Genomic DNA, 112651 nt, shown 5'->3' with positions numbered 1-112651 from the left:
ACCCCCCATGCCCAAAGGATACTGGGTCGCCCATGTCGACGTTGATGATATGGACCGCTACAAGGATTATGTCGCAGCCAATGCCACCGCCTTTGCCGAATATGGTGCGAAATTCCTGATCCGCGGTGGTGCCAAGGAAGTGCGCGAAGGCCAGACGCGCGCGCGCACCGTGGTCATCGAGTTCAAGGATTTCGCCACCGCCAAGGCCTGTTATGATTCTGTCGCCTACCAGCAGGCCAAGGCGCTGCGCGATCCGGTCGCAACCGGCGACATGGAAATCATCGAAGGCTACGGCGACTAGGACCCGCTTGGCCCTGGACGCACTCAACAGTAGAGTAATGCCATGCTGAAGAAACTGTTTCAGGTCTTTCGACCGCAAAAGACCCCCGCCCAGCCGGACCCGGATGCCGAGCTGGCGCTGGGTGCGCTTCTGGTGCGTGTGGCGCAATCGGATCGCGACTACCAGCTGGAAGAAATCAGCCTGATCGACCGCATTCTGGCGCGCCTATACCAGCACGATGCGATCGAGGCGGCAAAGGTCCGTGCCGCCTGCGAAAAACTCCATGCCGCCGCGCCGGAAACCGACACATTCGGGCGTCTGATCCGCGAAACCACCGGGCTTGAGGAACGGCTCGCGGCGCTGGATGCGCTCTGGGAGGTGGTGCTGGCCGATGGTCACGAACACCCCGGCGAGATGAAAATCGTCGAGGACGCGCGCAAGGCGATGGGTCTGTCAAGGGCCGACAGCGACACTGCCCGCGCCCGCGCGCAGGGCAAATTGCTCGCCCCGGAGCCAGCCATTGCCGCAGCCCAGCGACCGCTGGCTGTGGGCACGGCCGAGGACACCCCGCCGCCGCCCATTCCAGACAGGGAACCGCAACCATGATCAAGGAACTGCTGGGACGGCTTCTGGCGCCCGCGCCCGAACCGCTGGATGACCGCGACGCCCGACTGGCGCTCTGCGCGCTGCTGGTGCGGATTGCGCGCTCCGATCACAATTACTCCGATGACGAACGGGACCGGATCGACCGGATCCTGCGCGCTCGTTACCACCTCGACATGGGCGGTGCGATCCTGCTGCGCGAACAGGCCGAGGCGCTGGAGGCCGAGGCCCCCGACACCGTCCGCTTCACCCGCGCGATCAAGGACGCGGTACCCTATGAAAACCGCATGGCCGTGGTCGAGGCGCTGTGGCAGGTGGTGCTGGCCGATGGCAAACGCGACGACGCCGAGGATGCGCTCCTGCGGCTTTCCGCCAGCCTGCTCGGGGTCAGCGATATGGACAGCGCCCGCGCCCGCCAACGCGCCGAGGCCAGCTCATGATTGCCAGCCTGGCGATGTATGACCGCCCGGAAACCGCCGCAGCGCTTGATGCCCTGTGGCAGGCGATCCGCAGCGCTCTGGCCGATGCCTCAATCGAGGCCCCCGAAACCCTGAGCCGAGGCGGCGACCTCTGGTCGATCTGGTCCGATTCGACACTGCTGCTGGCGCAGACCTGTGGCCTGCCCTACCGCACGCGGCTCTATGAACAGGTCAATCTGGTCACCACGCTGGACCACGGCGTCGCGGATTGTCCGCCGGGCTATTACACCAGCGTCTTTGTCGCCCATCGCGACCGATCCGGCGCGGATCTTCGGACCATCGCGGGCGGCAGCTTTGCCTATAACGAAGCGCTCTCGCAATCGGGCTGGGCCGCACCGATGATGCACCTGCGCGACCTCTCGCTGCTGCCCGGCAGCCTGTTCCAATCCGGCAGCCATCGCGCATCCGCCCGCGCCGTCGCCGACGGGACCGCAGATTTCGCGGCACTTGATGCCGTCAGCTGGGCGCTGATGCAGGAGCATGACGACTGGGCGACGGAGCTTGTGGAAATCGCCCGCACCAAACCGACGCCGGGCCTGCCGCTGATCACCGCCCGGACCCGCGATCCGGTTCCGCTGCGCGCCGCCGTGGCCCAGGCTGTCGCCGAGCTGGACGAGACCCACCGTCAGATATTGCACCTGAAGGGCGTCAGCGATATTGCCCCCGGCGCCTATCTGGCGGTCCCGACACCGCTCGGGCCGGTGCTGACGGAACAATCCATCCGCCAGCAGGCCGCAGTCTGACCCCTTGGTTCCCGCCCTCAGGGCCCGCGCTGCGCCGGCCCGGAGGGGGCGCGAGGGTCCGACAACCACGCCGCGAGCAGTCGAAGGGCCACAAACTCGCCCATCGATTACAGGCAGATCTCGCATCTGCCACAGCCTCCACATGTATGAGTACAATTTGATCAGATTACCCGCCAAAATGATAAATTCCGCACCGGCCTTATCGGTTTGCACGTTGCATCCGCTCTTTTTTTCGGTCCAATAAGGACGAATTCAACGACAATTGAACGAGAGACACCTTGACCGACACAACACCAGTTCTGGAAATCCGCGGCCTGCACAAGTCATATGGCGAGCTGGAAGTGATCAAAGGTGTTGATATCACCGCCCACCGGGGCGATGTGGTCTCTCTCATTGGATCGTCCGGTTCGGGCAAATCCACCCTGCTGCGCTGCTGCAACCTCCTGGAGGACAGCCAGGAGGGTGACATCCTCTTCAAAGGCGAACCGATCCGCTGGTCAGGACGCGGTCTTGCGCGGCGTCCCGCGGACCCGAAACAGGTGCTGCGCATCCGCACCAACCTGTCCATGGTGTTCCAGCAGTTCAATCTCTGGGCGCATATGACCATTCTGCAAAACGTCATGGAGGCGCCGCTGACCGTGCTCGGTCGCGACCGTGCCGAGGTCGAGGAGGCCGCGCGCAAATACCTCACCAAGGTGGGGATCGGCGACAAATGCGATGCCTATCCGGCGCAGCTCTCCGGCGGACAGCAGCAGCGCGCCGCCATTGCGCGCGCACTCTGCATGGAACCCGAGGCGCTGCTGTTTGACGAACCGACCTCTGCTCTTGATCCCGAACTGGAACAGGAAGTGGTCAGGGTGATCAAGGATCTCGCCGCCGAAGGCCGCACCATGATCATCGTGACCCATGACATGAACATGGCCGCAGATGTGTCCAGCCATATCGTCTTTCTGCACAAGGGCCTCATCGAAGAAGAAGGCTGCCCGGACGAACTCTTTGGCAACACCCGCTCCGAACGCCTGAGGGGCTTTCTTGCCTCCACGCGACACGGTAAATAATCATCATAACAACCAAACCAAACGGGAGTAACCTCATGAAATCTCTTATCCTCAGCACCGCTGCGCTGGCTCTTACGGCCGGTATCGCAATGGCCGACACCGTGCGTCTGGGCACCGAGGGCGCCTACCCTCCGTACAACTTCCTGAACGACGACGGTCAGGTTGACGGTTTTGAGCGTGAGCTGGGCGACGAGCTGTGCAAGCGCGCCGAACTGGACTGCGAATGGGTCACCAATGACTGGGATTCGATCATCCCGAACCTGCTGTCGGGCAACTACGACACCATCATTGCCGGCATGTCGATCACCGAAGAGCGCAAGGAAGTTGTGAACTTCACCACCGGCTACACCCGCCCGTCGCCCTCCGCCTATGCGGCGATGTCGGCTGATGTCGATGTGAACAGCGCCGTTGTGGCAGCACAGGCCTCCACCATTCAGGCCGCCCATGTCGCCTCCACCGGCGCCACCCTGGTCGAATTCCCCACCCCGGATGAAACCGTCGCTGCGGTGAAAGCTGGCGAAGTCGACGCGGTCATGGCCGACAAGGACTTCCTGATCCCGATCGTCGACGAAACCGAGCTGTCCTTCGTAGCTGAGGACGTGCTGCTGGGCGGTGGCATCGGCATGGCGTTCCGCAAATCCGATGATGAGCTGCGCGGCAAGTTCGACGCTGCCATCGAATCGATGAAGGCAGACGGCTCGCTGAACGCCCTGCTGGAAAAATGGGAAATCGAAGGCCGGTTCTGAGCCCTCGCATCATCCTGATATCAAGGAAGGGGGGCGGCATGCCCCCCTTCGCCCTTGACCGGTCCCGCTCCGCTGTGGCGCCCTGACCGGTCCCTGTCCGAACGAGGCCCGCCATCTTCTCCTTTTGCACCGATCCGGCCAGCCTGGAGGGTTTCCAGTGGCTGAGCTGTTATCTCACCACCGGCAAGCATTTTGCCTTCTACGCCTCCTTCGGGACGGTTCTGCTGCTGCTGGCTGTCACCGCGCCCGCGGCGCTGGCCTTCGGCTTTGGCGGCGCCATGGCTGCCCGCGCGCAATTCGCGCCGCTCTCCTGGCTGGGCAAGGCCTATATCGCCATTGTGCGCGGCGTGCCGGATATTGCCTTTTTCCTGTTCTTCGTCATCGCTCTGGATCAGGGCATCGAATATCTGCGCCATCAGGTGAAATGCCCCGACTGGGACGCGCCGGTGCGCCAGGGCAATGACTTTGTTGTCTGCGACATCGCCAAGATGCCGCTTAGCACCTCCGAACAGTGGATCCATGAGGTCTATGGCTTCACCCTTGCGGTGGTCACCTTCGCTATCGTCTTCGGCGCCTTTGCCGCCAATGTGCTCTATGGCGCCATGCGCGCTGTGCCCCGCGCCCAGATCGAAACCGCCGAAGCCTATGGCATGAGCCACCGACAGGCCTTCTGGCGCATTCTGGTGCCGCAGATGTGGACCTATGCGCTGCCCGGTCTGTCGAACCTGTGGATGGTCCTGATCAAGGCGACGCCGCTGCTGTTCCTGCTGGGGGTTGAGGATATCGTCTATTGGGCACGTGAACTCGGCGGCTCCAAGACGGCCCGCTTCACCGACTACCCCCATGGCGACTGGCGCATGTGGTATTTCCTCGGCCTTCTGGTCTTCTACCTCGCGTTCACCAAACTCTCCGAACTGGTGCTGGACCGGATCCGCGACCGGCTCTCCCACGGTCAGGCCACGCTGGCCGGCGAAGCGCAAAGGAAAGCGTCATGAGCTGTATCCAGACACTGCAAGATTACGGCCTGCGCGCCCTCGGCATCGGCGAACGCATGTTGCCGCGCAGCGATTTCACCCTCTGCGACCAGTTTGTGCTGATCGGTTCGGGGATGCTGTGGAACATCTATTTCGGGGCGATCGCCGTCATCATCGGGTTTGTCATCGCCAATGGCGTGGCACTGGCCAAGAATTCCACCTCCACGCCGCTGCGCAAAGCTGCGGAATGGTTCATCTTCATCTTCCGTGGCTCGCCGCTGTTCATCCAGTTCTTCTTTGCCTACTTCCTGTTCCTGCAACTGAAATCGGTGTCCTCCATCTTTGACCCGCTGTCGGCGGCCTGGCTCGGGGCGCTGATCGTGCTGATCCTCAACACCGCCGCCTATTCCGCCGAAATCTTCTACGGCGCGCTGCGGTCGATCCCAAAGGGCGATATCGAGGCGGCAGATGCCTATGGCCTCTCCGGCTGGACCCGGTTTCGTCGAATCATGTGGCCAACGATGATGCGGCTGGCCTGGCCCTCCTACACCAACGAAGCGATCTTTCTCTTCCACGCCACCACGCTGGTGTTCTTCTCCGGCTTTCCGGCATGGCAACAGCGCGGCGATGCGCTCTACTACGCCAGCTATTTCGCGGACAAGACCTTCAACCCCTTCGTGCCCTACCCGATCCTGGCCTTCTATTTCATCCTGCTGACGCTGGCGGTGATCACCCTCTTTGGCGCGATCAATACCCGTCTGAACGCACATCTGCCGCAGGACCGGCGGAAAAAAATTCGCTTGCGTCCTAATCTGATCCGGTAGTATCCATTATTTGATCAAATTTAGAACCTGAGTTTCTGGCCGCAGAATCCTGCGAGTTCATGGACAAATTCTAGGTTATACTGAGTTATGATCAAAAATTGGACCAGGGGTGATAAACTGCCCCGGCCCTGCTGCGCCCCATCCGGGGGCGCTGGCGGCCGGTGGTGCCCTCGAAACCGTCAGGTGATTAAATGAAGAACTGGCTCAGGAAAAACCCGCATGTGCGCACCATCCGCGTTGCGGCGGCGGACATCAACGGTCAGGCCCGGGGCAAGCGCGTCCCTGCCCGCTTTGCCGACAAGGCGGTCGAGGAAGGCACCCGGTTCCCGCTGTCGGTCCTGAACCTCGACATCTGGGGCGAGGATATCGACGACAGCCCGCTGGTGTTTGAAAGCGGCGATGCCGACGGCGTGCTGAAGCCAACCGAACGTGGCTTTGTGCCGATGCCCTGGCTCGACGCGCCTTCGGCGCTGCTGCCAATCTGGATGTACCGCGAAGACGGGCGCGCCTATGAGGGCGATCCGCGCCATGCGCTGCGCGCCGTGGTGGACCGCTACAAGGCACTGGGGCTGACCCCGGTGGTCGCGGTGGAGCTGGAGTTCTTCCTGATCGACGACAGCGGCAAAAAACTGCAGGTGCCGACCTCTCCCCGCTCCGGCAAGCGCCGCAAGGCAGCAGAGACCATGTCGATCCGGGCACTGGACCAGTTCGACACCTTCTTCACCGATCTCTACGACGCCTGCGAGGACATGGACATCCCCGCCGATACTGCGATTTCCGAGGCGGGTCTGGGCCAGTTCGAAATCAACCTGATGCACGGTCCCGACGCCCTGCGCGCCGCCGATGACGCCTGGCTGTTCAAGATGCTGGTCAAGGGTCTTGCCCGCCGCCACGGTTTTGCCGCCAGCTTCATGGCCAAACCCTATGACGATTACGCCGGCAACGGGTTGCATACCCATTTCTCTGTGCTGGATCAGGACGGCAACAACATCTTTGACGATGGCGGCCCCAAGGGCACCGATGCCATGCGCCACGCTGTCGGCGGCTGTCTGAAGGCCATGGGCGATTCCACCCTGGTGTTTGCGCCGCATGGCAACAGCTATGACCGGATGGTGCCGGGCGCCCATGCCCCCACCGGCATCTGCTGGGCCTATGAGAACCGCACCGCCGCCATCCGCGTGCCCTCGGGCAGCCCCAAGGCGCGCCGCATCGAGCACCGCTTTGCCGGCGGCGACGTGAACCCCTATCTGATGCTGACCGCCATCCTCGGCGCCGCGCTCTATGGGATCGAGAACAAGATCGACCCCAATGAGCCGATCACCGGCAACGCCTATGCGCTGGACCTGCCGCAGGTGCCCAATACCTGGCAAAGCGCCATCGACGCATTCGAGAGCTCCGAGATCATCCCGCAGTTCTTCTCCGCCGAGATGATCCGCAACATGGTGCTGACCAAACGCCAGGAGCTGCATTACATGGAAGAACTCACCCCGGAGGAACGGGTGGAGATCTACCTGGATACCGTCTGACGGCCTCTTGCCCGCCGTCCTGACGGCGGGCTATCGTCCCGTGCAGCGAACTCCTTTCTAACTGGTGACTTATGAAAATCGGCATTCTGCAAACCGGCCATGCGCCCGAAAACCTGATCGACAGCGCCGGCAACTATGACCAGATGTTCCGCACCCTGCTCGCCGACGGCGGGTTTGAATTCGACACCTATGCGGTGGTCGACAATGTCTTCCCCTCCGGCGCCGATGCGGCGGATGGCTGGCTGATCACGGGCTCCAGACATGGCGCCTATGAGGATCACGACTGGATCCCGCCGCTGGAGGATCTGATCCGCGAAATCCACGCCCGCAAGAAGCCTTTGGTCGGCATCTGCTTTGGCCATCAGATCATCGCTCAGGCGCTCGGCGGCAAGGTGGAGAAATTCGCAGGCGGCTGGGCCGTTGGCCCGGTGACGTATCAGATGGACGGCAAGCCCCTGCGGCTCAATGCCTGGCATCAGGATCAGGTCACCGCCCTGCCCGAAGGCGCCCGCGTGCTGGCGGGCAACGACCACTGCAAGAACGGCATCCTGGCCTATGGCGATCATATCTGGACCCTGCAACCGCACCCGGAATTCGCCAGCAGCTTTGTCGGCGGTCTGATCGACAGCCGCGGTCGCGGCGTGGTCCCCGATGAGATACTGGACGCTGCCAGCGCTGACCTGCATCACCCCGTCCAATCGGACGAAATCGCAACCTTCCTCAATGCCTTTTTCAAGAAAGAGAGGACCTGATGTCAGCCTGGCTCGACACTCTTCCCGAAGCAGCACAAGCCTATCTGGAGGGGCGTCGTCTCGACGAAGTCGAATGCGTTATCTCGGACCTGCCGGGCATCGCCCGAGGCAAGGCGGTGCCGGCATCCAAATTTGCCAAGCAGGATTATTTCCACCTGCCCGACAGCATTTTCTACCAGACCATCACCGGCGACTGGGCTGATGCTGCGGATGACGACGGCTGGATCGAAAAGGACATGACGCTGAAGCCGGACATATCCACCGCCACCGCCGCCCCCTGGACGGCGGACTGGACGCTGCAGGTGATCCACGACGCCTATGACCGGGACGGCGACCCGATCCCCTACAGCCCGCGCAACGTGCTGAAGCGGGTGGTTCAGCTGTACCACGATCAAGGCTGGGAGCCGATTGTGGCGCCGGAAATGGAATTCTTCCTGGTCGCGCGCAATCTGGACCCGGCGCATGAAATCAAGCCGATGATGGGCCGCTCCGGCCGTCCCGCCGCGGCACGGCAGGCCTATTCGATGACCGCGGTCGATGAATTCGGTCCCGTGATCGACGACATCTACGACTTTGCCGAAGCGCAGGGGTTCGAGATCGACGGCATCACCCAGGAAGGCGGCGCCGGCCAGCTGGAAATCAACCTGCGCCACGGCAACCCGGTGAAGCTCGCGGATGAGGTCTTCTACTTCAAGCGGCTGATCCGTGAGGCCGCCCTGCGCCACGACTGCTTTGCCACCTTCATGGCCAAGCCGATCGAGGATGAGCCGGGCTCTGCCATGCACATCCACCATTCGGTGATCGACATGGAGACCGGCGAGAACATCTTCTCAGGCCCGCAGGGCGGCGAGACGGATGCTTTCTTCCACTTTATCGCCGGGTTGCAGAACCACCTGCCCGCAGGCCTTGCGGTGATGGCACCCTATGTGAACTCCTACCGCCGCTACGTGAAGGACCACGCCGCGCCGATCAATCTGGAATGGGCGCGCGACAACCGCACCACCGGCATCCGCGTGCCGCTGTCCGGCCCCGAAGCGCGGCGGGTGGAGAACCGCATCGCCGGCATGGACTGCAACCCCTATCTGGGCATCGCTCTGTCGCTCGCCTGCGGATATCTGGGCCTGATGGAGGAAAAGCGCCCGCGCAAGCAGTTCAAGGGCAACGCCTATGACGGGGATGGCGACATTCCGCAGGTCATGGGCGAGGCGCTCGACCTGTTCGAAGAGGCCACCGCCCTGCATGAGGTGCTGGGACCCGAGTTCGCCCGCGTCTACTCGATCGTGAAACGCGCCGAATATGACGAATTCCTGCAGGTGATCTCCCCCTGGGAGCGCGAGCATCTGCTGATGAACGTCTAAAACTGTCGGCGCTGATCTCTCCGCCGAGGTCAGCGCCGGTGAGTATTTATGGAAAGATGACAGGCAGTTGCGCGTAACCGGACATGGGGCGGCGACTGCCGGGGACTGAGGTGTGCCATGGGGTTGAACCTGCTCTATTCCAACGACCGCAAAGGGACCTATCCCGATAGCTGGTATGCCGCAACGGCCACGCCGCTGGCGCCTTTTGCGCCGTTGACGGGCGACGCCCGCGCTGATGTCTGCGTTGTCGGCGGTGGCTACACCGGGCTGTCGGCGGCGCTGCATCTGGCCGAGGCCGGGCGTTCGGTGATCCTGCTGGAGGCCAACCGCGTCGGATTTGGTGCCTCCGGTCGCAACGGCGGCCAGCTTGGCAGCGGTCAGCGTATGGAACAGGACGGGCTGGAAAACCTGCTGGGCGCGGCGGATGCCGAAAAGCTCTGGCAGCTGGCAGAGGACGCCAAGGATCTGGTGAAATCGCTGATCACGCGCCACGATATCGACTGCCATCTGAAGCCCGGCATTGCCCATGCCTGTTTCTCAAAGGGCGAGGTCGACCACGAACACCGCTATGTGGAGCATCTGCAGAACCGCTATGGCTACCAGGAGATCACCGCCCTGGATCACGATGGTTTGCAGGCGATCTGCCCCTCGCCCGCCTATGTCGGCGGCTCACTCGATATGGGGGCGGCGCATCTGCACCCGTTGAAATACGCGCTTGGCCTCGCCCGTGCCGCTGCGGCAGCCGGTGTGCGGATCTGTGAGGGCAGCGAGGTTCTGAACATCGACGAGGGCAAGCAGATCCGGCTGCGCACCGCGGCGGGAGAGGTCGTTGCCGATCAGCTGGTGCTGGCCTGCAACGGCTATCTCGGCGGGCTCAACCGCCGCGTGGCGGCGCGGGTGATGCCGATCAACAATTTCATCGCCGCGACCGCGCCGCTTGGCGCCGAAACCGCGCGGGTACTGGCCCGCGATGTGGCGGTGGCCGACAGCAAATTTGTGGTGAACTATTTCCGGCTCAGCCATGACGGCCGCCTGCTGTTCGGCGGTGGTGAAAGCTATGGCTACCGCTTCCCCAGCGATATCGCCGCCACCGTGCGCAAGCCGATGGTCCAGATCTTTCCACATCTCCGCGATGTGAAGATCGACTACGCCTGGGGCGGCACCCTCGCGATCACCATGAAACGGATGCCCTATCTGGTGCGGCTGGCGCCCAATGTGCTCTCGGCCTCGGGGTATTCCGGCCATGGCGTCGGCACCGCCACCCATGCAGGCCAGTTGATGGCGCAGGCCATCGCCGGAGAGAGCGACGGCTTTGATACCATGGCCCGCGTACCCGCCCCCGCCTTTCCCGGCGGAACCGCCATGCGCAGCCCCCTGCTGGCGCTGGCGATGACCTGGTATGCGCTGCGCGACCGGATCGGCGTCTGATCCTGCGCGGCCCAGGCCACAGGGGATCACCCCCGCAGATCACGCCCGCTGCCAAAGCAACAGTTCTGTGAAATTTTCCGCCAAAACCTGCCGATCCCGCGGGCGAGGCTTGGCATTTTTGCGCCAAGCATTTATGTTTTTGGAAAGGTAGATTCAGGATTTTGAAATATGAGCCAGACATCCCCGTCGCAAGTCCCGAACGTCCATCAGGCAGAACCGATCCCGGAGGCCGCCCGCGCCGCCATTGACGCCCTGATGCAGTCTGGCGATCTGTTCCGCTACACCGCGCCGCAGGACGCGCCGGTTGCCCTGCTGGAAGAGGAATTTGCCCAGCTTCTTGGCAGCAAATACGCGCTGGCGGTCTCCTCCTGCTCTGCGGCGCTGTTCCTGTCGCTGAAGGCGCTGGACCTGCCCCGCGATGCCCGGGTGCTGATCCCCGGATTCACCTTTGCGGCCGTGCCCTCGTCGATTGTCCACGCCGATTGCGTGCCGGTCCTCTGCGAGGTGGGGGCCAACTACCGGATCGACATGGCCGATTTCGAGGCCAAGCTGGGGGATGTGCAGGCGGTGATCATCAGCCATATGCGCGGCCATACCTCCGATATGGATGCGATCATGGCGCTCTGCAGCGCGCGCGACATTCCGGTGATTGAGGATGCCGCCCATTCGCTGGGCACCACCTGGCATGGCCGCAATATCGGCACGCTGGGCGCCATCGGCTGCTTCTCGTTCCAGTCCTACAAGATGATCAACGCCGGCGAAGGCGGTATCCTGGTTACCGATGATGCCGATCTGGTCGCCCGCGCCGTGATCATGTCCGGCGCCTATGAGCACAACTGGAAAAAACACAAATCCGCCCCCGGCGACAACACCGGCGCGCTCGAGCAGGCCTTTGCCAAATGGCAGAACCAGCTGCCGCTTTATAACCTGCGGATGAGCAACCTGTCGGCCGCCGTGATCCGCCCGCAGCTGCCCGAACTGGCGCGCCGGGTGCGCGACGGGCTGAAGAACCACGACTATGTCGCAGATCAGCTCAACCGCTCGCCGCATATCGACGTGCCTGCCCCATTGCCGCCGGAACAGCGCGCGCCGGATTCGATCCAGTTCAACCTGGTCGATATGAGCAGCGAGGAGATCAACCGCTTTGCCGCCGCAGCCGAAGCGCGGGGCGTCAAGGTGCAGATCTTCGGCCTCTCCGAAGACAACGCCCGCGCTTTCTGGAACTGGCAATTCCTGCGCGATCTCCCCGAGCTGCCGCAGACCCGCGCCATGCTGATGCAGGCCTGCGATGTGCGCCTGCCGGTGCGCCTCAGCCGCGACGAACTCGATGTGATCGCCACTGTGCTGCTGTCTGCGATGGCCGACACCATGGGGGCCGCTGCCGCCTGACCCTGCGGGCGGCGAGGTTCATCGGACACCGGGGCGCGCAGGCTGAGGCGGCGCGCCTTTTTGCTGGCGGCTTAGGCCGCAAACCGGCGAATTCCCGACCGCAGCCCGCGCCGCCGCTGGACATTGCCCGCCACCCTTGCGAGGGTCTGGCAACGACCAGAAGGACAGCCCCATGAGCGCGCGCAAGATCATTATCGACACCGACCCCGGACAGGATGACGCTGTCGCCATTCTGCTGGCATTGGCCAGCCCAGAAGAGATTGATCTGCTTGGGATAACCTGTGTTGCGGGCAATGTGCCGCTGGCACTGACCCAGACCAATGCACGCCGCGTCTGCGAAGTGGCAGGCCGCCCGGACATGGCCGTGCACGCCGGTTGCGACGCGCCCTTGGCCCGGCCGCTGATCACCGCCGAACATGTGCATGGCAAGACCGGCCTCGATGGGCCGGACCTTTGGGATCCAACCATGCCGCTGGCTGCAACACATGCTGTCGATTTCATCATCGACAGCCTGCGCCGCGAAGCTCCTGGCACCGTTACGCTCTGCCCGCTGGGGCCGCTGACCAATATCGCCACCGCTTTTCAGAAAGCCCCCGACATCGTCGCCCGCGTACAGGAGATCGTGCTGATGGGCGGCGCCTATTTCGAGGTCGGCAACATCACCCCGGCGGCTGAATTCAACATCTACGTCGACCCGGAGGCCGCCGCCGTCGTGCTCAGCTCCGGCGTGCCGGTCACCATGATGCCGCTGGATGTCACCCACAAGGCGCTGGCCACTCGCCCCCGGATCGAGGCGATCCGTGCATTGGCCACCAAAGTGGGCGATTTCACCGCCGATATGCTTGATTTCTTTGAACGCTTTGATGTCGAAAAATACGGCTCCGAAGGCGGCCCGCTGCATGATCCCTGCGTCATTGCCTATCTGATCCGGCCTGAGCTGTTCTCGGGCCGCAAGATCAACGTGGTGGTCGAAACCACCTCCGAGCTGACCCTTGGCATGACTGTGGCCGATTGGTGGGGGGTCACCGACCGGCCTGCCAATGCGCTGTTCATTGGCGATCTGGACGCCGATGGTTTCTTTGACCTGATCACCAGCCGATTGGCCACCCTATGAGCGCCGCGCTGCACCTTGCAGGCCCCGAGGATCTGACCCGTGTTCTGGATCTCGTCGCGGCCTTTCACGGCGAGATGGGCATCGCCTCAGATGAGCCGCACCGCCGCGCCGCCATTGAGCCGCTGCTGAACGGGCTGCCCTATGGCGCCGTCTATCTGATCGGCCCGACCCGCGCACCGGTGGGCTACATCGTTGTCACCTTCAGCTGGTCGGTGGAGTTTGGCGGCATGGATGGTTCTATCGACGAGCTGTTCATCCGCCCGCCCGTGCGCGGGCGCGGCATTGCCACCGAAGTGCTGTTTTCCCTGCCCCGCACCCTGGCCGAAGCCGGCATCAAAGCGCTGCATCTGGACGTCGACAGAAACAATGCGCCTGCCCGCGGGCTCTATGCCCGAGCCCGGTTCGAGCCGCGCGACACACACATGCTGATGAGCCGCAAGCTCTAGCACCGGACCACCGCGCATGCCGCCCGCTTGCGGACGCGCCCGGGCGTTCCCGGACGCGCCGCCCCGGTTGCGCAGGCCGCCGCACAGCGATTGCCTGTGCGCGGATGGCACGCTGTCTGGCGCCAGTTTCGCGCCCCGTGAATTATTTTTCATGACACAGGGAACCAATCTGCACGTCTGGGGTTCTCTCTCTGAACCAGCGGCGCGGGGCACCGGCCAGCGCCAGCGCGATGGAACAGACCAATTGAACACACCGTGGAACGTGTGGGAGCGCGTCGCCAACCGATAGGCGGCGCAACGAAGACAGCGGCAGAAGCCGTGATGAACAGCCACCCACCGGGGTGGGCGCCGGGCGAACACCCGCGCGCGTAACACCGGATCCGTCACGCCTCATCACACCATGGGGCCATGGATCCGCACGACGGCGGCGGGCCTTTTGGCGGTCGACCAAACCGGGGTTCAGGGGTGGGCCCCAGCAGCTGAGCGGAGCCGTCCTGGGGTGTGGCGGCTCCGGTTGGCGCCAGTCGAAGCGGGCCGGAGACGGCGTATCGCCGGGACAAGCCACAAAGATGCAGGAGCGCTCCTGCACAGCCATCACAAGCGCATCAATGACAGGAAAGGAAATCTCATGAAATCCCATATCCTCGCCGGCCTCAGCGCCGCGACGCTGGCGCTCTCCGCCTGCACCGATCTGACCCCCGAACAGCGCACAGTGGCCGGTGTCGCCGGTGGTGCCGCAGCAGGTCTGATTGCCGCCGACGCGCTCAAGGCCGATGACGACTGGCGCCTGATTGCCGCCCTTGGCGGGGCCGCCGCCGGTACGCTTGTGGCGCAGAACAACCAGTCGCGCCAATGCGCCTATTCCCGCGGTGACGGCACCTATTACACAGCGGCCTGCCCGTAATTCCGGCGCAGAGCGCGGGCGAGACCTGCAGCGTTCGCATCACGCATCACGGATCGCGGATCCGACCCAACAGTCAAAGAAAGACCCTGAGAGCGGATCCGCTCTCAGGGTCTTTCCCTGTCGCCAACGGCTTGAAATTACGCCGCGCCCCCTCTGCGCCAAGTCCCTGACAAACTCAGGGCTGACAATGTCGATCCCCCTTTGGCAGCGCGCCTCAGAGCCCCCCGGCCACCATTGCGCCCTGTGTCATCGACATGCTGTGAACCGGATCAGCCACATTTGCGTCATGCCCTGTCAGCGGATAATGCCCGGGCCCCGCACAACCGGCCAGCAGGGCCACCGCAATGATGAACCCCAGCGGCAGCCAGCTTGCGGTTCCGGCCACCCTCACCGCAGGCTTCGGATAAACACTCTCCCGGGCTTTCAGATGTGCAGTCGCTCCCATGATCTTCCCCTTCCTCGGCCAGCGCCACCCCCGCAGCGCCTGCGACCAAGACTGCCATAGCCGCGATCACAGGTCTGTGAAGCAGGCCACAGAAGTGCGCCATCCGCACAGATTTCGATCTGAGAGGTTATCGGCGCAGATCCGGGGCCGTCCTCGCCCCGGCACCCAGGCCCGGCACCCAGGCCCGGCACTCAGACGCTCAGGACAGCCGACGCATCAGCTGCAGGTCGCAGGCAGTGGCATAGCCCATGGCGCGCTTGATCCCCGGCAGCATCGCCGCCCCGTTCATCGCAAAACTCAGCTCGATCAGCCCCGCCTCGCCATAGGCCGCGCGCACGGCCTCCCGCGCCTCAGGATCGTCACTGCGCGTGCCAGCCACCGCCCCCGCCAGACGCACAACCGCCTCCAGCTCAGGTTCCAGCGCGCTGCCTGTCAGGATCGACCTGATCAGCTCGGGCGACAGCCCGGCGGATTTCGCCAGGTTGATCTCCGCCTCGACACAGGACCCGCAATCCGCGCTCAGCGCCCCGGTCAGCCGCGCCGCATGATAGGCGGCGGCAGGCAGCTGACGGTTCGGATCCAGAAAACCAAACACCCGATTGTAGCGGGCCAGCAACCCCAGGTCCGTATCGGCAATGGCATGGGCATAATCGAGCGAGACGCCAATACGGCGTTCAGCCCGCCGGATCAGGAAATGGGCAACCTTCTTGAGCATGATAACCACACAACAACGGAACACAGGAACAAAAAGGCCGGAGCAACATGCCCCGGCCTCTGGTCTTACTTCAGGATCGAACGACCCGCGTATTCGGCGACTTCACCCAGCATTTCCTCGATACGGATCAGCTGGTTGTATTTCGCGAGCCGGTCAGAGCGCGCCAGCGAACCGGTCTTGATCTGGCCGCAGTTGGTGGCCACGGCGAGGTCGGCGATGGTGGCATCCTCGGTCTCGCCGGAGCGGTGCGACATCACATTGGTGTAGCGCGCACGATGGGCCATATCGACCGCCTTCAGGGTCTCGGTCAGGGTGCCGATCTGGTTCACTTTCACCAGCATGGAGTTGGCGCAGCCGCGCGCAATCCCATCGGCCAGACGGGCCGGGTTGGTCACGAACAGGTCGTCGCCGACCAGCTGCACCTTGTCGCCCAGCTCTTCGGTCAGCGCTTTCCAGCCGTCCCAGTCATCCTCACCCATGCCATCTTCGATGGAGATGATCGGATAATCCTTCACCAGTGCCGCCAGATAGGCCACGTTCTCTTCCGACGACAGGGTCTTGCCTTCGCCGGAGAGCACATATTTGCCATCCTTGTAGTATTCGGTCGCCGCGCAATCGAGCGCCAGATAGATTTCCTCGCCGGGCTTGTAGCCGGCCTTTTCAATCGACTTCAGCACAAAATCCAGCGCCTCGCGGGTAGAGGCGATATTTGGGGCAAAGCCGCCCTCGTCACCGATCCCGGTCGACAGACCCGCCGCCGACAGCTCTTTCTTCAGGGTATGGAACACTTCAGAGCCCATGCGCACGGCGTCGCGGATGTTGTCCGCAGCCACCGGCATGATCATGAATTCCTGAATGTCGATCGGGTTGTCGGCATGTTCGCCACCGTTGATGATGTTCATCATCGGAACCGGCAGAACCCGCGCCGAGGTGCCACCGATATAACGATACAGCGGCTGGGTGGTGAAGTCCGCCGCAGCCTTGGCCACCGCCATGGAGACACCCAGAATGGCATTGGCGCCCAGACGGCCCTTGTTCTCGGTGCCATCCAGCTCGATCATCGCCATGTCCACGGCGACCTGCTCGCAGGCGTCAAAGCCGACCAGCTCTTCGGCGATCTCGCCATTGACGGCGGCAACTGCTTCCAGCACGCCTTTGCCAAGGTAACGGGACTTGTCGCCGTCGCGCTTTTCCACCGCCTCATAGGCACCGGTTGACGCACCCGACGGCACCGCCGCGCGGCCCATTGTGCCGTCTTCCAGCATGACGTCGACTTCAACGGTCGGATTGCCCCGGCTGTCGAGAATTTCACGGGCGTGGATATCGATAATGGTGCTCATTATTCAGGTCCCTGATCTTGGCAAGTGATTGCGGCAATTGGTGCCTGCGTCATAGCATTCACAGGTCAAAAGTAAACCATGAGCGTTATCGCTAACGTCACTTATTTTACGGGGTTAGGGCTAACAGTTCGCTGTTTGCGCAATCAATCGCCGCCGCCAGCCCGATGTGCTCAGACAGGGACCGCCGCCTGCGCCCGTGCCGCCCGCCGCGCCAGACGCCGCTCCCGCAGAAAGGTATAAAGCCCGGAGCCGATGATCAGCGCCGATCCCGCCAGCGTCATCATATCCGGCGCCTCGGCAAAGATCACCACGCCGATCAGGGTCGAAAACACCAGCCGGGAGTAGCGAAACGGCGTGATCACGGCGGCATCGCCGATCCGGGTAGCGGTGACAATCCCGTAGTACCCCAGCACGCCAAAGATGACGCCTCCCAGCAACATGCCCCATTGGCTGCCTTCCAGGGCGACCGGCTCTCCGGGCAGGATCAGCAGCATCACCAGCCCCGCCGGGATCACCGAGCCAAAGGCCTGCGAGCTGACCACGGCAGAGGGCACCGCGCTATCCATCACCCGCGTCATCAGGTCGCGCGCCGCAACCGCCACAACCGAGATCAGCACCAGCAGCACCCCCGGCTCAAATCCGGCCAGACCGGGACGCACGATCATCAGCACCCCGGCAAAACCGACAAGGATCGCCGTCCAGCGCCGCCAGCCGACATCCTCGCCCAGAAACAGCGCCGCCCCGACAGTGACCGCAAGCGGCATCGCCTGAAACACCGCCGCCACGGTCGAGATATCCACCACCGCCAGCGCTGAGGCAAAACTGACCGCCGCCAGCGCCTCGGTCGAGGCACGCAGCACCGGTTGCCAGCGCCAGTTACGTGGCGCCAGCACCCGGTGGCCCTGCAGCTTGGCCCAGATCACAAAGATCGTGCCACTGCCCAGCCCCAGCATCATCAGGATCTGCCCCACCGGCACCGAGGTGGCGAGCTGCTTGATGAACATATCCTCCAGCGAAAACCCCGCCATGGCGAGGATCACCAGCAATATTCCCGAGACATTGTTCATCTTGATCGTTCCATTCCAATGGGTCCGATGGCTCTGCCGAGGGGCCGTGCCCGCCGTCGCTGCATCGACTGATCCGCACAACAAATAGCCGGAAGCGACCGCCCACTTGTCCATTTGCGACGCGACTCGATATTTGCGGCGCAGCTTCATGACTTCATGTGACCGCTCCTATCACGCGCCGTGATACTGGGCCACCGCCGGGCTGCGGCGCGCCCCGGAATTTTCCGGAATATTCGGACCCGTTATCCTGTCTAAGAAAACACGCCCCCGCGGGCGCATCGGCATGTGGTCAGCGGGCGCGCGCTGGCTCAGCTCTTCTTGCGCGGCACGCCATATAGTTCCAACTTGTGGCCGCGCAGCTCATAGCCCAGCTTTTCGGCGATCTTCTCCTGCAAGGCCTCGATCTCCGGGTCGCAGAATTCGATGACCGCCCCGGTGGTCATGTCGATCAGATGATCGTGATGCTCGCGGTCGGCATCCTCGTAGCGGGCACGCCCGTCGCCGAACTCCAGCCGCTCCAGAATGCCCGCTTCGTCAAACAGCTTCACCGTGCGATAGACGGTGGCCAGCGAAATCGCCCCGTCCAGCGCGCTGGCACGGGCATAGAGTTCCTCGACATCGGGGTGATCGTCGCTCTCTTGCAATACGCGCGCAATCACCCGTCGCTGGCCTGTCATCCGCAGACCTATGGCTTCGCAGCGTGCGATAATCGTCTCGCTCATGGTCATCCCTTATTCAGCATGGCGTCCCTGTTTATACAAAGACGCCCGCGCCGCAAACCGGGTTTTAACAGTCTGTGGCGCAGAATATACAACAATTGCCCATTGACTTTATCCGCTGGCGGGGCCATCTGCCCTGTCAGGCATCCCTCCCTGCCGCGTGAGCAGAGGACGTCGGGCCGCGCCAGATCAATGCGCAGGCCAAACACCGACCCTAAGGATATGCCACCGTTCCCAATATCACGCGTGGGGCACTCGCAGCGACCAGCGGTCTGGCATGATGCCAGCCCCGCCCGAGGTCCCTGCCCCAACGACAGACCGCCCCCGTGGCGGCACCGGCCGAGCCCTGTTGGCGCGGCTGTGAAAGGACGAGACGTGACAGAATTTTCAACCATGGGGCTGCCCGAGCAGCTTCTGAAGCGCATTGCAGAACTTGGCTATACCGATCCGACCCCGATTCAGGCCCGCGCCATCCCGCATGCGCTGAACGGCAAGGACGTGCTGGGTCTGGCGCAGACCGGCACCGGCAAAACCGCCGCCTTCGGCGTGCCGCTGATTGCCCAGATGATGCAATACGGCCGCAAACCCGCCGCCAAGACCGTGCGCGGCCTGGTGCTGGCGCCGACCCGCGAACTGGCCAACCAGATCGCCGCCAACCTCAAGGGCCTGACCGAAGACACCCCGATGAAAACCGGTCTGGTTGTCGGCGGCGTTTCCATCAACCCGCAGATCAGCCGCCTGTCGCGCGGCACCGATATCCTGATCGCCACCCCGGGCCGTCTGCTGGACATCCTTGACCGTGGCGCGCTGGATCTTGGCTCCTGCGACTTCCTCGTGCTGGATGAGGCCGACCAGATGCTGGACCTCGGCTTTATCCACGCGCTGCGCAAGATCGCCGCTCTTCTGCCGGCACAGCGCCAGACCATGCTGTTCTCGGCCACCATGCCCAAGCAGATGAACGAGATCGCCAATTCCTACCTGCAAAGCCCGGTGCGGATCGAGGTGAACCCTCCCGGCAAGGCTGCCGACAAGATCACCCAATCGGTGCATTTCATCGCCAAGGCAGAGAAGCTCTCGCTGCTGAAAGAGCTGCTGACCAAACACAAGGACGAGCGGACGCTGGTCTTTGGCCGCACCAAACACGGCATGGAAAAGCTGATGAAAACGCTGTCGGCCGCCGGTTTCTCGGCCGCAGCAATTCACGGCAACAAAAGCCAGGGCCAGCGTGAACGCGCGCTTGCCTCCTTCAAATCCGGCGAGGTCAAGATCCTCGTGGCCACCGATGTGGCGGCCCGTGGTCTCGATATCCCGGATGTGAAATACGTCTATAACTACGAGCTGCCCAATGTGGCGGATGCCTATGTGCACCGGATTGGCCGGACCGCACGCGCAGGCAAGGACGGTCAGGCCGTGGCCTTCTGTGCCCCGGATGAAATGGATGAGCTGAAGGCGATCCAGAAGACCATGAACCTCAATATCCCGGTGGCCTCAGGCCGTCCGTGGGAGGTTCTGCCCGATGCCAAGGCCCCGGCAGGCCGTCGTGGCGGCGGCAAACCCGGTGGCAGCGGCAAACCCGGCGGTCATCGCCGGCGTCGCAGCGGTGGTGCCGGTGGCGGCCAGAGCGGTGCGCGCAGCGGTGGATCCGGTGCCGCCGCAGGCGCGGCTCAGGGCAAACCCGGCGGTCAGCGCCGTCGCGCCCAGTAAACCCTCACCATGCCCCTATGGGGGCACGGCTGAAAACCAGACAAAGCCGGGGATGCCTTTTGCGTCCCCGGCTTTTTCGTCCCCGGTTTTTTTTTACTTTTTCGTCATCGACTTACCGCGCCGCCACCAGATCCGCCCAGACCGGCAGGTGATCCGAGGCGATATGCGCCGGACGGGCGCGATAGACGCCGCTGTCCACCACCTCCAGCCCCCGGCTGACCGCAATCCGGTCCAGCGCGCCAATCGGGCGCAGCGACGGAAAACTGGGCCGTGGCGGCACAAACCGCAGTTTCGGAGCCAGATGATCCAGCACCGGCTGGCGGGACCATTCGTTGAAATCTCCGGCCCAGACCGTCGGCAGATCCGGGCGCTTGGCGATGATCCCCGCCAGATGATGGACCTGCTCATGGCGCGCCTTGGTGGTCAGCCCCAGATGCGCGCCCACCACCCTGAGCGGTCCCAGCGCCGTCTCGAACAGCGCCCAGACCGCCCCGCGCGGCTCCAGCCCCGGCAGCGGAATATGGCCGTGATCCTGAAGCGCAATCCCGTCGCCCCGCCAGATCACCGCATTGCCATGCCAGCCCAGCGACCCCGCCCCGCCCAGATCAACAATCTGCCATCCTGCCTCATCCAGAATGAAATGCGGCAGCGCGGCGGGTCGTGGCGGCAGCCGCTTGTCGGCCTCCTGTAACAGCACCAGATCCGCCCCGGTGCCCTCGATCACCTGCAAGGTGCGACGCGGACGCCGACGCAGATCCAGCCCCATCGACTTCTGAATATTGTAACTTGCCAGCCGCAGCCGTCCCGGCCGGGTGCCCTGTTCCTGCGTCATTCCTCTGCCTTCTTTGCCACCGCGCCTTGTCACCGATCCGGTGCGTGATACGGCCACAGCATGGCCGAAATCCGCACCGCAGGCCAGAGCGCGCCCTGTCACACCCATCGCGGCCTAAGCATCTGTTTTCCCGGCTTGACTCTCGGACCAAGCCCACCTCCTCTGGCGGCATGAGTGAGAAACGCGCAATGGACGGCATCGGGGCCGCAATGCTGATCGGCTTCAGCGGGCTGATGGGCTTTAATCAGGTGGTGATCAAGGTCTCCAACGGCGGGTTCGGCCCGGTGTTTCAGGCGGGCCTGCGCTCTCTCATCGGGCTGGCGGTCCTGCTGACATGGCTCGCCTTTCGCGGCCAGCTGAAGCGCGCCAGCACTCCTGCCCCTGCCCCTGCCTCTGCCCAGGCGTCGGCGCATTGGAGCCGCTCTGTCCATTTCTGGGGGCTGGTGTCCGGGCTGTTGTTCACGGCCGAATTTGTCTGCCTCTATATCGCACTTGATCTCTCCTCGGTGTCGCGGGTCACGATCATCTTCAACTCGATGCCGGTCTGGCTGGCCCTGGCCGGCCATCTGCTCCTGCCCGGCGAGCGGCTCAACAGCCTGCGCATGTTGGGACTGATCCTGGCCATGGGCGGCGTGGTGCTGGCCGTGTTGCACCGGGGCAGCGGCGATGCCTCGCTGCTGGGCGATATTCTCGCGCTTGCGGCGACGCTGGCCTGGGCCGGGATCGCCCTCTGCGCGCGGCTGTCGCCACTGGCCCATGTCCCGCCGATCCGCCAGCTCACCTATCAGCTGGCCACATCGGCGCTGGTGCTGCTGGCGATCTCGCCGCTGTTTGGACCGCTGCTGCGCGACCCCACGGCGCTGCATATCTCCGGCGTGTTGTTTCAGGCCATCGCCATCGCCAGCCTCGGCTATCTGCTGTGGCTCTGGCTGATCAGCCTCTACCGCGCCAATGCCGTTGCCTCCTTCAGCTTCCTGTCGCCGGTGATCGCGGCCATTCTCGGCTGGCTGCTGCTGGACGAGGTGATCCTGCCGCAGGTCTGGGCCGCACTGGTGCTGGTCGCGGTCGGCATCCTGCTGATCAATCGCAAATAGGTTCAGGTGCCGCAGAAGGTCGCCTTCACCACCTCGCTCGCAGCCGGCGGGCGACGCAGATCCTCGGCCCCTGCCTGCACGGTATAGGGATCCGCCAGCACGGTATTGAGCCGCTCGAACGGGGCAAAATCGCCCGCAACGGCGGCACTGATCATCGCCTCGATCCGGTGGTTGCGCGGGATATAGACCGGGTTCGCTGCCGCCATCACCGCCGCCGGATCCGCCTCCTGCGCCAGACGCGCGCGCCAGTCCACTGCCCAGCCGTCAAACGCCTCAGGCTCCAGAAACTCATCACGCACCTTGCCGGAGTCCTTCGCAACAGCATCGCCCAAGGCCCGGAAGGTATTGGTGAAATCCGCCTGGCCCGCCGCCATGCGCTGCATCAGGTCGGTGATCAGCGCCATATCGTCAGGCGTTGCCTCGGCAATGCCGATTTTGGCGCCAAAGCGCCGCAGCCAGGCGGCCTCGGTCCGGGCGGGCATCGCATGAACGATCTCGGTCGCCTCCTCAACCAGCGCCTGCGGATCCTCCGCCTGCTGGATCAGCGCGGTGGCCAGCTGCGCCAGATTCCAGACCGCAATATCGGGCTGGTTGGAATAGGCATAACGCCCCATCCTGTCGATCGAACTGAACACCGTGCTGGGGTGATAGACATCCAAAAAGGCGCAGGGACCATAGTCAATCGTCTCGCCGGAAATGGACGAGTTATCGGTATTCATCACCCCGTGGATAAAGCCCACCGACATCCAGGCCGCAATCAGCTCCGACTGACGATCGCGCACCGCCCGCAACAGCCCCATCGGCCCCTTCGCCTCAGGATAATGGCGTTGGATGGCATAATCCGTAAGCTGCCGCAGCGCCGCCTGCTCGCCCCGCGCGGCAAAGATCTGAAAGCTCCCGACCCGCAGATGGCTCGCGGCCACCCGTGTCAGCACCGCGCCGGGCAAACCGCCCTGTTCGCGCCAGACCAGCTCACCGGTCGCAACCGCCGCCAGCGCGCGCGTCGTCGGAATGCCAAGCGCATGCATCGCCTCGCTCACCACATATTCGCGCAGGACCGGCCCCAGCCAGGCCCGCCCGTCACCGCCCCGCGAATAGGGCGTGCGCCCGGATCCCTTCAGCTGGATATCGCGGCGCTCGCCGTCAACACCAACAGCCTCGCCCAGCAGGATCGCGCGCCCATCGCCGAGTTGTGGATTGTAGGTGCCAAACTGATGCCCCGCATAAAGCTGCGCCAGCGGATCGGCGCCATCGGGCACACGGTTGCCCGCAAAAATCTCGGCCAGCTCGGCCCTGTCACCCGCCCGGATGCCCAGCTCCGCGCCAAGCGCACCATTATAGGCGATCAGCTCTGGCGCCTTCACCGGCACGGGAGCCTGTTTGCTGTAGAACAGCGGCGGCAGCGCGGCATATGTATTGTCAAAGGGGATGTGCAATGTCATGGCCCAAACATATGCGGCAAATGCCAAATTGCCAGAGCCAACAGACAAAACGGAGCACTGACATGACCGCCGATGAGATCATCGCCCGGCTGAACCTCCAGCCCCACCCAGAAGGCGGCTATTACCGCCAGACATGGATCGCCGACAACGACGGCAGCCACAATGGCCGCGCCACCGGCACCTGCATCTATTTCCTGCTGAAGGCGGGCGAAAGCAGCCATTGGCACCATGTCGATGCCACCGAGATCTGGCTTTATCACGCTGGCGCGCCGCTGGTGCTGTCGCTGTCAGCCAGCGATGACGGCCCCGCCCACGACCACCTGCTGACCCCGGACCTGACCACCGGAGAACCGCAGCTGATCGTCCCCGAAGGCCACTGGCAGGCCGCCCGCACCAGCGGCGACTATACGCTGGTCAGCTGCACCGTCTCACCGGGGTTCCGGTTCGAGGGCTTCACCCTCGCCGACCCCGGCTTCGATATCCCGCGCGCCTGACCCCAGATTGCTTCGAAGGGATTTGCCAGGAAACCTCCAAGTTTCCCGGCCGCCAGACCTCAGTCCTCGCGCCCCGGCACACTCACCACACCGCCGCCAACACAGGCGCTGACACCGGTTGTGCCGGGACAGGAGGTCGGCAGCCCGCGCGCAACCCGTACCGCCAGATGGGCAAAGGCCTGCGCCTCCAGCATGTCGCCATCCAGCCCCACCGTCTCGATCGGCTGAACCGGGCAGTCCAGCGACACCCGCAGCATCTCCATCAGCACCGGGTTGTGGCGCCCGCCGCCAGTGACCAAAACCACCTCCGGCGGCTCCGGGCAATGCTCCATCCCCTGTGCAACAGCAGCGGCGCACATGCCAGTCAGAGTCGCCGTCGCATCGCGGTCGCTCAATTCGGAGACCAGCGTGATCATCTCGGAAAAATCATTGCGATCCAGCGATTTCGGCGGCATCCGGGCAAAATAGGGCTCCGCCAGAAACAGCTCCAGCGCCCCGGTCTCCACCGCGCCGCCACGGGCAATCGCGCCGCCTTCGTCCATCATCTGCCCACAGCGCGCCTGCACCAGATCATTGATCGGCGCATTGGCAGGGCCGGTGTCAAACGCCAAAAGCGCGCCGGGATCCTCAGCCGCGTCACAGCGCGGATCGACATAGGTCAGATTGCCCACGCCACCGAGGTTCAGGAAACACAGGGGTTTGTCCCGCTTCAGGTATTTGGCACAGGCAAAATGAAAGAACGGCGCCAGCGGCGCGCCCTCCCCGCCCAGCCGCACATCGTCGCTGCGAAAATCCCAGACCACCGGGGTGTCAAGCTCAGCCGCCAGCGCCGCACCATCGCCCACCTGCAGGGTGCCCTGCACGCGCGGCGCATGGGCCAGCGTCTGACCGTGAAACCCTATGACATCAACCGGTCCCGCCGCTGCATCCTCAGCCAGAACCTGCGCCAACAGCGCCGCATGGGCGCGGGTCACGATCTCTGCGGCGGCGTCCACCTGTGGCCCCTGCCACTGTCCCAGTGCGGCCGCCAGCTGCGCCCGTTCCACCGGTTCATAGCCACGATAGGCACTGGCGCCAAAGCCGTGGATCACCACGCCATCGGTCTCGACAATGGCCGCATCCACCCCGTCCAGCGAGGTGCCGCTCATGGTGCCAAGGGCGCGCAGAACGCCGGTCTTGGGGATCGCCACAGAACGGGCCGAGGAGGGGGATCTGGTCATGCTGATGGTGCCTGCTGTGATATTGGGCGCGCCGCGCCGGTTTGCGCCAAGGATACAGCAGCGAATTTCTTGCGCAAAGCCGTTCACACTGCTTTCCCCCCGGCAATTTGCGTTTTATACAGCAGCGCGCAATTTAGAAAGCCGAGGCACATCATGACCTACCACCCAAAATCGGACTTCATCGCAGTTATGATGGAACGTGGCTATCTGGCCGACTGCACCGATTACCAGGGCCTGGACGAGGCGCTGATGACCCCCGGCCAATCCGCCTATATCGGCTTTGACGCCACCGCGACCTCGCTGCATGTGGGCTCGCTGATCCAGATCATGATGCTGCGCTGGTTCCAGAAAACCGGCCATAAACCGATCACCCTGATGGGCGGCGGCACCACCAAGGTGGGCGATCCCTCCTTCCGCGCTGATGAACGCCCGCTGCTGACGGATGAGCAGATCGATTCCAATATCGCCGGCATCAAGAAGGTGTTTGCCGCCTATATCGACTATGACAGCGACGCGGGTAACGCCGCCATGATGCTGAACAACGCCGAATGGCTGGATGATCTGAACTACCTCACTTTCCTGCGCGATATCGGCCGCCATTTCTCGGTGAACCGGATGCTGTCGTTTGAGAGCGTGAAATCGCGTCTCGACCGCGAACAGTCGCTGTCCTTCCTCGAATTCAACTACATGATTCTGCAGGCCTATGACTTCCTGGAGCTGAACCGCCGCTACGGCTGCGTGTTGCAGATGGGTGGCTCCGATCAATGGGGCAATATCGTCAACGGCATCGACCTCACCCGCCGGGTGCTGGACCACGAAATCTACGGTCTCACCTCGCCGCTCTTGACCACCTCCGACGGCAAGAAGATGGGCAAATCGCAGAATGGCGCGATCTGGCTCAATGGCGATCTGCTCTCGCCTTATGAGTTCTGGCAGTTCTGGCGCAACACCACCGACGCCGATGTGGGCCGCTTCCTGAAGCTCTATACAGAGCTGCCGGTGGACGAATGCAACCGCCTGGGTGCACTGGAAGGGTCGGAGATCAACGCCGCCAAGGTGATCCTTGCCAATGAGGTGACCACCCTGCTGCACGGTGCCGAGGCCGCCGCCGCCGCCGAGGCCACCGCCCGCGAAGTGTTCGAGAAAGGCGGCATTGGCGACGACCTGCCCACGCTCAGCCTGACTGCCGCAGATCTGGGCGATGGCATCTCCATCGTGCAGCTGATCGTGAAATCCGGGCTGGCCAAATCGGGCAAGGACGCCAAGCGCCTGATCGCAGAGAACGGCGCCAAGATCGACGACGCGCCGCTGACCGATGCAGGGCTGATGATCGACGCCGCCGCTCTGGCCTCGCCGATCAAACTGTCTGCGGGCAAAAAACGCCACGCGCTGGTGCAGCTGGAGGGGTAATCGCCCCGCGGTGCAGCCGACGGGCCGGACCAACCGACAGCAATCAAAAAAAGGGGCCGCTGTGGCCCCTTCTTCGATCCCGAAGATCAGACCAGCCGCAGCGCCATTGCCAGCCCAGGGCCGAGGCGTTGCGGGAACCTCCGCAAAAGGCTCCCGCCCGTCATCCCCCATCCCGGATGGGGTGTTCCCGTTGGGCGGGGCGCCACGCGAAGGCGCGGCGCGGCAGCGCATCACGACAGGGCATCACCGCCGTGCACCGGAGCTGCTGCCACGACCCGGCCCTCGGATCCCGGGCTAAAACAAAAGGCTTCACAGCACCCAGAGATCCAGCAGCATCAGCACCAGCCCAACCGGCAGCGACAGCGCCAGAGCCACCAGCAGAGCCGCAGCTTTGGTGACCCGCGGAGCCGGTGCGGAATGATTTCGAATTTTATTCGCATTTTTCATATCTTCATTAACCATCATTTAGGTTTCGCTGCGGTTAATGGCGCCATGTTCGATTTCACACCAGCAGATGTCATGCCCCGCCCCATTCTCCGCGACGAAACCATCTCTGCCCTACCGCAATCGGCGGAATTTGCCCGCGCGCTTCAGGCGACGGGCAAGGACCCTCTGGTGCTGAACCAGATGAAAGGCACCGTCGTCATGCGCCGCAAGCTCTGGGGCCGCATCAACGTGGCCATGGTCAACCGCGCCCGCATTGACAAGCCGTTGCGACTGCTGGAACAATTGCAGGAAAACGGCCTGCGCCGCACGCCCGTCATCCTGTCGCCAGAAACGCCGACCCCCGCCCTCGCCCGCCACGGCGCGGTGGCGCTGGTCAGCCCGGCGCATGTCGGTTTGCTCGACCTCACCGGTGACCCGGATCAGCGCCGCGCGGCGCTGCATCAGAAATGGCGCAACCGGTTGGTCCATGGCGAACAGCAGGGGCTGCGCATCACCCGCCAATCCCTGCCCCAGACCCCGGCGCACTGGATCTTTGCTGCCGATGCCGCGCAGCAATCCAGCCGCGGCTATCGCAACTGGCCGGTGGATCTGACCCTGGCCTATGCCCGCGAGAACAAGGGGATGGCCAAGATTTTCGAAGCCCATGACGGCAAGGAGATCGTCGCCGCCGTGCTGGTGCTCTGCCATGGGCGTGGCGCCACCTATCACATCGGCCATACCACCGATCGCGGCAAGGCGCTGTCCGCCCATAACCTGCTGATGTGGGAGGCGATGTCCTGGCTTGCCAAACGCGGCTATGAACAGCTCGACCTTGGCGTGATCAACATCGAAAACGCCGCCGGTCTGGCCCGCTTCAAACTGGGCACCGGCGCACGGCTGCACCAGCTGGGTGGCACCTGGGCCTATTGGCCGCCGCTGGGTCGGCTGCTGCGTCCGCTCGCCGCGCTCGACAAACGGCTGATGAACCCCGGGCTCTCTGGACACTGCTAGGGGGACGTGATTATCTGAACACACGTTCAGATATGAACCCGATAGCATAGACCCCCGGGAGGAGCCCTGCTCATGAAACTGTCGCAAACCGCCGCCGTCATCACCGGCGGCGCCTCTGGCCTTGGTGAGGCCACCGCCCGTCATTTTGCCGCCCAAGGCGCCCAGGTCACGCTCCTGGATCGTGACGCCGAACGCGGCGCTGCCGTAGCCTCCGAAATCGGCGGGCATTTTGCCCAGACCGATGTCACCAGCGAAGAGTCGGTTGCCGCCGCCATGGCGCTTGCCAGCGAGAAGATGGGCAGGATCAACGCCTGTGTGAACTGCGCCGGCATCGCCCTTGGCATCAAGACCGTGGGCCGCGATGGCGCGCACCCTCTGGATGCCTATCAGCGCACCATCGACATCAACCTTGTCGGCACCTTCAACGTCGCCCGGCTCGCTGCGGTGGAAATCGCCAAATGCGAGGCTGAGGCAGACGGTGGCCGGGGTGTCATCATCAACACCGCGTCAATCGCGGCCTTTGACGGTCAAAAAGGCCAGGCTGCCTATGCCGCCTCCAAAGGCGGCGTTGTGGGCATGTGCCTGCCGATGGCCCGTGATCTGGCCTCTTCGGGCGTGCGGGTGATGACCATCGCGCCGGGCATCTTCATGACCCCGATGCTGGCGGGCCTGCCGGAAGAGGTGCAGCAGCAGCTCGCCGCCGATGTGCCCAACCCGGCCCGGCTTGGCGACCCTGCCGAATATGGCCGTCTGGCCGGGTTCATCGTCGAGATGGGCTATCTCAACGGCGAGGTGATCCGCCTCGACGGCGCGCTGCGGATGCGCTGAGGCGCTCTCGGTTGCCCGCATCGAAACCAAGACCTCAAGGGGCAGAACACCCCTTGAGACACCCCCTCTCCCCTCTCCGCGCAATACGGAATTGATCAGCGACAGCCTCCCGGTTCTCCGCTAGCCTGTCGCACAACCTTGCCGAGGGGGAGCAGACCCATGACCCAGCCCAACCTGCCGCTGACCGGCGCCTGTCTTTGCGGTGCTGTCCAGCTGCATGTCACCGCCTCCCCCTTGCTGACGCTGGCCTGCCACTGCCGCGATTGTCAGAAACTTGCCGCCAGCGCCTATTCCCTGACCGTCATGTTTCCGGCAGAGGCGGTCACCGTCACGGGAGAGCTGGTGCAGGGTGGAAAACACAGCGAAGAGCGCAAGCATTATTACTGCCCGACCTGCCTCAGCTTTGTCCTGTCCCGCCTGAAGGCGGCACCAGAACGGGTGAACCTGCGCGCCTCCCTACTCAATGATCTGACTTGGTTCACCCCCTTTGTCGAAGTCATGACCGAGGACAAACAGCCATGGGCGACGGTTCCGGCCGCTCACAGCTATACCCGCTTCCCCACCACGGCAAAGGAGCTGGCGGATCTGATGGATGATTACGCCAAAGCCATCGCACCCTCCGCGGCCGGCAGGGATCCGGCATGAGCCGATCCGAACGACAAAAAATGCAGGCGGGCGACTGGTACTGTTGCCTGGACAGCGAACTCTCCGCGTTGCGTCATCAGGCCCGTCTGGCGGTGCATCAGCACAATCACCGCCCCCCTGATCCCGGCGACAGCCTCAGCCCGTCGCTGGCAGCCCTCTTTGCCGGTCATGGGCAGAATTGCCTGATCGAGGCGCCGTTTCACTGCGCCTACGGGGTCAATATCACCCTCGGGCATCAGGTCTATCTGAACGCGGGCTGCACCATCCTTGATACCGCGCCGGTGTGCATTGGGGACCGCTCCATGCTGGGGCCGAATGTGCAGATCTACTGCGCCCAGCACCATAAGGATAAAGCCTTGCGCGCCAAGGGGTTGGAAATCGCCCATCCGGTCACGCTGGGGTGCGATGTCTGGATCGGTGGCGGCGCGATCATCCTGCCCGGCGTCAGCATCGGCGATGGCGCCATCGTCGGTGCCGGCGCGGTGGTGACACGAGATGTGGAGGCCGGGGTGACAGTGGTCGGCAATCCGGCGCGGGCGCTTCCTCGCTAGCATCCGCAGGGTCAAAACTCGCACCCGTTGCGCAGCAGCCGCGCGCCGCCTTAGGCTTCAATCAGGAAAAATTTATATTTTACAAAAGACTACGGCAGCGTCTTTGACCCAATGTTTCGCACGCGAAACATTGGGTCAGCCCTGCTTACCGAAAAATCAGAGGGGCTTCAGCCTGCGGATTTCTCTTCCAGCTCCAGCCATTCCTCCTCAGCGGCAGAGAGTTTCTCCTGCCGCTCCACCAGCGCATCGGTGGCCTTCTGGAACTTCACCGGTTCGCGGGTGAACAGCTCGGGATCGGCCATCAGCTGCTGCAATTTGGCGATCTCCGCCTCCAGCCGCTCGATCTCGCCGGGCAGCGCCTCCAGCCGGTGTTTTTCCTTAAAGCTCAGACCATCCTTGGGCTGCGCTTCCTGCTTGGGTTTCGGCTTGCTCGCCTTGGCTTTCTCTGCCTTCTCCGCCGCACCTTCGACCGGGGCACGTTGCGAGAGGTAATCGCTCCAGCCCCCCGCATAGGCCGTGGCGCGCCCGCCGCCTTCCATGGCGATGGTGGTGGTGGCCACGCGGTCCAGAAAATCCCGGTCGTGGCTCACCAGCAGAACCGTGCCATCGTAGCTGTCCAGGAGTTCCTGCAACAGGTCGAGCGTCTCAACATCCAGATCATTGGTCGGTTCGTCCAGCACCAGCAGGTTGCTCTGCCGCGCCATCAGCCGCGCCAGCAAGAGACGCGCCTTCTCGCCGCCGGACAGGGACCGCACCGGCGCGCGGGCCTGCGCCTCGTCGAACAGAAATTCCTTCAGGTAGCCGACCACATGTTTAGGCTGCCCCCGGACCATCACCTGATCCGCCTTGCCCGAAATCCCCAGAAGCGGATCCGAGGTCAGGTTTTCCCAGAGACTGGCATCGCCGTCCAGCTGATCGCGGGTCTGATCAAACAGCGCCAGCTCCAGATTGGTGCCCATCTGCACATGGCCTTCATCAGGCTGTTCCAGCCCCAGCAGCATCTTCAGGAGCGTGGTCTTACCTGCCCCATTCGGCCCGACAAAGGCAACGCGATCGCCGCGCTGCACCTTCAGCGAGAAGTCCCGCACAATTGCCTTGTCACCGTAGGATTTTGTCAGCCCTTCGGCCTCGATCACTTTGCGGCCCGATTTCGGGCCCGCGTCCAGCGCCAGCTCAGCCGTGCCCTGCCGCTTGATCTGGCTGGACCGCTCCGCCTTCAGATCCTGAAGCGCGCGCACCCGGCCCATATTGCGTTTGCGGCGGGCGGAGATGCCCTCCACCGCCCAGCGGCTTTCGGATTTGATCAGCCGGTTCAGCTTATGCCTCTGCTGGTCTTCTTCTTCCCAGATCTTGTCGCGCCAGGCCTCAAAGGCATCAAACCCCTTCTCCTGACGGCGCACCTGCCCACGGTCCACCCAAAGCGTCGCGCGGGTCAGGGCGCGCAGAAACGCCCGGTCGTGCGAAATCAGCACAAAGGCGGCGCGGGTCGATTTCAGCTCATTCTCAAGCCAGGTGATCGCCTCGATATCCAGATGGTTGGTCGGCTCGTCCAAGAGCATCAGATCGGGTGCCTCGGCCATCAGCTTGGCCAGCGCCGCGCGGCGTTTTTCACCGCCAGAGGCCGTCGCCACAGGGCGGGCAGGATCAAACTTCAGCCCCTCGCCTGCCCGCTCCACCTTGTACATCTCGCCCGGATCCAGTTCGGAACTGGCAAAATCGCCCAGCGTGGCAAACCCGGTCATCTGCGGGTCCTGCTCCATATAGCCGACGGATTTGCCCGGCGGCACCACCAGCGAGCCGGTGTCGGCCTCGACCAGACCGGCCATCACCTTCATCAGGGTGGATTTGCCGGAGCCATTGCGCCCGACCAGCGCCACCCGGTCGCCGGGTTGCACCACCAGATCAAGATCCGCGAACACCGGATCGCCCCCAAAGGTGAGGGAGATACCGGACATCTGTAAAAGAGGAATACGTGCCATGTGAGGCTGCTAAACCGGGGCGCGGGGCAGGTCAACGGCTGTCAGCGCACCGGATGGTCAACGCCGGTGACAATGGCGCGCAGCAGACGTTTGCGCGCTGCGGGAATGGTGGCGATTTCCACCGCCGTAAAGAGATGCAGCGTGCCAAGCTCGCGGTCGATCACCGCATGGTCGCTGACCCAGCCGCCCATCATCAGATAGGTGCGCAACAGGGGCGGCATCTGCTGCTGCGCCGCCTTGCCATCCACGGGCGGCAGATCCAGTGCCGCAAGGGGCAGCACCTGCGCCGCCCGCACCCCCACCCCCTGCCCGGTCGGTGCCTGATGACGGGCCAGCAGCAGGGCAAGGGCCTGCCCATAGGGCGCCGGATCAACACCCTGAAAGGACGAGCAGCCAAACAGCAGCTCGACCCCGTGATCATCGACAAACGCCGTCAGCGCCCCCCAGGCAAGCCGCAGGATATCGGCATCCTGCCAATCGGGATGGATGCAGAACCGACCCAGCTCCAGCAACGGGCCACGACGGGCGGAAAACATATTCAGATCATAGCTTTGCGCGGCATAGCTCTGGGCGATATATGCGCCATCTGGCAGCAGCAGCAGGCGAAAACAACAGACCAGAACACCGCTGGCCTGATCCTCGATCAGCATATGCTGGCAGCGCAGGTCCAGCGGTTCTGCGTCGAGCTTGCTGCGGCCGAAACACAGGCTTCGCAGCGCCCGCGCCCGTCGCAGATCGCCGCCATCACCGGCCACCTGCCCGGCGCCATCAATCAGCCGGACCCGATAGCGGCCACGACACAGCAGCGGCCGCGGCGCGACCTTTGCAGGGGACATCTTCACAAGGGGCAACAGATCACGCAACGCAGCTCTTCCAGCGACCACAGGCACCGCAGCCTGAGGCCTGCCTAGCATGGATCACGTATCAGCCAAACGACGAAAGCCACCCCGGATCGGGATGGCTTTCTCAGAATGAGATATGCAGGCCGATCAGACCCGCCGCATCATTCGATCAGCCCACCGGGACCAAAGTTGCCGAGGCTGCCCAGCAGCTGGCGCAGGAAGGTCTTGTCCTGCACGTTGGAGCTGGTCACGCGGCGTTGCAGGGGAATCACCCGGCCCTGCTCCAGACCGTAGCGTTCGATCCCCGTGACCACGCCCTGATCGTTGAAATTGATCGCAACCAGCTCCCGCGAGACCGGCTTGCTGGCCGAAGGACCACGTCGGCGCATCAGGGTGGAAACATAGTAGTAACCGCCATCGGTCAGCACGCCCTCTGCCGCCGGAACCCCAATGGTTTCAGCAACGCTGTCCTTGGTATCAACGCCGACAACCACCTCTGACAGCAGCTCTTCGCTGGGGACATATCCGTGCTTGCGGTACATGGAACAGGCGCCAACCGCGAGCCCCGCTACCAAGAGAACCGTGACCCTTGTCGCCGCCTTCAGCGACCTCATACGTTTGGATGCCATGCTACTCTCTTGCCCCCCGGCTTGAATACGCCTTTGAACCGGATTACCTAAACCAAGCCTCCGGTTCAAGAAACGAAAGTCCCCCAAATGTCTGAGAGCACCGCTTTTCGGGTCGCTGACCTGCCGCAAAACCGCGCTACCTCGTTCGAACTGCGCCCCGACGCCGCTGGTCTGACCGCCCTCGCGCAGGAACTGGGCGTCGACGATCTGCGCAAACTGCGCTTTGCCGGAGAGATCCGCGCTCTGGGCAAACGTGACTGGGAACTGGTTGCGGATCTGGGCGCCACCGTGGTGCAGCCCTGCGTGGTGACACTGGATCCGGTGACCACCCGCATTGATCAGAAGGTGCGCCGCAGCTTTATCGCCGGGATGGTGCATCCCGACAGCGAGGAAGAGGTGGAGATGCCCGAGGATGACACCAGCGAACCGCTGGGCAGCCATATCTCCCCGCATGAGGTGATGGTCGAAGCGCTGGCGCTGGCGCTGCCGCAATACCCCCGTAAAGACGGCGTCTCGCTCGGAGAATCAGTGCACGCCGAACCGGGTGTTGCCCCGATGCGCGACGAGGACACAAAGCCCTTTGCCGGGCTGGCCGCGCTGCGTGATCAGCTTGACGGCAGCCGCGAAGACTGAAAAGAGAGCGGCCAGACGATTCCGATTGGTGTTCATGCGCTGACCGGCCAAAAAACCACTTGCGCCAGCGTCAATTCGCAGTATTTTCGCGCGCTCATCGGAATTTTGGTTGGACATCGGCAAGGCTGAGGCCTAAACGCACGGCAGACCGATCGAAACATTGAATGTGAAACGCGCCGCGGGGACAGCCCCAAGGCCCCAAGTGACAAAGGTTGAGACATGGCTGTCCAACAGAACAAAGTATCCAAGTCGCGTCGCAACAACCGCCGCGCGCACGATGCACTGGTTGCTGCAAACCCGAACGAATGCGGCAACTGTGGCGAACTGAAGCGTCCGCACCACGTATGCCCCTCCTGCGGCCACTACGACGAGAAAGAAATCGTCGCAGCCGCTGACGAGATCGACATGGACGAAGACGCGGCCTAAGCCGCGTCTGCACCAGACTTAATGTCAGGCAGGCATTTTCATGGCGGGTAAACCCGATCAGATGCAGAAGAATGCCGGCCGCATAGTTATTTCGGTTGACGCCATGGGCGGAGATGCCGGCCCCGCAGTTGTGGTGGCCGGCATTGCCATGTCCGCCGAAAAGAACCCCGATCTGGGGTTCATCCTGCATGGTCCCGAAGAACAGCTGACGCCGCTGGTCGCCAAGAAGCGTATTCTCGACGGCCGGGTGGAATTCCGCGATGCCCGCGATGTGGTCACCATGGAGGACAAGCCCTCTCAGGTGATGCGCCACGGCAAGGGCACGTCGATGTGGTCGACGCTGGAGTCGGTCAAGGAGGGTGAAGCCGCCGGTGCGGTCTCCTGCGGCAATACCGGCGCGCTGATGGCGCTGTCGATGCTGCGGCTGCGCAAGCTGCCCGGTGTGAACCGCCCGGCCATTGCGATTCTCTGGCCGTCGCGCAATCCGCAGGGCTTCAACGTGATGCTCGATGTTGGCGCCGATGTGCGCGCCGACGCGCAGGATCTGCTGCAATACGCCATGATGGGCACCTCTTATGTGCGCAATTCGATGGACATTCCCCGCCCCCGCGTGGGCCTGCTGAATGTCGGCACCGAAGAGCACAAGGGCCATGCCGACCTGAAAGAAGCCTATGGGCTGATCTCGGATCATTCCGAAACCGGGGGGTTTGACTTTGTCGGTTTTGTCGAGGGCAGCGATATCCCCGGCGATGTCGCCGATGTGATCGTCACCGACGGGTTCACCGGCAATGTCGCGATCAAGACCGGCGAGGGCACTGCCAGCCTGATGCGTGTCGCCCTGCGGGAAGCCTTTGAATATTCGTTCCTGTCCAGGATTGCGGCGCTGCTGGCGATGACCTCGCTCAAGCGGCTGTCCAAGCGCATGGACCCGCGCCGGGTCAATGGCGGTGTTTTCCTAGGTCTCAATGGCACCGTGGTGAAATCCCATGGTGGCGCGGATGCCACCGGTGTCTCGGCGGCGGTGAAGCTGGCCTTCCGTCTTGCCCAGCAGGGGTTTGCAGAAAAACTCGCCGCACGGGTTGCATCCTCTGTGGCGCTTACCCAAGATAAACCAGCGCAAATGGACGAGACCAAAACCGACCAGGCGCCCACCAAAAAAGACTAAAAGGCAGGCATCAGAATGACGCGACGCGCAGTAATTGTCGGGACCGGGCATTATCTCCCTGAACGCGTGGTCGAGAACGCGGAATTCGAAGCCACGCTGGATACGTCGGACGAATGGATTCGCAGCCGCTCCGGGATTGAGCGCCGCCATTTCGCCGCCGACGGCGAGACCACCTCCTTCATGGCCACCAAGGCCGCCGAAAAGGCGCTGGGTGATGCCGGGCTGACCGCGGATGATATCGACGCCATCGTGGTGGCCACATCGACCGCCGATCTCACCTTCCCCTCTGCCGCCACCATGGTGCAGGCCCAGCTGGGCATGACCCGTGGCTTTGCCTTTGACGTGCAGGCGGTCTGCGCTGGGTTTGTCTATGCGCTGAGCAACGCCAATGCGCTGGTGGCCTCCGGGCAGGCCGAGAAGGTGCTGGTGATCGGGGCCGAGACCTTCAGCAAGATCATGGACTGGAGCGACCGCTCCACCTGTGTGCTGTTCGGCGATGGTGCCGGTGCGCTGGTTCTGGAGGCGCAGGACGGCGCAGGCACCAGTGCCGACCGTGGTATTCTGGCCACCGACCTCAATTCCGACGGCCGCTACAAGGATCTGCTTTATGTGGATGGCGGCGTTTCCACCCAGAACACCGGCCATCTGCGGATGCAGGGCAATCAGGTGTTCCGCCATGCGGTCGAGAAACTGGCCTCCACTGCCAATACCGCGCTGGAGCGCGCCGGCCTGACCGCCGCCGATGTCGATTGGATCGTGCCCCATCAGGCCAATATCCGCATCATCCAGGGCACCGCCAAGAAGATGGGCCTGCCGATGGAAAAGGTGGTGGTCACCGTGCAAGACCACGGCAATACCTCGGCCGCCTCGATCCCGCTGGCGCTGTCAGTGGGCAAGGAACGCGGCCAGATCAAACAGGGCGATCTGGTCGTCACCGAAGCCATCGGCGGCGGTCTGGCCTGGGGATCGGTTGTCCTGCGCTGGTAAGCGGCAAAGCCAGCCCGAGAAGCGGCGCGATTTTACGGGCGGAACTCCGCGATGCAATTCATTGATATTGACAGGGAAATTCCCCCCGCCCTATGCTTTGCCAAACAGCGGGGATAGTCATGGGCGAAAAAACACTAACACGAATGGATTTGAGTGAAGCGGTCTTCCGCGAGGTTGGCCTGTCGCGCAACGAAAGCGCGCAGCTGGTGGAAAGCATGCTTCAGCATATGTCTGACGCCCTGGTCCGTGGGGAACAGGTCAAAATTTCTTCCTTCGGGACATTCAGCGTGCGCGATAAATCCGCCCGCGTTGGCCGCAACCCGAAGACCGGCGAAGAGGTGCCCATTCAGCCTCGCCGGGTTTTGACCTTTCGACCATCGCATCTGATGAAGGACCGGGTGGCAGACGGGAACCGTAAATAAATAACGGTCAGTAACCACGGGACACACCACGCGATGTCAAAATCACCAGACGCCTTCCGCACCATCAGCGAAGTTGCGGAGTGGCTGGGGATCCAGGCGCATGTCTTGCGTTTCTGGGAAAGCAAATTCACCCAGATCAAACCGGTCAAACGCGCAGGCGGACGCCGGTACTATCGTCCTGCCGATGTGGAATTGATCAGCAGCATCAAGTACTTGCTGCACGACAAGGGGCTGTCCATCAAGGATGTGCAGGCGCTGTTGCGCGAACATGGCCCGGTCCATGTCGCCGCGATGGGCGGTGGCGCCCCGATAGATGCCGACACGGTTGAGGCGGACGCGGTCGAGGCGGACACAATTGAGGCCACGGTCGCAGAGGCGCAGGACGAACCCGCCAGCGCGGAGCCGTCCGGGGGTGATCTTTTCTCCGACGCCGAGGCGCCCGCGCCAGAGCCTGCAACCGCGCAGACGCCAGAGGCGGCAGCAGCCCCCGCTGTTGAGATGCCTGCTACGGACGTGCCCGCCACTGCGCCTGTAACCGCGCCTGTCGCCTCCGCTGCGACCACTCCTGCCGCTGCGCCAATGGCCCCTGCCTCCGCCGCGCCTGTTGCGCCCGTAATGCCCGCAGCGCCCACCGCAGGTGGCCCGCCCGCGCCAGTGGTCGGCTCCGCAGCAACCTCACCGGTGGATGCCGGTCCGGTTGAGGCTACCGCCTTCGACGCCGCCGCCGTGGCGCAGCCTTCCGATGCTGGCCCTGTCCCGGCGCAGCCCGAAACCGGCGCCGCCCCCCTGACGCCAGCGCAGCCTCAGGGCGCGGCATCAATGGCCCCACTGGCAGATGTTCCACCCGCCGCAGCTGCACCCGCTCCGACAGCGCCGCTTGCGGCGGAGCCTGCCATGGCGCCGATGGATCCGATTGACGCGGCTGTCGCGCAGACCGGTTCGGTCCACCCGCCTGCCGCACCGGTCAGCGAAACCGCCATCCCTGCCGCCGCCGAACCCACCAGCGATCTGCATGTCATGGCCGACGCCCCCGAGAGCGCGCCACAGGCAGATGGTCCTGCGGATGACCTCCCGCCGATGATGGACGCGGCCATGCCGCAGGCACCCGACGTTTCCGTGCCGGCGGATACCGCCGACGCGATCGCGGACCTGCCCCCGGCGGCGCCATCCGATGTTGCAGCGGAGCTGACCCAACCGGGCCTGCCGCTTGGTGAGGAAGACGATGCGCTGCTGGATGCGCCTGTCGAGGCTGTGGCGGATGCGCCGGAGCAGGAGCAGGCGCAGCTCTGGCCGGAGACGCCGGAGGCGCAGGACCCCGGCACCGTGGAGGTCGCCGAGGCTGCGGCGCTCCCGCCGGTGGCGCCGGAAGGGAACAGGCTTGCCGAACCGTCAGCGGATCCGGCGCTGGAGGCGACAATCGAGATGCCGGTTGCGAGTCCGGTTGAGGGTCCAGCGGACAGCCCGGTTGCCATGGCTCTGGACACAGATGCGGGCGCAGATGACAGCGCCGCGCCTGCGCCATATGCGCCTGACAGCGCCATGTCTGACAGCGCCGCGCTGATGGCAGAACCGGGCGAGCCGGTGACAACTGTCGCGCCGGTGGAGCTGATAGCCGAGGCTGAGCCAGCGCCGCTCCTCGCACCTGAGCCTGAGGTCGGGCCTGAGCCTGAGCTCATCCCGGAGGTCGTGGAAGAGACTGCGGAAGACGCATCAATCGAGGCCGAGGCGCCGAATCTCTCTCCCTGGGGGGATGAGGAGCTTGCCTCGCCTGAGGTGGAAACGCCGGTTTCCATGGCAATGGCGCCTGCCGCCGATGAGGCCGAGGCCCCTGCCGGTGCTGGCGCGGATATATTTGCTGCCGACTCTGATGCGCCGATGGCCGAGACCCCCACCGAGACGGATGCGCAAGATCCCGTGGTGTTTGATCAGGGCGACAGCCCGGCACCCGTGGTTGAGGCGCTGGACAGCGATCCCGCGCTTGGCGATATGCCACCGGACGCGCCTGCGGCGGAGGCCGTGCCAGAGGTCACAGTGCAGCCGCTGGGCGATCCTGAGGCCGATGTCGCACAGGAGGCTGCCGAGCCGGTAGCGACGACCGACTTTTTCGCTGGTGGCGATGTGTCAGATGACGCGCTGGCAGATGGCGATCTGATGGCGGGCGAACTGGCGGGCAGCGATCTGCTGACCGACGCAGCGGGTGATCATCTGCCCGACGACAATGAGGCCCCCTCGCCCGAGGATGTGCCGCTGGCCTTTGCCGATGCGGCGGAGACGCCGGACGCTGCCGCGCCTCCGGCTGACGTGCTGGATATGCCTGACCCGGTTGCCGATCGTGCGGAGCTTGAGGCTGTGGCAGCACTGGAGGCAGGGCCGGAAGAGCTGCCAGATCTGGCTGAGGTTGCGACCGAGGTTGAGGTAGCGGCTCCGGTTGCCCTGGAGGATCCGCAGCTGGACGCGGGCATTGTCAGCGATCCGGTCTTGGCTGCGCCTGCGGTTGATGAGGATCTGTTGACCACGCCGGTGCAGGAGGATGCCGCGCTGCCGGAACCTGACCTGCCGGAACCTGACCTCGTGGGACTTGGGGACGCAGGATTTGCGGCTGCCGCGCCGGAGCATCCCGAAGCGGAGGCCACGGAACTGGCCACCGCTGACCCGGCATCCGAGGTGACCGAAGGCGCGGTTGAACCTATCGCGCCTGAGCCACATGACGAGGATGCGGCTGCGATGCCCGCGGGCGGCTCCGATCTGGCTGCCACGGGCGAACTGAGCCTGCCCAGCGAATTGACCGCCCCTGTCGAACTGGGCGCGGCAACCGAATTGGCAGGGCCTGAAGAGCTGGCGCAGACCGCGCCGCTCGCAGAGCCTGTGGATGCGGCAACGCCGGACCAGGAGGCGATGGCCGAGGTCACCGAGGTCGCAGAGGTCACGGAGACGGCGCCGGCGCTGGATGAACCGGCAGAGCCTGCCGCGCCGGTTTCCGCCCCGGCTGGGCAGGAATTTGTCGAACCCGATCTCCCCGCAGCCGATGTGGCCGAAGCGGACCTGCCCGCGGCTGATACATCTGCCGCTGACACCCCTACCGCCGACGATCCCGCCGAGGCTGCGGAGCCGGAGCTTCGACCGCTGGTGATTGATATCCCCGATGAGGCGGAGCCGCGCGCTGCGCAGACCTCCGGTGCGCTGTCGCGGCTTGCGGGGATTGCGCAGCTGCCTGCGGATCATGTCGGACAGGCCCGCGCCTGTGCCGGGGCATTGCGGGCGCATCGGGGCGCTGCCTAGGGTCGCGTCACATTAATCTTGCAGAGGCGGCGAAATAATCTGGTTTTTTCGCTTGCCCCTGCCGGAAAAACGGGTAGAAACCAGCGCAACGGGCTATAGCGCAGCCTGGTAGCGCGTCCGTCTGGGGGACGGAAGGTCGCAGGTTCGAGTCCTGCTAGCCCGACCAAAATACCCCGCCTCGCAAGGGGCTAAAAAACGCCCGCCCCTCTCTGGGGTGGGTGTTTTTGTATCTGCCTTTCGTGCAAGGTATTGATAATAAAGCGTTGGGAGGATCGGGATGACATCAGAACCACGGCTCGTGAGCGGAGCGGCACAGGGCGTGCTGTCGGATCGCCAGATCCGCCAGATGATCACCGAGGCTGCGATTTCCGCTTCTTCTCCGATCCTGAATGACCAGATCCAACCGGCGAGCCTTGATCTGCGGCTGAGCGATTGTGCCTATCGGGTGCGGGCCTCCTTTCTGCCCGGTCTGGGGCGCACGGTCGCCGACCGGCTGGAGGATCTGACCATGCACCGGGTGGCGCTGACCGGTGGTGCGGTGCTGGAAAAGGGCTGCGTCTATGTGGTGCCGCTGATGGAGCGGATCCGTCTGCCCGAGGGAATGACGGCGGCGGCCAGCGCCAAATCCTCCATCGGGCGGCTGGATGTGATGACGCGGGTGATCACCGATCAGGGGGTGGAGTTCGACCGGGTCACCGATGGCTATGACGGGCCGCTTTATGCGGAAATCTGCCCGCAGAGTTTCTCTGTGGTGGTGCAGCCGGGGCAGCTGCTGACGCAGATCATCTTTCGTCAGGGGCGCACATTCCTCAGTGATGCGGAGCTGCGCGCAGTGCATGAGGCGACGCCGATTGTGTCGGGAACACCGGTGATCTCCGACGGTCTGGGCTTCTCCGTCGATCTTCGGCCTGAGCGGGGCGATCTGGTGGGATACCGCGCCAAACATCACACCGGTGTGGTCGATCTGTCAAAGCTCGGCCATTACGATCCGGCGGAGTATTGGGAAGAGGTCCGCACCACCAAGGGGCAGATCATTCTGGATCCCGGTGCGTTCTACATTCTGGTGAGCCGCGAGGCGATTGCCATCCCGCCGGATTATGCTGCCGAAATGGCGCCCTATCTGGCGATGGTGGGCGAATTCCGGGTGCATTACGCGGGCTTCTTTGATCCCGGTTTTGGCTATGCTGCCGCTGGCGGGGCCGGATCGCGTGGCGTTCTGGAAGTGCGCTGCCATGATGCGCCCTTTGTTCTGGAGCACGGGCAGGTCGTGGGGCGGCTGGTCTACGAGAAGATGTCGGAAGTCCCCGAACAGCTCTATGGCGTTGATATCGCATCAAACTATCAGGGTCAGGGGCTGAAGCTATCAAAGCATTTCAAACCCCAAACCAAGGGCTGACGCCCTGACTGGGGGAGCCTGAGCCTAGAACCGTGGGGGTCGGGTATTGCGCCCGGTCAGGCGCGCCTTCTGGGCGGTTGCCTTGTCCTGTGGCAGCGGGCGCGCGGATTTTTCCGTGCCCTGACCCTTGTCGCGCTTGGCGATTGCCCTGATCCCGGCGTTGACGCCTGCATTGACCGCGCGGCCCACAAGACGGCGTAGGATCATGTTGATCAACCGTTCTATGCTCATCTGCGTCACTCCTTGGCCCTGGCATCTGTTGCACGCGGATCTCACCGCGTGCACCGGCAGTATCGCAGAGGTTTGCGGCCCTTTTGCGGCGCGGCGGCCTGCCCTCAGTCGCCAAAGAGTTCCGGCTGTTCCTCGACCTCGTCGCTGTCGCCGCGCCCGCCCAGAGGCAGGCTGCCCGGTGGCGGGCGGTTTTCCAGCAGACCTGCGGCGCGCAGCTCCTTGAGGCCGGGGAGATCACGGGCGCTTTCCAACCCGAAGTGATCGAGGAACGTGGGCGTCACCACAAAGGTCACCGGGCGGCCCGGTGTCATCTTGCGGCGGCCAAGGCGGATCCAGTCCATTTCCAGCAGCTGGTCGATGGTGCCGCGCGACACCGACACGCCGCGCACCTCTTCGATTTCGGCGCGGGTGACCGGCTGGTGATAGGCAATGATCGCAAGGGTTTCGATGGCCGCGCGTGAGAGTTTGCGGGTTTCGACCGTTTCCTTCTGCATCAGAAAGCCAAGGTCAGAGGCGGTGCGCAGCGCCCAGGCATCGCCGACGCGCACGATATTGACGCCGCGCCCTTCGTAGCGTTTGCGCAGGTGCTCCAGCGCGGTGCCCGGTTCGCAGCCATGCGGCATCCGCGCCTCAAGATCGCGCACCGTCACCGGTTCGGCGCTGGCAAAGAGCACCGCTTCAACCATGCGCTCCTGTTCGGCCATGGGGGGCGCGTCGAAGAGGGTTTGGGTTTCCTCCGCAACAGTGTTCTGGCTGTGGTCGTCCATCAGGTATCCTTGTCACGAATGCGCAGCTGAATGGGCGCATAGGTCTCGCTCTGTCGCAGCTCCAGCCGGCCTTCTTTCACCAATTGCAGCGAGGCGGCAAAGGTGGAGGCGGTGGCGGAGCGGCGTTTCATCGGGTCGGAGTGCCAGCCATCGGGCAGATAGGTCAGCATATCGGTCCAGCTGCCGGTGTAGCCGATCAGGTGGCGCATCCGTTCCAGCGCCGCCTCCATGGTAAAGATCGCCTCGCGGTCCAGCACGAAGGGGCGGAAATCATCGCGGGTGCGGATCCGGGCATAGGCCTGCATCAGGTCCAGGAGATTGGCCGAATAGCTGACGGTGCGGATGCGGGTCACATCCTCACTCTGACCACGGGCAAAGAAGTTGCGGCCCAGCTGATCGCGCGCCATCAGCCGCGCCGCGCTGTCGCGCATGGCCTGAAGCCGCTCCAGCTGGAAGGCCAGATGCGCCGCCAGTTCCTCACCCGAGGGGCCGTCCTCCGTCGGGTCGGGCGGCAGCAGCAGGCGGGATTTCAGATAGGCAAGCCAGGCCGCCATGACCAGATAATCGGCGGCCAGTTCGATACGCAGCTCATGGGCCTTTTCCACGAAACTGAGGTATTGGCGCGCCAGTTCCAGCACCGAGATGCGGCGCAGGTCGACCTTTTGCGTGCGCGAGAGCGACAAGAGCACGTCCAGCGGCCCCTCGTAGCCGTCAACGTCCACGATCAATGCTTCGGCCGCGAGCCGCTCCTCGACGCTGGTCGCGTCGTCGTCAAACAAAGTGTCAGCCATCTACCTGTCCGCCCATGAGGGCTGATAGTTCGGCCTCGGCCGCGGTTATGTCAAGCGGGGCCGGAGCGCGGCGGGCGGCCTCGGCCTGTTCGGCGCGGGCCTGTGCAGCCACGCTCATCTGGCCCGAAGCCTCCGCCACGGCGGCGCGCTCATCCAGCGGGGCGTTGCAGAACAGGACCACATCGCAGCCTGCCGCCAGCGTGTCGCGCGCGATATCCTGCGGTGTGCCGCTCAGCGCCTTCATCGAGATGTCATCGCTCATGATCAGCCCGTCAAAACCAATATCGGTGCGGATCATCTGCATGACGCGGGGCGACAGGGTGGCGGGGCGGCTGTCCAGCACCTCATAGACCAGATGGGCGGTCATCCCCATCGGCAGGTCATTCAGCGCGGCAAAGGCGGCAAAATCCGAGCCGGTCAGCAGATCCAGCGGCGCGCTGATGCGGGGCAGGTCCTTGTGGCTGTCCAGCGTCGCGCGGCCATGACCGGGGATATGTTTCACCACCGGCACGACGCCGCCATCCAGCAGGCCGTCAGCGGTGGCGCGGGCGCGGCGCACCACCGCCGCCAGATCGCTGCCGTAACAGCGGTTCTGAAGAAACGGGTGGGTATCGGGACCGGCCACATCGGCCAGCGGTGCGCAGTTGCTGTCGATGCCCAGCCCGCGCAGCTCCTCCGCGATCAGGCGGGCGCGCAGATACATGGCGCGATCCGCCCCTGCCCCGGCAGCCGCCGCGTGATCCAGCGCGGGCCGCCACTGGCGTGCCAGCGGCGGGCGCAGGCGCTGCACGCGGCCGCCCTCCTGATCTATGGTGATCAGACAGTTGCGGCCAACCGCCTGGCGCAGTTCATCACAGAGCGCGCGGGTCTGCTCGGCGCTGTCGATATTGCGGGCAAACAGGATGAAGCCAAAGGGATTGGCGCGGGCGAACAGCGCCTTTTCGGCGGCGCTGAGACGCAGACCTTCGGCATCTAGAATTGTGGCTCCGTAACGCATTGCGATCCTCTTGTGCTGGGGCGCTGATACACCAGTGTCGGGGGCGGCGCCATGGCCGGATGGGTCAAACTGGCAGCAGTTTGCCGGATGGAAAACGACAAACGCCCGGCTGGAGCCGGGCGCGGAGGTGTCGGGGGGAGGCCCATGTCCTAGCGGGTGGTCACGGGGATACAGTCGGCGTTGCCTGCCACCAGAGCGGAGCAGAAACGGCGCGCATCGGAGAGGTCGTCAAAGCCCATCGCGCGCAGGCGGTAGAAGGTGCGACCTCCGCTTTCCGCCTTTTGGATCACCCGTTTCTTGCCTTCCAGATAATCGGCGAAGCGTCCGTGGATGCGATCCCATTCGGCGCGCGCGACCTCGGCGCTTTCATAGGCGCCGAGCTGGGCCAGACGGGTGCCTGCGGGCAGGCTGTCGGGCGAGACATCCTGCGTGGTTTGCGCCACCGGCGCAGACGCTGTGGCGCGGCTTGGTGAAAAACGGGCGGGCCGCGCGGCGGGGCGCAGCGAGACGCGCACACCGGGGGCATTGCGCAGGGCTGCATTTGGCGCGGGCGCCACGGCCGCGACGCTCACGGCCTGTAGGGGTTGTGGCTGAACGATGGCCGGCGCTGTGGCGGAAGCCGACAGCTGTTCGGCGCCGCGCAGGGTCTCCTCCCCCAGAGGGGCGAAATCCTCGGTCAGCTCAGCCACCAGCGCGTCGATATCGCCGCCCTGATAGGCCGCGACCGCTTCGCTGGAGAGCCTGCCTGTATCGGCATTGGCCACCGCAGCGGCATCAGCCGCGCCATCGCGGGTGTCGTTGATCCGCGCAGCACCGGTGGTGAGCGCCGCCTGCATGGGCTGGTCATCCTCGGTCAGCTGCACGTCCTGCGGCGCCAGTGTCAGCCGGTCGGCAGGAGTTTCGACATTGCCATTGGCAGCAACCGCATTGACGGCAAGCCCCTGATGGTCGGCGGGCAGGCCGCCGGGGTTCTCGGGCTGCACCCGCAGCGGGCCTTCGACGGCGCGCACGACCGGCACGCCGCTGACATCGCGGGAAATCAGCTGGTAGCCCCAGAGACCGATGCCTGCGACCAATACAAGCGAGGCCACGGCGCCAAGGACGCTGAACGCCTTGCTGAGGCCGGCGCGACCGGCCCCTGCCGGTTCCGGGCTAAACCCGTAGTCATCGTAGCGATGCCCCTGACCGGTGCCCGGCCCGCTATAGGCGTCCTGCGCGGAGGCACCATAGCTGGGCGCTGGCTGCTGATAGGGGCTGTAGGACTGCGCGCCCTGTCCGGGGGATGTATGGGGCTGCGCAAAATAGCCGCCCGCTGCCGGCTGCTGGGCCTGTGGCGCGGCGGCCGATGTCTGCGGATCGAATCCGAAGGGGTGTTTGGGCTGCGGATAGGGCAAATGCGCATCGGCAAAGGAAGGCTCCTGCCGGGTGCCCTGTGTTTCAGTGGCGGAGGCCGAAGAACGGTCCCCACCATTGGAATACGACTGGCCGTGACCTGCCTGCGTAAAATACGCCATTTCCGCCTCACTGCCCGCAGACGGCACGCAATGCGCCGATCCGGGTTTCTACTTGATGATCTGCCTCGATCCGGCGGCCTGGGCGATTTTAGCTATCGCATCTCCTGCGCCGGTGTGACCCCAAGAATACCAAGACCGGCAGAAATGACAATGGAAACGGTCTTGGCCAGTGCCATTTTTGCATGTGTTGCAGATGGGTTGCTCTCGTTAACAAAACGTAAACCTTCGTTGGTTTTGCCAAGGTGATACAGCCCGTGCAGTTCCGAGGCGAGATCATAGAGATAGAAGGCAACCCGGTGCGGCTCGTGGGTGCGGGCGGCGATTTCCACCTGACGTGGCCATTCGGCCAGCTTCTTGGCCACCGCCAGCTGGGCGGAATCGTCCAGAAGCGACAGGTCGGCCGCGGCCAGCGTGGCCTCGTCGGTCGCAATCCCGGCCTCTGCCGCCTTGCGCAGGGTCGAGCAGATCCGCGCATTGGCGTATTGCACATAGAACACCGGATTGTCCTTGGACTGCTCCAGCGCCTTGTCGAGGTCGAAATCGAAACCCTGATCGTTCTTGCGCGTCAGCAGCATGAAACGGGTGACATCGGCGCCGACGGCATCGACCACATCGCGCAGGGTGACAAAGGTCCCGGCCCGTTTGGACATCTTGAACTCCTGACCGTCCTTGAACAGCTTCACCAGCTGGCACAGCTTGATATCCAGCGGCACCCGACCATCGGAGAGCGCCGAAACCGCCGCCTTCATCCGTTTGACATAGCCGCCGTGGTCGGCGCCGAAAATGTCGATCAGCTCGTCAAAGCCGCGCTCAACCTTATCGTAGTGATAGGCGATGTCGGGCGCGAAATAGGTCCAGGAACCATCGGATTTCTTCACTGCCCGGTCAACGTCGTCGCCGTGATCGGTGGATTTGAACAGGGTCTGTTCGCGCGGCTCCCAATCGTCGGGTTTCTTGCCCTTCGGCGGTTCCAGCACGCCCTGATAGATCAGCCCCTTGGCATCCAGTTCCTTCAGCGCCGCCTCGATCTTGCCGGTGCCGTAGAGGGATTTTTCCGAGTAGAACACATCCATCTCGATGCCAAGCTGGGCCAGATCCTCGCGGATCAGCTGCATCATCGCATCGGTTGCGAATTCGCGCACCTCGGCCAGCCAGACATCTTCGCCCTGATCGACATAGGCATCGCCCACCTTGTCCTTCAGCGCCTGCCCGACGGGAACCAGATAGTCGCCCGGATAGGTGCCATCGGCAAAGGCCACGTCCTGCCCGTGTGCCTCGAGGTAGCGCAGGTAGACAGAGCGCGCCAGTACATCGACCTGACCGCCGCCGTCATTGATGTAATATTCGCGGGTGACGTCATAGCCAGCATAGGCCAGGAGCGCCGCCAGCGCATCGCCGAAGACCGCGCCGCGGGTGTGACCCACATGCAGCGGGCCGGTCGGGTTGGCGGAGACATATTCCACGTTCACGCGCTTGCCCGCGCCGACGTCCGAGCGGCCGAAATCCGTGCCTGCGTCCAGGACCGATTTCAGCACGCCCTGCCAGATGCCCGGAGCCAGCCGCAGGTTCAGGAAGCCGGGGCCTGCGACCTCAGCGCTGGTGATCCGATCGTCCGCGGCCAGCTTCGCCGCCAGCGCCTCGGCGATGTCGCGCGGCTTCATCCTGGCGGGCTTGGCCAGCACCATCGCCGCATTGGTCGCCATGTCGCCATGGGCGGCATCGCGCGGCGGCTCCACCGCGACATTGGCAAAATCGAGCCCGTCGGGCAGCGCGCCCTCGCCGGTCATGGCGGTCAGGCTGTCGATCACGAGCGAGCGGATATCGGTAAAGAGGTTCATATCTGGCGTCCCAACTGTTCAGCACTGCGGATACCGGGGGCCGCAGGAAGGGTCAACAGGATTGCAGAACCCATCACCATCAGCAGCGGGGGCGTCCCGGAGAATTCCCGTTATCCGGTCAATTTTCCGGGTGAAGAAAATTGCGCGCGGGGCGAGGTTACGCGATATGCGCACCAAGGCGCGGCAGGTCAGGCCACCGGTACATCACGGGCCGGCAGACGGCCCCATCTGGTGATCTGATACCGGCGCAGCGAGGCGACATAATAGGGGTCGCGCAGAATCAGACGCTCAACCTCATCGCGGCTGGCCGCCTCGACATTCCAGATCGCCCCCGGAAAATCCTGCTCGGGCCGCATCGCCAATGCGCCGCCGATCTGCAATTCGGGATGGGCGCGTACAAAGGCGATATGAGCATCCCGGCGCGGGCGATCCGCGCGGATCCGCGCCATCTCTGGCGCATCCTGAAAGGTCACGGTCCAATGCGTCATGCCATTGTTTGCCATGGCGGCCTCTTGCATCTGCGATTGCGGTTCTGGGCGTCTTCCCCATGAAACCGCATCTGACCTGCCTCAGGATAGTGCCAGTTGGCGTCAGCGTTACCGCCAGTCGCAGCGCAGCCCGCGCCTATTGCCCGGCTTGCAGATCTGCCGCGGCGGCAGCGGCCTCAGCGGGGAACAGGCGGCGGTGCTCCTGCAATGCAAAGCGGTCGGTCATGCCTGCGATATAATCCGACACGATCCGGGCCAGAGCGGTTTCATCAGCGGCGGCGGCGATATCGCCCTGCCAGCGCGCGGGCATCTCTGCCGGATGGTTGAGGAAATGCGGAAACAGCGCCTCCACCACCTTGGAGACCTCAGCGCGTTTGCGCATCACGCTGGGCGCGCGGTACATGCGGGTGAAGAGAAAGGCGCGGATTTCCTTCAGGTCGGCCCAGAGCGCATCGGAGAACACCACCACGGGCGCGCCCAGGGCACGCACATCCTCGACGCTTTGCGCGCCGCTGGCAGCAAGACGGGCGCGGGCGCCGTCGATCACATCGCTGACCATCACGCCAAAGACCCGCCGCAGCGCCTCATGTCGGCGGCGGCGCGCGTCAAGGCCGGGATAACGGCGATCCACCGCCTGATAGGCCGGTCCGATCACCGGCAGCTCGGCAATATCGGCATCGGTGAACAGCCCGGCGCGCAGACCGTCGTGCAGGTCGTGGTTGTTATAGGCGATGTCATCGGCCAAGGCCGCAACCTGCGCCTCGGCGCTGGCATGGGTGTGCAGCTCCAGATCCAGCGCCGCATTGCATTCGGCCAGCGCCCAGGGCAGATCGCCCACAACCGGACCATTATGTTTGGCAATCGCCTCAAGGGTTTCCCAGGTGAGATTCAGCCCGTCGAATTCGGCGTAATGCCGTTCCAGCGAGGTGACGATGCGGATGGCCTGCGCATTGTGATCAAAGCCACCATAGGGGGCCATCAGCGCATGCAGAGCATCCTCGCCGGTGTGGCCAAAGGGCGTGTGCCCCAGATCATGCGCCAGCGCCACCGCCTCGGTCAGCTCCTGATTGAGCCGAAGTGCGCCCGCAATGGTCCGCGCCACCTGACCCACCTCGATCGAATGGGTGAGCCGGGTGCGATAATTGTCGCCTTCATGTTCAACAAAGACCTGGGTTTTGTGTTTCAGCCTGCGAAAGGCGCTGGCGTGGATGATCCGGTCACGGTCGCGCTGATAGGGAGAGCGGAAACTGCTTTCTTCTTCGGGGACTTGGCGGCCACGGCTACGGTCGGGCATGGTCGCATAAGGCGCGTAGGTCACTAATCTTTTCCCCGGTCAATCTTGTCCCTGTGGCGTCACCTTTCTATATTATGAACTCAGCTGCAACACGGCAGTGATCACCGTATTGGGAGACCAGAGATGCAATTGCCTCCAAAAGTGACCGAGCGCGCCTTTGCCCGGCTGGCCGAAATCGGCGCCGCCGATCAGGGTCAGGCGCTGCGCGTGGCTGTCGAAGGCGGCGGCTGTTCCGGGTTTCAGTACGAAATTGCACTGGATGCCCCGCAGGCCGATGATCTGATCCTTGAGGGTCAGGGGCAGAAGGTGGTGGTGGATGAGGTCTCGCTACCGTTTCTGGAAAACGCGGTGATCGACTTTACCGAAGAGCTGATTGGCGCGCGGTTCGTGATCAACAACCCCAATGCCACCTCAAGCTGCGGCTGCGGCACCTCGTTTTCGATGTAGAAACGCCCGCAGGGGCTGCATGACCACCGGTTTGCGCTAAGTGATGCTGGCCGCGCGGTGCCCTGCGGACCAGATCCGTCATCTGCTTCCATATGGCCGGAGCGTCGCCGCTAAACGGGCTGGCGCGTTCTGATCACGGCGACAGGCTGAGTCCCCCTGCCCCGATCCGTCGATATCGGGCGTGACAGTCCCCCGCCCTGCTGAAGATCTGCCAGAACGCCTCGAATGCGGGGGTGCTGTTTTGCAGGTTCCGCAACTGTTTGCGGGCGTCGGGACCGGAGTGCGCCGCCATATGGCTGAGGGCATCCTGCCAGAGTGCGGGTGCTGTCCGGCCGGGTCCAGCGCCTGCCTCCATCAGCCAGACCGACAGCGGCGCCAGCAGGCTGCGGGTGGCGGGGGCGGCGATATGCAGGGCCTGCCCGGCGCCTGCGGGGAGCCGGCAGGCGGGCTCGGTTTTCCGGCCCACCGCAGTTACCTGCTGCCACCACAGCGTAACGAAACAGGCGTGATAGCCATCCATGCGCCCGTCAAACCCGTCTGGTGTCAGGGTAAACTGCGCGGTCGCGTGGCTGAGCAGCTGCTCCCAATAGGGCGCAGGCGTCGCGCCGGCATAGCGCAGGGCAATGCAGATCTCGGCCAACAGGTCCAGATCCTGATCAAGGCAGGCCAACAGCCCGGCGTAGGTCAGGCTTTGCAGGGCGCGGGCGTCCAGCCCCGGATCCCGCCGCCCGTAATCGGAGAGGTAGAACACGATATGGGTCAGCTCGTAGGCAGCCTTGCGATTGGGGATCGCAAAGGTCGCGCTGCGGCGGGTGAAGCGGCGCAGCCGGTCCGCAAGCCCAGGATCAACCGGCAGCGCAATGCCACGGCGGGCCAGCAGCTGCTGTGCCTCAGCGCGTTGCAGATCCGACAGTTCCGCCTCCACGAGACCCTGAGCCGCGGCCCAATGTGCCAGCTCCGCTGCGGCGGCCGGCGTGCCGGTCAGATCTTCGTAGTCGAGGCAAATCGACAGGATAAAGCGATAATATTGCGGGAAAAACCGCAGTTGGCGCGCGGCGCCGTCACAGAAGGGGCGCAGGGGGGACAGCGCCGCCTCGCCGCCGATCCCCCCTGCGCCTGCCGGTCCCCCGGCCCGCTGCTGCATCACCCGCAGCAGGCTCAGCAGTTCTGCGTTCTCCTTCAGCCAGTAGACCTCCTGCGGCCGGCGCCGGTGGCAGGCAAAGCTCTCGACCCATGTTGCAGCCGATGTACCCGGCGCCGTGCCCCGCCGCCCCGGTCCAGAGGGAGGCGGATGGCCGGGCGGGCCATCTGCGGACGCGCGGGTTTCGGCGTCCGGGATCTTGAAAGGCAGGATGATGGTCATGGTTGAAGCACCAAGATGGAACGCGCCCTGTGCCCGTCAGCCGTCAGACGGGCTGCCGGGGGGCTGGCTCATCGCGGCTTAGCTGCCGGAGGAGAACAGGCCGGTGGCCGCGCCGGTGGTGGTGGCGCCATCGGCCTGCGGGGCGGAACCGGAGGAGAACAGCGCGGTGCCTGCGCCCGCAACCAGATTGCCGTCGCCCTCGCGGCAGATCGAACCGGAGGAGAACATCTCGACCCCGTCCCCGGCATGAAGATCGCCGGTATGAAGCTCCGCCGCCGCAGGTGTCGACGGCTGTGCAAAGAGGTCGTGGCGCAAGGTTGAAGTGGTCATGGATCGTCTCCCGTTCTAGGTGAAAAACACCCGTCGACGATTGGCACGGGATGCCTGTTTCGCAACTGATAAACACGCCTATCGGTTGTTTTTCTGATAGGTCCACGGTTTAGGAAGGAGCGTCAATCCGTTGATCCTGAACCGAATGGCAGGTTCTGCACAGGTTAGCCACAGAGCTATCCACAACCGCAGACGCACAAAGCATAAGCAGACCGTCAGGCGATGATTTTGCAGGGCTGCAAATCACCCGGCAGCCGGGAGGGCGAGACCGAGCGGATCGCGTGCTGCTGATTCGCTGCTGTCGCCCGGGCGCGCCCTTGCCCCCTCGCCCGGATTGCGCGATAGATCAGGCGCCCCGCTGCGGGCCATTGAGGCAGGAGACCGGATATGAAAATCGCCACCTTCAACATCAACGGCATCAAGGCCCGCATCCATGCGCTGCCGGAATGGCTGGATGAGGCGCAACCCGATGTGGTGGTGCTGCAGGAGATCAAATCGGTCGATGAGGCCTTTCCGCGTGAGCTGTTCGAGGACCGGGGCTACAATGTCGAAACCCATGGCCAGAAGAGTTTCAACGGGGTGGCGATCCTGTCGAAGCTGCCGCTGGAGGATGTGCGGCGCGGCCTGCCGGGAGATGACAGCGACGAACAGGCGCGCTGGATCGAGGCAACCGTGGTGGGCAAACAGGCGATCCGCATCTGCGGGCTTTATCTGCCCAATGGCAACCCGGTTGAGCTGGACGCAGATGGACAGCCGGTCGACGGCGGCAAATACGCCTATAAACTGGCCTGGATGGAGCGGCTGCGGCAGCGGGCCAAGGATCTGCTGGCCGAGGAAATGCCCGCGCTGATGGCCGGGGATTACAATATCATTCCGCAGGCCGAAGACGCCAAGACGCCCGAAGCCTGGAAAGACGACGCGCTGCACCGCCCCGAAAGCCGGGCGGCATTCCAGCGGATCGTGGCGCTTGGCTTTACCGAAGCGTTCCGCGCCCGCCATCAGGGGCCGGGGCATTATTCGTTCTGGGATTATCAGGCCGGGGCCTGGAACCGCGACAACGGCATCCGCATCGACCATTTCCTGCTGAGCCCGCAGGCCGCCGATCTGCTGCGCGACTGCCAGATCGACAAGGAGGTGCGCGGCCGCGACAAACCGTCAGACCATGTGCCGGTCTGGGTCGATCTGGACCTATAGGCGGATAAGACAGCGGCCTGAGCGCCGGGTCGTGGGCGATCCGGCGGATTGACCGGGGTCAGCCCTAGCGGCGCGCGGGCCGCTGATATCGGCCCGCCCCTGAGATCCGCAAAGATTTCATCTCGGCACGGACAACTGCGCACAAACAACTCCGCAAGAACAACAAAGGGCGCATCGTTTCCGATGCGCCCGAATATCATCTCAGCAGATACCCCCGCGGGGGCAAAAGCTTAGGCGAGAGCCAGATTGGCTGCGCTTTCGCGGCCATCACGACCGGCTTCGATATCGAATGTGACTTTCTGGTCGTCATTCAGCGTGGTCAGGCCTGCGCGCTCAAGCGCCGAGATATGCACAAACACATCTCTGCTACCGCCCTCGGGGGCGATAAAACCAAAACCTTTAGTAGAGTTGAACCATTTTACGGTGCCATTAGCCATCGTAAGTCTCCTTAAAAATGCCACCCGCGGAATGCGGTAGCTCGGCCAGTCAGTGCAAGATCGCATCGCTGAGCCGTAAGGAGCAGAAAAGTCGATAGAGATAACCTAACCCGACCTCCCTACCTGCCTTTGTGCAACTAAGCAAGCAGCAACTGCGGATTGTTGCGACGAGGGTGTGCGAATGCGCCAGCTCCAGCGCCGCGCCCCAGGTTCTGACGGCCTGCCCGCCGGTCAGGCCAGCGTGGTGACGGGGCCGCCGGTGCCGGGGTCGTTTTCGGCTGGAGCCGCGCTGTCGCCGGTGACGTCATGGCCGTAGATCCAGTCGAATTGCTGCACCATGCGCTGGGGCGCGAGGCGACCGCCAAGGCGCAGGATCTGATGCGCAGGCCAGGCCAGCGGCTGGCGCAGGTGGTATTTCCAGGCATTGCCGGTGGCGGCATCGACAACCCGGGCGGTGCGGTCGTGGCGGCGCGCCTGATAGGCGGCCAGACCGGCCTCGGTGGTCTTGGCGGTGCGCAGGGCATCAACCAGCACCCAGGCATCCTCAAGCGCGAGGTTCGCACCCTGAGCCATGAACGGCAGGGTGGGATGCGCGGCATCGCCCATGATCGCCAGCGCGCCCTTGTGCCAGACTTCGGCCACCGGATGGCGGAACAGCCCCCAGAGCGCCACCTGATCGACCTGCCCCAACAATTCTGCGGCAGCGCCACCAAAGCCCTGGAAGGCGGCGCGCAGGTTTTCGGGGTCATCCTGCTGATGCCAGCCCTCATCCGCCCAGGTCTTGCGTTCCTGCACCGCGACGATGTTCATCAGGCTGCTGTCGCGCAGCGGATAGGTGACCAGATGGCGACCCGGCCCCATGAAGACCTGCGCCTCGGCCGGGTGATTGTGAAGATTGGCAACCGTAGCGCGCCAGGCCACCTGCCCGGTAAAGCGCGGTTTGGCCACGCCGTTCAGCGCGGCGCGCGCCTTGGAGTGCAACCCGTCTGCGCCGATCACCAGATCGCCGCCGCATTGCGCGCCATTGGCCAGATGCACCACCGGCCGGGCGCCGCAGCTGATGCGGTCGACCTTCTGCAACAGGCGCACCTTGACGCCGCTGCGACGTGCGGCATCAGCCAGCAGGTTGATCAGATCGGCGCGGTGGACAAAGTAGAAATTCCGCCCCGGCGCATATTGGTCGAGATCGAGACGCAGCACCTCGCGGCCCCGCCGGTGGCTGCGCAGAACCACCGCACGGGCGCGCGGCGCAGTCCAGGCGAGATCATCGGCCAGCCCCAGCGCCCGCAGAACCGCGACACCATTGGGGCTGATCTGAATGCCCGCGCCGACCTCGGTGATCGCCTCGGCCTGTTCGAGGACCGTGACCTCGGCGCCCTGCTGGCTGAACGCCAGTGCCGCCGCCAGCCCACCGATGCCCGCGCCGATGATGGTGATTTTCCGGTCTGTCAGTCTCATGCTGTCCCGCTGTCTGCACGCCGACCGGTCCGTTCTGGCCAGGCGATACCCCCAGATAACCGAAAAACGCCGGAGCGACAGGCCCCGGCGTTGTGATTTTTTTCACAAATGCAAGAAAATCAGTCGTCGCGGTGGACTTTTTCGCGCCGCTCATGGCGTTCCTGTGCCTCAAGGCTCATCGTGGCGATGGGCCGGGCGTCCAGACGCTTGAGCGAAATCGGTTCACCGGTGACTTCGCAATAGCCGTATTCGCCTTCGTCGATGCGGCGGATCGCGGCGTCGATCTTGGCGACCAGTTTGCGCTGACGGTCCCGGGTGCGCAGTTCCAGCGCGCGGTCCGTTTCCTCGCTGGCGCGGTCGGCAACATCGGGAATATTGCGGGTATTGTCCTGCAACCCCTCGATGGTGTCACGGCTTTCGGCCAGGAGTTCCTGTTTCCAGTCATAGAGCTTACGACGGAAATACTCCTGCTGCCGGTCATTCATGAAGGGTTCATCTTCAGCCGGACGATAATCATCCGGCAGGAACACGTCTTGCTTCATTTCGCTACCTTTGGTTTGCCCCATACTGCCGGTCTTCCTCGGTATTGTTTACAAACTCAGCGGCTCCCCCCGCATGCCGCAGCGTTTATCCCCTGCGCAGGCGATTGTCACTACACAATAGTACGCACAAAGGGTTAAAACCTGCATAAGAGCGCCCCCAGGGGTTGCAGCGAGGCAACGAGGCAGGAAAGACATGCAGTTTCAGGGCACTAAGGATTATGTCGCGACCGAAGATCTGAAAATCGCGGTCAATGCCGCGGTCACTCTGGAGCGGCCGCTGCTGGTGAAGGGCGAGCCGGGCACCGGCAAGACCGAGCTGGCGCGGCAGGTGGCGGATGCGCTGGGACTGCGGATGATCGAATGGAACGTGAAATCCACCACCCGCGCGCAGCAGGGGCTGTATGAATACGATGCGGTCAGCCGGCTGCGCGACAGTCAGCTGGGCGACGAGCGGGTGCATGACGTCAGGAACTACATCAAGAAAGGCAAGCTCTGGGAGGCCTTTGAGGCCGACGAGAAGGTCGTTCTGCTGATTGACGAAATCGACAAGGCCGACATCGAGTTCCCGAACGACCTGTTGCAGGAGCTCGACAAGATGGAGTTCCATGTCTACGAAACCGGCGAGACGATCCGGGCCAGGCAGCGCCCGATCATGATCATCACCTCCAACAATGAAAAGGAACTGCCGGACGCGTTTCTGCGTCGGTGCTTCTTTCACTACATCCAGTTTCCCGATGCCGAAACCATGCGCAAGATCGTCGAGGTGCATCATCCCGGTATCAAGGACAGCCTGCTGACCACCGCGCTGACGCAGTTCTACGAGATCCGCGATACGGCCGGGTTGAAGAAGAAACCTTCGACCTCGGAGGTGCTGGACTGGCTGAAGCTGCTCCTGGCGGAGGATCTGAGCGCGGAAGATCTGAAGCGCGATGGCGCGGATGCGCTGCCGAAACTGCATGGCGCGCTGCTGAAGAACGAACAGGATGTGCATCTGTTCGAGCGGCTCGCCTTTATGGCGCGGGGACGTCGCTGAAGGCCAGCCGCGCAGGATCAGACCAGAGGCCCGCCCCTTGTTGCGGGCCTTTTTTGTCCTTGCCTCCGTATCAGACGGGCTGTTCCTCTTCTGGTCGTAGATAGGCCTGCGCTGTCTGCTTCAACAGAAGCCGCAGCTTGCGTGGGCGCCCTTCGATGGCAAAGTGCACGACCTGCTCCAGACAGTTCAGCTGTTTGAGCCGTTGCGGGACATTATGATGGGTGCCGGGCATCACATAGTGGCGAAGGGTGTCGCGCCGGGGAAAGCGGTCCCGTTGCGGTGCCTCGCGGCCATGTCTCCCGTGGATGACGGTATAATCCGTGCCGTCGCGAAAATGATCGGCAGCAGATTTCACCTCGTAATGCGAGATCCGGTTGCGATAGGCCGCCCAGCGTGTTTCGTCAGGCACGATATCGGGGTGGATCGAAATCTGCGGCGCAAAGGCGAGAACGGCGTCTATGCGGGTAACGGAGGATGCGACGATGGCGCTGAAGCCGCCCATGGAATGGCCCATCGCAATCACACGGGTGGCGCCGCATATCGCGCGGTAACTCTCAATTTCGGCACCGATGCGGCTCAGAAGACCCGGCGTGTTCAGCCAGCTTCGCTGCGGATCCGCGATGAACAGGGTGTTGTGACGGCCATTTCCCGTCGCGCTTCGCGCGAATTCATAAGGCGGGCAGGTTTCGGCATCCTTGCCAATCCCTGAAAAACACACGACGAGCCTGTCGCCGGGACCGCGATGCGCCCATGTGACCAGATCATCGCAGGACAGCCGGGGTGTGATCGTAAGCTGTGATGGAGGCACGTCCGCTCCCTGATTGCTGAGCGTTGTTTACGGTGCTCACGCATGGTGCGCGGCGACGCGACGGGGTTGGTAAGGGGGCGGCACATACACCGGCCTGCTGACGGCTGAGTGCGCCAGTGGGCTGGACCGGCGCCTATGCCGCGTCTTCCGTCTGCGGTGTGTGGGGGGGGCACCGCGGGGTTGCCCCGTCGGCCTGCCCTGCCCGCATGGAAGCGGTCACAAGGTCAATACGCCTCGCGCAGGAAGCGTTCGACGCGCTCGGGGTCATCCTCGATCATGCGCAAGAGGATGCGGGCGGGACGTTCCGGCAGGCGGCGGCCCTGTTCCCAGTTGCGCACCGAGCCGAGGCGAAAGCCGAAGTGGCTGCAAAAGCGTTCCTGCGACATGCCGAGGGTCTTGCGCAGGCGCACGACATCCACCATCGGCACCTCGCGGGTTGCGATGGTCTCCAAGGGCGTCTTGCCGGAGATGTCCTCCTGCATCTGCTTGAGCGCCATGGCGTCGCGGTCCGCTTCGCTTTGCTGGCGGATACGGCTGCCGGTTCGACGCCGTGCGTGATGCTCTGCCCGATGATCTGCCCGCTGCTCTGCCATGTCAGTTGCCCTCCTTCAATAGTGCCTTGATCCGGGATTTGACCACATCCAGGGCCAGATCCCGCACTGCCCGTGCCCCCTGCGCCATCAAGCCGGACAGCCGCGGATCGGGCTGTCGGCGGTGGATCCGCAGCACATAGACCATCATCAGATCAGGGCTGGCCTGATGGATGCGGTAGCGCAGCGCCAGATCCCCGGCGACATGGGTGTAATCTTCATCCGTCTTGCGCCCGATGGTGGGGTCGCGCACCAGGGTTGCGATCAGCCGGGCCAGCTCATCCTCGTCCAGATAGGCGTGGATGGCGTCCTCGACCGCGACCGGGGTGATGCGATAATCCACCCGCAGGCATTTCTGTGTCTCTTTGCGTATATACGCCATTGGCGTAGCCTTTTCAACCTGTCTCTGCGTTCCGTCACCGCTGGCAGGGTTGATCGGACCCGCCGTGATGCACAACCTCTGTCTGCATCAACAGAGACGCACCGCCCGCGGCGCGGGCGAAATTTTGCCGTCAATGTGATGCCGGGTGGCTCTTCTCATTGTCACACCGCTGCGATAAGGCCAGCCATAACATTGATTTTTAACCCTGTCTTGGCACAAGCTGGGGCGATCGCGCCGCAGGAGATATCGCTTGTTCACATTCCGGCCCCCCATCGCGGCCCCGCGCAAGCCTGCCAGCGGCAGCAGCGGCCCGGCGGCTGCCCCGTCCCGCGTGTTCCGGCGCGGCTGCGCCGCGCTGGTGCTGCTCGCCACACTGGCGGGATGTGGCACCGGAAGCGCCCCCCCGGCCCCCGGTCACCGCGGCGCGGCCACGGCGGCGCTGGCCCCGGCCAAGAGCTTTGCCCGTGCCCATCCGGTGGCGCCGCAGCGGGCCAACAGCGATATCGCACGGGATTTCCTGGATCTGCATTTCCAGCTCGAAGGCGGCACCGAACTGCCTGTGTTTACCCGGTTTGAAACTCCGATCACGCTGCGCGTCACCGGCCAGCCGGGCAGCGGGCTGACCCGCGATCTGGAGGCGCTGCTGCTGCGGCTGCGCCGAGAAGCGGGGCTGGACCTGCGGCAGCTGACCACCGGGGCGGCCAATATCACCATCGAAGCCGTGCCGCGCAAGGCGATCCGCCGCGCCTCGCCCCGGGCGGCCTGTTTCGTGGTCCCCAACGTCAGCTCGCTGGCGGAGTATCGCCGCTACAAGCGCCATCCGCGCACCAATTGGGCCAATCTGCGCGCCCGTCAGCGGCTGGCGATTTTTGTGCCGAATGATGTCAGCCCGCAAGAGACCCGCGACTGCCTGCACGAAGAGCTGGCGCAGGCGATCGGGCCGCTGAACGATCTCTACCGGCTGCCGGATTCAGTGTTCAACGATGACAATATCCATACGGTACTGACCGGGTTTGACATGCTGATCCTGCGGCTGGGCTATGCGCCCGAGCTGCGTACCGGCATGACACGGGCCGAGGTGGCCGCGCGCCTGCCTGCCATTCTGGCACGGCTGAACCCGGCAGGTGCCGGGCGCGCCGCGGCGCCGCTGCCGCGCACCTCTCTGGACTGGATCCGCGCGACCGAGGCGGCGCTGACACCGGGCACTGGCCGCGGCACCCGTTTGCAGGCCGCCCATCGCGGCGCCGCCATTGCCCGCGATCTGGGCTGGCAGGATCACCGGCGGGCGTTCAACCACTATGTGCTGGGGCGCATTTTGCAGCGGGACGAGCCGGAGCTGGCGCAGCAGCATTTCGAGACCGCGCTGATCTATTTGCAGGGGCGCTATGACAGCCCGCTGCTGCGTGCGCAGATCGCCAGCCGCATGGCGGCCTTTGACATCGTGCGCGGCGACGGCGCCAGCGCCCTGGCGCGGATCCGCCCTGCCCTGCCGGTGGCAGCGCGCGGCGAGAATGCGGTGCTGTTGTCAAGCCTGATGCTGCTGGAGGCCGAGGCCTTGCTGCTGGAGGGGCAAACTGACGCTGCCTATGCGGTCAGGCTGGACAGTCAGGGGTGGGCGCGATACGGGTTTGGCCCGGATTGGGCGGTCCGGGGGGCAATGCGCGAAATCGCAGCCCTGGCGCCGCCGCAATAACCGCAGCTGAGGGGCGCACCGGCTTGACCCGGCCCGCGGCGGCCCCACCTGAGACCTGAACACTCTAACATACGGACATTGGCATGATCGTAATCGGCGCATTGATCATTGGCGCATTCCTGGGGGCCCGTACGGCCCAGAAACGCGGCGGCAGCTTGGCGGACAAACTGCAATATGGCGCTGCATACGCCATTGTTTTTGGTATTCTGGGGATGTTTGCAACCATCCTTGCGGACCGCGCCCTGCTCTGACGCGGGGCTACGGGCCGCGACATGACCGCCTGATCAGCCCTGACGGAGACCCCGATGTTTCAGCCCTTCTTTGAAAACCTGCGCAAGGCGGCGGTTCCGGTATCCCTGCGGGAGTATCTGACCTTTCTCGAGGGGATGAAGGCCGGGCTGGCGACCTATGATATCGACGCTTTCTACTATCTGGCGCGCGCCGCCATGGTGAAGGATGAGCGCAATATCGACAAATTCGACCGCGCCTTTGCCACGACATTCTCGGGGCTGGAGGCGATCCCCGCCGAGGCGGTGATGCAGGCCGTGGATATCCCCGAGGAGTGGATCCGCAAGATGGCTGAAAAGCATCTGAGCGAGGAAGAGCGCCGCGAAATCGAGGCGCTTGGCGGGTTTGAAAAACTGATGGAAACCCTGAAAGAGCGGCTGAAGGAACAGGAAGGCCGCCATCAGGGCGGCAACAAGTGGATCGGCACCGCTGGCACCTCGCCTTTTGGCGCCTATGGCTACAACCCCGAGGGCGTGCGCATCGGCCAGAAGGAAAGCCGCCACCAGCGCGCCGTGAAGGTCTGGGACAAGCGCGAGTTCAGGAACCTCGACGGCGATGTCGAACTGGGCACCCGCAACATCAAGGTGGCGCTGAAACGGCTGCGCCGCTGGGTGCGCGAGGGCGCTGCCGAGGAGCTGGACCTCTCCGGCACCATCCGCGCCACCGCCGAACATGGCTATCTGGATGTGAAGACCCGGCCCGAGCGGCACAATGCGGTGAAGGTACTGCTGTTTCTGGATGTAGGCGGGTCGATGGATCCGCATATCAAGGTGGTGGAGGAGCTGTTCTCGGCGGCGCGCAGCGAGTTCAAGCATCTGGAATATTTCTATTTCCACAATTGCCTCTATGAAGGGGTCTGGCGCGACAACCGGCGCCGCTGGGAGGCGCAGATCCCCACCCATGAGGTGCTGCGCACCTATGGGGCGGACTATAAATGTATCTTTGTCGGCGATGCCTCGATGTCGCCTTATGAAATCGCCTATCCCGGCGGCGCCAATGAGCATTGGAACCCGGAGGCAGGTCAGGTCTGGCTGGAGCGGGCGCGGGCGCAGTGGTCCTCACATCTGTGGATCAACCCGGTGCCGGAGGCCTATTGGGGCCATACCCATTCGATCCAGATGATCCGGGAGATTTTCGAGGATCAGATGGTGCCGATGACATTGGCGGGACTGGAGCGCGGCATGCGGGAGCTGACGCGCTAGGCCGGGCAGCGCGCACAGGCCACGCGCGGCGAAAGCTTGCCAAGTCACCCCGCCTCGGGTAGACCAAGCGCCAGAGAATTGGAGAGTTTATGTCCTGGTGAAGAAGGGGCGGCAGAGGCCACCCCGGTTTGCAGATTGCCCCGGTGAAGACCACCTGCGCTCATCCGCAGGTGTCAGGAAAGATCTGCGCGACATTCATCAGAGACACGGATCCGGGCAGGCCCCGCGATCACACCAAGAAAGACATTCCCAATGACAAGGGACTATTCCCAATTCCTGAGCCCCGCCTCCACTGACGGATCTGCCGATACCGCGCGGCCGCTGAGCCCGCTGGAGCATCTGGGCTGGCAGAGCTTTTTCTCTCAGCAAACCGATCTCGAAGAGATCGCCAGCCATCCGCCCGTGCGTATCACCGAGGTGAACCGCAGCGGGCTGCGCGCCCTTGGCGATGGCATCGACATGGTGATCCCCCCCGGCCCCGAGGCCACGGTGGGCGACTGGCTGATGCTGGACGCCGAGCTGCCGACCCATAGCCGGGTGCTGGAGCGCAAGAGCCTGATCCGCCGCCGCGCGCCGGGCAAGGATCGCAAGATCCAGCTGATTGCGGCCAATATCGACACCATGTTCGTGGTCACCTCCTGCAACGCGGATTTCAACGTCGCGCGGCTGGAACGGTTTATCGCCATGGCCTTTGACGCGGAGGTGACGCCGGTGATCGTGCTGACGAAGATCGACCTCTGCGACGATCTTGAGCCCTATGTCACCAAGGCAAAGGCGATTTCCGATCTGGTTGAGGTGGTTCCGCTGAACGCCAAGAGCGAGACCGCGCGCGAGGCGCTGGCGCCCTGGGTCCGGGCCGGGCAGACGATTGCCTTTCTCGGCACCTCCGGCGTGGGCAAATCCACGCTGACCAAGGCATTGGGCGATGATCTGGATATCGCAACCCAAGGCATCCGCGAAGACGACGCGCGCGGGCGCCACACCACCACCCGGCGGCAGCTCTATTTCATCGAAAACGGCTGCGGCGTGCTGGACACGCCGGGAATGCGGGAGTTGCAGCTGACCGATGCCGCCGAGGGGGTGAGCGATGTTTTCGCCGATCTTGAAGAGCTGTCCACCCAGTGCCGGTTCCGCAACTGCGCCCATGAGGGCGAACCGGGCTGCGCGGTGCAGGCCGGTATCGCAGCCGGCGAGGTGGACCCGGCGCGGCTTGACCGCTGGCGCAAGCTGGCGGCGGAGGAGGCGTTCAACTCGGCCTCGCTGGCGCAGCGCCGTGCCAAGGACAAGAGCTTTGGCAAGATGGTGAAAACCGTGAAGTCGATCAAGAAACGCAACCGGAAGTAACCGCGCTGCGCGCGATCAAGACAGAAAGGGCGCCTCGTTGGGGCGCCCTTTTGCTATGTGCAGATGCGGGGGTTTTGCCCCCTGCCGCCCGGTCAGCTGCCGCCCTGTAGCAGCGGCGTGATGCGGCGTACGGCAGCGCGGCGGTTGGCGCGCTCGGCGCGCTGTGTCACCACCGCCAGATCGGTTTCCCCATAGCCCTGCACCACCATGTTTTCCGGCGGCACGTTGAAATATTCGGTGAGCGCCAGCGCGACACTCTCGGCGCGGCGGTCCGATAGTGCCAGATTATAGGGCGCGGCACCGACCGCATCGGTGTGGCCTTCGATCAGGAACACGTCCTGCGGGTTCTTTGCAATCATCTCGCGCATGGCATTGCCCAGCGCCGATAGCTCTTCGGCCTCGGCGGCGCGGATCACGGCAGAGCCGGTCTCGAAGTTGATGGATTGCACGGTGATTTCCGGCACCAAGCGGCGCACCGCATCAATATTGCGGATCTGGCGCAGGGAGAAGCGGCGGTTGACCTGCGGCGCTTCCTTTGCCGCCAGCGCCAGCGCCAGTTCATCGGCGCTGATCGCGTCGCTGCTGAAACCTGACTGACGCGGCGCGGCGGTGGGCAGTTCGGAGACCACAACATTGTCGCTGCGCTGGGTGTCGTCGAACAGGACCACGGTGCTGCCATCGGTCAGCGTGCGGGTGCGGCGCAGCACCCGGCCATCGCGGGCGCGGATGGTTTCCACCTCTGCGCCATCCTCGCGCACGACAACGGTGCGGGTGGACCCGTCCTTGAACTTGTAGGTGGTGACATTGCTGCCGGGCTGGCGAAGGAGGGCGTCGTCATTCTTGATCACCCGGTACTGGCCGTTCTGTTCAACCACCGCGCGGTCGCCGGAATTGCTGACAACGGTTTCGCCCTGTTTCAGGAGCTGGCCGATGGCCACGGCCCCCAGTCCAAGCAGAGCGGCCTTCTGCAACTTGCTGAGACCGTCATCGTCGTTGTCTGCGGTGGCAGCGGCGCTGTTGCTTTCAGTTTCAGCGTTTGCAGACGTCTCGGCAGTGGCCGCGGCCTCAGCCGCCGGGGTGTTCACCGCGGTTTCAAATTCCTCATCCGAGCTGCGCGCGCTGTCCTCGGTCACGGTTTCCTCGACAACCTCTGCCTCCTCGGTGGCGGCGGCGCTGGCCGCTGCGGCGGCGGCGCTGTCATCTGCCTCCTCGGTCTGGGCAAGGGCGTCGGCCTGCGCCTGACTGTCAAGCGGCTCAACCTCGGGTTCGGGTTCAGGATCGGACGCAGGTGCAGGGTCGGTCCCAGCCTCAGCCTCTGCCAGCGCTGCGGCCAGTTCGGCGTCGGAGGTGGTCTCGGCCTCAGCCGTAGCCTCGGGTGCGGCGGCGGCGCCTGCCTCTGTGCTGGCGGCTGTATCCACTCCGTCATTGGCTGTCGGCTCCGCCGGTGTCTCTGCCTCTGCGGTGGTTTCACCTGCGCTCTGTTCGGCGGCTGTCTCTGCCGTCTCGGCCGGAGCTTCGGTCGGCGCGGTCTGAGAATCGGCAGCGTCTGTGGCAGGTTCTGGAGCAGGTTCAACCGGAGCGGCGGCGGCCTGCTCGGCCTCGGTCGGGGCTGCTGGCTCAGCCTGTTCGCCTGCCTCAGGTGCAGGCTCAGCCTGTTCAGCGCCCGCCATCAGGGCAACGGACGCGAGCGCCGGATCTAATGCTGCGTCCAGCTCTCCGGTGACATAGGCCTGGCAGAATTGTGCCTTGGCGCCTTTGCCCTTGCCTTTGAGAATCTCACCCTCGGGGGTGATGCGGCCGTTTTGCAGCCAACGCAGGCAGCGCTGCACGGCCTCGGTGATCTGCTCCGCCGTCATCTGGCTGAGATCGGTCGGATCCGATTTGGACTGCGCCGGTGCGGCGACCGGAAGGCTGAGAGAGACGATGACCGCCAACGCGGTCGAGGATCTGAGAAGCTGCGAAACCATGCGGTGTTCCTTTCGCTGTGCGGTGCAAAGCCTAAGGAGCCAACTCGCGGCAAAGCAAATAAGTTGCCTGTGAGGGTCATTTTTCGGCCAGAGCCTGCCGATGCGGGCGTCGGGCGCCGGGGTCAGTCGGCGGTCAGCATCTGCATCAGGCGCTGTTTTTCGCCGCTGTCATCCTGACGCGCGAGCATATCCGCCAGATCCTGAAGCGCGGCAATGGAATGGCCTGCGCGAAAGCTGTCGACTTGAGGCAGCATGGCGCGGATGCCGCGCGCCTTGGGGGCGAACCCGTCAAAGCGCAGCAAGGGGTTGAGCCAGATCAGACGGCGCGCGGAGAGATGCAGCCGCTGCATTTCCGCGCTGAGCTGATCGCTGTCGTCGCGGTCCAGCCCGTCGGTGATCAGCAGGACCACGGCCCCCTGCCCCATGACGCGGCGCGACCAGTCACGGTTGAAATCATGCAGGCAGGCGCCGATCCTTGTGCCGCCCTCCCAGTCCTGCGCCTCGGCCCCGGCTGCGGCCAGGGCGGCATCAACATCGCGCTGCGCCAGATGGCGGGTAATGTTGGTAAGCCGTGTGCCGAAGGTAAAACCATGGACCCGCGCCCAGCCCGGCCCCTTGCGATTGGCGACCGCATGCAGGAAATGCAGGATCAGGCGGGAATATTGGCTCATCGAGCCGGAGATATCGCAGATCACCACCAGATTGGGCCAGCGCAGCCGGCGCTGCGCCCGTGCGAGGGTCGTGACCTCTCCGCCCTGACGTGCGGCCTGGGCGAGCGTGCGCCGCCAGTTGATCCGGCTGCCAGAGGGAGCCGCCATCAGACGGCGCGACTGAATGGGGCGGATCGGCAGCTGCATCTTGGCCAGCATCCGCTTGGCCTCGGCCACCTCGGCGGTGCTCATCTGCTCAAAGTCGAGCTGCCGCAACCGTTCCTCGCGCGACATGGTGAGTTCGGCGTTTAATTCCAGCTGTTCCGGTGGCTCCTCCCCCTCCGGCGGGTCAGGGCGATCCGGTGCCTCAGCCCCGTCCAGCAATGCCTCGGCGGCGCGTTTCTGGGCCGGTTTGGCGGCCTTCTCCTCCTGCGTGCCACGGATTGCGGGCAGCATCGCCGCCATCATATGCTCCAGAAAGCGCGGATCGCGCCAATAGAGGCGAAAGATCTGTGCAAAGACCTGACGATGCTCCGGCTTTGAGACAAAACAGGCGTGCAGCGTCCAGTAGAAATCCTGTTTCGAGGTAAAGCCAGCAGCGGCAACAGCCTCCACCGCCTCGCTCACCCGGCCCGGACCGATAGGCAGCCCAGCACGGCGCAAAGCCCGCGCGAAATGGGTGATGTTCTGCGCGAGCCGGGGCGTTTCCGGCAGCGGCAATGGCGGGTATTCAGGCATATGGACAGGGCTGGCGCATCAGGCGGGACCCAGCGCGGCACGGGCCTGATCGAGAATGCGTTTGGCCTCTGATCCATGCAGGCGGCTGATATCATCCTGATATTTCAGGATGGCCCCCAGCGTGTCGGCGATCACCTCGGGCGACAGGTCGATCACATCCAGCGCCAGCAGGCAATTGGCCCAGTCGATGGTTTCGGCGATGCCCGGGCGTTTGAACAGATCCTCGGTGCGCAGGGCCTGCACAAAGGCGACGACCTCCTGCGACAGACGCGGTGCGAGACCGGGAGCGCGGGCGGTCAGGATCTCCATTTCGCGCTCAAAGTCCGGGTAATCCACCCAGTGATAGAGACAGCGGCGTTTCAGCGCGTCATGCACCTCGCGGGTGCGGTTGGAGGTGAGGATCACAATGGGCGGCTCGGGAGCCTTGATGGTGCCAAGTTCGGGGATGGTGACCTGAAAATCGCTGAGCGCCTCAAGCAGGAAGGCCTCGAACGGCTCATCGGTGCGGTCGAGTTCGTCGATCAGCAAGACAGGTGCGCCCGCCGGGTCCGGCTGCATCGCCTCAAGCAGCGGGCGGCGGATCAGATAGTCGTCGCTGAAGAGTTCCGCCTGAAGCGCAGCACGGTCGCTTGCCTCCCCGGCGGCGACTTCGGCGGTGCGGATGGCCATCATCTGGGCGGCAAAGTTCCATTCATAGACGGCGCTGGCGGCATCCAGCCCCTCGTAGCATTGCAGCCTTATCAGCCGACGTCCAAGCGCGGCGGCGAGTGTCTTGGCGATCTCGGTCTTGCCGACCCCGGCCTCGCCCTCCAGAAACAACGGACGACCAAGGCGCAGCGACAGGAAGACCACCGTGGCAAGCCCGCGATCCGCGACATAGCCCGCGCCTGTCAGCAGGGTTTGCACCGCATCAATGGAGCCGGGCAGACCGTTGGCCTGAGCCTGCCCCTGAGCCCGTCCCCGAGCCTGGGCGCTGTCCGCTGCGTGGCGGGTGGGATTTTCCGGCTCGACCGCCTGTGTTTCCTGCGACATCTGCCCCCCTTCTGGTGCCTGATCAGGAGACATCTGGCCCCTGACCAACAGGCCATATGTTCGGCACCAAAAGGCCACGCCGAACCGGTCGGGTCAAGCGCTTGTCGATGCCACTTTGGTCTCATAGACGCCCCGCCGACCACGCCCGCACCGCATGTACCGATCTGCACAGCAAGGCCCAAACACCCGGCGCAGCGGCGCATGACATTGACCGGCTTTCGCTGCAATGCGATGACAGAGGCAGGCCATCCGCCCCAAGGGCGCGCCATGCCCCAAGGCGGCGACGGCACAGACGTAGCGGGAGACAGCATGCGAACACTGGCCGTAACATGTGTAAAGAACGAAGGGGCTTTCCTGCTGGAGTGGATCGCCCATCACAAGGCCGTCGGCTTCAGCGACATTCTGATCCTGTCCAATGACTGCGCGGATGGCACCGACCGGATGCTGGATCGACTGGATGAACTGGGCCATATCACCCATCTGCGCAACGACGGCCCCTATGACAAGGGCGGCATCCAGTTCACCGGGCTTAAGAAAGCGGACAAACACCGGCTGATGCGCAAGGCGGACTGGGTGATGGCGTTTGACGTGGATGAGTTCGTCAATATCCACGTCGGAGACGGCCGCCTGACCGACCTGCATGACGCGCTGCCGGAGGCGGATGCGATCACCCTCACCTGGCGGCTGTTCGGCAATGGCGAAACGGTGCGCTATCAGGACCAGCCGGTGACCGACAGCTTTACCCGCTGCGCACCGGAGGTGATCCACTGGCCGTGGCGCGCGGCGATGTTCAAGACGCTCTATCGCAATGACGGCACCTATCGCAAACTGGGGGTGCATCGCCCGCGAAGCCCACAGGAGGAGGCCGCGCTGGCGCGGTATCGCTGGTTCGACGGATCAGGTCGTGAACTGGGTCAGGACTTCAGGACGCAGCGGATCTATTCCGACTATGGCCAGTCGAATTTCGATCTGGTGCAGCTCAACCACTACCCGCTTGGCGCGATGGAGAGCTATGTGCTGAAAGCCGACCGCGGACGGGTCAACCGCCCGGGCGAGCTGGGCATGGATTATTGGGTGGAACGCAATTTCAACACCGATGAGGACGGCAGCATCGCCCGCTATCGCCCCGCCCGTGAGGCGATCGCCGAGCTGCTGCGCGAAGACCCCAAGCTGCAGCGCCTGCACGAACGCGCGGTGCAGTGGCGCCACGACCGCTTTCGCATGTTGATGCAGCAGGACGCCTATCGGACATTGTTTTCGCGCCTGCTGATGACTCCGCCTTCGCGGCTGATCAGCCCCGGAACCGCCCGCACTCTCGCCGGTTTTGCCACTCTGGGCCGTCACAGCGCGCAGCAGGGCAGCGACAAACCCGACAATGGGCAGGACTGAGCAGTGGGCAGAGCTGAGCCCTGACCGGATGCGATCGGCCCGCCCCCGGCGCCCGCGCAGCAAGCCGTTCCGCCTCCTTTTGCGCGCAACAATGGCCGACAAACCGGCCTTACAATTTCCAATTTTAGCCTTATTTCGCCTTTAGATGTTGCTGGAGGCAAACCCGTCCGATCCAGGACGGGGCGAGAGGACGAGGCTATGCAGCAGGATACGTTGGACACGCTGGACGAGGATCTGTCCGGGCTGAAGCCCGCGCAGTGGCAGGCCCGCATGGCCGCGCTGGCCGAAGAAAACGGCATGTATCAGCCGCTCGGGAACCGTCACTTTGCCAGCTTCATCGATCAGGGCAATACGCTGCTGGTCAGCTTTGAGACAATCCAAGGCATCCACAACCTGTCAGATCTGGCGCAGCCCCTCGGGTTTGATCTGGTCAAGAACCTGGGCTGGTCGCATCTGTGCCTCATCTCCAACGGCGACACCTGGTTTCGAAATGACCGCATCTTCGGGTTTTTCGACCAGCTGATCGATGATGGTTTCTTTGACGAATTCGACAAGGTGGTGTTCTACGGCGCCGGTCCCTGCGGCTATGCCGCGGCCGCCTTCTCCGTGGCCGCGCCTGGCGCTACCGTGGTCGCGATCCAGCCGCAAGCAACCCTTGATCCCCGGCTGACAGACTGGGACGACCGCTTCACCGAGATGCGCCGTGTCGATTTCAGCAATCGCTACGGGTTTGCCCCCGACATGATGGATGCGGCCCGGCAGGGCTTTGTGATCTACGATCCGCGTGAGCGGCTGGATTCCATGCATGCCGCCCTGTTTGCGCGCAAAAACGTGATGCGCCTGCGCACGCCCCATCTGGGCGACACTGTGCAGACCCGGCTGATCGAGATGGAAATCCTCTATAATATTCTGGCGCTGGCCGGTGCCGACCGGCTGACGGAACAGCAGTTCTACAAACTCTATCGCGCCCGCCGCACCAATGGCCCGTATCTGCGAAAGCTGATGGCAGAGCTGGAACAGACAGACCGCCCCTATCTGATGGCGCTGCTCTGCCGCAATGTCACCGGCAGGCTGCGCGCCCCGCGCTTCCGTCGTCGGCTTGAGGCGCTCCGGAAACGCGCTGCCGAGGGCGAGATCACCCTGCCACCCGAGCGCTGAGCGACACCGGGGACAGGCCAGCAGCGCGACAAGATGATCCCGTCGCTTCCCCTTCGCGCGGCCCTGTGCTAGGCGAACGCCATGACCGTTAAGCTCACCATCCCCCGCCCCGATGACTGGCATCTGCATCTGCGCGACGGCGCGATGCTGAAGGCCGTTCTCCCCGAAACCGCCCGCCATTTCGGCCGTGCGATCATCATGCCGAATCTGGTGCCGCCCGTGGTGACCGGTGACCAGGCCGCCGCCTACCGCGACCGTATTCTGGCGGCCCTGCCCGACGGCATGGCATTTGAACCGCTGATGACGCTCTACCTGACCGAGGACACCGATCCTGCGGATGTGGCAGCGGCCCACGCCAGCGGTCTGGTCAAGGCGGTGAAGCTGTACCCGGCGGGGGCGACCACCAATTCGGCCTCTGGCGTGCGCGATTTCGACAAGGTGCGCCCGGTGCTGGAGACGATGGCAGAGATCGGCCTGCCGCTCTGCACCCATGGCGAGGTCACTGACCATGATATCGACATTTTCGACCGCGAGGCGGTGTTCATCGACCGGGTGCTGGACCCGATCCGCAAGGCGACACCGGGCCTGCGGGTGGTGATGGAACATATCACCACCAGAAACGCCGCCGATTATGTCACCAGCCAGGACGAAGACCTCGGCGCGACAATCACCACGCACCATCTGATCATCAACCGCAACCACATCCTGGCCGGCGGCATCAAACCGCATTACTACTGCCTGCCGGTGGCCAAGCGCGAAGAGCACAGGATCGCCCTGCGCGCGGCCGCCACCTCCGGCGATCGGCGGTTTTTCCTCGGCACGGATTCCGCGCCCCATACCGACCCCAACAAACTCAGCGCCTGCGGCTGTGCCGGCTGTTTCACCGCCCCCAACACCATGTCGCTGCTCGCGCATGTCTTCGAAGAAGAGGCCGCACTGGACAAGCTGGCGGGCTTTGCCTCGGAACATGGCCCGGCCTTCTACGGCCTGCCCGTCAATGCAGACAGGCTGACCCTGATCAAGCAGGACAATGCCGTAGTGTTCCCCGACCAGATCAGCACCGCCGATGGCCCGGTGACCGTCTTTGATCCGGGGTTTGATGTATTCTGGAAATTTGCCTGACCATATCTTCTGGCTCCAAATATCCCCGCCGGAGGCTCCTGCCACCGGCGGCTCGCGCCGACCACAAGGATGATAGAATGATCCCCTCCTCCTACCCTTCCCGCGAAGAAATCGCCCGTCTTTCCGCCCGTATGCTGCTGGAGATCGGCGCGGTGAATTTCAATACCGAGACGCCCTATACCCTGGCCTCCGGCCTGCCGTCGCCCAGCTATATCGACTGCCGCAAGCTGATCTCCTTTCCGCGGATCCGCTCGACGCTGATGGATTTCATGACCGTCACCGTGATGCGCAATGCCGGCTTTGAGGCCTTTGACAATATTGCCGGGGGCGAAACCGCAGGTATTCCCTTTGCCGCGCTGGTCGCCGAGCGCATGGCGCTGCCGATGACCTATGTGCGCAAAAAGCCCAAAGGCTATGGCAAGAACGCCCGCATCGAAGGCGCGATGAGCGATGGCGAGCGGGTGCTGCTGGTGGAGGATCTGACCACCGATGGCGGTTCGAAACTGTCCTTTGTCGATGCGATCCGCGAAACCGGCGCCTCCTGTGGCCATACGGCAGTGGTCTTCTACTACGACATCTTCCCCGAAACCGAAAAGACGCTGGGCGACCACGGCGTATCGCTGCACTATCTGTGCACCTGGTGGGACGTGCTGGCCGAGGCGCGCGCGCAGCAGGCCTTCTCCAGCGAGACGCTGGATGAGGTGGAGCGTTTCCTCAAGGATCCGCGCGCCTGGCAGGACGCGCATAAATCCGCCTGATCTGAAATCAGCACAGTGATGCACCGGGGGCGGCCTGTGGACAGGGCTGCCCTCGAATCGTCTCTGCCACTGGCAATCGCCCAGATATAGATCGCTTCCCAGATTGCACCACATGATATAGAATGCGCCCAGCCCAAGCCGGTCTCTGTGGATTTGGCGCACAGGCCAGCCTGCGGATATCCACAGGCTGTTCACAATTCATCCACAGAGTTTTCCAGATAGCCAAACCGCGCGCCACGCCGGTATAACGCGGGGCCAAAGACGAGAGCAGCGATGAACGATATTACGCCTTTTGACCCCAATCTGCCCGCCGCCCCGCAGCCTGATGCCACTGGCGAGGGCAATGCAGACGACGTCAGCATCCTGCCCCATTCCGTCGAGGCCGAACAGCAGCTCCTCGGCGCCATCCTGACCAACAACGACGTCTACGACCGCGTTGCCTCGATCATCACCTCGGCGCATTTCTACGATCCGGTCCATGCCCGCATCTACGAGATCGCCGCTGCGCGGATCTCAAAGAACACGCTGGCCTCCCCGGTCACGCTGAAGGCGTTCATGGAGGATGACGAGGGGCTGAAGGAACTGGGCGGCCCTGCCTATCTGGCAAAACTGGCAGGCGCCTCGATCTCGGCCTTTGCGGTGCGCGACTATGCGCAGATGATCTATGATCTGGCGATCCGCCGCGAGCTGATCGCACTGGGGCGCAGCATCGCCGACAAGGCACGCCGCGTCGATGTCGCCTCCGAACCCAAGGAGCAGATCGTCGAGGCGGAACAGTCGCTTTATAAACTGGCCGAACAGGGGCAGACGGAAAGCGGCTTCAAATCCTTTCTCAAGGCGGTCACCGAAGCGGTCAATGTCACCAATGAAGCCTATCAGCGTGGCGGCGGCATGGCCGGGATCTCCACCGGTCTGGCTGATCTCGACAAACAGCTCGGCGGCCTGCACCCCTCGGACCTCCTGATCCTCGCCGGGCGGCCCTCGATGGGCAAGACCTCGCTGGCGACCAACATCGCCTTCAACGTGGCCAAGGCCTATAAGCGGGGTGTGAAACCCGATGGCACCGAAGGCGCCATTGACGGGGGGGTGGTTGGCTTTTTCTCGCTGGAGATGTCGGCCGAACAGCTGGCCGGCCGTATCCTCGCCGAGGCTTCGGAAATTTCCTCGCACAAGATCCGTCAGGGCGATATGACCGAGGAAGAGTTCCGCCGGTTCGTTCAGGCGGCGAAGGATCTGGAAAGCTGTCCGCTGTTTATCGACGACACCCCGGCGCTGCCGATCTCGCAGCTCGCGGCCCGGGCACGACGCCTGAAGCGGACCCATGGGCTGGATCTGCTGGTCATCGACTACCTCCAGCTCTGTCGCGGCATGGCTGACAACCGGGTCAATGAAATCGCCGAGATCTCCATGGGCATGAAGGCCATCGCCAAGGAGCTGAACATTCCGGTGGTTGCCCTCTCCCAGCTGTCGCGTCAGGTGGAAAGCCGCGAAGACAAACGTCCGCAGCTGTCGGATCTGCGGGAATCAGGCTCGATCGAGCAGGATGCCGACGTGGTCATGTTCGTGTTCCGCGAGGAATACTACAAGGAGCGCGAGAAGCCCGGCGATCACGAGCTGGACAAGATGGAAGAATGGAAACAGGCCATGGAACGGCTGCACGCCAAGGCCGAGGTGATCGTCGGCAAGCAGCGTCACGGCCCCATCGGCACCGTGGAACTGGCGTTTGAGGCGCAGTTCACCCGTTTCGGCAATCTCGCCAAAGCCTGGCAGCAGGACCATGCGCCCGAATATTGAGCGCTGATAATTCGGCAATCGACATCAGGCGGCGCAGATCTATTGTGCTGCCTTATTGTTATGCCGCGGCCCTGCCCCGCGCGCCCTGCCGACTTGGGCCGCAGCTCGGCGCTTGTCCTCGGTCATGGTCCAGGTCTTGCCTGTCACCTTTCCAGAAATACTCAAATTCCCCGATCGCGGCGCAGATCATCACTTGCCGTGACAGCCCCCGCAGGCCCGGTCTCCCCGCAGGCCGATATGTGTCAGGTCAGCGCCGAAACTCCGCCAAGCACGCCCGCAGCAAAGCCGGAATGCGGTTTCCCCCTTGACCCCTGTGCCCCCCATGTCATGAACAGCACATGACGACTGCTAGACTGACACTCAACCTCGATGCGCTGGTGACCAACTGGCGCAATCTCGATGCGCTGACCAATTGCGAAACCGCCGCCGTGGTCAAGGCCAATGGCTATGGGCTGGACGCAGGCCGCGTTGGCAAGGCACTGGCCAAGGCGGGCGCGCGCAATTTCTTCGTGGCCATGGCAGAGGAAGGCGTCGCCCTGCGCCGCGCCATCGGGCCCGGCCCCGGCATCTCGGTCTTTGCAGGCCATATGGAAGGCGATGCAAAACTGCTGCGTGATTTCCAGCTGACGCCGATGCTCAATTCGCTGGACCAGATGCTGCGCCATTTCGAAAGCCTGCCGGGGCACCCCTTTGGCGTGCAGCTCGACAGCGGCATGAACCGGCTCGGCATGGAAGCCGCCGAGTGGAGCGCCGTGCGCGACATCGCGCTCAGCCAGGGGCCGGTGCTGCTGATGTCGCATCTGGCCTGCGCCGATGAGCCGGCCCATCCGATGAACGACCAGCAGTTGCAGCGCTTCGTCGAGATGACCGACGGGCTTGATCTGCCCCGCTCCCTCGCCGCGACCGGCGGGCTGCTGCTGGGGCGCAAGTATCACTTCGACCTCTGCCGTCCGGGCATCGGCCTATATGGTGGCCAGCCCTTCGGTGATGCGCTGCCGGTGGTGCAACTCGATCTGCCGGTGATCCAGATCCGCAGCCTGGATCTCGGCGAGACCGTCGGCTATGGCAACAGCTGGACTGCACAGCGCCCCAGCCGTATTGCCACCGTCGCCGCAGGCTATGCCGACGGGCTGCACCGCGCGCTTGGCAATGGTGGGATCAAGGTCTACGCGGGCGACACGCCCTGCCCCGTGGTCGGCCGGGTGTCGATGGATCTGATCACGGTCGATGTCACCGACCTTGGTGACGAGCCGAGCCATCTGACCATTCTGAATGAACGCCAGACCGTCGATACGCTTGCCGATGCGGCCGGCACCATCGGCTATGAAATTCTCACTTCCCTCGGCAGCCGCTATGCACGGAGCTACACCGGATGAGCACCCTCTCGCGTCTCTCGCCCCTCAGCCTGCTTGCCCGGCTGGGACAGATGGCCCTTGCCGGACTGGGGGCTGTGGGGCGGGTCACGCTCTTTGGTCTTTCGACCTTCAGCCACATGCTGCGCCCGCCCTTCTACCCGCGCGAGTTGCTCAATGCGCTGTTGCAGGTGGGCTGGCTGTCGCTGCCGGTGGTTGGGCTGACCGCGATTTTCACCGGCGCGGCCCTGGCCTTGCAGATCTATGCCGGCGGCGCCCGCTTCAACGCAGAGGCTGTGGTGCCGCAGATCGTGGCGATCGGCATGGTCCGCGAGCTTGGCCCGGTTCTGGTCGGGCTGATGATCGCCGCGCGCGTCACCTCCTCCATCGCAGCCGAAATCGCCACCATGAAGGTGACCGAGCAGATCGACGCGCTGGTGACGCTCTCCACCCATCCGATGAAATACCTGGTGGCGCCGCGGGTGCTGGCCGCGCTGATCACAGTGCCGGTGCTTGTCGGGGTTGGTGACATCATCGGCATTATGGGCGGCTATGTGGTGGCGACCCAGAATCTGGGCTTCAACCCGGCGGCCTATCTGAAGAACACCGTAGATTTCCTCGAAGCCCGCGACATCGTCTCGAGCCTGGTCAAAGGCGCCGCCTTTGGCACCATCGCCGCCACGATGGGCTGCTACTACGGCATGCAGTCGGGCCGCGGCGCGCAGGGCGTCGGCCGCGCCACCAAAGGCTCGGTTGAGGCCGCAGCCGTGCTGATCCTGGCCGCCAATTTTGTCCTTACAGGGATTTTCTTCTCGCTATGATCCAGATGAAAGACGTCCATAAGGCCTTTGGCGACAACCGCGTGCTGAACGGCATGAATCTCGAGATCGCCAAAGGCACCTCGATGGTGATCATCGGCGGCTCCGGTACCGGCAAATCGGTGGCGCTGAAAAGCATCCTTGGCCTGATCCAGCCCGACAGCGGTGAGATCCTTGTCGATGGCAAACCCGCCGGATCCGGCGACCGCGACATGTTTCTGGCCCGCTTCGGGATGCTGTTCCAGGGCGGCGCGCTGTTTGACAGCTTGCCGGTCTGGCAAAACGTGGCCTTCCGCCTCCTGCGCGGCGCGCTGAAGCGGCCCACCGAAGAGGCGCGCGAAATCGCCATCGAGAAGCTGCGCCGGGTGGGTCTGAAGGCTGATGTGGCGGACCGGCTGCCCGCAGAACTGTCGGGCGGCATGCAGAAGCGTGTGGGTCTTGCCCGTGCGATTGCAGCCGAGCCCGAGATCATCTTTTTCGATGAGCCGACCACCGGCCTTGACCCGATCATGTCCGGCGTGATCAACGACCTGATCCGCGAAATCGTGGTCGAGATGGGCGCAACGGCGATGACCATCACCCACGACATGTCCTCGGTCCGCGCCATTGCCGACAATGTGGCGATGCTGCACGCAGGCGTGATCCAATGGACCGGACCGGTCAGCGAGATGGACAACTCTGGCGATCCCTATATGGAGCAGTTCATCCATGGTCGTGCCGAGGGGCCGATTGAGGCGGTGCGTTAGGCCTCGCGGCCTTTTTTTTGCGAGGGTCGCTGTCTCTGGCACCGCGTCTGGCGTTCGCTCGCAGCCTTCCCCCTTCAAATCCGGCACTAAACGCGCAAGTCTTGGCCGACCCACAGAAAACGAGCCGCCATGACCCTCCGCCTCCTCACTCTCTCCCTGCTGATCCTCTACCCTGTTGCCTGGTTTGCTCCCCTGATGCGGGCGGGTCTGCTGCCGATCTTCGGCCTCAGCGAGATCTCGGTGATCACCGGTTTGCAGAGCCTCTGGGGCAGCGATGTCATCCTCGCTCTGACGGTCACGGCTTTTGCGATCTTTGCCCCCTATCTCAAAACCATCGGGCTGGCGCTGGTGCAATGGGGCCTGCTGGATATGCGGCTACTGCCCGTCCTCCATATTCTGGGCAAGCTGGCGATGGCCGATGTCTTTCTGATCGCGCTCTATATCACCCTGGCCAAGGGGATCGGCTACGCGACGATCGAAACCGCCTGGGGGCTTTATCTGTTTACAGGCTGTATCCTGGCCTCGGTGGTGCAGGGGCTGATAACCGAGCGGCGGGTCAGAACTGCCGAGTAAGAACCGGGTCCGCGGGGGCTCTGCCCCCGGCCTTGCGGCCTCCCCCGGGATACTTCCGGCCAGAAGAAATCCGCTACTTCCCATCTTCTGGCGTCAAATATCCCGGAGCGCGAGGCAGCGCCTCGCAGGATCGGTTTCAGCGACCGCAACACTTGAACAAACCGGAAACATCTGCCAGATCTACCGGATGGCAAAAACAACATATTCCTGCTCTGCCTGCGGAGCATCTTTTTCAAAGTGGTCCGGGCGCTGCGATGGCTGTGGCGAGTGGAATTCCATCACCGAAGACAAGGGCCTGTCCAAAGGCGGCCCGGCGTCGAAATCTCTGGGCATGCGCCGGGGCAAGACCATTCCACTCAGCGATCTTGCAACCGAGGAGACGCCACCGCCACGCACCTGCTGCGGGGTTGCGGAACTGGACCGGGTGCTGGGCGGCGGGCTGGTGCCTGCCTCGGCCATTCTGGTGGGCGGCGATCCTGGGATCGGGAAATCGACGCTGCTGCTACAGGCGGCGGCGCAGTTTGCCCATTCAGGCCTCAAGACGATCTATGTCAGCGGCGAAGAGGCCAGTGCGCAGGTACGCATGCGGGCGCAGCGGCTGGGATTGGCTGAAGCGCCGGTCAAGCTGGCGGCGGAGACCAATCTGCGCGATATCCTGACCACGCTGGAGGCGGAGCGGCCACAGCTGGCGATCATCGACTCCATTCAGACCATGTGGGCCGATCATGTGGACAGCGCGCCGGGATCCGTAAGCCAGGTCCGTGCCGCGGCGCATGAGCTGACCACCTTTGCCAAGACCAATGGGATCTCCATCATCATGGTGGGCCATGTCACCAAGGAAGGCCAGATTGCCGGTCCGCGGGTGGTCGAGCATATGGTGGATACCGTGCTGTATTTCGAAGGCGAGCGCGGGCATCAGTTCCGCATTCTGCGCGCGGTCAAGAACCGCTTTGGTCCGGCGGATGAGATCGGCGTCTTCGAGATGACCGGTGGCGGGCTGAGCGAAGTCCGCAACCCCTCGGCGCTGTTTCTGTCGGAACGCGGCACACCCTCGCCCGGTTCTGTGGTGTTTTCTGGCATTGAAGGTACCCGCCCGGTTCTGGTCGAGATGCAGGCGCTGGTCGCGCCCTCGCCGCATTCGCAGCCACGCCGGGCCGTGGTGGGCTGGGACTCTTCGCGCCTGGCGATGATCCTTGCCGTGCTGGAGGCGCGCTGCGGCATCCCCTTTGCCGGGCTCGACGTCTATCTGAATGTGGCCGGCGGCATGAAGATATCGGAACCTGCGGCGGATCTGGCGGTGGCGGCGGCGCTGCTCAGCGCCCGCGAAGACACCGCATTGCCCTCTGATACGGTGGTATTCGGAGAAATATCGCTCTCAGGAGCCCTGCGACCGGCCCCGCAGACCGAAAACCGGTTGAAAGAAGCGCAAAAACTTGGTTTCACCGCAGCGATAGCTCCAAGTGGTGGCAAATCCGTCGCGGTCCCCGGACTTGCGGTGCGGCAGGCCTCTGATCTCGCCGGTTTTGTTGGCGAATACTTTGGGGCTGGCTAAAGTCGCAAGAATTCTAATCGCAGGTTAACGGGCGAGGGACATGGAAGGTTTCACCATTATCGACGGGGTCGTGGCCCTGGTCATTGTTGTATCAGCGTTGCTGGCCTATTCGCGCGGTTTCGTGCGTGAGGCGATGGCCATCGCTGGTTGGATCGCCGCCGCCATCTTGGCCTTTCTGTTTGCGCCACAGGTTGAGCCGCTGATGGCCGAGATCCCGGTCATCGGGGAGTTCATTGCGGACAGCTGCGAATTGTCGATCATCGCGGCGTTTGCCGCGGTCTTTGCGCTGGCGCTGATTGTGGTGTCGTTCTTCACGCCGCTGTTCTCATCATTGGTCCAGCGCTCGGCGCTTGGCGGGCTGGATCAGGGGATCGGCTTCTTCTTCGGGGTGCTGCGCGGCATCCTGTTGGTGGCGATTGCCTTTTTCCTCTATAATGTGGTGATGACCGGCCAGAGCTTTACCATCGTGGACGAGAGCCGCTCTGCGGTGGTGTTTGAGCGGATGATCGGCAAGATCGAAGACCGCAACCCCGAGCAGGCGCTTGGCTGGGTGACCACACAATATGAAAGCCTGATCGGCTCCTGCGACAAGTGAGGCGGACGCCGATCCGCCACCAGTGGGTGGCTGCGCGGATCACGGATGCGGGCGAGAAACGGGATTACAACCGGACTGAAACGGGGCGCCTTCGGGCGCCCTTTTTTAATACATCGGGTCACGCCTGCGACCGGAGGCACGTTGTGGCGCCAATGGGAAGCGCCGCCTCGACTGGCGATGACAGCCTCCGGTTAGGGCTGCGCAGTGCGGGCTTTGGCGCGATGGTGACTTATCCAATTCCGACATTCCAGCCCCGACTGGCGTTTACCTTTCCTAACATCAAGAACGCCTATTAACGCTTTATTAACCAATTAGAATCGCGATTTTTAGCGCCTGATCGCCTCCCTGCTCCATGTGCTGAGCGCGGGGGCAAACCGATAAAAGTTAACAAATCCTGTGATCGGAGGTGTTTTTCGGCAACAATTTGGGGAATGAGGCAGCTTTGGAGACCAAAAACCCCGCTGTTGTCCCAATCGGCCCGATCCTTGCCCCAATTCCGTCCAAATTCGGAGCGCAGATTGGTGTCAACAAGACGCCGGACAGAACGTCAGGCCTATCGCTCAGAAGGACAACACCATGCTGCTGGATCACTCGACATCATTTGCGGACTGTCAGCCGGTTGGTCTTCTGATGGATTTCCCGACAGCTGCGCGCCCTGCCGCATCCAACCGCAGCCGCCTGCGTCCGCGCACCGGCGGTCTGCTGCCGCATATGATGGTCGAGACCGAGCGTGGGTTTGTACAGGCCCGTCACGTCAAGCCCGGCGACAAGGTCTACACCCTGGATGGCGGTGCGCAGGAGGTGACCGGTGTCAAACACGCGGTGCCGCGCCTCACTTCTCTGGTGCATGTGCCCGCCGGCGCTTTGGGCAACGATGACGATCTGATGCTGCCCGCCGATCAGCAGGTTGGTCTGGAACTGGCTGCCGTCGAGCGGCTGTTTGATGTGCCCACCGCGATCACCAAGGTGGTGTCGCTGATTGGCTACAACGGCATCTCTGCCGCCATGCCGGAGAAGATGGCCCGCATCTATCTGTCCTTTGCCGAGGACGAAATGATCTGGGCTGCCTGCGGGATGCTGGTACATGTTGCACATGAGAACACCGCCAACAGCGCCGATGATGGTGCTTTCCGGGCGCTTTCGCTGGCCGAAACCCGTCAGATCCTCGCCAGCGAGGACGGGCGTGCTCTTTCTGACGCGGGCAAGGACGAGACCGACAGCCGCGAAGATGACCGCGGCGATGTGCTCTCCGCCTTTGACATGCTGCGCGGGCTGCTGGCCGCCTGAGGCTGACGCGGGCGCGAACCGGACACGGATCTGGACGTTGCCGGTCACGGGATCTGCATATGCCACGCTGTTCGCCAAATAAATATGCTCCGGCACCCCCCTCCTGCGGCCTGCGATATTTCGCAGGTTTTTTTGTTTTTGGCGGCTGTCCGACGGCGGTCAGGGCTGCGGTTTTTTTACCCAACTGTCGTGAAACCGTGATCCTTGGGTGACATGCGCGGACGGACCCTCTATGTGGGGGACATCCTGACAACCGGATTCGGAGCTACACCGCCTTGCCGATGCCGCAGATGCCCCCCGCCCACCCGTTTGACGATGACAAGCTGCGCGAAGAATGCGGCATCTTTGGCGTCGTCGGCGTCCAGGACGCTTCCAACTTTGTCGCGCTCGGCCTGCATGCCCTGCAACACCGGGGACAGGAGGCCGGCGGCATCGTCACCCATGATCCTGTCGAAGGGTTCCAGAGCGCCCGTCGTTTCGGCTATGTCCGCGACAACTTCACCTCGCAGGATGTGATGTCCACCCTGCCCGGCCCCATCGGGATTGGCCATGTGCGCTATTCCACCGCCGGCTCCAAGGGTCAGACTGCGATCCGGGACGTGCAGCCTTTCTTTGGCGAATTCGCTATGGGCGGTGCAGCGATTGCCCACAATGGCAATATCACCAACGCCAATGCCCTGCGTCGCGAACTGATCGAGCGCGGCTCGATCTTCCAGAGCTCGTCCGACAGTGAGTGCATCATTCATCTGATGGCCCGCTCGTTGCAGCGCAATATCCCGGAGCGGATGGAAGATGCGCTGCGCCGGGTCGAAGGCGCCTTCTCGGTTGTTGCCATGACCAGGACCAAGCTGATCGGTGTCCGCGACCCGCTGGGCGTGCGCCCGCTGGTGCTGGGTCGGGTCGGCGAAGGCTATGCGCTGAGTTCGGAAACCTGTGCGCTGGACATCATCGGCGCCGAGTTCCTGCGCGAGATTGAGCCGGGCGAAATGGTGGTGATCACCGACAAAGGTGTCGAGAGCCATTTCCCGTTCCGCCGCCAGTCGTCCAAGTTCTGCATCTTTGAACATGTCTATTTCTCCCGCCCTGATTCGATCCTTGGCGGGCGGTCCGTCTATGAGACCCGCGAAGCCATCGGTCGCGAGCTGGCAAAGGAAAACCCGGTCGAGGCGGATCTGGTCTGCCCGGTGCCGGACAGCGGCACGCCCGCAGCGATCGGCTATTCGCTGCAATCGGGCATTCCCTATGCGATGGGGATCATCCGCAACCAGTATATGGGCCGGACCTTCATTGAGCCGACCGAGCAGATCCGCAACATGGGCGTGCGCCTGAAGCTGAACGTGAACCGCGCCCTGATCGAGGGCAAGCGGGTGATCCTGGTGGATGATTCCGTGGTGCGTGGGACAACATCGCGCAAAATCAAGGAGATGATCCTGGATGCCGGGGCCAGCGAGGTGCATTTCCGCATTGCCTCGCCGCCGACCGCTTGGCCCTGTTTCTATGGTGTGGACACGCCCGAACGTGACAAGCTGCTGGCCGCAACCATGTCCGAGGATCAGATGGCCAAACATCTGGCCGTGGACAGCCTGAAGTTCATCTCGCTGGACGGGCTTTACCGGGCCGTCGGGCAGGATCAGGGCCGTAACAGCAAATGCCCGCAGTATTGTGACGCCTGTTTCTCGGGCGAATACCCTGTTGTTCCGACCGATATGGTCGAACGGGGGTTTGAAATGAAGTCGCCGGCAGAGTAAGAGCGCAGCCGATATCAGTTCGACTCATGAGGCGCTGATCACCGGATCGGCGCCTCTTTCCTTTTTGCCCCTGCCCCCGAAAGGCCGCCCCCTTGGATCCACATCTCGCCCGCATGCTTGGCTCGCAGCGCCAGTGTCGCTGTTGCGGAGCGACGTTTGCCCAGCTGTTGAGCCTCAGCTGCGACCGGCCCGACGTCTGCCCGGAGGATATGTTCGTGCATGACAACACGGCAATCTCGGCGCAGGCGGGGGATGTGCTGACCGAAGATTTCTGCCGCCTGGGGCATCTTCGCTTTGTGCGGGCGGTGCTGGCTGTACCGCTGGCGGACACACGTGGAGAAGAGTTCATTCTGGGCACATGGGCGCGGCTCAGCCAAGAGGATTTCGATGCCTATCTCGACCGGTTCGAGATGCAGGACACCGAAGATATGGACAGCAAGCGGGCCTGGCTGGCCAATGCCATTCCGCCCGATGACAGCGAGTCTGTTGAAGCGATGCTGCATATGCGGCCCGAAGGGCAATACCCTGAGCTACAGATCTCCGAGCCGGATCACCCGCTTTACAATCTGCAGATGATCGGCGCGCAGATGGAAGAGTTGCTGGGGCTGCTTTATGCCTATGGCCACGATCTGCCCTCGCTCATCTATGATGCCTGAGGAGGCTGATCTGCGCGCCGCCTAGGCGCTGCACTGTCGCTCTTGCAAGATGCGACACCTGAGACTTCAAGCCCCCTGCGCGCAATTGCGCAGGGTCACTTGGCGGAATGGGCGGGCGTTTGCGCAGGGCGCCGGGGCGCACCGGCATGGGCTTGCCCACGCTCTCGGCGCCCCCTGTTCCCGGCAGTGCACAGCTGATAGCCGAAGGTCGATACCGCACAAGAAAGAAATCCTGTCCAGAATGGCAAATCGTGAGAACGGCAAGACGCCGGCCAATGTCGCCGGTCATGCCACCCAGAAAGACGCATTGCACCGAAACCGCCTCAGCCTTCTGGGGTTGTTCGGCGCCAACGACAACCTGAGCGCCATGGTGCGGATGCCGAACGGCCGCATGCAGATCGTGACCCGCGGCAGCCGCCTGTCCGGTGGCGAAGTTGTTGCCATTGATGCCGACGGCCTGATCCTTCAGAAAAACGGCAAGGCATCACGTCTGGAGATGCCGGGCGGGTGACCCGCAACCGGCGCCCGGACGGGCATCACGCCCAGGCTTGAGACCGCTGCGCCGCTTTGGCCCCTTGACCCGCGCCGCGCTGCGCCGCACAAGGCGCCCATGACACAGAAACTCGCTCTCATCACCGGGGCCTCACGGGGCCTGGGCGCCGCCCTCGCAGAGGCATTGGCGCCGACGCATCACATCGTCGCCGTGGCCCGCACCACAGGCGCACTGGAAGAGCTGGACGATCGTATCAAGGCCAACGGTGGCTCGGCGACTCTGGCCCCTATGGATATCACCGTTCCGGAGGCCATGGCCACGCTCTGCCGGGGCATCCATGATCGCTGGGGACAGCTGGACCTCTGGCTGCACACCGCCATTCACGCCGCGCCGCTGAGCCCGGCGCAATTCGTGGCGGCCAAGGACTGGCAGAAATCCATCGCGATCAATGCGACGGCACCCTCCGTTCTGATCCCCTATGTGGCGCCGCTTCTGGGGCAGACCGGTCAGGCCGTGTTCTTTGACGATCCCCGCGCGGGCGAGAAATTCTTTGGAGCCTATGGCGCCAGCAAGGCCGCGCAGATGTCGCTGGCCAACAGCTGGCAGGTCGAAAGCGCCAAGACCGGCCCCAGAGTACAGGTGCTGACGCCAAATCCGATGGCGACAGCGGTGCGCGCACGGTTCTTTCCGGGTGAAGATCGCGATGCGCTGAGCACGCCGCAGGCCGAGGCCGCACGGCTGCTCCCCGAGATTCTGGCCGCCGCCGACTGATCTGAGGGTCAGAGACGCCCGCAAACTGCGCGAACACGCGGCTTTCCGCCGACCGGTGCCTGCAACGGGCGCCGGTCGTTCTGGTTTTCAAGCGGGCCAGAAAATCTGTGACCTCTGTGCCGCAGGGGCTGGCGCCGGGCGCTCTGGTCGGGATCACGACGGGGAAAGGCTTGCCCCCTTTTGCCCCACATCTTATTCAGGTCTGGAGTGCAGATCGGCGTAATCACGCCCGACACATAGGCTGCCAGAGCCAGACGAGAGGCCCCGTCCATGCGAATTCTGATCACCAATGACGATGGCATCAGCGCCCCCGGCCTTGCGGTTCTGGAGCAGATCGCCCGCGAGGTTGCAGGTCCCGGCGGAGAGGTCTGGACAGTGGCACCGGCGTTTGAGCAATCCGGCGTTGGTCATTGCATCAGCTACACCCGCCCCTTCATGCTGAGCCAGCTGGGCGAACATCGTTTTGCCGCAGAAGGATCGCCTGCGGACTGTGTGTTGGCCGGGCTGCATGTGGTGATGAAAGACCAGCAACCGGATCTGGTGTTGTCAGGGGTAAACCGGGGCAACAATTCTGCCGAGAACGCGCTCTACTCCGGCACCCTCGGCGGGGCGATGGAGGCGGCATTGCAGGGCATTCCGGCCATGGGCCTGTCGCAGTATTTCGGGCCTCAGAACGCGCAGCTTGAAAATCCGTTTGAGGCAGCCGCCCAACATGGTGCCGATCTGATCCGTTCCATCTTGGAAGCGCAGCCCAAGGAAGACGCCGATTACCGCTTGTTTTACAACATTAATTTCCCACCTGTCCCTGCCGCTGATGTGAAGGGACGGCGGATTTCACCGCAGGGTTTCCGGCGCGGCAGCCATTTCTCGGCCGAGGAGCAGACCTCGCCCAACGGGCGGCGCTACCTGTGGATCCGTGGTGGCAACCAGCATGTTGCCACCGCCGAGGGCAGTGACGCAGCGCAGAACCTGGCAGGCTATATCTCCGTGACGCCGATGCGGGCGGATCTGACCGCTACAGATGCGCTGGAGCGCCTGAAGGGCATTGAATGAGCGACCCGACAGCTGAAACCAAGATGCAGTTCCTGTTCGCCCTGCGCTCGCGCGGGGTGACGGATGCGCAGGTCCTCGATGCAATGGAACAGATCGACCGCGGCCCCTTTGTGCGGGGGCTGTTTTCGGCGCGCGCCTACGAGGATATGCCGTTGCCGATCGCCTGCGGGCAGACCATTTCGCAGCCCTCTGTTGTCGGTCTGATGACCCAGGCCTTGCAGATCTCGCCCCGCGATACGGTGCTGGAAGTTGGCACCGGCTCTGGCTATCAGGCCGCGATCCTGAGCAAGCTGGCGCGGCGGGTCTATACCGTGGATCGTCATGCGCGGCTGGTGCGGGAGGCGCGGCAGATCTTCGATCAACTGCACCTGTCCAATATTACCTCGCTGGTCGGCGATGGCAGCCACGGCCTGCCCGAACAGGCGCCTTTTGATCGAATCATCGTGACCGCTGCCGCCGAAGACCCGCCCGGCCCACTCTTGGCGCAGCTGAAGACCGGCGGTATTATGGTGGTGCCCGTGGGGCAGTCCGACACTGTACAGACGCTGATCCGTGTTCAAAAAACCGACAGCGGCCTCGAATACGACGAATTGCGCCCGGTGCGTTTTGTTCCCCTGCTTGAGGGGATCGGCAAAGACACGTAAGGGAGGGGCAAGAGACCCGCCCACCCCAACCGCTCCGGACATCCTCGAGCGGGATCGCGTGGCTGGCCGACAGACTATTGGCAAGCCCCAGGGATAATGGGGGCCCGCAAGACGGGAACGGCGTTCCGAGGAGAGCGAAATGACAGTGACTGTACCCACCCACCGCAATCGTGTGACAGGACGCAAGGCGCTGATGGCGCTTCCACTGGTGGCCCTGCTGGCGGCCTGCGAGGCACCGCTGGATTACGATCTGCGCGGCCAGATCGGTGCGTTCAACACGACAAAGGCGGCGCAGACCGCAACCGCCAGCCGCCCGAAACCCGATGCCAACGGGCTGATCACCTATCCATCCTATCAAGTGGCCGTTGCCCGTCGCGGCGATACGCTGAACGATGTGGCAGGCCGCATTGGTCTGCCCGCCAGCGAGCTGGCCCGGTTCAACGGGATGAAGCCCGACGATCCGCTGCGGCAGGGGGAGATCATTGCCCTGCCCCGCCGCGCCCCCGGTACGGCGACCAGCGGCGGCGTCGATATCGCCTCGCTGGCGGGGGATGCGATCGACAGCGCCCCATCGACCACACCCTCGGCGGCAAGCACCGTCAGCACAACGCCGCTGGCACCGCAGCCGACCGCAAGCAAGCCGCAGGTCCAAAGCGGCCCAGAGCCGGTGCGCCATAAGGTGAAGCGCGGCGAAACCGCTTATACCGTCTCGCGGCTTTATCAGGTGCCGGTGAAATCCCTTGCGGAATGGAACGGCCTCGGCAGCGATTTTGCCATCCGTGAGGGCCAGTTCCTGCTGATCCCGCTGAAGGACCGCCCAGCCCCGCGCAAGGAAGCATCCGCAGCGGTGGTTCCAGCCGCCGCCACCGTCACCGCGCCGGGTGAAGGCACCAATACGCCCCTGCCGCCAAGCGCCACCAAGCCACTGCCGCAGGAAACCGTCGCGCCCGCGGCCCAGGCGCCGAAAGCGCTGCCTAAGGTAGAGGTCCCGACCCCGACCCGCAGCTCCAGCGCCGCGATGGGCTTCCCGGTCAAGGGCAAGATCATCCGCACCTATTCCAAGGGCAAGAACGACGGCATTGATATCGCAGGTGCAGCGGGCGCCCCGGTGCAGGCCGCCGATGGCGGTACGGTGGCGGCGATCACCAAGGATTCCAACAATATTCCGATCATTGTGATCCGCCACGACGCCAAGCTGCTGACGGTCTATGCCAATGTCGACAAGATCGAGGTGAACAAGGGCGACACCGTTTCGCGCGGTCAGACCATCGCCGCATTGCGGGACGGACCCGCTGCCTATGTGCATTTCGAGGTGCGCAACGGCTTTGAAAGCGTCGATCCGCTCCCCTATCTGCAATAAACGTCGCAAGCGGCAACAGGCAATAAAGAGACGGCGCTCCGGGTCATCCCGAGCGCCGTCTTTTGGTTGATCACAGCTGTTCAATCATGGCTGCTGCCGTCTTTGCGGTCAGCTGACCTTCACCCCATGGCGGCCGGCCAGATCGGTAAAAAACTGCCAGGCCACCCGGCCCGAGCGGGCGCCGCGCGTGGCCTGCCATTCGATCGCCTCGGCGCGCAGAACCGGTTCCGGCACCACAACGCCATAGGCCGCGCAATAGCCTGAAATCATGGCGAGATATTCATCCTGATCGCAGGGGTGGAAACCCAGCCACAGCCCGAACCGATCCGAGAGAGAGACCTTTTCCTCAACGGCTTCCGACGGGTTGATGGCGCTGGAGCGTTCGTTCTCGATCATATCACGCGGCATCAGGTGACGGCGATTGGAGGTGGCATAGAACAGCACATTGTCCGGCCGACCTTCGATGCCGCCATCCAGCACCGCTTTCAGGCTTTTGTAGTGCTGATCGTCATGGCCAAAGGACAGGTCATCGCAGAACAGGATGAACCGCTCGGGCGCTGCCCGCAGATGGTTCAGCAGACGCGCGACCGATGGCAGATCCTCGCGCTGCAGCTCCACCAGTTTCAGAGCGGGGAACTCCGGCGACAGCTGTCCGTGGATCGCTTTCACAAGGCTGGATTTACCCATCCCCCGCGCGCCCCAGAGCAGTGCATTATTGGCGCCGAACCCGGCGGCAAAGCGGCGGGTATTGTCCAGCAGCGTGTCGCGCGCGCGGTCGATCCCCAGCAGCAGCTCAAGATCGACGCGGTTCACGGTTTCGACAGCCTCAAGCCGGTCCGGGGCCACATGCCAGACAAAGGCAGAGGCAGCACCAAAGTCAGGCGCCTTCAGTGGCGCAGGTGCCATCCGTTCCAGCGCATCGGCGATGCGGCTCAGGCTTGTGTCATCCATCGGGGCCTCCGGTCAATTGCACGTGGGGCGTATCGGCGCGCTCGGGCTCAGCTGTCCTGCGGCTCGATCATGTCGACGCGCGTGGCATGTCGGCCGCCCTCGAACTCAGCATTAAGGAAGGCATCGACAATTTCAATCGCCAGGCTGTCGCCCACCACACGCGCCCCGATAGAGAGCATGTTGGCGTTATTGTGCTGGCGGATCATCTTGGCCGAGAAAGTCTCTGAGCAGACGCCGCAGCGGATGCCTTTGACCTTGTTCGCGGCCATCATGATGCCCTGGCCGGTGCCGCAGAGGATAATGCCCAGATCGCAATCACCCGAGGCAACACGCTCTGCCGCCGCCGCGCCATGTTTGGGGTAATGCGTGCTTTCCGGTGTTGTCGGACCGATATCAACCACCTCATATCCGTTTGCGGCAATATGCGTGGCAATGGCCTGGCGCAGGTCGATTGCGGCGTGATCGCTGGAAAGAACAACGCAGGTGGGTTTGGTCTGGTCCATGGGTGTCTCCGTCGGTGGGTTACCGGCGTCAAAGCATGTTCCGGCTGCGCGAGCAAGGGGGCAGCCTATACACCCCTGCCCGATCCGCCCTGGCGCCCCGGCCGCATGAGAAAAGGCGCACCGTCTCCGGCGCGCCCTTCCTCGATATGCTGGTCCAGATCTGGCAGGAGCAGATCCGGTCTGGATTACCGGGTCTTGCCGTCGTCCTCATCGTCGAACTCGGCCATCAGAGGGTCGTCTTCGGGATGCCGGTCCATCTCCTCGTACAGATCGTCGCCGTCATCATCCTCGTCATCATAGTAGCCTTCGGCGCGCAGCTTGGCCTCGCGGGTCTTTTCCACCTGACGCACCAACAGGATCGACAGCTCGTAAAGGCCATAGACCACCGAGAACAGGATGCCTTGGGTGATCACATCCGGCGGCGTCACCAGCGCAGCCAGCACCAGAATGGCGACAACCGCGTATTTGCGCACGCTGCCAAGACCATCGGCGCTGACCAACCCGGCCTTGCCCATCAGGGTCAGGAGCACCGGCAGCTGGAAACACAGGCCAAAGGCCATAATGAACTTCAGCGTGATGTCCAGCGACTCGTTGACCTTGCCAAAGAAGGTGATGCGCACACCTTCTGTGGTTTCCGGCACCACGGCGGCATCCGCAGGCAGGTTGTCGACCGCGCCGGACAAGAGGTTGGCAAAGATGGATGACACATCGGCAAAGCCAAGGAAAAACGCCATCGCCAGCGGTGTGACCACGAAATGGGCAAAACTGGCCCCCAAGAGGAACATCACCGGTGAGGCGATGAGGAAGGGCAAAAAGGCGTTCTTCTCTGTCTTGTAAAGCCCCGGTGCCACAAAGCGCCAGAGCTGGAAGCCGATGACCGGGAATGACAGCGCAAAGCCAAACACCATGGAGATGCGGAACAGCGTGAACAGATATTCCTGCGGGCTGGTGTATTGCAGCGTTGGCGACGGGTCGCCGAGGCTGCGCAGGGTTTCCTCGATCGGGCCAAGCAGGAACTGCAGGATCGGCTCTGCCACGGTGAAGGCCAGCACGATCCCCACGATGAACGCGCCAACCGCCCGGATCAGGCGGGTGCGCAATTCGGCCAGATGCTCAATCAGCGGCGCTGTGCTGTCGTCGATATCCTCGGACGCGCTCATGTCTTGGTCTCACTTTCTGACGTCGCCGACGTGTCTGTGGCAGCCAGGGCCGCCTCCGCTTCGGCTGCCTTGGCCTGGGCCTCTGCGGCCTCGCGTGCCTTGCGGTCCGCAGCGGCACGGGCAGTGGCCGCCTGGATCTTCTTGGCATCCTCAGCCCGCTCAGCGGCCAGTTTCCCGGTTTCACTGTCGGGGTCGAACTTGGTCGGGTCGATGGATTTTGCCATATCCTGCGCGGCCTGTTTGACGCCGTCCATTGCGGTATTGACCGGGTTGGCCGCCGCTTTCAGCCCCTTGGCCATCTCATTGACGCCCGCCTCATCGGCGGCGTCATTCATGGCCCGGCTGAATTCGCGCGCCATGCCCTTGGCCTTGCCCACGAACCGTCCGACATTGCGGAACAAAACCGGCAGGTCCTTGGGCCCGACAACAATCAGCGCCACAACGCCGATAACCATGAGTTCGGTCCACCCAAGATCAAACATCGCGGCTTAGACCTTGTCTTTTTCGGTCTCGGGCGTCACGTCGCGCGCGGTCTCGGCGGTGGTCTCTTCTTCCAGCTCCTTGGTGCTGTCGTTCACGCCCTTTTTGAAGGCGGTGATGCCTTTGCCGACCTCACCCATCAGCGAGGAAATCTTGCCGCGGCCAAAGAGGACCAGAACCACGACGGCGATGAGCAGCAGGCCGGGAAGGCCGATATTATTAAGCATGAGAGCGTCTCCTTCTGCGGCAGATCCGCCGGGAGACGGTCTGCGTTGTTGTTTGACCTGTTTTTAAGCGCCGAGCCCCCGGCGGGAAAAGCGGTGAGACATCGGCAGGGGCGTGGATTCCACGCAAAACTGCATTTTTGCGCGCTGCTGAAAACACAACTGACAGGTTTATGTCAGTTGGACTGCTCTACACCACCCCCATCACAGCATTCAAGGAGAGACGTGATGAGCAAACATGTTGCAGAGATTGTGACCTTCAAACTGGCCGAAGGTGTGAGCGAGGCGGAATTCATCGTGCTGAGCCAGGCCAGCGAATCCTTCGTTCGCGCCCAGCCCGGATTTGTTCACCGACAGCTGAGTTGCGGCGAGGACGGGCGCTGGACCGATTATGTCATCTGGGCAGACATGGAAACCGCCAAGTCGGTCGCGGCTGAGTTCCACAAGCAGGACTTCTGCGCCAGCCTGATGCAGGCGATTGCCGAGGGCACTGCGCAGATGCGTCATGAGGAGGTACAGTGGAGCATGGCCTCCTGAGGGGCGCGAGCCAGGCTCAGGTCAAGTACGGAGGGTGGATGCGCTGCATCCGCCCTCTATCCGGCGGGGGGCGTCGATCACTGCGCTTGGTGTCGGGCCTTGACCTCATCCCTGCGCCGTTCCAAGGCTAGATCATGCGCCGTACTGATCGCCTCTTTGATATTATCCAAATCCTGCGCGACGGGAAATTGCACCGCGCACAGGATATCGCCGAACGGCTGGAAGTCTCGACCCGGACGATCTACCGCGACATGGATACGCTGGTTGCCAGCGGTGTCCCGGTGGAGGGCGCACGAGGGGTCGGCTATATGGTGCGCGAAGCAATCACGCTACCGCCGCTGACGCTGACTGCGGAGGAGCTGGAGGCGCTGAACCTGGGCATGGCGATTGTGGCCGAGGCCGCCGATCCGGATTTGAAGGCCGCCGCCGAGAGGCTGGCCGCCAAGGTGGACGCGGTGCTGCCCGAAGGCACCATCGCCGAGGCGGATGCGTGGAAGTTTGCCGTCTACCCCTTTGCCGATGCTGCGCGGGGCTTTACGCAGATGCCAACCTTGCGGGCCGCGATAAAGGCCCGCCAGAAGCTGCATCTGACCTATCGCCGCATTGATGAGACGCTGACCGAGCGCGTCATCCGCCCCTTGCATATGGAGTATTGGGGCCGGGTCTGGACGCTGACCGCCTGGTGCGAAACGCGTGGCGATTTCCGGGTGTTCCGGGTCGACCTGATCGAGGCGGCCAAACCCCTGCCCGAGCTGTTCGTGGATGAGCCGGGCAAACGGTTGATGGACTACCAGCCCTATGCCGACACGTCCGATGCCGCTGCGGGGCCAACCACCGGCTGATGGATGTAGCTCAGCTGCCGGTCGGGAAGACGAAGCAGCGGTTGCGCCGAACCGTGAGCCACATCACCCGGCCTGCATCCGGCAGGAATACATTGGGCACAGTGGCCTTCAGCACGCTGCCATCGAAATCCATGCGAAATTCAACCAGGCTCTCATGCCCTAGAAAGCGCGCCCGCTCGACCACGCCGCGTGCGGCTACCCCGTCGCTGGGGGTCGGGTGCGGGCCGCGCCCGTTCCGATCAAAATCAATGCGCAGATGTTGGGGGCGGAACACGATGTCGACCTTGGTGCCATCAGGCACGCCCGGCGCCAGAAACCGACCAAAGGGCGTTTCGGCCAGAGCGCCGTTCACTTCGGCATGAAGAACATTGGTGTCACTGAAGAACCCCACCGCCGCACGATCGACCGGACGGGTATAGACATTATAGGGCGCCCCCTGCTGCACGATCCTACCGGACCGCATCAGCGCAATCTCATCAGCCATCCGCATCGCCTCTTCCGGCTCATGGGTGACCAGCAGGACGGCAGCATCCTCTTCCTTCAGCAATGTCAGGGTCTCGTCGCGAATGCCGTCGCGCAGGCGATTGTCCAGCCCGGAGAACGGCTCATCCATCAGCATGATGCGCGGCTTGGGCGCCAGCGCGCGGGCCAGGGCCACCCGCTGCTGTTCGCCGCCCGACAGCTGATGGGGGAATTCGTCGATATATTGCGACAGCGACACCTTCTGCAGCAGCTCCTGCACCCGGAGGCGTTTCTCGTCCTTGCTGCCCTTCAGTCCGAAGGCGACATTGTCGGCCACGCTCAGATGCGGGAACAGGGCAAAGTCCTGAAACATAAGCCCGATTTCCCGGCGTTCGGGCGGAACGCGGAACACGGTGTCGCAGATCAGCTTGCCATCGACGTAAATCTCGCCGCTGTCCTGCATCTCGACGCCGGCAATCATCCGCAAAGTGGTGGATTTGCCGCAACCCGAAGGCCCCAGAAGACAGGTCACCTGACCGGCCTGGATCTGTAGCGACACGTCATCCACCACCGCCCGCCCGTCAAAGAAGCGCCGCAGGTTGCGGATCTCCAGACGTGGTGCGGTCACGGCGGGTCTATCGGTGCCAACCATCGGATCAAGGGGGGCAGATGTCATGCGACCTCGTAACTGGTTTCTGATCAAAACGATCTGGTTTAGCTCGCAGATATCAACCCCGCTGCCCCCATGCAAGGGAACGGGGCGCGGCGCGACAGATCGCGCTTTGGATCGGGCAAACTCACCGCTGACGAGGGGCGGCTGGCAGAGGGTAAACCGAGGGCGGACTGCTAGCTCATAGGCTCCAGCAGATCAAAGGTGAGATCATCCCGCACCCGGCCATTGACCAGCAACTCCAGCCGATGCGGCCCCGGCACCAGCGTAAAGGTGCTGGCCCCGGCTTTCAGCGGATGGCGCTTGCTGAGACGGGTGCCGCCATCGGAGATCGCCGTCTGTTTCAGTTTGAAGACCTTCGCCGAGACCTTGCCTCCGGGGCGCTGGAAATGCAGGCGATAATCCACCAGCACAGGGGCGCCGGGCGCGCCGTCCAGATGGCAGTCAAATTGCAGGGCTCCGCCGATATGGACCGGCTCCTTGGCAAGCGCCAGCGTCGCCTTGACGGCGGCCTCGGGATCATAGCCCAGCATCTGCATGGCGCCTGTATGACCCTCTTTGACGAGACCGCGCAGGGCATGGGCCGTGATCCAGGCCAGCTCCTCCGGGCGCTGCTGGTCGGCCGCCTGCCAGCTGCGTAGCCGGTCCAGCACCAGTTCCGGCTCCTTTTTCGAGATGTCATTCAGGTGGTTGGCGACCGAGCGGGTGACATAGCGGGTGGGATCTGCGTGAAGCTGATCCAACAGCGGCAAGGGCTGCGCAAGAGGCAGCGGCACCGACTGCCCCCAGGGCAGCCTTGGACGGGTGCCCTCGCTCACCAGACGGCGGACATGATAATTGTCGCTCGTGGCCCAGTGCTGCATCTCTGCCAGCGTCAGATCGGTCCAGCGGGTCAAAAAGGGACGTATCGCCCATTCCATCGAGAACCGCTGCGTGATGTCGCGGAGCAGCTGTAACGACAGCTCCGGCGCCTGGTCCAGCCCGCGCAGCACCACAAATTCCCCCAAAGGCGCAAATATGAAATCACCGAAGTCATCATCGCTCAGGCTTGGGTCCAGAGGCGGTGGCAAGGCGCGCCGCAACACCGGTGCTGCGGCCTCCAGATCCTCCGGTAGGTGGCGGGCCAGCACATCGGCAATCAGCGCGATGCGCTGCTTCAGCTCCAGATCGGGCAGATCCGCCATCACCTCGGACACAAATCTGTCCGCTTCGAACCCCGGGTCCGCCGCCGCAAAGAGACCCGCGAGATAGCGGGTCTTCTCAAGATTAAATAACTGATCCTTCAGCGAAAAACCGGATGCCACGCTGCCGCCCCCATCAGATGGTCATATTGGTGGCGCCGCCATCCAACAGAATATTCTGGCCAATGATAAAACCCGCATGCTGGGAGCAGAGAAAGGCGCAGGTGGCGCCAAATTCCTGCCGCGTGCCGTAGCGCCCGGCGGGAATGCTGGCGGCGCGCTGTTCGGCCGCTTCCTCAAGCGATATCCCCTGTTGCTGGGCCACGCCCGTATCCAGCGAGACCGCGCGGTCAGTGGCATGGATGCCGGGAAGCAGATTGTTGATGGTCACGCCCCTGGACGCGACCTGGCGCGAGGTGCCTGCCACATAGCCGGTTAGCCCGGTGCGCGCCGCATTGGAGAGGCCCAGAACCGCTATCGGTGCCTTCACCGACTGTGAGGTGATGTTGACGACACGGCCCCATCCGCGTTCCATCATGCCGGGGACCAGCGCCCTGATCAGCGCGATCGGCGTCAGCATGTTAGCATCCAGCGCCCTGATGAAATCATCACGGCCCCAATCGGACCACATGCCCGGTGGCGGCCCGCCCGCGTTGGTGACAAGGATATCGACGCCCTCTGCCGCGGCGATAACCTCGGCCTGCCCTGCCTCGGTGGTGATGTCAGCAGCAATGGTTTCGACATTGACACCATGCACATCGCGGATCGACTGGGCTGACGCCAGAAGCGCCTCTTCGCCGCGCGCGTTCATCACCAGATCCACGCCCGCCTCGGCCAGAGCCTCAGCACAGCCCAGCCCCAGCCCCTTGCTGCTGGCACAGACCAACGCCCGCTTTCCCGACAATCCCAAATCCATCAGATCTCTCCCTGTTACGGCGCGTCGTCGTCCGCCTGTCAGCTGCCCGATGGGCTGATGTGGCGGACCGGATCACGCATCTGTTCTGTTGCCCGAAGCTTGCACGCTCGCCCCGGGATTGACCAGCCCCGATGCCATCGGCGATCCGGTGGTCATCCCCTGCCCTGCCGACTTTGGCAGTTTCCCCCTGCGGCTTCGCAAAACCACCCCGCTCTGGTCCGCATCTCGCCACATTTCGCCGCAAGATAGAAGGTCATACGCGCAGGATGCGCACACGATACTGGTTAGGTTATTCATGCTGACACAGCTGCATCAGAGCCCCGTTGCCGCCCAGATTCTTGCTGTTTTTCCTGCCGCCGATTTCTGCGTCGAGATGGGCGCGAATATGGGCGATGGGCTTGGGGTATATGATGACCTGCATCTGGACGACGTCTATCAGCTGATGCGCAACGCGCCACCGCGCCAATTGTCGTTGACCGCACGCGCTGACGGGCAGCTTGTTCTTGGTCAGGACAGCGCAACAGGTGCACCCGGTGCCCGGCTGCATCTGGATTGCCTGTTGACGCTGATGCCGGATATCGGCGCCAATGTGGAGGCGCTGGTGGTGGTTGAGGTCGATGACGACGGGTTGATCGCGGCGATCTATCTGCTGCCGCTTGCCCCCTTGCTGCCGCAGACCGGCTATACCCTTGTGCGCAAGACCCGCGAGGGCACGCGCCAGCGGCTTGCACAGCTGGCCTGTGTCTCCTTCACGCGCGGAACACATATCACCCTGGACACCGGCGCCCAGCGACCGATTGAGGATCTACAGGTAGGCGACCGGGTTCTGACCCGCGATGCCGGTGCCCAAGTGGTGCGCTGGATCGGCCAATGCACCAGCCGTGCGGTTGGAGAAATGGCTCCGATCCTGATCCGGGCCGGGGCGCTCAACAACGCAAATGACCTGCTTGTCAGCCCGGACCACCGGTTGCTGGTGCATCGCTGTCGCGAAGGTCGCCGCCGTGGCCGACCAGATCAGCTGGTGCGCGCACGCGAACTGGTCAATGGCATCGACATTGTCGAACGAACCGGCGGCTTCATCGACTATTTTCAGCTGCTGTTTGATCGCCACCAGATCATCTTTGCCGAAGGGATCGCCGCTGAGAGCCTGCTGCTTGATCCGCTGACACGGGCTGCGCTGCCGCAGGAGAAGCTGATCCGCACGCCGGGCCTGATCCCCGGTCAACCACCGCGCATGTCGGGACTGGAGCCGCGCCCGATGTAAACACGCTGGTATATGGCCCATTCGCGCCGGGATGTGCGGGGCCGCAACAGATGCACGGGAACTGGGCTAGAGGCGAAGCGAGTTTACGATTACTGATAGAATTGCCCCCACAATTCAACCATATGGGGAATTCTCTCCTTATGGACTCTATGGGACTTCGCCTGACGATGACAAAACAGCAACTGGTGCAGCGCTGGTTTTTCGAGGTCTGGGAGAAACGCAACATGGCCGCGTTTGCCGAGATGCTGGCCCCCTCTCTGAATACGACCGAACTGCTCGACGGGCTCCCCAATCCACGTCAGGACTATCCTGTCCTGATTGACGTCGTTCACAAGCTTGCGGGCAAATTCCGCGTTCAGATCCTGCAGTATATCGAGGATGGCGACTGGACCTCGACACGCTATCTGCTGACCTCTGATGGCCCGGACGGGATGACGCCGGTCAGTGCCGAGGGGATCATGATGATTCGGTTTGCGGACGGCAAAATCGCCGAGCTGAGTTCCAAGTTCGATGCCTTCACCTTTTTTGAACAGCTGGGTCAGCTGCCGCCAGATGCCATGCCGGCCTGCCTTGGAGGGCAGACGCTGGTCTGGGAGTAACCAGCCGGCCTCAGCTATCAGGACCGCGACGCAACGGCTGTCGCCCTGTTTTTCTTGCCTCGGCCCGCCATCCTGATATACGCGCGCTCATGCTCGATATCGTCCCAAACCGCCCCGACCTGCCGGCCGAAATTGCCCGGCGCCGCACCTTTGCGATCATTTCGCATCCGGATGCCGGCAAAACCACGCTGACTGAAAAGTTCCTGCTTTATGGCGGTGCTATTCAGATGGCAGGTCAGGTGCGCGCCAAAGGCGAGGCACGGCGCACGCGGTCGGATTTCATGCAGATGGAGAAGGACCGCGGGATCTCCGTCTCAGCCTCGGCCATGTCGTTTGACTACAACAGCTACCGCTTCAATCTGGTGGACACACCCGGTCACTCCGATTTCTCGGAAGATACCTATCGCACGCTGACGGCGGTGGACGCGGCGGTGATGGTGATCGACGGTGCCAAGGGTGTGGAAAGCCAGACCCAGAAGCTGTTTGAGGTCTGCCGCCTGCGCGACCTGCCGATTCTGACGTTCTGTAACAAGATGGACCGAGAGAGCCGGGACACCTTTGAGATCATCGACGAGATCCAGCAGAACCTTGCGATTGACGTGACGCCCGCCAGCTGGCCGATCGGCGTTGGTCGTGATTTCATCGGTTGTTACGACATGCTGCGCGACCGGCTGGAACTGATGGACCGCGCGGATCGCAACAAGATCGCCGAAAGCATCGCGATTGAGGGGTTGGACGATCCCAAGCTGGCCGAGCATGTGCCTGCACATCTGCTTGAGAAGCTGCTGGAAGAGGTCGAAATGGCCCGCGAGCTGCTGCCTGCACTGGATCCGCAATCGGTGCTTGAGGGGCATATGACGCCGATCTGGTTCGGCTCGGCGATCAATTCCTTTGGCGTGAAGGAACTGATGGATGGCATCAGCACCTACGGACCCGAGCCGCAGCCACAATCGGCGCTGCCGCGCCAGATTGCGCCGGATGAGACGAAGGTTGCCGGTTTTGTATTCAAGGTGCAGGCCAATATGGATCCCAAGCACCGCGACCGTGTGGCCTTTGTCCGGCTGGCCTCGGGCCATTTCAAACGCGGTATGAAGCTGACCCATGTGCGCTCAAAGAAGCCGATGGCCATCTCCAACCCGGTTTTGTTCCTGGCCTCTGACCGCGAGCTGGCCGAGGAAGCCTGGGCTGGTGACATCATCGGCATCCCGAACCACGGCCAGCTGCGCATCGGCGACACGCTGACCGAAGGAGAGGCGCTGCGTGTCAGCGGCATTCCGTCCTTTGCGCCGGAACTGTTGCAGGGGGTGCGCGCGGGTGACCCGATGAAGGCCAAGCACCTGGAAAAGGCGCTGATGCAATTTGCCGAGGAAGGTGCCGCAAAGGTCTTCAAACCCTCGATCGGCTCCGGCTTTATCGTGGGTGTGGTCGGCCAGCTGCAATTCGAAGTGCTGGCGAGCCGTATCGAGATGGAATACGGCCTGCCGGTGCGCTTCGAAGCCTCGCAGTTCACCTCGGCCCGCTGGGTCAGTGGCGACAAGACCGCGCTTGATAAATTCATCAACACCAACAAGCAGCACATTGCCCATGACCATGACGGCGACGTGGTCTATCTGACCCGCCTGCAGTGGGATATCGACCGTGTAGAGCGCGACTATCCAGACTTGAAACTGACGGCGACCAAGGAGATGATGGTTTAAGACCAGCACCCTGACACATAGGTGACATCAGACCCCGCCATGGATATCGACAACGAAACCTATCCTGGCGGGTTCTACAGCCTGCTGCGCCAGCTTGATAAAAAAGAGACCCCCTTCATAGATCCGGCGTCGGCGCTGCCGCCGGTGGATGTGGATCTCTCGTCGCTGCTCGCCCCCCTGCCCGAGGCCGCACTACAGTCACCAGAGGACGATCTGCCCAGTCGGCATATCGCGCGGAAATGGGAGGCCCTGCGAGCCGAGTTCGCAGGTCAGCCCGAACTTTGGGCACGACATGCGCTGTGCATCGCGATTCTGCGGCGCCGGGATCCGCCAGAGCAAGCGCGCAGCCTCTTTCTGCGGATCTGGCGCGAACACGGCCCGATGCTCGCCGCCGAGCTGCCCACACGCTGGTTGATTTCCGCCGCCGCCACCTTTGCCGATCATGGGGATACCATGGAGCAGCGGCTTGGTGGTCAGGGGCTCCAGATGCTGTTTCACCTGATCGCACTGCACGATAGCGAACGTCGGCTGTCAGGACGGCCGACCGACAGCGGCTTTCCTCGGGTGAAAGGCAAGAAGCTTGATGATATCGGCTTTGGCATGAAGCCCTATCACCTGCCCCACGGAGATCTGGATCGGTACATGCTGGCGCGGCTCTGGCGCCAGGTCGAGGACGATGCCGTGCTGCGCCCGCTTGGTGTGCGGATGCTGCGAATGGTCATGGACGATCCCCGCAGCATTTTCGGCCGCATTCAGCGGTACAAGAAACCCCGCAAATCATGAGCAGGCCCAACGATCCGAAATGGGGCATCGTCAGCACGATCAAGGCCGATGCAGAGACCATCCTGAATTTCGCCGCCTATCATCTGGATCTGGGGGCCCATCGGCTTCATCTCTATCTGGATGCGCCGAATCCTGAGGCCTATCCGCATCTGAAAGCACATCCAAAGGTGCGGGTCACCACCTGCGACGACAGCCACTGGAGCCAGCGCAAGAAACCACGCCCGAAGATGCACCAGGCGCGCCAGACGATGAATGCGACCCATGCCTACGGCCGGATCCAGGCCGATTGGGTCGCCCATATAGATGTGGACGAATTTCTCTGGCCCCATATCTCGGCAAGAGGTGCGAGGCCGCAGATTGGCGAAATACTGGCTGCCCTGCCCGCTGAAACCGATGTCTTGCGGATGCGCCCGCTGGAAGCGCTTTCTGGGCGGGTGGATATGTATAAATCCATGATTGCCAGTGCAGCCGACCGCGAACAGCAGGTCCGCGCGATCTATCCCGAATTTGGTGTCTTCCTGAAAGGCGGGTTCCTCAGCCATACTGCGGGCAAGCTGTTCGCCCGCACCGGCCTGCCTGACATTCAGTTCCGAATCCACAACCTGTTCCAGCATGGTGAAAAAAACACGCACGAGCAGGAGCAGGACGCCCTGCAGATCTGTCATCGCCACGCCCCGAGTTGGGAGGCCTGGCAGGACAGCTATCGGTTCCGGCTCAAGCAGGGCTCTTATCGTCCGGGTCTGGCTGCCGGGTTTTCGCGCAACCTCGGCGGGTTGAACACCCATGATCTGCTGTCGATGATCGAGGAAGAGCACGGTTCTGAAGGGCTGAAGCGTTTCTTTGGCGAAATCAACGCAGAGGCGCCGGACATCTATCAACGGCTGCAAAAGCGTGGGATGATCCACCACTGCCCGCTGGATCTGACCGCCAAACGGCGTGAACATTTCCCGCAATTTGAATAAACTGTTTCGAGTTTGCCCGTTATTCAATCAATACGCGCCGAAAACCCGGCTTCGTTTGACGATTGCAGCGGATTTTGCTATGCCCCGCGCAAGCCGATAGAGACAGGACGCAAGACCATGCGGAATCGGCCCTGACATACACGCGCGGGCCAGGTCAGTGTCCGCAAAAACGGACGCATATGACAAAATTTTCAGATCTGAACCTGAACCCCAAAGTCCTCAAAGCGATTGAGGAAGCGGGTTACGAAACCCCCACTCCCATTCAGGCAGGGGCGATTCCGCCCGCCTTGGAAGGGCGCGATGTGCTGGGGATCGCACAGACCGGCACCGGCAAGACGGCTTCGTTCACCTTGCCGATGATCACCCTGCTGGCGCGTGGCCGCGCGCGTGCGCGGATGCCGCGCAGCCTGGTGCTTTGCCCCACGCGGGAGCTGGCAGCCCAGGTGGCGGAGAACTTCGACACCTATACCAAACACCTGAAACTGACGAAGGCCCTGCTGATCGGCGGTGTCTCCTTCAAGGAACAGGACACGCTGATCGACAAGGGGGTTGACGTTCTGATCGCAACGCCCGGTCGCCTGCTCGACCATTTCGAGCGCGGCAAGCTGATCCTGTCTGACGTCAAGGTGATGGTGGTGGATGAAGCCGACCGTATGCTCGACATGGGGTTCATCCCCGATATCGAACGCATCTTCGGCCTTACGCCCTTCACCCGTCAGACCCTGTTCTTCTCCGCCACCATGGCGCCGGAGATCGAGCGGATTACCAATACCTTCCTCTCCGCCCCGGAGCGTGTCGAAGTGGCGCGGCAGGCAACCACCTCTGAGAATATTTCCCAAGGTGTTGTGCTGTTCAAAGCCTCGCGCCGCGATCGTGAAGGCAGCGAGAAACGGAAGCTTCTACGCCACCTGATTGATCAGGAAGGCGAGAAATGCACCAATGCGATCATCTTCTGCAACCGTAAGACGGATGTGGATATCGTTGCTAAATCGCTGAAGAAATACGGCTATGACGCGGCGCCGATCCACGGTGATCTTGATCAGAGCCAGCGCACCAAGACGCTGGAAGGCTTCCGCGAAGGGTCGCTGCGCTTTCTGGTGGCATCTGATGTGGCCGCTCGCGGGCTTGATGTGCCCAGCGTCAGCCATGTGTTCAACTTCGATGTGCCGAGCCATGCCGAGGACTATGTTCACCGCATCGGCCGGACGGGTCGCGCAGGCCGTAATGGCACCGCGATGATGATCTGCGTGCCCAAGGACGAAAGGAACCTCGAAGATATCGAGCGCCTTGTCCAGAACGAGATCCCGCGTCTTGAGAACCCGCTGAAAAAGGCCGAACCAGCGGCAAAAGACAGCAAGGACGCAGCGACCGGCGAGACCACAGAGCGCAAGACCCGCAGCCGCAGGTCTTCCACCCGTGCACCGGCTGCCAAGGAATCGGCCGCCAAGGAAGAGACCGCAGCGCCAGAGGCACAGGCCAAGGATACCCCGACAGCTGAAGCCAAAGCGGCAACGCCGGAGCAGCCGCAGGGCGAGCAGGAGAAGCGCAGCGATAGCCGCTCTTCCTCCCGTCAGAAATCGGCTGAGAAACCCTCCGCCCCCAAGACCGGGCAGAAGGGCAACCAGAAATCCGGCCGGGGACGTGGTGGCAACGACCGCAACAATGTCGTTGGCATGGGCGACCATATGCCGAGCTTTATCGCACTCAGCTTTGCCGAGCGCCGCGCCGGCTAAACTGGCTACCGCATAGTCGTATTCCGAAGGGCTGCCTCTTGGGGCAGCCCTTTTTCATATGTGTGATCAGAAACCTGACCGCAAACAGCGCACGATTTCTCTCATGAGCTTTGCACTTGCAGCATGGCAGGATTGCCCATTTTTGCAGATGTCGCCCCCGGCAGGAACGCCTATCTGGAGGGCAACAAGACGCACTTAAGCAAGATGAGAGCCGCCATGAACAACCTTGAGTTCCCCACTGTGACCGCCGACGAAATCCGTGCCATCGAAGCCCGCGCACATGAGCTGCGCGCACAGGCGATGGCTTCCTTCCTGCGCAGCCTGGGCCGTGGGATCGTCAGCCTGCCCGGCAAGCTTGCAGCGCTGCTGTCGCGCCCCCGGCACGCCTGACCCCATCCGCAGCGACGCCTGCGCAGTATAGATTGACGGTTGCCCCTAGCAGCCGAACAAAGCCCCGGCCCCACCGCCGGGGCTTTTTCTATAAAGCGCGTGGGCTGTGGCCCACAGGGCCGATGTGCACATAAAAAAGGCCCGCCACAGAAACTGCGGCGGGCCTGTCTATCAACTTGGTCCGAAGCGATCAGCGCATCCGGCTGACCACCACGGTAACTTCCGGTTTCTTGCCAATCTCGTTCTGTGCTGTCTGGCGGGCAACGCGGCGAAGGTTTTCTTCCAGCTTGTCGTCATCGCGCAGTGTTTTGGCACCCGCGCGCATGATGAACTGGTTGAGATCCTCTTCCATCACCTCGACCAGCGCGGCATTGGAACGGCCTGTCTCGGCCAACCCCTTGATATCGCACCAGGGTTCGCCCAATGGCTCATCTTCCTCGTCAAGAATGACGGTGACGATGACATGGCCGTTCAGCGCCATGCGGATCCGGTCCCGGACCACGCCATCCAGCGCACCGTATTTGACCGACCCATCCAGATAGGTGCGGCCGGTGTCGACATAATCCACGACCTTGGGGCGATCACCGGTCAGGTCCATCATCATACCGTTGACCACAACCGCGCTGGCAATGTCCTTGGCCTCGCCGAGACGGGCGTGCTGGCGCAGGTGACGGTGCTCGCCGTGCATCGGGATCAGCATCTGCGGCTTGATGATATCGTGCATCCGCTCCAGATCGGGGCGGTTTGCGTGACCGGAGACATGGTAGAGACCGGAGCTGTCATCGACCACATCCACACCCTTTTCGGAGAACTGGTTGATGATGCGAATGACGCCACGCTCATTGCCCGGAATGGTCTTTGAGGAGAACAGGAACAGGTCGCCCTCCTTAACCTCGATCCCGCGATACTTGCCGCGCGCCAGCTGGGCGGACGCCGCACGACGTTCGCCCTGGCTACCAGTCACGATCAGCATCAGGTTCTCACGCGGCAGCTCTTGCGCGGCCTCGACACTGACCACCTTCGGAAAGTCCTTGAGCACGCCGGTTTCGGTGGCGGCTTCGATCATGCGCTGCATGGCGCGGCCCAGCAGCACGATGGAGCGCCCGGCCCGCTGACCGGCCTCGGCGAGGGTTTTCACCCGCGCGACATTGGAGGCAAACGTGGTGGCGACCACCATCCCCTCGGCCTCGCCCACCAGGCGGGTGATCTCGGGTCCGACATCGACCTCAGACCGGCCCGGATGCAGCGAGAAGACATTGGTGGAATCGCAGACCAGCGCCTTGACGCCATCCTTGGCAATCTCGCTCCACATGTCGGGATCAAATGCCTCGCCGACAATCGGCGTCGGGTCGGTTTTGAAATCACCGGTGTGAACGATGCGCCCCGCAGGCGTGTCGATCACCAGACCGCCACTCTCCGGGATGGAATGTGAGATCGGTGCAACGCCGATGGTAAACGGCCCCAGTTTGGTGACCTCTGGCCATGCGGAGACGGTTTTCACCTCTTCGCTGTCCAGACCGGCCTCATCCATCTTGCGGCGCGCCAGATTTGCGGTAAAGGCACGGGCATAGATTGGCACATTCAGGTCACGGTAGAGATGCGCCACGGCGCCGATGTGATCCTCATGGGCGTGGGTGATGAACACCCCCTCCAGCTGGTCGGCCCGTTCCTTCAGCCAGCTGATGTCCGGCATGATCAGATCCACGCCGGGCGTGCTGTCCATGTCCGGGAAAGTAACGCCAAGATCAACCAGGACCAGGCGTTCCTTGCCCGGTTTGCCGTAGCCGTAGATATAGGCGTTCATACCAATTTCGCCTGCCCCGCCGAGGGGCAGGTAGATTAAACGTTCAGTGCTCATCCTCGAGACCGTTATCCTTATTATATTTGTGTATGATCTGTAGCCCATGCATCGTGAGATCATCCTCAAATGCGTCAAACAGATCTGCTGTTTGCTGGAACAAAGGCGCCAGCCCGCCTGTCGAGATTACTTTCATCGGCACGTCGCGCTCCGCTTTGATGCGGGCGCAGATTTCGCGCACCAGTCCTACGTATCCCCAGAACACACCTGACTGCATACATGCAACCGTATTGGTGCCGATCACCGACTGGGGTTTGGAAATATCCACATGCGGCAGAGCCGCTGCTGCCTGATGTAGGGCTTCCAGGCTCAAATTCACCCCCGGCGCAATCACACCGCCGATATAGGCGCCGTCCTCGGCCACCACGTCAAAGGTTGTCGCCGTGCCAAAATCGACGACGATGAGGTTGCCGCCATATTTGTCAAACCCGGAGACTGTATTGACCAAACGGTCCGGGCCGACATTGGTTCCCTGATCAACCCGCACCGCAACCGGCAGCAGGCAGTCAGGCTTACCCACCACCAGGGGGCGGGTGTGGAAGTAACGATCCGCCAGCACCCGCAGATTGAACACCACGCGCGGGACCGTGGAGGAGATGATCATATCGGTGATATCCGCTTCGATCCCCTGTAGCCGTATCAGCGTATTGAGCCAGACAAAATACTGATCCGCCGTGCGCCGCCAATCGGTGGCGGTACGCCAGGTGCCGATGAAGTTCTCCCCGTCCCAGATCGAGAAAACAGTATTGGTGTTGCCGCAATCGACTGCCAAAAGCATGACCTGCCCCGTTCCTATGCCCTAGAAAAAGATATCCGCCGCCGGAATGCTGACACGGCCCTTGGCGGTGTTTAGGACAAGGTTGCCGCCGCCGTCCACTGTCTCAAAGGTGCCTTCGGTTTCGGAGTTCATGGTGCGGGCCACCACCACCTCGCCCAGGCGCGCAGCACGGGCCAGCCAGGCGGTGCGGATCGGCTCGAACCCATAGGTGACAAACTGTCGTTCATAGCGGTCATAGGCGACAGCAAGCGCGGTCAGGAACGCCTCTGGGGTGACCTGGACCCCGGTTTCCGACAGCAGCGAGACAGGCCAGACAGCACCCGGTTCCAGCCATTCCTGCATCGGCGTCTCGATCAGATTGACACCAATCCCGATCGCAAGATGTGTCACACCGGCGGCGGCCCCCGCGCTTTCCAGCAGGATCCCCGCCAGCTTGCCACCATTCAGCAGCACGTCATTGGGCCATTTCAGTGCAAGTCCAGCCGTCTCGCCGCAGAGTGCGACACAGGCATCATAAAGCGCCAGCGCCGCAACAAAGCTGCGCAGCGCCACCTGATCGGGTGGCCCCTCCGGCCGCATGACGAGTGTTGCGGCAAAATTCCCCTTGGGCTCCTTCCAGGCACGGCCACGGCGCCCCCGCCCCTTGCTCTGGCGTTTGGCCATGATCCATTCAGGGCCGGTCAATGTGGGCGCGCGGCGCGCCGCCTCATCGAGGGTGCTGTCCACCTCGTCAAGCAGGCTCCGCCCGTATCCCTCTGGCCAATCACTCATGATGCTGTCCCTTCAAGGCAAAAAGGCCCGGTCCGCAGACCAGGCCTTTGTGTGTTCTGTGTCGAAACCGTCAGTTGACCAGCGTGGCAGCCGCCGCAGCCGCTGCACCCTCGATGCCGAACATGTTGATGATCCCAAGAAGCATCACGGCCGCCGAGGCCATCAGGAACCCCCAGAGGATCGGCGAGCGGTTGGTTTCCAGCTCCTCGCCCTCTTCACCGAAATACATATAGTACACGATGCGCAGGTAGTAGAACGCGCCGATAACCGATGCGATCACACCGGCAATCGCCAGCCACGCCATATCCGCCTGATAGGCCGCATTAAGCACATAAAGCTTGCCGAAGAAGCCCAGCATCGGCGGTACACCCGCCAGAGAGAACAACAGGATCAGCATCGCCAGCGCCTTGCCCGGCTCGCGACGGGAATAGAGGTTGAGCGCGCGAATGTCAGTGATCGGCTTGCCGTCCTTCTCCATCATCAGGATGAAGGCAAAGGTGCCGATATTCATCGAGACATAGATCGCCATATAGACCAGCAGCGCCTGCACGCCGTAGGCGGTGCCGGCGGCGAGGCCCATCAGCGCATAGCCCATATGGGCGATCGAGGAATAGGCCATCAGACGCTTGATATCGCGCTGGCCAATGGCGGCAACGGCCCCGACGAACATCGACAGCAGCGACAGAAGGGCCACAACCTGGCTCCAGTCCTGTACCGCATGACCAAAGGCATCATGCAGCACGCGGGCGAACAGGCCCATGGCCGCAACCTTCGGCGCCGATGCAAAGAATGCGGTAACCGGGGTCGGCGCGCCTTCGTAGACGTCAGGGGTCCACATGTGGAACGGCACGGCAGACACCTTGAACGCCATGCCGGAGATCAGGAAGACCAGGCCGAACAGCAGACCGATGGAGACTTCACCATGCTTGGCCACCGCGTAGATACCGGCAAAGTCGGTGGTCCCGGCAAAACCATAGACCAGCGATGCGCCATAGAGCAGCAAACCGGACGAAAGCGCGCCGAGCACGAAGTACTTCAGGCCGGCTTCGGTGGATTTTACACTGTCACGACGCAGCGAAGCCACGACGTAGAGCGCCAGAGACTGCAGCTCAAGGCCCATGTATAGCGACATCAGGTTGCCGGCCGAGACCATCACCATCATGCCCACCGCGCTCAGCGCGACGAGGATGGGATATTCAAAGCGCAACATGCCACGGCGTGACATGTAGTCCTGGCCCATGACCAGCACGGCAGAGGCCGACAGCAGGATGGCGACCTTGGCAAAGCGGGCAAAACCATCGTCGACGAACATGCCGTTGAATGCCTCGCGGCTGCCCGAGGATCCGGTGGCGATCCAGATGGCCAGCGCCGACATCAGACCGGCCATCAGCCAGATCAATGCCGGGGCCAGTTTGTCCTTGCCGGTGTAGACAGCGCCAAGGAGCGCCGCCATTGCGCTGAGCGCCAGAACAATCTCTGGCAGGATAACGGTGAGATCAGCTGGGATCATCGCCCACGCCCCCTTAGTGCGAAGCTATCTGGGTCGCCAGGGACAGGTCCGCGGCAGCCAGAGATTCATTGAAGTTTGCAATCAGCGCCTCGGTCGACGGGCTGATGATATCGGTGACAAGCGCCGGGTAGACGCCCAGAAGGATGGTCATCACCACCAGCGGTGCAAAGATGAACCGCTCACGGGCAGTCATATCCTTGATGGTCTTGAGGCTTCCCTTGATAAGGTCGCCAAAGACCACGCGACGGTAAAGCCACAGCGCATAGCCTGCCGAGAAGATGACACCGGTTGCGGCAACTGCTGCGACCCAGGTGTTCTTCTGGAAGGTGCCCATCAGCGTCAGGAATTCCCCGATGAAGCCCGAGGTGCCCGGCAGGCCGACGTTCCCCATCGTGAAGAACATGAAGACCAGCGCATAGGCAGGCATACGAATGACAAGGCCACCATAGGCGTCGATGTCACGGGTGTGCATCCGATCGTAGATGACACCCACGCAGAGGAAGAGCGCCGCCGAAATGAAGCCGTGGCTCAGCATCTGGAAGATCGCGCCATCAATGCCCTGCTGGTTCGCCGCAAAGATGCCCATGGTCACAAAGCCCATATGCGCCACCGAAGAATAGGCGATCAGCTTCTTCATGTCCGACTGCACCAGCGCCACCAGCGAAGTATAGACCACCGCAATCGCCGACATCCACAGGATCAGATCCGTCATTACGTCAGCCCCGACGGGGAACATCGGCAAGCTGAAGCGCAGGAAGCCGTAGCCGCCCATCTTCAACAGGATCGCCGCCAGCACCACGGAGCCTGCGGTCGGCGCCTGCACGTGCGCATCGGGCAGCCAGGTGTGCACCGGCCACATCGGCATTTTCACCGCGAAGGAGGCAAAGAACGCGAGGAACAACAGGGTCTGCATCCCACCAACGACATGCACTCCAAGAAGATCAAAGCCGGAGGCCGAGAAACTGTGCGTCAGCAGCTGGGCAATATCGGTGGTGCCTGCATCTGCGTACATCGCGACCATCGCCACCAGCATCAGCACCGAGCCAAAGAAGGTGTAGAGGAAGAATTTGAACGACGCGTAGATCCGTTCCTTGCCGCCCCAGATGCCGATGATCAGGAACATCGGAATGAGGCCCGCCTCAAAGAACAGGTAGAACAGCACCAGATCCAGCGCCATGAACACGCCAAGCATCAGCGTCTCCAGCATCAGGAAGGCGATCATGTATTCCTTGACGCGGGTGTTCACACCCCAGCTCGCCAAAATGGTCAGCGGCATAACAAAGGTGGTGAGCATCACAAACAGCACCGAAATGCCATCGACGCCCATCTTGTACTTCAGGCCAAAGATCCATTCGGCCTCTTCCACAAACTGAAAGCCTGTGTCGGAGGGGTCGAACTGGAAATAGATGCCAAGGCTCACCAGGAAGGTGATCGTGGTGGCAAAAAGCGCAACAGACTTGGCGTTGCGCTGCGCCGCCTCATCCTCGCCGCGCAGGAACAGGGCCAGAATGGCCGCCGCAAGCGCCGGGATAAAGGTGACAATAGAAAGGAGATTGTCCATCAGTGCGCTCCTCCGCCGATCGACATCCAGGTAACCAGGGCAGCAATGCCCAGCACCATCCAGAAAGCATAGGTGAAAATGTAACCCGACTGTGCGCGACCGGCGAGGCGGGTGAAGAAGGGAATGATGCCCATGGCGATCCCGTTGAGCGCGCCGTCAATGGTCTTGCCGTCACCGCGCTTCCAGAAGAAGCGGCCGATCATCAGCGTCGGTTTGACAAAGACAAAATCGTAGAGCTCGTCAAAATACCACTTGTTCTTGAGGAACAGGTAGAGCGGCTGCTGCTGCTTGGCGAGACGGCCCGGCAGGCTTGGGTTCACGATGTAGAACAGGATCGCAAGACCAAGGCCAAGCAGCATCGCGATAAAGGGCGAAACTTTCACCCATTTCGGAGCGGCGTGCGCGTCATCCAGCACAGTGTTGTCGGCACCGAAATACAGCGCGCCTTCGCCCGGCTGACCCGCGAATACATAGTGATGCTCACCGGATGCGTCAGCGGTGCCGTGACCGTCATCCGCCGTGCTGGCATGGCTGTCATCAGCGCCGTGGCCCGAATCCGCTGCCGCATCGCCATGTGCCGCGGCTTCTGCCACTGGGATGCCGTAGAATTTGCCAACCTTATCAGCATGGCCGAAGAAGCTGTTATACCAGAGCATTCCCGAGAAGATCGCACCAAGGGCAAGCACACCCAGCGGGATCAGCATGACCATCGGGCTTTCATGCGCGTGATCATGCGTATGCTTGTCGCCGCGCGGCTTGCCGTAGAAGGTCAGGAAGATCAGGCGCCAGCTGTAGAAGGATGTCATTGCCGCCGCGATGACCAGCAGCCAGAAACCATACATCGACCCGCCAGCATAGGCGCTCTCGATAATGGCATCCTTGGACAGGAAGCCGGCAAAGCCAAAGTGGGTCAGCGGGATACCAACGCCGGTGATGGCCAGCGTGCCGATCATCATCGCCGCAAAGGTGTAGGGGATCTTTTTGCGCAGACCACCGTAGTTCATCATGTCCTGCTCATGGTGCATCGCGTGGATCACGGAGCCTGCACCAAGGAACAGCATCGCCTTGAAGAAGGCATGTGTGAACAGGTGGAACATCGCAGCGGAATACATGCCGACGCCAGCGGCCACGAACATGTAGCCAAGCTGTGAACAGGTGGAATAGGCGATCACGCGTTTGATGTCGGTCTGAACCAGACCCACAGTCGCCGCGAAGAAGGCCGTGGTTGCACCCAGCACGGTGATGAAGGTTGTCGCTTCGGGTGCGAACTCCATCAGCGGCGACATGCGGCAGACGAGGAAGACACCGGCGGTCACCATGGTGGCGGCGTGGATCAGGGCCGACACCGGGGTCGGGCCTTCCATCGCATCCGGCAACCAAGTGTGCAGGATCAGCTGCGCCGATTTACCCATGGCACCAATGAACAGCAGGACTGCAATCAGATTGGCGGCATTCCACTCCGACCAGAGAAAGGTCAGCTGGGTTTCCGCCAGCTGCGGCACCGCTGCAAAGATGTCATCAAAATTGATGCTGTCAGTCAGGAAGAACAGGGCAAAGATACCGAGGGCAAAGCCAAAGTCACCCACGCGGTTGACGATGAAGGCTTTCATCGCTGCCGCATTGGCAGACGGCTTGCGGTAGTAGAAACCGATCAGCAGGTAGGAGGCAACGCCCACGCCTTCCCAGCCAAAGAACATCTGAACCAGATTGTCAGAGGTCACCAGCATCAGCATCGCAAAGGTAAAGAACGACAGATAGGCAAAGAAGCGCGGCTTGTAGCTCTCGCCGTCTTTCCACTGCGGGTCATGGGCCATGTAGCCAAAGGAATAGAGGTGGACCAGCGATGAAACCGTGGTCACAACGATCAGCATGATCGCAGTCATCCGGTCCAGACGGATCGCCCAGGATGTCGACAGCGAGCCGCTTTCGATCCAGCGCATGATCTCGATCGACTGGGTCACCCCGTCAAAGCTGAGGAAGACGATCCACGACAGAAGCGCCGACAGGAACAAAAGCCCGGTCGCCGTCCAGGTGGCTGCGGTCTCGCCGATGAACTTCCAGCCAAAGCCACAGATGATGGCCCCGACCAGAGGGGCAAAGAGAAGGATGGTTTCCATGACGCTTTAGCCCTTCATCACGTTGATGTCTTCCACGGCGATGGTGCCGCGGTTGCGGAAGAAGCAAACCAGGATCGCAAGACCAATAGCGGCCTCGGCGGCGGCCACGGTCAGCACAAAGAGGGTGAAGACCTGACCCACCAGATCCCCAAGGAAGCTGGAGAAAGCCACAAGGTTGATGTTCACCGCCAAGAGCATCAGTTCGATGCTCATCAGCAGGATGATGACGTTCTTGCGGTTCAGGAAGAGCCCGAAGATGCCGATGACGAACAGCGTCGCCGCGACGGTTAGATAATGCTCGAGTGTGATCATTGTCTCAAAGCCCCTGCCCCGGTTTCACATCCTTGAGTTCCATGGCCAAGGCCGGATCGCGCATCATCTGGGCGACAACGTCCTGACGCTTGACGTCGGTGCGGTGGCGCAGGGTCAGCACAATGGCGCCGATCATCGCAACCAGCAGGATCAGGCCGGAAAGTTGGAACAGAAGGAAATATTGGTCGTAAATGATGAGGCCAAGCGCCTCGGTGTTATGCTGGTCGGTCGGGATCGGCTGGGCCAGCTGCGTGGCCGCCGCCGGTGCGGTTTCCCACACACCAAAAGCCATCACGAACTGCATAAGGATCACCAGACCGATGAGCAGCGCCAGCGGCATATAGCGCGCCATCTCTGCTTTCAGCTCGGCAAAATCCACGTCCAGCATCATCACCACAAAGAGGAACAGCACCGCAACGGCACCGACGTAGACGATGACCAGCAGCATGGCGACAAATTCGGCGCCCAGCAGCACGAACAGCCCGGCCGAGGAAATAAAGGCCAAGATCAGCCACAGCACAGAATGCACCGGCTGGCGGCTGATCACCGTGAACAGCCCGCCGGTGATGGCGCTGATGGCAAAGAGGTAAAAGGCAAAAACGGTCATGTTTCATCGTCCCCTTTGGCGTCCAGAACCTCTTGCGCCAGTTCCAGCGCGCGGGTCATGGCCGGGATGCCGGCAAACACCGACATCTGTCCGATCGTTTCAACGATCTCTTGTTTCTTAGCGCCCGCCTCCAGGGCATGGCGTACGGTCTGGCGCACGGCTGAATCCGCC

114 protein-coding genes and 1 tRNA gene (1 of these 115 running past the window's edge) are annotated in these 112651 nt (G+C 63.1%); 67 read left to right on the top strand and 48 right to left on the bottom strand.

Features of this window, described 5'->3' with window-relative positions; all coding sequences use genetic code 11:
* Positions 1-7 precede the first annotated feature (7 nt).
* From VWY34_RS10045 to VWY34_RS09970, 16 genes are all read left to right on the top strand, one after another.
* On the top strand, positions 8-301 hold the full coding sequence (locus VWY34_RS10045; protein WP_340545225.1) for a DUF1330 domain-containing protein: 294 nt from the start codon (positions 8-10) through the stop codon (positions 299-301).
* Between the two features lie 42 nt (positions 302-343).
* Positions 344-886: a TerB family tellurite resistance protein gene (locus VWY34_RS10040; RefSeq protein ID WP_416558545.1), complete on the top strand. Its 543-nt coding sequence runs from the start codon at positions 344-346 to the stop codon at positions 884-886.
* Positions 883-1323 (top strand): TerB family tellurite resistance protein, encoded by a 441-nt coding sequence (locus VWY34_RS10035; RefSeq protein WP_416544753.1) that lies wholly within the window; start codon positions 883-885, stop codon positions 1321-1323. The genes VWY34_RS10040 and VWY34_RS10035 overlap by 4 nt, the downstream gene beginning before the upstream one ends.
* Positions 1320-2105: a phosphate/phosphite/phosphonate ABC transporter substrate-binding protein gene (locus VWY34_RS10030; protein ID WP_416544752.1), complete on the top strand. Its 786-nt coding sequence runs from the start codon at positions 1320-1322 to the stop codon at positions 2103-2105. Before VWY34_RS10035 ends, VWY34_RS10030 begins: the two co-directional genes overlap by 4 nt.
* A gap of 278 nt (positions 2106-2383) precedes the next feature.
* On the top strand, positions 2384-3163 hold the full coding sequence (locus VWY34_RS10025; protein ID WP_340545221.1) for an ABC transporter ATP-binding protein: 780 nt from the start codon (positions 2384-2386) through the stop codon (positions 3161-3163).
* A 35-nt stretch (positions 3164-3198) separates the two neighbouring features.
* Positions 3199-3909: a transporter substrate-binding domain-containing protein gene (locus VWY34_RS10020; protein WP_340545220.1), complete on the top strand. Its 711-nt coding sequence runs from the start codon at positions 3199-3201 to the stop codon at positions 3907-3909.
* Between the two features lie 113 nt (positions 3910-4022).
* Complete coding sequence (locus tag VWY34_RS10015; protein WP_416542900.1) at positions 4023-4904, top strand: ABC transporter permease; 882 nt, start codon at positions 4023-4025, stop codon at positions 4902-4904.
* A complete protein-coding gene (locus VWY34_RS10010; RefSeq protein WP_340545219.1) occupies positions 4901-5707 on the top strand; it encodes an ABC transporter permease in 807 nt (268 codons plus the stop codon). Before VWY34_RS10015 ends, VWY34_RS10010 begins: the two co-directional genes overlap by 4 nt.
* 191 nt (positions 5708-5898) lie before the next feature.
* The gene (locus VWY34_RS10005; RefSeq protein ID WP_340545218.1) at positions 5899-7233 is read left to right on the top strand and encodes a glutamine synthetase family protein; all 1335 of its coding nucleotides are present in this window, start codon (positions 5899-5901) and stop codon (positions 7231-7233) included.
* Positions 7234-7304: 71 nt separating this feature from the next.
* On the top strand, positions 7305-7985 hold the full coding sequence (locus VWY34_RS10000) for a type 1 glutamine amidotransferase (RefSeq protein ID WP_416537342.1): 681 nt from the start codon (positions 7305-7307) through the stop codon (positions 7983-7985).
* Positions 7985-9343 carry a glutamine synthetase family protein gene (locus VWY34_RS09995; RefSeq protein ID WP_340545216.1) on the top strand — a complete coding sequence of 453 codons (1359 nt, stop codon included), beginning with the start codon at positions 7985-7987 and terminating at the stop codon, positions 9341-9343. Before VWY34_RS10000 ends, VWY34_RS09995 begins: the two co-directional genes overlap by 1 nt.
* Before the next feature lie 117 nt (positions 9344-9460).
* Positions 9461-10771, top strand: coding sequence for an NAD(P)/FAD-dependent oxidoreductase (locus VWY34_RS09990; protein ID WP_416542887.1), 1311 nt, complete (start codon positions 9461-9463; stop codon positions 10769-10771).
* A 168-nt stretch (positions 10772-10939) separates the two neighbouring features.
* Positions 10940-12160, top strand: a complete 1221-nt coding sequence (locus VWY34_RS09985; RefSeq protein WP_416536291.1) for a DegT/DnrJ/EryC1/StrS family aminotransferase — start codon at positions 10940-10942, stop codon at positions 12158-12160.
* A 172-nt stretch (positions 12161-12332) separates the two neighbouring features.
* The gene (locus tag VWY34_RS09980; protein ID WP_416548938.1) at positions 12333-13274 is read left to right on the top strand and encodes a nucleoside hydrolase; all 942 of its coding nucleotides are present in this window, start codon (positions 12333-12335) and stop codon (positions 13272-13274) included.
* Positions 13271-13720 carry a GNAT family N-acetyltransferase gene (locus VWY34_RS09975; protein WP_340545212.1) on the top strand — a complete coding sequence of 150 codons (450 nt, stop codon included), beginning with the start codon at positions 13271-13273 and terminating at the stop codon, positions 13718-13720. The genes VWY34_RS09980 and VWY34_RS09975 overlap by 4 nt, the downstream gene beginning before the upstream one ends.
* A gap of 628 nt (positions 13721-14348) precedes the next feature.
* Entirely contained in the window at positions 14349-14624 is a 276-nt protein-coding gene (locus VWY34_RS09970) for a glycine zipper 2TM domain-containing protein (protein ID WP_340545211.1), read from the top strand.
* 214 nt (positions 14625-14838) lie between these two features.
* Here the strand turns inward: VWY34_RS09970 and VWY34_RS09965 are convergent, their stop codons facing one another.
* The 5 genes from VWY34_RS09965 to VWY34_RS09945 all read right to left on the bottom strand — a co-directional run bounded on the left by VWY34_RS09965 (position 14839) and on the right by VWY34_RS09945 (position 18913).
* Positions 14839-15069, bottom strand: a complete 231-nt coding sequence (locus VWY34_RS09965) for a hypothetical protein (protein WP_416536293.1) — start codon at positions 15067-15069, stop codon at positions 14839-14841.
* A 199-nt stretch (positions 15070-15268) separates the two neighbouring features.
* A complete protein-coding gene (locus VWY34_RS09960) occupies positions 15269-15784 on the bottom strand; it encodes a hypothetical protein (protein WP_340545209.1) in 516 nt (171 codons plus the stop codon).
* Positions 15785-15849: 65 nt separating this feature from the next.
* Positions 15850-17124, bottom strand: coding sequence for a phosphopyruvate hydratase (gene eno / locus VWY34_RS09955; protein ID WP_260105794.1), 1275 nt, complete (start codon positions 17122-17124; stop codon positions 15850-15852).
* A 170-nt stretch (positions 17125-17294) separates the two neighbouring features.
* Complete coding sequence (locus VWY34_RS09950) at positions 17295-18191, bottom strand: DMT family transporter (protein ID WP_416540358.1); 897 nt, start codon at positions 18189-18191, stop codon at positions 17295-17297.
* 308 nt (positions 18192-18499) lie between these two features.
* Positions 18500-18913, bottom strand: a complete 414-nt coding sequence (locus tag VWY34_RS09945; protein ID WP_340545206.1) for a Fur family transcriptional regulator — start codon at positions 18911-18913, stop codon at positions 18500-18502.
* 372 nt (positions 18914-19285) lie between these two features.
* On the opposite strand from VWY34_RS09945, the gene VWY34_RS09940 reads away from it, so the two are divergent.
* A complete protein-coding gene (locus VWY34_RS09940) occupies positions 19286-20614 on the top strand; it encodes a DEAD/DEAH box helicase (protein WP_416548936.1) in 1329 nt (442 codons plus the stop codon).
* A 112-nt stretch (positions 20615-20726) separates the two neighbouring features.
* Here VWY34_RS09940 and VWY34_RS09935 read toward each other — a convergent pair whose 3' ends face one another.
* Positions 20727-21446 (bottom strand): endonuclease/exonuclease/phosphatase family protein, encoded by a 720-nt coding sequence (locus tag VWY34_RS09935; protein WP_340545204.1) that lies wholly within the window; start codon positions 21444-21446, stop codon positions 20727-20729.
* 170 nt (positions 21447-21616) lie between these two features.
* Here VWY34_RS09935 and VWY34_RS09930 point away from each other — a divergent pair, with 170 nt between their 5' ends.
* On the top strand, positions 21617-22540 hold the full coding sequence (locus tag VWY34_RS09930) for a DMT family transporter (protein WP_416544749.1): 924 nt from the start codon (positions 21617-21619) through the stop codon (positions 22538-22540).
* Between the two features lie 2 nt (positions 22541-22542).
* Here the strand turns inward: VWY34_RS09930 and VWY34_RS09925 are convergent, their stop codons facing one another.
* Positions 22543-23982, bottom strand: a complete 1440-nt coding sequence (locus VWY34_RS09925) for a protein adenylyltransferase SelO (protein WP_416544748.1) — start codon at positions 23980-23982, stop codon at positions 22543-22545.
* Positions 23983-24044: 62 nt separating this feature from the next.
* Between VWY34_RS09925 and VWY34_RS09920 the strand changes: the two genes are divergently transcribed.
* Complete coding sequence (locus VWY34_RS09920; protein WP_416544747.1) at positions 24045-24476, top strand: cupin domain-containing protein; 432 nt, start codon at positions 24045-24047, stop codon at positions 24474-24476.
* 59 nt (positions 24477-24535) lie between these two features.
* Here VWY34_RS09920 and VWY34_RS09915 read toward each other — a convergent pair whose 3' ends face one another.
* Positions 24536-25696: an anhydro-N-acetylmuramic acid kinase gene (locus VWY34_RS09915; RefSeq protein ID WP_416544746.1), complete on the bottom strand. Its 1161-nt coding sequence runs from the start codon at positions 25694-25696 to the stop codon at positions 24536-24538.
* Between the two features lie 153 nt (positions 25697-25849).
* Between VWY34_RS09915 and tyrS the strand changes: the two genes are divergently transcribed.
* Positions 25850-27106, top strand: a complete 1257-nt coding sequence (tyrS, locus tag VWY34_RS09910) for a tyrosine--tRNA ligase (protein ID WP_416544745.1) — start codon at positions 25850-25852, stop codon at positions 27104-27106.
* 309 nt (positions 27107-27415) lie between these two features.
* Here tyrS and VWY34_RS09905 read toward each other — a convergent pair whose 3' ends face one another.
* The gene (locus VWY34_RS09905) at positions 27416-27553 is read right to left on the bottom strand and encodes a hypothetical protein (protein WP_340545198.1); all 138 of its coding nucleotides are present in this window, start codon (positions 27551-27553) and stop codon (positions 27416-27418) included.
* A gap of 45 nt (positions 27554-27598) precedes the next feature.
* On the opposite strand from VWY34_RS09905, the gene VWY34_RS09900 reads away from it, so the two are divergent.
* The 4 genes from VWY34_RS09900 to VWY34_RS09885 all read left to right on the top strand — a co-directional run bounded on the left by VWY34_RS09900 (position 27599) and on the right by VWY34_RS09885 (position 30567).
* Complete coding sequence (locus VWY34_RS09900) at positions 27599-28543, top strand: GNAT family N-acetyltransferase (RefSeq protein ID WP_416544744.1); 945 nt, start codon at positions 27599-27601, stop codon at positions 28541-28543.
* A gap of 72 nt (positions 28544-28615) precedes the next feature.
* Positions 28616-29371: an SDR family NAD(P)-dependent oxidoreductase gene (locus VWY34_RS09895; protein WP_416544743.1), complete on the top strand. Its 756-nt coding sequence runs from the start codon at positions 28616-28618 to the stop codon at positions 29369-29371.
* A 159-nt stretch (positions 29372-29530) separates the two neighbouring features.
* The gene (locus tag VWY34_RS09890; protein ID WP_416544742.1) at positions 29531-30016 is read left to right on the top strand and encodes a GFA family protein; all 486 of its coding nucleotides are present in this window, start codon (positions 29531-29533) and stop codon (positions 30014-30016) included.
* Positions 30013-30567 carry a sugar O-acetyltransferase gene (locus VWY34_RS09885; RefSeq protein WP_416537751.1) on the top strand — a complete coding sequence of 185 codons (555 nt, stop codon included), beginning with the start codon at positions 30013-30015 and terminating at the stop codon, positions 30565-30567. Before VWY34_RS09890 ends, VWY34_RS09885 begins: the two co-directional genes overlap by 4 nt.
* Positions 30568-30734: 167 nt before the next feature.
* Here VWY34_RS09885 and VWY34_RS09880 read toward each other — a convergent pair whose 3' ends face one another.
* The 3 genes from VWY34_RS09880 to VWY34_RS09870 form a co-directional block, all read right to left on the bottom strand.
* A complete protein-coding gene (locus tag VWY34_RS09880; RefSeq protein ID WP_416537799.1) occupies positions 30735-32522 on the bottom strand; it encodes an ABC-F family ATP-binding cassette domain-containing protein in 1788 nt (595 codons plus the stop codon).
* Positions 32523-32587: 65 nt separating this feature from the next.
* Positions 32588-33382, bottom strand: coding sequence for a GNAT family N-acetyltransferase (locus VWY34_RS09875; protein WP_416544741.1), 795 nt, complete (start codon positions 33380-33382; stop codon positions 32588-32590).
* A 167-nt stretch (positions 33383-33549) separates the two neighbouring features.
* The gene (locus VWY34_RS09870) at positions 33550-34017 is read right to left on the bottom strand and encodes an outer membrane protein assembly factor BamE (RefSeq protein ID WP_340545192.1); all 468 of its coding nucleotides are present in this window, start codon (positions 34015-34017) and stop codon (positions 33550-33552) included.
* An 87-nt stretch (positions 34018-34104) separates the two neighbouring features.
* On the opposite strand from VWY34_RS09870, the gene VWY34_RS09865 reads away from it, so the two are divergent.
* From VWY34_RS09865 to VWY34_RS09830, 8 genes are all read left to right on the top strand, one after another.
* The gene (locus VWY34_RS09865; RefSeq protein WP_340545191.1) at positions 34105-34650 is read left to right on the top strand and encodes a YceD family protein; all 546 of its coding nucleotides are present in this window, start codon (positions 34105-34107) and stop codon (positions 34648-34650) included.
* A gap of 219 nt (positions 34651-34869) precedes the next feature.
* The gene (rpmF, locus tag VWY34_RS09860; protein ID WP_014874239.1) at positions 34870-35076 is read left to right on the top strand and encodes a 50S ribosomal protein L32; all 207 of its coding nucleotides are present in this window, start codon (positions 34870-34872) and stop codon (positions 35074-35076) included.
* A 40-nt stretch (positions 35077-35116) separates the two neighbouring features.
* A complete protein-coding gene (gene plsX / locus VWY34_RS09855; RefSeq protein WP_340545190.1) occupies positions 35117-36241 on the top strand; it encodes a phosphate acyltransferase PlsX in 1125 nt (374 codons plus the stop codon).
* A gap of 15 nt (positions 36242-36256) precedes the next feature.
* Complete coding sequence (locus VWY34_RS09850; protein ID WP_416535889.1) at positions 36257-37228, top strand: beta-ketoacyl-ACP synthase III; 972 nt, start codon at positions 36257-36259, stop codon at positions 37226-37228.
* Between the two features lie 119 nt (positions 37229-37347).
* On the top strand, positions 37348-37650 hold the full coding sequence (ihfA, locus tag VWY34_RS09845) for an integration host factor subunit alpha (RefSeq protein WP_008207184.1): 303 nt from the start codon (positions 37348-37350) through the stop codon (positions 37648-37650).
* 33 nt (positions 37651-37683) lie between these two features.
* The gene (locus VWY34_RS09840) at positions 37684-40929 is read left to right on the top strand and encodes a MerR family transcriptional regulator (RefSeq protein ID WP_416544740.1); all 3246 of its coding nucleotides are present in this window, start codon (positions 37684-37686) and stop codon (positions 40927-40929) included.
* Positions 40930-41018: 89 nt separating this feature from the next.
* Positions 41019-41095, top strand: a tRNA-Pro gene (locus VWY34_RS09835).
* Between the two features lie 111 nt (positions 41096-41206).
* On the top strand, positions 41207-42325 hold the full coding sequence (locus VWY34_RS09830) for a 2'-deoxycytidine 5'-triphosphate deaminase (RefSeq protein ID WP_340545187.1): 1119 nt from the start codon (positions 41207-41209) through the stop codon (positions 42323-42325).
* Positions 42326-42349: 24 nt separating this feature from the next.
* Here VWY34_RS09830 and VWY34_RS09825 read toward each other — a convergent pair whose 3' ends face one another.
* The 8 genes from VWY34_RS09825 to VWY34_RS09790 form a co-directional block, all read right to left on the bottom strand.
* On the bottom strand, positions 42350-42556 hold the full coding sequence (locus VWY34_RS09825) for a hypothetical protein (RefSeq protein WP_416544739.1): 207 nt from the start codon (positions 42554-42556) through the stop codon (positions 42350-42352).
* A 104-nt stretch (positions 42557-42660) separates the two neighbouring features.
* A complete protein-coding gene (gene scpB, locus VWY34_RS09820; protein WP_416544738.1) occupies positions 42661-43323 on the bottom strand; it encodes an SMC-Scp complex subunit ScpB in 663 nt (220 codons plus the stop codon).
* Positions 43323-44114: a segregation and condensation protein A gene (locus VWY34_RS09815; protein WP_416535891.1), complete on the bottom strand. Its 792-nt coding sequence runs from the start codon at positions 44112-44114 to the stop codon at positions 43323-43325. The genes scpB and VWY34_RS09815 overlap by 1 nt, the downstream gene beginning before the upstream one ends.
* Complete coding sequence (nagZ, locus tag VWY34_RS09810) at positions 44107-45111, bottom strand: beta-N-acetylhexosaminidase (protein ID WP_416548934.1); 1005 nt, start codon at positions 45109-45111, stop codon at positions 44107-44109. Before nagZ ends, VWY34_RS09815 begins: the two co-directional genes overlap by 8 nt.
* Positions 45112-45260: 149 nt before the next feature.
* Positions 45261-46625, bottom strand: coding sequence for an SPOR domain-containing protein (locus VWY34_RS09805; protein WP_416544736.1), 1365 nt, complete (start codon positions 46623-46625; stop codon positions 45261-45263).
* A gap of 92 nt (positions 46626-46717) precedes the next feature.
* A complete protein-coding gene (gene argS / locus VWY34_RS09800; RefSeq protein ID WP_416544735.1) occupies positions 46718-48463 on the bottom strand; it encodes an arginine--tRNA ligase in 1746 nt (581 codons plus the stop codon).
* 188 nt (positions 48464-48651) lie between these two features.
* A complete protein-coding gene (locus tag VWY34_RS09795) occupies positions 48652-48951 on the bottom strand; it encodes a YciI family protein (RefSeq protein ID WP_254656869.1) in 300 nt (99 codons plus the stop codon).
* Between the two features lie 136 nt (positions 48952-49087).
* On the bottom strand, positions 49088-50269 hold the full coding sequence (locus tag VWY34_RS09790) for a deoxyguanosinetriphosphate triphosphohydrolase (protein WP_340545180.1): 1182 nt from the start codon (positions 50267-50269) through the stop codon (positions 49088-49090).
* 99 nt (positions 50270-50368) lie between these two features.
* Here VWY34_RS09790 and VWY34_RS09785 point away from each other — a divergent pair, with 99 nt between their 5' ends.
* The gene (locus VWY34_RS09785; protein ID WP_014874225.1) at positions 50369-50692 is read left to right on the top strand and encodes a HesB/IscA family protein; all 324 of its coding nucleotides are present in this window, start codon (positions 50369-50371) and stop codon (positions 50690-50692) included.
* A 133-nt stretch (positions 50693-50825) separates the two neighbouring features.
* Here VWY34_RS09785 and VWY34_RS09780 read toward each other — a convergent pair whose 3' ends face one another.
* Both VWY34_RS09780 and VWY34_RS09775 read right to left on the bottom strand, forming a co-directional pair.
* Positions 50826-52055: a DUF6902 family protein gene (locus VWY34_RS09780; protein WP_416544734.1), complete on the bottom strand. Its 1230-nt coding sequence runs from the start codon at positions 52053-52055 to the stop codon at positions 50826-50828.
* A gap of 78 nt (positions 52056-52133) precedes the next feature.
* The gene (locus tag VWY34_RS09775) at positions 52134-52385 is read right to left on the bottom strand and encodes a hypothetical protein (RefSeq protein WP_416535898.1); all 252 of its coding nucleotides are present in this window, start codon (positions 52383-52385) and stop codon (positions 52134-52136) included.
* Between the two features lie 387 nt (positions 52386-52772).
* Between VWY34_RS09775 and xth the strand changes: the two genes are divergently transcribed.
* Positions 52773-53579, top strand: coding sequence for an exodeoxyribonuclease III (gene xth / locus VWY34_RS09770; RefSeq protein WP_416535899.1), 807 nt, complete (start codon positions 52773-52775; stop codon positions 53577-53579).
* Between the two features lie 230 nt (positions 53580-53809).
* Here xth and VWY34_RS09765 read toward each other — a convergent pair whose 3' ends face one another.
* The 3 genes from VWY34_RS09765 to dksA all read right to left on the bottom strand — a co-directional run bounded on the left by VWY34_RS09765 (position 53810) and on the right by dksA (position 56016).
* Positions 53810-54016, bottom strand: coding sequence for a cold-shock protein (locus VWY34_RS09765; RefSeq protein WP_014874221.1), 207 nt, complete (start codon positions 54014-54016; stop codon positions 53810-53812).
* Between the two features lie 231 nt (positions 54017-54247).
* Positions 54248-55474 carry an FAD-dependent monooxygenase gene (locus VWY34_RS09760; protein WP_416542867.1) on the bottom strand — a complete coding sequence of 409 codons (1227 nt, stop codon included), beginning with the start codon at positions 55472-55474 and terminating at the stop codon, positions 54248-54250.
* A gap of 119 nt (positions 55475-55593) precedes the next feature.
* Complete coding sequence (gene dksA, locus VWY34_RS09755) at positions 55594-56016, bottom strand: RNA polymerase-binding protein DksA (protein ID WP_340545175.1); 423 nt, start codon at positions 56014-56016, stop codon at positions 55594-55596.
* A 193-nt stretch (positions 56017-56209) separates the two neighbouring features.
* On the opposite strand from dksA, the gene VWY34_RS09750 reads away from it, so the two are divergent.
* Positions 56210-57049, top strand: a complete 840-nt coding sequence (locus VWY34_RS09750) for an AAA family ATPase (protein WP_340545174.1) — start codon at positions 56210-56212, stop codon at positions 57047-57049.
* A 70-nt stretch (positions 57050-57119) separates the two neighbouring features.
* Here the strand turns inward: VWY34_RS09750 and VWY34_RS09745 are convergent, their stop codons facing one another.
* The 3 genes from VWY34_RS09745 to VWY34_RS09735 form a co-directional block, all read right to left on the bottom strand.
* Positions 57120-57857 (bottom strand): hypothetical protein, encoded by a 738-nt coding sequence (locus VWY34_RS09745; protein WP_416535901.1) that lies wholly within the window; start codon positions 57855-57857, stop codon positions 57120-57122.
* A gap of 224 nt (positions 57858-58081) precedes the next feature.
* Positions 58082-58450, bottom strand: a complete 369-nt coding sequence (locus tag VWY34_RS09740) for a helix-turn-helix domain-containing protein (protein WP_416535902.1) — start codon at positions 58448-58450, stop codon at positions 58082-58084.
* A 1-nt stretch (position 58451) separates the two neighbouring features.
* Positions 58452-58829: a hypothetical protein gene (locus VWY34_RS09735; RefSeq protein WP_340545171.1), complete on the bottom strand. Its 378-nt coding sequence runs from the start codon at positions 58827-58829 to the stop codon at positions 58452-58454.
* 331 nt (positions 58830-59160) lie between these two features.
* Between VWY34_RS09735 and VWY34_RS09730 the strand changes: the two genes are divergently transcribed.
* The 4 genes from VWY34_RS09730 to rsgA all read left to right on the top strand — a co-directional run bounded on the left by VWY34_RS09730 (position 59161) and on the right by rsgA (position 63356).
* The gene (locus VWY34_RS09730; protein WP_416544778.1) at positions 59161-60522 is read left to right on the top strand and encodes a DUF2927 domain-containing protein; all 1362 of its coding nucleotides are present in this window, start codon (positions 59161-59163) and stop codon (positions 60520-60522) included.
* A gap of 83 nt (positions 60523-60605) precedes the next feature.
* On the top strand, positions 60606-60773 hold the full coding sequence (locus VWY34_RS09725; RefSeq protein ID WP_340545170.1) for a hypothetical protein: 168 nt from the start codon (positions 60606-60608) through the stop codon (positions 60771-60773).
* 54 nt (positions 60774-60827) lie between these two features.
* Entirely contained in the window at positions 60828-62012 is a 1185-nt protein-coding gene (locus tag VWY34_RS09720; RefSeq protein ID WP_416535903.1) for a vWA domain-containing protein, read from the top strand.
* Positions 62013-62264: 252 nt separating this feature from the next.
* Complete coding sequence (gene rsgA / locus VWY34_RS09715; protein ID WP_416537764.1) at positions 62265-63356, top strand: ribosome small subunit-dependent GTPase A; 1092 nt, start codon at positions 62265-62267, stop codon at positions 63354-63356.
* Positions 63357-63448: 92 nt separating this feature from the next.
* Here the strand turns inward: rsgA and VWY34_RS09710 are convergent, their stop codons facing one another.
* The 3 genes from VWY34_RS09710 to VWY34_RS09700 all read right to left on the bottom strand — a co-directional run bounded on the left by VWY34_RS09710 (position 63449) and on the right by VWY34_RS09700 (position 67743).
* A complete protein-coding gene (locus VWY34_RS09710) occupies positions 63449-65323 on the bottom strand; it encodes an OmpA family protein (RefSeq protein ID WP_416544733.1) in 1875 nt (624 codons plus the stop codon).
* A 122-nt stretch (positions 65324-65445) separates the two neighbouring features.
* A complete protein-coding gene (locus tag VWY34_RS09705; protein WP_416544732.1) occupies positions 65446-66711 on the bottom strand; it encodes a vWA domain-containing protein in 1266 nt (421 codons plus the stop codon).
* 18 nt (positions 66712-66729) lie between these two features.
* Positions 66730-67743 carry an AAA family ATPase gene (locus VWY34_RS09700; protein ID WP_416537767.1) on the bottom strand — a complete coding sequence of 338 codons (1014 nt, stop codon included), beginning with the start codon at positions 67741-67743 and terminating at the stop codon, positions 66730-66732.
* Between the two features lie 309 nt (positions 67744-68052).
* Here VWY34_RS09700 and VWY34_RS09695 point away from each other — a divergent pair, with 309 nt between their 5' ends.
* The 19 genes from VWY34_RS09695 to VWY34_RS09605 all read left to right on the top strand — a co-directional run bounded on the left by VWY34_RS09695 (position 68053) and on the right by VWY34_RS09605 (position 87612).
* Positions 68053-69132: a glycosyltransferase family 2 protein gene (locus VWY34_RS09695; protein ID WP_340545164.1), complete on the top strand. Its 1080-nt coding sequence runs from the start codon at positions 68053-68055 to the stop codon at positions 69130-69132.
* Positions 69133-69330: 198 nt separating this feature from the next.
* Positions 69331-70290: a phosphoadenosine phosphosulfate reductase gene (locus VWY34_RS09690; protein ID WP_416537769.1), complete on the top strand. Its 960-nt coding sequence runs from the start codon at positions 69331-69333 to the stop codon at positions 70288-70290.
* Between the two features lie 81 nt (positions 70291-70371).
* Positions 70372-71412 (top strand): dihydroorotase, encoded by a 1041-nt coding sequence (gene pyrC / locus VWY34_RS09685; RefSeq protein ID WP_416544731.1) that lies wholly within the window; start codon positions 70372-70374, stop codon positions 71410-71412.
* Between the two features lie 77 nt (positions 71413-71489).
* Positions 71490-72170, top strand: coding sequence for an orotate phosphoribosyltransferase (locus VWY34_RS09680; protein ID WP_416535910.1), 681 nt, complete (start codon positions 71490-71492; stop codon positions 72168-72170).
* Positions 72171-72443: 273 nt separating this feature from the next.
* Complete coding sequence (locus VWY34_RS09675; protein WP_416535911.1) at positions 72444-73964, top strand: replicative DNA helicase; 1521 nt, start codon at positions 72444-72446, stop codon at positions 73962-73964.
* Positions 73965-74302: 338 nt separating this feature from the next.
* Positions 74303-75340 carry an alanine racemase gene (alr, locus tag VWY34_RS09670; protein ID WP_416535912.1) on the top strand — a complete coding sequence of 346 codons (1038 nt, stop codon included), beginning with the start codon at positions 74303-74305 and terminating at the stop codon, positions 75338-75340.
* Positions 75337-76137, top strand: a complete 801-nt coding sequence (locus VWY34_RS09665; protein ID WP_340545158.1) for an MlaE family ABC transporter permease — start codon at positions 75337-75339, stop codon at positions 76135-76137. The genes alr and VWY34_RS09665 overlap by 4 nt, the downstream gene beginning before the upstream one ends.
* Positions 76134-76880 (top strand): ABC transporter ATP-binding protein, encoded by a 747-nt coding sequence (locus VWY34_RS09660; RefSeq protein ID WP_416544730.1) that lies wholly within the window; start codon positions 76134-76136, stop codon positions 76878-76880. Before VWY34_RS09665 ends, VWY34_RS09660 begins: the two co-directional genes overlap by 4 nt.
* 129 nt (positions 76881-77009) lie before the next feature.
* Complete coding sequence (locus tag VWY34_RS09655) at positions 77010-77453, top strand: paraquat-inducible protein A (protein ID WP_416544729.1); 444 nt, start codon at positions 77010-77012, stop codon at positions 77451-77453.
* Positions 77454-77640: 187 nt separating this feature from the next.
* Positions 77641-79005 (top strand): DNA repair protein RadA, encoded by a 1365-nt coding sequence (radA, locus tag VWY34_RS09650; protein WP_340545155.1) that lies wholly within the window; start codon positions 77641-77643, stop codon positions 79003-79005.
* Positions 79006-79045: 40 nt separating this feature from the next.
* Positions 79046-79600, top strand: coding sequence for a CvpA family protein (locus VWY34_RS09645; RefSeq protein WP_340545154.1), 555 nt, complete (start codon positions 79046-79048; stop codon positions 79598-79600).
* A gap of 576 nt (positions 79601-80176) precedes the next feature.
* Positions 80177-80887 carry a Hint domain-containing protein gene (locus tag VWY34_RS09640; RefSeq protein WP_416558544.1) on the top strand — a complete coding sequence of 237 codons (711 nt, stop codon included), beginning with the start codon at positions 80177-80179 and terminating at the stop codon, positions 80885-80887.
* A gap of 290 nt (positions 80888-81177) precedes the next feature.
* The gene (purF, locus tag VWY34_RS09635; protein WP_374015315.1) at positions 81178-82635 is read left to right on the top strand and encodes an amidophosphoribosyltransferase; all 1458 of its coding nucleotides are present in this window, start codon (positions 81178-81180) and stop codon (positions 82633-82635) included.
* 113 nt (positions 82636-82748) lie between these two features.
* Complete coding sequence (locus VWY34_RS09630; RefSeq protein WP_416544777.1) at positions 82749-83291, top strand: DUF2199 domain-containing protein; 543 nt, start codon at positions 82749-82751, stop codon at positions 83289-83291.
* 241 nt (positions 83292-83532) lie between these two features.
* On the top strand, positions 83533-83802 hold the full coding sequence (locus VWY34_RS09625) for a hypothetical protein (RefSeq protein WP_416544727.1): 270 nt from the start codon (positions 83533-83535) through the stop codon (positions 83800-83802).
* A 99-nt stretch (positions 83803-83901) separates the two neighbouring features.
* Positions 83902-84555, top strand: coding sequence for an SDR family NAD(P)-dependent oxidoreductase (locus VWY34_RS09620; RefSeq protein ID WP_416544726.1), 654 nt, complete (start codon positions 83902-83904; stop codon positions 84553-84555).
* Positions 84556-84825: 270 nt separating this feature from the next.
* Positions 84826-85608: a 5'/3'-nucleotidase SurE gene (gene surE, locus VWY34_RS09615; RefSeq protein ID WP_416535917.1), complete on the top strand. Its 783-nt coding sequence runs from the start codon at positions 84826-84828 to the stop codon at positions 85606-85608.
* The gene (locus tag VWY34_RS09610) at positions 85605-86252 is read left to right on the top strand and encodes a protein-L-isoaspartate(D-aspartate) O-methyltransferase (RefSeq protein ID WP_340545148.1); all 648 of its coding nucleotides are present in this window, start codon (positions 85605-85607) and stop codon (positions 86250-86252) included. The genes surE and VWY34_RS09610 overlap by 4 nt, the downstream gene beginning before the upstream one ends.
* A 139-nt stretch (positions 86253-86391) precedes the next feature.
* Entirely contained in the window at positions 86392-87612 is a 1221-nt protein-coding gene (locus VWY34_RS09605) for a peptidoglycan DD-metalloendopeptidase family protein (RefSeq protein ID WP_416544725.1), read from the top strand.
* Between the two features lie 108 nt (positions 87613-87720).
* Here the strand turns inward: VWY34_RS09605 and VWY34_RS09600 are convergent, their stop codons facing one another.
* The 5 genes from VWY34_RS09600 to tatA all read right to left on the bottom strand — a co-directional run bounded on the left by VWY34_RS09600 (position 87721) and on the right by tatA (position 90933).
* Complete coding sequence (locus VWY34_RS09600; protein WP_416540380.1) at positions 87721-88563, bottom strand: ATP-binding protein; 843 nt, start codon at positions 88561-88563, stop codon at positions 87721-87723.
* A 47-nt stretch (positions 88564-88610) separates the two neighbouring features.
* On the bottom strand, positions 88611-89066 hold the full coding sequence (rpiB, locus tag VWY34_RS09595) for a ribose 5-phosphate isomerase B (RefSeq protein ID WP_416544724.1): 456 nt from the start codon (positions 89064-89066) through the stop codon (positions 88611-88613).
* Between the two features lie 185 nt (positions 89067-89251).
* Positions 89252-90226 (bottom strand): twin-arginine translocase subunit TatC, encoded by a 975-nt coding sequence (gene tatC, locus VWY34_RS09590; RefSeq protein WP_340545144.1) that lies wholly within the window; start codon positions 90224-90226, stop codon positions 89252-89254.
* Positions 90223-90708, bottom strand: a complete 486-nt coding sequence (gene tatB, locus VWY34_RS09585; RefSeq protein WP_260087519.1) for a Sec-independent protein translocase protein TatB — start codon at positions 90706-90708, stop codon at positions 90223-90225. The genes tatC and tatB overlap by 4 nt, the downstream gene beginning before the upstream one ends.
* A gap of 6 nt (positions 90709-90714) precedes the next feature.
* Positions 90715-90933, bottom strand: a complete 219-nt coding sequence (gene tatA / locus VWY34_RS09580; protein ID WP_260080776.1) for a twin-arginine translocase TatA/TatE family subunit — start codon at positions 90931-90933, stop codon at positions 90715-90717.
* Between the two features lie 225 nt (positions 90934-91158).
* Here tatA and VWY34_RS09575 point away from each other — a divergent pair, with 225 nt between their 5' ends.
* Both VWY34_RS09575 and VWY34_RS09570 read left to right on the top strand, forming a co-directional pair.
* The gene (locus tag VWY34_RS09575) at positions 91159-91467 is read left to right on the top strand and encodes an antibiotic biosynthesis monooxygenase family protein (RefSeq protein ID WP_416535921.1); all 309 of its coding nucleotides are present in this window, start codon (positions 91159-91161) and stop codon (positions 91465-91467) included.
* Positions 91468-91601: 134 nt separating this feature from the next.
* Complete coding sequence (locus VWY34_RS09570) at positions 91602-92309, top strand: helix-turn-helix transcriptional regulator (protein WP_340545142.1); 708 nt, start codon at positions 91602-91604, stop codon at positions 92307-92309.
* A 10-nt stretch (positions 92310-92319) separates the two neighbouring features.
* On the opposite strand, the gene VWY34_RS09565 is transcribed toward VWY34_RS09570, so the two are convergent.
* The 3 genes from VWY34_RS09565 to VWY34_RS09555 all read right to left on the bottom strand — a co-directional run bounded on the left by VWY34_RS09565 (position 92320) and on the right by VWY34_RS09555 (position 95538).
* Positions 92320-93447: an ABC transporter ATP-binding protein gene (locus tag VWY34_RS09565; protein WP_416544723.1), complete on the bottom strand. Its 1128-nt coding sequence runs from the start codon at positions 93445-93447 to the stop codon at positions 92320-92322.
* Positions 93448-93617: 170 nt separating this feature from the next.
* Positions 93618-94745 carry a hypothetical protein gene (locus VWY34_RS09560; RefSeq protein ID WP_416544722.1) on the bottom strand — a complete coding sequence of 376 codons (1128 nt, stop codon included), beginning with the start codon at positions 94743-94745 and terminating at the stop codon, positions 93618-93620.
* 13 nt (positions 94746-94758) lie between these two features.
* Positions 94759-95538: an SDR family oxidoreductase gene (locus VWY34_RS09555; protein WP_340545139.1), complete on the bottom strand. Its 780-nt coding sequence runs from the start codon at positions 95536-95538 to the stop codon at positions 94759-94761.
* Between the two features lie 295 nt (positions 95539-95833).
* Between VWY34_RS09555 and VWY34_RS09550 the strand changes: the two genes are divergently transcribed.
* The 7 genes from VWY34_RS09550 to VWY34_RS09520 all read left to right on the top strand — a co-directional run bounded on the left by VWY34_RS09550 (position 95834) and on the right by VWY34_RS09520 (position 102966).
* Entirely contained in the window at positions 95834-96802 is a 969-nt protein-coding gene (locus tag VWY34_RS09550; protein ID WP_416544721.1) for a Hint domain-containing protein, read from the top strand.
* Between the two features lie 167 nt (positions 96803-96969).
* Positions 96970-97401: a nuclear transport factor 2 family protein gene (locus VWY34_RS09545; protein ID WP_416544720.1), complete on the top strand. Its 432-nt coding sequence runs from the start codon at positions 96970-96972 to the stop codon at positions 97399-97401.
* Between the two features lie 89 nt (positions 97402-97490).
* Entirely contained in the window at positions 97491-99098 is a 1608-nt protein-coding gene (locus VWY34_RS09540) for a peptide chain release factor 3 (protein ID WP_340545136.1), read from the top strand.
* A 21-nt stretch (positions 99099-99119) separates the two neighbouring features.
* Complete coding sequence (locus tag VWY34_RS09535; protein WP_416544719.1) at positions 99120-99881, top strand: hypothetical protein; 762 nt, start codon at positions 99120-99122, stop codon at positions 99879-99881.
* Positions 99878-100843 (top strand): glycosyltransferase family 2 protein, encoded by a 966-nt coding sequence (locus VWY34_RS09530; protein ID WP_416544718.1) that lies wholly within the window; start codon positions 99878-99880, stop codon positions 100841-100843. Before VWY34_RS09535 ends, VWY34_RS09530 begins: the two co-directional genes overlap by 4 nt.
* A 179-nt stretch (positions 100844-101022) precedes the next feature.
* The gene (locus VWY34_RS09525) at positions 101023-102576 is read left to right on the top strand and encodes a DEAD/DEAH box helicase (protein WP_416537788.1); all 1554 of its coding nucleotides are present in this window, start codon (positions 101023-101025) and stop codon (positions 102574-102576) included.
* A gap of 216 nt (positions 102577-102792) precedes the next feature.
* On the top strand, positions 102793-102966 hold the full coding sequence (locus VWY34_RS09520) for an RSP_7527 family protein (RefSeq protein ID WP_374015318.1): 174 nt from the start codon (positions 102793-102795) through the stop codon (positions 102964-102966).
* Between the two features lie 190 nt (positions 102967-103156).
* Here the strand turns inward: VWY34_RS09520 and VWY34_RS09515 are convergent, their stop codons facing one another.
* From VWY34_RS09515 to VWY34_RS09475, 9 genes are all read right to left on the bottom strand, one after another.
* Complete coding sequence (locus VWY34_RS09515) at positions 103157-104824, bottom strand: ribonuclease J (RefSeq protein WP_416542849.1); 1668 nt, start codon at positions 104822-104824, stop codon at positions 103157-103159.
* Positions 104814-105602 carry a type III pantothenate kinase gene (locus VWY34_RS09510; RefSeq protein WP_340545130.1) on the bottom strand — a complete coding sequence of 263 codons (789 nt, stop codon included), beginning with the start codon at positions 105600-105602 and terminating at the stop codon, positions 104814-104816. The genes VWY34_RS09515 and VWY34_RS09510 overlap by 11 nt, the downstream gene beginning before the upstream one ends.
* Positions 105603-105623: 21 nt before the next feature.
* Positions 105624-106373 carry a biotin--[acetyl-CoA-carboxylase] ligase gene (locus VWY34_RS09505; protein ID WP_416544717.1) on the bottom strand — a complete coding sequence of 250 codons (750 nt, stop codon included), beginning with the start codon at positions 106371-106373 and terminating at the stop codon, positions 105624-105626.
* Between the two features lie 70 nt (positions 106374-106443).
* On the bottom strand, positions 106444-107883 hold the full coding sequence (gene nuoN / locus VWY34_RS09500; protein ID WP_416544716.1) for an NADH-quinone oxidoreductase subunit NuoN: 1440 nt from the start codon (positions 107881-107883) through the stop codon (positions 106444-106446).
* Between the two features lie 13 nt (positions 107884-107896).
* Positions 107897-109444 carry an NADH-quinone oxidoreductase subunit M gene (locus VWY34_RS09495; protein WP_416544715.1) on the bottom strand — a complete coding sequence of 516 codons (1548 nt, stop codon included), beginning with the start codon at positions 109442-109444 and terminating at the stop codon, positions 107897-107899.
* Complete coding sequence (nuoL, locus tag VWY34_RS09490; RefSeq protein ID WP_416537791.1) at positions 109444-111561, bottom strand: NADH-quinone oxidoreductase subunit L; 2118 nt, start codon at positions 111559-111561, stop codon at positions 109444-109446. The genes VWY34_RS09495 and nuoL overlap by 1 nt, the downstream gene beginning before the upstream one ends.
* Positions 111562-111567: 6 nt before the next feature.
* Entirely contained in the window at positions 111568-111873 is a 306-nt protein-coding gene (gene nuoK / locus VWY34_RS09485; protein WP_014874166.1) for an NADH-quinone oxidoreductase subunit NuoK, read from the bottom strand.
* Between the two features lie 4 nt (positions 111874-111877).
* On the bottom strand, positions 111878-112480 hold the full coding sequence (locus VWY34_RS09480) for an NADH-quinone oxidoreductase subunit J (protein ID WP_416537793.1): 603 nt from the start codon (positions 112478-112480) through the stop codon (positions 111878-111880).
* On the bottom strand, positions 112477-112651 hold the final stretch of the coding sequence (locus VWY34_RS09475; protein ID WP_340545124.1) for a carboxymuconolactone decarboxylase family protein. Its footprint extends 245 nt past the window's final position; the window shows 175 of its 420 coding nt (coding positions 246-420); the start codon falls outside the window, past its right edge — the gene reads right to left on this strand; its stop codon occupies positions 112477-112479. Before VWY34_RS09475 ends, VWY34_RS09480 begins: the two co-directional genes overlap by 4 nt.

It is taken from the genome of Phaeobacter sp. JH20_02 (genome assembly GCF_048056915.1).
Classification (GTDB): domain Bacteria; phylum Pseudomonadota; class Alphaproteobacteria; order Rhodobacterales; family Rhodobacteraceae; genus Phaeobacter; species Phaeobacter bryozoorum.
This window is presented reverse-complemented; position numbering and strand designations above follow the sequence as displayed.

Excerpts from the sequence above, each read along its gene's own strand:
- VWY34_RS10045 (WP_340545225.1), top strand. The coding sequence starts at position 8 with ATGCCCAAAGGATACTGGGTCGCCCATGTCGACGTTGATGATATGGAC.
- VWY34_RS10040 (WP_416558545.1), top strand. The coding sequence starts at position 344 with ATGCTGAAGAAACTGTTTCAGGTCTTTCGACCGCAAAAGACCCCCGCC.
- VWY34_RS10035 (WP_416544753.1), top strand. The coding sequence starts at position 883 with ATGATCAAGGAACTGCTGGGACGGCTTCTGGCGCCCGCGCCCGAACCG.
- VWY34_RS10030 (WP_416544752.1), top strand. The coding sequence starts at position 1,320 with ATGATTGCCAGCCTGGCGATGTATGACCGCCCGGAAACCGCCGCAGCG.
- VWY34_RS10020 (WP_340545220.1), top strand. The coding sequence starts at position 3,199 with ATGAAATCTCTTATCCTCAGCACCGCTGCGCTGGCTCTTACGGCCGGT.
- VWY34_RS10010 (WP_340545219.1), top strand. The coding sequence starts at position 4,901 with ATGAGCTGTATCCAGACACTGCAAGATTACGGCCTGCGCGCCCTCGGC.
- VWY34_RS10005 (WP_340545218.1), top strand. The coding sequence starts at position 5,899 with ATGAAGAACTGGCTCAGGAAAAACCCGCATGTGCGCACCATCCGCGTT.
- VWY34_RS10000 (WP_416537342.1), top strand. The coding sequence starts at position 7,305 with ATGAAAATCGGCATTCTGCAAACCGGCCATGCGCCCGAAAACCTGATC.
- VWY34_RS09995 (WP_340545216.1), top strand. The coding sequence starts at position 7,985 with ATGTCAGCCTGGCTCGACACTCTTCCCGAAGCAGCACAAGCCTATCTG.
- VWY34_RS09990 (WP_416542887.1), top strand. The coding sequence starts at position 9,461 with ATGGGGTTGAACCTGCTCTATTCCAACGACCGCAAAGGGACCTATCCC.
- VWY34_RS09985 (WP_416536291.1), top strand. The coding sequence starts at position 10,940 with ATGAGCCAGACATCCCCGTCGCAAGTCCCGAACGTCCATCAGGCAGAA.
- VWY34_RS09980 (WP_416548938.1), top strand. The coding sequence starts at position 12,333 with ATGAGCGCGCGCAAGATCATTATCGACACCGACCCCGGACAGGATGAC.
- VWY34_RS09975 (WP_340545212.1), top strand. The coding sequence starts at position 13,271 with ATGAGCGCCGCGCTGCACCTTGCAGGCCCCGAGGATCTGACCCGTGTT.
- VWY34_RS09970 (WP_340545211.1), top strand. The coding sequence starts at position 14,349 with ATGAAATCCCATATCCTCGCCGGCCTCAGCGCCGCGACGCTGGCGCTC.
- VWY34_RS09965 (WP_416536293.1), bottom strand. The coding sequence starts at position 15,069 with ATGGGAGCGACTGCACATCTGAAAGCCCGGGAGAGTGTTTATCCGAAG.
- VWY34_RS09960 (WP_340545209.1), bottom strand. The coding sequence starts at position 15,784 with ATGCTCAAGAAGGTTGCCCATTTCCTGATCCGGCGGGCTGAACGCCGT.
- eno (WP_260105794.1), bottom strand. The coding sequence starts at position 17,124 with ATGAGCACCATTATCGATATCCACGCCCGTGAAATTCTCGACAGCCGG.
- VWY34_RS09950 (WP_416540358.1), bottom strand. The coding sequence starts at position 18,191 with ATGAACAATGTCTCGGGAATATTGCTGGTGATCCTCGCCATGGCGGGG.
- VWY34_RS09945 (WP_340545206.1), bottom strand. The coding sequence starts at position 18,913 with ATGAGCGAGACGATTATCGCACGCTGCGAAGCCATAGGTCTGCGGATG.
- VWY34_RS09935 (WP_340545204.1), bottom strand. The coding sequence starts at position 21,446 with ATGACGCAGGAACAGGGCACCCGGCCGGGACGGCTGCGGCTGGCAAGT.
- VWY34_RS09930 (WP_416544749.1), top strand. The coding sequence starts at position 21,617 with ATGAGTGAGAAACGCGCAATGGACGGCATCGGGGCCGCAATGCTGATC.
- VWY34_RS09925 (WP_416544748.1), bottom strand. The coding sequence starts at position 23,982 with ATGACATTGCACATCCCCTTTGACAATACATATGCCGCGCTGCCGCCG.
- VWY34_RS09920 (WP_416544747.1), top strand. The coding sequence starts at position 24,045 with ATGACCGCCGATGAGATCATCGCCCGGCTGAACCTCCAGCCCCACCCA.
- VWY34_RS09915 (WP_416544746.1), bottom strand. The coding sequence starts at position 25,696 with ATGACCAGATCCCCCTCCTCGGCCCGTTCTGTGGCGATCCCCAAGACC.
- tyrS (WP_416544745.1), top strand. The coding sequence starts at position 25,850 with ATGACCTACCACCCAAAATCGGACTTCATCGCAGTTATGATGGAACGT.
- VWY34_RS09905 (WP_340545198.1), bottom strand. The coding sequence starts at position 27,553 with ATGAAAAATGCGAATAAAATTCGAAATCATTCCGCACCGGCTCCGCGG.
- VWY34_RS09900 (WP_416544744.1), top strand. The coding sequence starts at position 27,599 with ATGTTCGATTTCACACCAGCAGATGTCATGCCCCGCCCCATTCTCCGC.
- VWY34_RS09895 (WP_416544743.1), top strand. The coding sequence starts at position 28,616 with ATGAAACTGTCGCAAACCGCCGCCGTCATCACCGGCGGCGCCTCTGGC.
- VWY34_RS09890 (WP_416544742.1), top strand. The coding sequence starts at position 29,531 with ATGACCCAGCCCAACCTGCCGCTGACCGGCGCCTGTCTTTGCGGTGCT.
- VWY34_RS09885 (WP_416537751.1), top strand. The coding sequence starts at position 30,013 with ATGAGCCGATCCGAACGACAAAAAATGCAGGCGGGCGACTGGTACTGT.
- VWY34_RS09880 (WP_416537799.1), bottom strand. The coding sequence starts at position 32,522 with ATGTCCGGTATCTCCCTCACCTTTGGGGGCGATCCGGTGTTCGCGGAT.
- VWY34_RS09875 (WP_416544741.1), bottom strand. The coding sequence starts at position 33,382 with ATGTCCCCTGCAAAGGTCGCGCCGCGGCCGCTGCTGTGTCGTGGCCGC.
- VWY34_RS09870 (WP_340545192.1), bottom strand. The coding sequence starts at position 34,017 with ATGGCATCCAAACGTATGAGGTCGCTGAAGGCGGCGACAAGGGTCACG.
- VWY34_RS09865 (WP_340545191.1), top strand. The coding sequence starts at position 34,105 with ATGTCTGAGAGCACCGCTTTTCGGGTCGCTGACCTGCCGCAAAACCGC.
- rpmF (WP_014874239.1), top strand. The coding sequence starts at position 34,870 with ATGGCTGTCCAACAGAACAAAGTATCCAAGTCGCGTCGCAACAACCGC.
- plsX (WP_340545190.1), top strand. The coding sequence starts at position 35,117 with ATGGCGGGTAAACCCGATCAGATGCAGAAGAATGCCGGCCGCATAGTT.
- VWY34_RS09850 (WP_416535889.1), top strand. The coding sequence starts at position 36,257 with ATGACGCGACGCGCAGTAATTGTCGGGACCGGGCATTATCTCCCTGAA.
- ihfA (WP_008207184.1), top strand. The coding sequence starts at position 37,348 with ATGGGCGAAAAAACACTAACACGAATGGATTTGAGTGAAGCGGTCTTC.
- VWY34_RS09840 (WP_416544740.1), top strand. The coding sequence starts at position 37,684 with ATGTCAAAATCACCAGACGCCTTCCGCACCATCAGCGAAGTTGCGGAG.
- VWY34_RS09830 (WP_340545187.1), top strand. The coding sequence starts at position 41,207 with ATGACATCAGAACCACGGCTCGTGAGCGGAGCGGCACAGGGCGTGCTG.
- VWY34_RS09825 (WP_416544739.1), bottom strand. The coding sequence starts at position 42,556 with ATGAGCATAGAACGGTTGATCAACATGATCCTACGCCGTCTTGTGGGC.
- scpB (WP_416544738.1), bottom strand. The coding sequence starts at position 43,323 with ATGGACGACCACAGCCAGAACACTGTTGCGGAGGAAACCCAAACCCTC.
- VWY34_RS09815 (WP_416535891.1), bottom strand. The coding sequence starts at position 44,114 with ATGGCTGACACTTTGTTTGACGACGACGCGACCAGCGTCGAGGAGCGG.
- nagZ (WP_416548934.1), bottom strand. The coding sequence starts at position 45,111 with ATGCGTTACGGAGCCACAATTCTAGATGCCGAAGGTCTGCGTCTCAGC.
- VWY34_RS09805 (WP_416544736.1), bottom strand. The coding sequence starts at position 46,625 with ATGGCGTATTTTACGCAGGCAGGTCACGGCCAGTCGTATTCCAATGGT.
- argS (WP_416544735.1), bottom strand. The coding sequence starts at position 48,463 with ATGAACCTCTTTACCGATATCCGCTCGCTCGTGATCGACAGCCTGACC.
- VWY34_RS09795 (WP_254656869.1), bottom strand. The coding sequence starts at position 48,951 with ATGACGCATTGGACCGTGACCTTTCAGGATGCGCCAGAGATGGCGCGG.
- VWY34_RS09785 (WP_014874225.1), top strand. The coding sequence starts at position 50,369 with ATGCAATTGCCTCCAAAAGTGACCGAGCGCGCCTTTGCCCGGCTGGCC.
- VWY34_RS09780 (WP_416544734.1), bottom strand. The coding sequence starts at position 52,055 with ATGACCATCATCCTGCCTTTCAAGATCCCGGACGCCGAAACCCGCGCG.
- VWY34_RS09775 (WP_416535898.1), bottom strand. The coding sequence starts at position 52,385 with ATGACCACTTCAACCTTGCGCCACGACCTCTTTGCACAGCCGTCGACA.
- xth (WP_416535899.1), top strand. The coding sequence starts at position 52,773 with ATGAAAATCGCCACCTTCAACATCAACGGCATCAAGGCCCGCATCCAT.
- VWY34_RS09765 (WP_014874221.1), bottom strand. The coding sequence starts at position 54,016 with ATGGCTAATGGCACCGTAAAATGGTTCAACTCTACTAAAGGTTTTGGT.
- VWY34_RS09760 (WP_416542867.1), bottom strand. The coding sequence starts at position 55,474 with ATGAGACTGACAGACCGGAAAATCACCATCATCGGCGCGGGCATCGGT.
- dksA (WP_340545175.1), bottom strand. The coding sequence starts at position 56,016 with ATGAAGCAAGACGTGTTCCTGCCGGATGATTATCGTCCGGCTGAAGAT.
- VWY34_RS09750 (WP_340545174.1), top strand. The coding sequence starts at position 56,210 with ATGCAGTTTCAGGGCACTAAGGATTATGTCGCGACCGAAGATCTGAAA.
- VWY34_RS09740 (WP_416535902.1), bottom strand. The coding sequence starts at position 58,450 with ATGGCAGAGCAGCGGGCAGATCATCGGGCAGAGCATCACGCACGGCGT.
- VWY34_RS09735 (WP_340545171.1), bottom strand. The coding sequence starts at position 58,829 with ATGGCGTATATACGCAAAGAGACACAGAAATGCCTGCGGGTGGATTAT.
- VWY34_RS09725 (WP_340545170.1), top strand. The coding sequence starts at position 60,606 with ATGATCGTAATCGGCGCATTGATCATTGGCGCATTCCTGGGGGCCCGT.
- VWY34_RS09720 (WP_416535903.1), top strand. The coding sequence starts at position 60,828 with ATGTTTCAGCCCTTCTTTGAAAACCTGCGCAAGGCGGCGGTTCCGGTA.
- rsgA (WP_416537764.1), top strand. The coding sequence starts at position 62,265 with ATGACAAGGGACTATTCCCAATTCCTGAGCCCCGCCTCCACTGACGGA.
- VWY34_RS09710 (WP_416544733.1), bottom strand. The coding sequence starts at position 65,323 with ATGGTTTCGCAGCTTCTCAGATCCTCGACCGCGTTGGCGGTCATCGTC.
- VWY34_RS09705 (WP_416544732.1), bottom strand. The coding sequence starts at position 66,711 with ATGCCTGAATACCCGCCATTGCCGCTGCCGGAAACGCCCCGGCTCGCG.
- VWY34_RS09700 (WP_416537767.1), bottom strand. The coding sequence starts at position 67,743 with ATGTCGCAGGAAACACAGGCGGTCGAGCCGGAAAATCCCACCCGCCAC.
- VWY34_RS09695 (WP_340545164.1), top strand. The coding sequence starts at position 68,053 with ATGCGAACACTGGCCGTAACATGTGTAAAGAACGAAGGGGCTTTCCTG.
- VWY34_RS09690 (WP_416537769.1), top strand. The coding sequence starts at position 69,331 with ATGCAGCAGGATACGTTGGACACGCTGGACGAGGATCTGTCCGGGCTG.
- pyrC (WP_416544731.1), top strand. The coding sequence starts at position 70,372 with ATGACCGTTAAGCTCACCATCCCCCGCCCCGATGACTGGCATCTGCAT.
- VWY34_RS09680 (WP_416535910.1), top strand. The coding sequence starts at position 71,490 with ATGATCCCCTCCTCCTACCCTTCCCGCGAAGAAATCGCCCGTCTTTCC.
- VWY34_RS09675 (WP_416535911.1), top strand. The coding sequence starts at position 72,444 with ATGAACGATATTACGCCTTTTGACCCCAATCTGCCCGCCGCCCCGCAG.
- alr (WP_416535912.1), top strand. The coding sequence starts at position 74,303 with ATGACGACTGCTAGACTGACACTCAACCTCGATGCGCTGGTGACCAAC.
- VWY34_RS09665 (WP_340545158.1), top strand. The coding sequence starts at position 75,337 with ATGAGCACCCTCTCGCGTCTCTCGCCCCTCAGCCTGCTTGCCCGGCTG.
- VWY34_RS09660 (WP_416544730.1), top strand. The coding sequence starts at position 76,134 with ATGATCCAGATGAAAGACGTCCATAAGGCCTTTGGCGACAACCGCGTG.
- VWY34_RS09655 (WP_416544729.1), top strand. The coding sequence starts at position 77,010 with ATGACCCTCCGCCTCCTCACTCTCTCCCTGCTGATCCTCTACCCTGTT.
- radA (WP_340545155.1), top strand. The coding sequence starts at position 77,641 with ATGGCAAAAACAACATATTCCTGCTCTGCCTGCGGAGCATCTTTTTCA.
- VWY34_RS09645 (WP_340545154.1), top strand. The coding sequence starts at position 79,046 with ATGGAAGGTTTCACCATTATCGACGGGGTCGTGGCCCTGGTCATTGTT.
- VWY34_RS09640 (WP_416558544.1), top strand. The coding sequence starts at position 80,177 with ATGCTGCTGGATCACTCGACATCATTTGCGGACTGTCAGCCGGTTGGT.
- purF (WP_374015315.1), top strand. The coding sequence starts at position 81,178 with ATGCCCCCCGCCCACCCGTTTGACGATGACAAGCTGCGCGAAGAATGC.
- VWY34_RS09630 (WP_416544777.1), top strand. The coding sequence starts at position 82,749 with ATGCTTGGCTCGCAGCGCCAGTGTCGCTGTTGCGGAGCGACGTTTGCC.
- VWY34_RS09625 (WP_416544727.1), top strand. The coding sequence starts at position 83,533 with ATGGCAAATCGTGAGAACGGCAAGACGCCGGCCAATGTCGCCGGTCAT.
- VWY34_RS09620 (WP_416544726.1), top strand. The coding sequence starts at position 83,902 with ATGACACAGAAACTCGCTCTCATCACCGGGGCCTCACGGGGCCTGGGC.
- surE (WP_416535917.1), top strand. The coding sequence starts at position 84,826 with ATGCGAATTCTGATCACCAATGACGATGGCATCAGCGCCCCCGGCCTT.
- VWY34_RS09610 (WP_340545148.1), top strand. The coding sequence starts at position 85,605 with ATGAGCGACCCGACAGCTGAAACCAAGATGCAGTTCCTGTTCGCCCTG.
- VWY34_RS09605 (WP_416544725.1), top strand. The coding sequence starts at position 86,392 with ATGACAGTGACTGTACCCACCCACCGCAATCGTGTGACAGGACGCAAG.
- VWY34_RS09600 (WP_416540380.1), bottom strand. The coding sequence starts at position 88,563 with ATGGATGACACAAGCCTGAGCCGCATCGCCGATGCGCTGGAACGGATG.
- rpiB (WP_416544724.1), bottom strand. The coding sequence starts at position 89,066 with ATGGACCAGACCAAACCCACCTGCGTTGTTCTTTCCAGCGATCACGCC.
- tatC (WP_340545144.1), bottom strand. The coding sequence starts at position 90,226 with ATGAGCGCGTCCGAGGATATCGACGACAGCACAGCGCCGCTGATTGAG.
- tatB (WP_260087519.1), bottom strand. The coding sequence starts at position 90,708 with ATGTTTGATCTTGGGTGGACCGAACTCATGGTTATCGGCGTTGTGGCG.
- tatA (WP_260080776.1), bottom strand. The coding sequence starts at position 90,933 with ATGCTTAATAATATCGGCCTTCCCGGCCTGCTGCTCATCGCCGTCGTG.
- VWY34_RS09575 (WP_416535921.1), top strand. The coding sequence starts at position 91,159 with ATGAGCAAACATGTTGCAGAGATTGTGACCTTCAAACTGGCCGAAGGT.
- VWY34_RS09570 (WP_340545142.1), top strand. The coding sequence starts at position 91,602 with ATGCGCCGTACTGATCGCCTCTTTGATATTATCCAAATCCTGCGCGAC.
- VWY34_RS09565 (WP_416544723.1), bottom strand. The coding sequence starts at position 93,447 with ATGACATCTGCCCCCCTTGATCCGATGGTTGGCACCGATAGACCCGCC.
- VWY34_RS09555 (WP_340545139.1), bottom strand. The coding sequence starts at position 95,538 with ATGGATTTGGGATTGTCGGGAAAGCGGGCGTTGGTCTGTGCCAGCAGC.
- VWY34_RS09550 (WP_416544721.1), top strand. The coding sequence starts at position 95,834 with ATGCTGACACAGCTGCATCAGAGCCCCGTTGCCGCCCAGATTCTTGCT.
- VWY34_RS09545 (WP_416544720.1), top strand. The coding sequence starts at position 96,970 with ATGACAAAACAGCAACTGGTGCAGCGCTGGTTTTTCGAGGTCTGGGAG.
- VWY34_RS09540 (WP_340545136.1), top strand. The coding sequence starts at position 97,491 with ATGCTCGATATCGTCCCAAACCGCCCCGACCTGCCGGCCGAAATTGCC.
- VWY34_RS09530 (WP_416544718.1), top strand. The coding sequence starts at position 99,878 with ATGAGCAGGCCCAACGATCCGAAATGGGGCATCGTCAGCACGATCAAG.
- VWY34_RS09525 (WP_416537788.1), top strand. The coding sequence starts at position 101,023 with ATGACAAAATTTTCAGATCTGAACCTGAACCCCAAAGTCCTCAAAGCG.
- VWY34_RS09520 (WP_374015318.1), top strand. The coding sequence starts at position 102,793 with ATGAACAACCTTGAGTTCCCCACTGTGACCGCCGACGAAATCCGTGCC.
- VWY34_RS09515 (WP_416542849.1), bottom strand. The coding sequence starts at position 104,824 with ATGAGCACTGAACGTTTAATCTACCTGCCCCTCGGCGGGGCAGGCGAA.
- VWY34_RS09510 (WP_340545130.1), bottom strand. The coding sequence starts at position 105,602 with ATGCTTTTGGCAGTCGATTGCGGCAACACCAATACTGTTTTCTCGATC.
- VWY34_RS09505 (WP_416544717.1), bottom strand. The coding sequence starts at position 106,373 with ATGAGTGATTGGCCAGAGGGATACGGGCGGAGCCTGCTTGACGAGGTG.
- nuoN (WP_416544716.1), bottom strand. The coding sequence starts at position 107,883 with ATGATCCCAGCTGATCTCACCGTTATCCTGCCAGAGATTGTTCTGGCG.
- VWY34_RS09495 (WP_416544715.1), bottom strand. The coding sequence starts at position 109,444 with ATGGACAATCTCCTTTCTATTGTCACCTTTATCCCGGCGCTTGCGGCG.
- nuoL (WP_416537791.1), bottom strand. The coding sequence starts at position 111,561 with ATGGAAACCATCCTTCTCTTTGCCCCTCTGGTCGGGGCCATCATCTGT.
- nuoK (WP_014874166.1), bottom strand. The coding sequence starts at position 111,873 with ATGATCACACTCGAGCATTATCTAACCGTCGCGGCGACGCTGTTCGTC.
- VWY34_RS09480 (WP_416537793.1), bottom strand. The coding sequence starts at position 112,480 with ATGACCGTTTTTGCCTTTTACCTCTTTGCCATCAGCGCCATCACCGGC.